Consider the following 101,218-nt stretch of genomic DNA (forward strand, 5'->3'; position numbering starts at 1 on the left):
GAAAGTATTGATGTTTGGCTGGGAATTTCCACCTCATATTAGTGGTGGTCTTGGAACAGCAAGTTATGGATTAACCAAAGGGTTAGCCAATTTTAGCGATGTAGATGTAACTTTTGTTGTGCCAAAAGCCTATGGAGATGAGGATACAACGAAGGTGGATAAGATTATTGGTGCAGGAGATATTGCTATTGCACATAGAAATATAACTTTTGAAGATGTACAAAAGAAGATTGACTTCTATGAAGTTCAGTCAAACTTGATTCCCTATGTGGGTGAAGAGGAGTTTTATAAAATTACTCAGAAAAAGATCAAAGCTCAATCGAAACTAGTAGAGACAAATGAAGAGGGTTGTCTAGAATTTACTGGTAAATATGGAGCTGATCTTATTCAAGAGATATATCGTTACTCGTTGGTTGCAAGAGCAATTGCACAAGATAACGACTTTGATATTATTCATGCGCATGATTGGTTGGCGTATCCTGCTGGTATTGAAGCAAAAAAAGCATCTGGAAAACCATTAGTTATTCATGTTCATGCTACTGACTTTGATCGAAGTGGAGGGAGTGTGAATCCTAAGGTTTATGCGATTGAAAGAGAAGGTATGGAAGCTGCTGACCGTATTATTACGGTCAGTAATTTGACGCGCAATATTGTGATCGAAAAATATGGGATCGATCCGAATAAGGTGGAGACTGTTTATAATGCAGTAGAGCCTATTGAAAAGAAAGATCTTTCCATAAAGAAAGGAGTGGATGAAAAGATTGTGACCTTTCTAGGACGTATCACGATGCAAAAAGGGCCTGAATATTTTATCGAAGCAGCATATAAGGTTTTAGAGCATACCGATAATGTGCGATTTGTGATGGCTGGAAATGGAGATCTTATGAATAAGATGGTTACTCGTGCGGCCCAATTAGGTATTACCGATAAATTTCACTTTACAGGCTTTCTAAAAGGAGCAGAAGTATTTGATATGTTGCGTATCAGCGATGTCTATGTGATGCCTTCTGTATCGGAACCATTTGGTATATCTCCTCTTGAGGCAATGCAAGCAGATGTGCCAGTGATAATCTCTAAACAATCTGGGGTGGCTGAAGTTCTTAAACATGCAATTAAAGTAGATTTTTGGGATGTCAATGCACTTGCTGATGCTATCCATGGTATCATTAGTTATCCTTCGCTTCCAAGTATGTTTAAGAAATATGGTCGTCTTGAAGTGGATGGATTAGAGTGGAAGAAGTCTGCAGAACATGTAAAGAAAGTTTATGAATACACCTTAAAATTAGCCAACGCTTAAGAAGAATTGATATGAAAAAGATCTCACTATATTTTCAAATACACCACCCATTTAATTTACGTAAATATCGCTTTCTTGATATTGGAAACGATCATTACTATTTTGATGACTACCATAATGAAAGTGAAATACAGAACATGGCTTCTTCAATCTACCTTCCTAATAATGATAGGTTGAAGAGACTTATTGAAACACATGATGGTAATTTTAAAGTGGCATTTTCTATATCGGGTACGACAATAGAGATGTTTGAGAAATATTGTCCAGTGGTAATCGATTCTTTTAAAGAATTGGTAGAGACAGGATGTGTTGAATTTTTGGCTGAGACCTATGCGCACTCGTTGTCTTCAGTTAAAGATGAGAATGAGTTTAAACGTCAGGTTGAACAACATCGTTCAAAGATAGAATCTCTTTTTGGACAGACACCGAAGGTGTTTCGAAATAGTGAACTGATCTATTCGGACGAAATTGGTTCAGTTGTTGCTTCTATGGGATTTGATGGAATGATTACAGAGGGAGCGAAACATGTTTTAGGATGGAAGAGTCCAAATTTCGTATACTGTAATTCTTTAAATCCTAGGTTGAAAATATTACTACGCAATTATAAGCTTAGTGATGATATCCGTTTTAAGTTTTCTAATACGGAATGGAGCGAATATCCATTGACACCAGAGAAATATGTGTCGTGGATAAAATCTTCTGGAGATACTGAGGAGATATATAATATTTGTTTCGATTATGAGACGATTGGTAAACAAAATAACAAAGAGAGTGGTATATATGATTTTGTAGACTCTTTCGTTGATTTGGTTGTATCTGATAAGGTATTGGAGTTTGATACTCCATCCAATGTAATTGATCGCTTACAGACAATCTCTTCAGTACATGTTCCTTACCCAATATCATGGAGTGATGAAGAGAGGGATCTCTCATCTTGGATGGGAAATGATCTTCAAAATGAAGCCTTAAATAAACTATATGATATTGCTCCTTTATTGCAAGAATCAGGTAATGCAGAGATGTTAGAGATTTGGAACTATATTCAATCATCTGATCATTTTAGATATATGAGCACCAAATGGTTCTCTGACGGAGAGATACAAATGAAGGAGAATCCTTATGACTCTCCTTATGATGCTTTTATCAATTATATGAATGTGCTGAATGATTTTAAGATCCAGTTAGAGAAAGATACACCTGAGAAAAAACTAGTAGAGGGAATTGCTGGTTTGAAAAAGATTATTGAAGCACAATTATAATCTTATAAATAAAAAGAAACACCTAAATAATGTAAGCGATCTTTCTTTTGGGAGAGATCGCTTTATGGTCAAATTACTAAGTTATGGAAAATTACTCACTACTAGGTGCGAACCAACAGTCAATGCCTATTTGGAAAAAGATTGTAATTGAATCGGAGCTTTTTGAGGAGCTTACTCCTCTGAAGAAAATAGCAAATAATCTTTGGTGGACATGGAATGATGATGCCCAAGATTTGTTTGAATCTATTGACGCAGATCTATGGTATCGTTGCAATAAGAACCCAATAGTATTACTTCAAGAAGTGCCATTAGATCGATTAAAAGAGTTGTCTAATGATCATGAGTTTAATCTTCAGATGAAAAAGGTTGAGGCTCGTTTAGATGAATACATATACAAGAGGGAAAAACCTATTGGCCCTTCAATTGCATATTTTAGTATGGAGTTTGGACTACATGCTAGTTTGAAAATATATTCCGGTGGATTGGGGGTATTGGCTGGAGATTATCTCAAAGAGTGTTCTGATTTGAATGTGAATATGACAGGTATGGGGCTACTATATCGCTATGGGTACTTTACCCAGGTCATCAATGGCAAAGGAGAACAGAATGCTGTTTATGAAGAGGAGACTTTTACTAAAATCCCTGTGAAACCTCTTTATGATGAAAACGGTGAGTGGATTATTGTAAGTGTAGATTTTCCAGATCGTAAGGTGTTTATTCGTGTATGGGAAACCAAGGTCGGATCGATCTCTCTTATGTTATTAGATACAGATTTTGAGGCAAATGAGGAGTATGATCGCCCTATTACTCACCATCTATATGGAGGGGATAATGAGAATCGTATTAAGCAGGAGATCGTTCTTGGTATAGGGGGTATAAAGGCACTTCATAGAGCAAAGGTGAATTCAGATATTTATCATTGTAATGAGGGACATGCTGCTTTTATTTGTTTGGAAAGAATCGTTAATTATCTTAGTGAAGAACATTTGTCTTTTCAAGAAGCTGTAGAGTTGGTAAAGGCAACCAATCTATTTACAACACATACTCCTGTTCCTGCAGGACATGATTCATTTCATGTAGATCTATTCCGTACTTATTTCTATAACTACGCCTCTAAATTGAGAATTAGTTTTGAACAGTTATTATCATTTGGAAAGGCTCATCCTCACGAGGATCATTTTAATATGAGTTACCTTGCATCTAACATGTCAAACAATATTAATGGCGTGAGTAAACTGCATGGAGAAGTAAGTAGAGACCTACTAGCACCTCTTTTTCCTGGATATAGCCCAGAAGAGCTTACGAATATCGGTTTTGTAACTAATGGTGTTCACTATCCAACATGGACTAATCCAATGTGGAAGACAATTCATAAAAAGCTGCGTTCAGAAAAAGAACCTATAGATATTAGTAACTATAGCGAAGAGCAGGAGTCAAATATATGGAGTCAAATTTATCGAGTTCATGATTCGGATATTTGGCAAACTAAATTAAAGCTGAAATCTCTTTTATTTGATGATATCCAACGACGTGTGGCATCGCATACTGTAAATGGTACTATTGATCCGAGTTTGGTTAGTAATATCCTTCACAAATTTAACCCGAATACATTAACGATAGGGTTTGCTCGTCGTTTTGCTACTTATAAGAGAGCACACCTGCTTTTTAGAAATATAGATCGATTAAATGCAATCGTAAACAATCCTTCTCGTCCAGTACAACTACTTTTTGCAGGGAAAGCGCATCCCGCAGATAAAGCAGGACAAGATCTAATTCGTTTTATCCATGAAGTGTCTCAAAGAAAAGAGTTTATAGGAAAGATTATTTTCTTAGAAAACTATGATATGGAGGTGGCTAAGAAGTTAGTTCAGGGTGTTGATGTTTGGATGAACACTCCAACGCGCCCATTAGAAGCTTCTGGAACTAGTGGAGAAAAAGCGGTAATGAATGGAACGTTACATTTTTCTGTTTTAGATGGTTGGTGGTGCGAAGGTTACCGCCCTGAGGCAGGATGGGCTCTTCCTGAAGAGCGTGCTTATGAGAATCAAAACTATCAAGATGAGTTAGATGCTGATACTATCTATAATATTATAGAGAATGAAATTGTTCCTGCATACTATTATCGAGATGAACATGATGTTCCTCATCGTTGGGTTCAGTATATCAAGAATTCCTATGCAGAGGTGGTTCCTCATTTTACGATGAGTAGAATGGTGAGTGATTATAACCATCGATTTTATCTTCCAATGAAAGATCGTAAAGAGATGTTGGAGGCTAACGATCGTCAGGTTGTATCGGATCTTGTTGAGTGGAAAACAAAGGTGATTTCAAATTGGGATATCATTGAGGTGGTAAATGTGGATTTCGAGGATGGAATAAGAAATTCATATATCATGGGACATGAATATGTGTCACGTGTTAGTCTCGATCTTAAAGAGTTGCAACCTGATGATGTAAATGTCGAATTAGTAATTGCTACCATTGAGGAGAATCCAAAGATTGTGTCTAAAGATCTTTTCAAGATTAATGAAACACTTAAAGAATCTCCATTTACTCATTATGAATTGTCTTTGAACCTAGATAAACCAGGGACATATAATTATGGTATACGTATATATCCTTCAAATTCAATGCTAGCCAATAGGTTAGATCTTAAATTGGTTAAGTGGATATAATTAAAAAGAAAAGCGACACTTATGATTGGGTGTCGCTTTCCTTTTATAATAAACAAGTGGTATTATTTTATGATAATCTTTTGCGATCCAGCGATTCCATTATTATTTAATGTAATAGTGTAGATCCCCGAAGGTAGATTGATAGGTATTTTAGTTGTTTGATTTGTAATATTCTGTTTGGTTAAACACTCTCCGTTTGAGTTATAAAGGGAGTAAAAAGCATCTTGATTGATTGTGTCCTCAATTGTCAATGTTAGCTCTGTTTCAACAGGAATAGGATATATTGACGCTCCCATTCTTTCTAACCCATTTGTAGTTGAGGTATGGATTGCTCCCTTTTGAAATGTTATTGGATACTCCTCTACCATTCCGTTCTCGTTCTGATTAATTCCATCCGAAACAATGTGCTCTTGAGTTTCTGCTGTTGCGTATACAATTCTTAGAAAAGACTCTCCTTTATTTACATATTCAGGAACCTTTATTTCTGTTGAATATATCTTACTTTTTTCCTGAGTTAATAGGTAACCTTCGGTCTCTTCGAATTGATTGTTTTGATTCCAGTCGATCCAAGCTTTTGCATAGTATTTCCTATTATTTGGATGGTTAACCATTATCTCTAAATGGTATTTCTCTCCTGATTCAAGGCTTGTCTTATAGTCTTCAAAAAGATGAAAGTTTCCTCCACTCTTCTCTCTAGGGGTTCTGTTTTGAATGGTATTAAACTTTGTACTCTCAATCAATGTCGGATCTCCATTGTAAAATAATAGAAGAGGGAATGAACTTTTACAAGGTGTGTTAATTTCAACCTCTGGGTTATTCTCTGTAAGAAATCGTGTATTCTCCCCTTTATTATTGCAAGGATAGAGTCTAAATGTGTATTTGGTATTTGGGGCTAATTCGGTTAGAACAAGCTCTTTTTTGTTTCCATCGATTATTTCACATACATCATAATCAGACTTTTTAGAGTATGGATTCGGAGTAATGATTGATGATGCCCCTCTTGTAGACCCAATGACCCAAAGCTTCTGAGGAAGAGCGGAAGGGTTCTCCCAATTGAGTTTGACAGAATTATAATCTAAGTTTAAAGCTTCCAATTTTGTTGGGTCCTCTTTCGGAGTTTTGTATGGAGTTGTAACCTCCCTTACATCACTATATGATGTTTTATTGTTACTAACACAGAAAGATTTAAAATAGTATGTAGTTGCCTCTTTTAATTGAGTAAAAGTAAGAACATATTGAATGTTATTAGATTCGCTATTCACTGTAATAGGAGATTCAAAAGATGGGTTTATTGCATACATGACCCCTTTGTTCTTAATATTATATCCATTTTCTATTTCACAATGAACAGATACATCCTCTGGTGTACTAATAATTGAGGTTATTTTTGAGGTCACTTTTCCGCTACTTATTACAATACTATAGTCCTGTGTTTGCCCCATTCGTCTATCTTTACAAGGGTCAATAGAGACCTCATCTCGATATTGAGAAACACGAATACGTAATGGTGTATTGGTGACTATATTTTGGTTTGGTATTGTCACTGTACCTGTACAATCTTTAGTCTCTTTCCCTTTGCTTTCAAACATTTTTTCCTCTGAAGTATAAAGTCCATCGTTGTTGAAATCGATATAGATATTATATTTCATTCTTGAGCTCTTTGAAGAGATGCTAAAAGCTTGTCTACTTCCTTTCTCGACATAAGCAACCCCTTTGGTTACGTTTGATATATATGCAGGTTCACTCCAACTGTCCGGACTATCAAAACTGAAACTTCCTATTGTGAAATTGTTAAAATTGTAGAAGTTACTCTGAATGTGTGGAATTCGACATAGTTTTACACCACAGACTCTAATGGGAATACTAATTGCCTTGGTTGTACTACCATTTTCATTGGTTGCTCTAAGTGTTACATAATAGTCACCACTACCAGGAAAGCGAACAACTGGATCCTCTGAGGCCGCGTTTGTATCCTCTAGATATTCTACATTATCTGGACTGAAGGACCATTCAAAAGAGTTTGGTATATAGGTTGAGCGGTTCTCAAAAAAGAATTTGCTTGGAGCGTTATCATCTTGTATTGATTGTCCAGAAGTCGTATATGAAAAATCTGCAATAGGTTTATGATCATTTCCTGATACAGTAATCTCTTGCACAACAGGAATCTTATTAGTAGCGAAAATTCCAATATAAAGTCTGTATTGAGGATAGATGTTTTCAATAACGAGATTTACACTGTTTTGATTTTTATCTTTCTTCTTATAAGCAATTATTTTTCCATTTTGAACTAATGTTATCGTAGCTTCCCCTTCTTCGAGATCTTTTATCTTTAAATTACGAGATGTTAGTGGTATCGTTTTGTCAAAAGTCGCAGTAATAGCAGTAGGTTTTTGTGTCCACATCTTCATGGTTGGATCTCCAAAGTAGTGGAAAAGTCTATGTGTGTATATGTCACCACTACCACCACTGTAGTAGTTCTCTTGCATTCTAAGAAGCCCTTGGTTCAAAATATCTCCCATTCTTTCGACATGATCTAAGTGTCCCGCTACATTTGCTTTATTGGGACTATGACCGATTCTAGGAGTGAGTCCAGGATTGTTCCATAGTGCATCCACCATTCCACAAGCGAGAGCATCGTTGTATCCACTAAAACTAAAGTTTGAAGCAGCAAAAACACCAACAGCCCCTCCTTTATCATGTTTTAAGAATTTCTCTGCAAAGCACTCTTTTAATTTAAATTCTCCTGTATGGCAGTTCATAGAGAAAACTACAGGAAGAAGATCTCCATTTTCAAGATGAGGAATATTTCTTGTTGTAAATGTTGGATGAGCCCAACCACTTCCACCACTGTATCCATGATCACGATGTAGAACAAAGAAACATCCTTCTTCGATTTCTCTTTTTATATCTTCAGAGTCTCCACTCCAGTTAAAATCTCTACGAAGTTCTTGTGGTATTAAAGAACCATCTCCATAAGAACCATTATTCCATCTCATTGGTTTGTTCCCTGGCTTAGTATAATAGACCCTATGAACAGTATAGCCTTGTTCTTGTGTTAGATAGTTTCTTATTTCTTCACTTGTTTGACAGAATCTTCTACATGCTTCACCATCAGGCTTCTCGGATCCTTCGCTATCTTGAAATTGAGCACAACATAAAGCTGTATTATAGAAATTATCATTATCTACAGGAGTTTTTTCATATTTTATAATTTTATCGACAATTGTGTGTGCTTCTTTTATTGACCTACATGATATTCGTCCATGCGAAATGTCAGAAGTATAATCGTCCTTTCCATCTACACATGAGTAATATAGGTCTGAAGCATAAGTTGTTGTCTTTCCTTTGTAAACTTTATCATAAAGTTCACCTGGTACATCTTCATAATCACCAATAATAAGAAAATAATCTAATTTATTGGGGTCGTTATTATATTTATTATGGATTGCATTTTTGACCTCTTTAGTTCTCCATTTCTCTTTCGATATAACTTTTGTATTAAAACCTTGGAGCGCTTTCCAATTCGCAAGTTTTTTTGCAGCATTTAGATATTTATCGTTTGTGACAATCAGATAATTGGGAGTGATGTCCGCTGCTCCGTCATCACTTTTCTTTTTAGTATTTGTCTTTGTCCCTTTTAAAGAGAACGATAAGTGACTATAAAAACGAACTCTTTTTAAAACTGGATTGTATTGTATAGGATTAATACGTATGGTTACATATGTTTTTCCATGAGACTTCTGTACATTCTGTACTTTGACAACTTCTTTTGGATAGAACTCATTTTTAGAATATATCTCTTTGTTTATATAGGCAGGAATGCTCTCGACCCCTTCTGTATCAACATCATCTTCTTTAATTGGATGAACTAGAAGGTTGTTGTGATCTACATAATCACCTGTATTGTACTGCATCTCAAAGTCTTTATCAACTTCGAATACAAATTGCTTTGTGGGTACAGCTGGAGCTCCCGCAAGATGGATATAATGGAAATCTTTCAGTTGTAGAAAAACCCAATTGGAGTTGTTTTGGAATGGAACTGAATGGTATTTACATTGTGACAGGTCAATATCTACAGTCGTTTTACTCCTAGATTGGTTTGATCTAATAACAGGAGTGTAGTCTTGTTGGATAGATCCTTGTTTTCTTCTATTCGCAGAAATAAATCCATCCTGAGAAAACCCATATAGGTGCGCAATTAAGCTGATCGCCAATAGAGTAAAAATCCTATTCATATATAGTTCTTTACGGTTAGATGTCTAAAAAGTATAATTAATAATTGCAAATCTAGAAAATAAATTAACATAATAGTAATGTTTGGCAGTGTAAAATATAGACAATCCACATAATTATTTGTCTTTTTTAACAAACGATATTTACTAATAAATGATTTTTTGTCGTTCTACTAGGATTGGAAAAGACCTTTACCTTTAATATTGATGACGATATTACGGAAGTATACAAAAGTACCAGCAATTTGTCCTAAGATTAGGTTGATATCTTTTCTATAAACAGCATAAGATATTATGATCAAAGAACCAGAAAGGCTAATAATCCAGAAGCCAAGAGGTAGAACGGACTTCCCTTTTTCTTCTGATACGATCCATTGAAAGAAGAACCTAAAAACAAATACAAACTGACCTAATGATCCCCAGATAAGAAGTTTAAAAGGTATTTCATCATTTGATATAATATTATAGAAAAGCCCTTTTTGACAGATTGAAATATAGGAGATAATCACAAATGGAGCAATGAGGAATGAGATTCTAAAAAACTTAGAGATCTCTCTCCATTTATTTTGAATTTGAATATTTCGGATATAGATGAAATATACCATAAGTTGTCCCATAACAATTGCTAGATCCTTTCTTAATATTCCATATATAAGGAATGTAAAGGAGGCCCAAAGGCTAATATGCCAAAAAACGGTAGGGGATTCGGATTTTCCACTTTTTTCTGAGAGAAACCATTGAATAAGGACACGAGATGAGAATAATATATTTCCAACAAGGCCAATCGCAAAGATATACCATTGATCTTGTTGGATGATATCGTAAATGAATTGAATCATCTCGTTTCTTGTTTGTTATTGATACTTGATGATTTAATTTTATAACGGATATATCTACGTTTAATCCAAGAAAAGGCGATAAGATCAACGAATGGGCCAACTAATCTATTCCAAAGATGATATTTTGCCTCGCCTTCGATTCTTTCGAAATGGGATACATCTATGGCTTTCACTTTTCCTTCTTGTAGAATCACTAGTGCTGCAAGAAAGCGATGCATTCCTTTAAAAAAAGGTATTCTTTTCGCTGTATCATTTTGGAGTATTTTCAAAGGGCATCCCGTATCTGTGATTCCGTCGTTGGTAATCCATCTTCTCAATTTATTGGCAATTTTAGAAGAAAGTACTTTTACCTTTGTATCTTTTCTTTTAATACGAATACCTGTGACCATTTCATTTTCTTCGCAATACTCCAAAAGTTTTAAGAAGTCCGTAGGAGACGTTTGTAGGTCTGCATCTATATATCCAATAAAAGGAGTTTGGATAGTATCTATTCCAGCCTTTAATGCGGTACTAAGCCCTCCATTTTTCTCTAGCTGTATGTAGTTGAAAGGAACAGAGTTTTGACATATCTCTTCGATGAATATTTGGCTTTGATCAGAGGAGCCGTCATTAACAAAAAGAACCTCGATCTTCTTGTCTGTTTTGTTAATGAACTCAAGCATTTGTTGTTCTACACGTTTAAGACTTTTTTCCTCGTTATATACAGGAATAATAATCGTGAGATAGGTTGATTCGGGGGAAATAACCATATTATATTTTTATTTGTTATTTAAGGTATCAGAATTCTGAGTACACTAAAAATACAAAAAAATAGTGTTTCGATCGTTGTTAATATAGATCAATTAGCCTTAAAAGTTTAAAAATAAATTATTCCTTCCCCCTATTATACATAAATTAAGCTTAATGTATCTTAATATATTTTTATGTTAAAAAGGTGTATCGGATTGATTCCAATACACCTCTAAAAACAAAATTTGTATAAAAATTATTTGGCTACTTTTCCAACTGGAAGGTTAGATGTTGCAAAACAACTTCTAATAAGTTCGATGTTTTTACCCTGATTATCCATCTTGTCTGCTGTAGTTAATGCATGAAGTACTGTATACCATTCTATATTTTCTCTAGTTTTTTCTCCTTTACTAGGAGTATAGAAAGTACTATTGACACTACATTCTTTTCCTAATAAAATCCAAGCATGCATTATCAATTTATCTGCTTTTTCTGCTCCGATAGATTCTCTGATACTCCAGAGTGGATGTGAAATATAGCATGCTGCACTATGTGTATCAATATTATTTTTTAGTGCCTTTTCTGATTTAAGAACAATATCAATATACTTTCTCATGGACGAGTTCTCGTCATTATACACATCTGAGTATGCTGTTTTAAGATACATTATTCCAGTGTAGAGGCTACATTTATCTGAATCGATTGGGAATAGATAATTCTTAGAGATATCTCTAACCATAATTTCTGGCATGGTCCCTTCAAAAATCTTTGGACTATTATTTAAAGAGCAGGTAAAATACTCCATCATGCCTATTCCGATATATCGGTTTTGTTTATATACTATATTATTACTTTGTTTTAAGTACTTCTCAAAACGGTGCCCCACTTTGTGATATATTGAAGATGGACTAACAGGAAGTTTTTTAGAAAAAATAAATCTACTGTTATTGTTCGCCATTGGCATATTTTCTGCAATACTTACATGGATATCTTTATCCCACTTATATTTCTTGTGATCAATAGTTTGAAAATCCGAAATTAGCTTTGCATAATATCTTGATGCTTTAATAAAATGATATGCAGTAACCATTGTGTAGTATGTTGGAGTACCTGGTTTGATATCTTTCGCTAATAGATCATATGGAACGACTTTATCAATCATTTCAACCCCATTTAATGTACCTCCTCTGAAATTCAATCCATTAAGCTGGGTACAGGTTATATTGTTAAGGAATTGAGATTCGATACCCCCTTCATAAGTGACAAAATCTATGTCTACCACCTCTTTCACTATCTTCCCATTTCTTATCACCTCTTCTTCGAACTTAATATTTCTCGTGTTCGAACAGCTCGTTATTACTAGAGTAATAACAAACATAAAAACCAATCTTCTCATAATCTCTTTTCTTTTACCTAATGTATGCTTCCATTTGTATATAGAAGCACCTCACCCTATTATTTTTCAAACACAAATGTAGTTTAATTATGTAAATTAATGTTGTAAACAAATGTCGTGATAGAGGAAAGAATAGAAGGATTATGCGTTATTAGCTCTATAAGGGATAGATAATATATCTTTTGTAATTGAAACTTAGATGGTTGAGATGGACATGTCATAGTATGGAGGGTATCGATAATCGTAGTCATACAATCTCTTCGTAAAGCCGAATATAAATATCTGTAAAAGAAGATCTGAATAGGTTAAGCATAGAAAAGCCCTTTATTTACATGGGAGTTGTTAACGGATAGCTTTTATGACATAAAAAAAGAGGTCTATGAATAGATAAAAATTCATAGACCTTCTTTGGATATTGTATTATAATATTTTCTTACATCATACCTGGCATACCACCCATTCCTGGAGCAGCTGCTGGCATTGGATCTTCAGATTTCTCCTCTACCAAAACACACTCTGTTGTTAAGAACATACCTGCGATAGAAGCAGCATTTTCTAGAGCAACACGGCTCACTTTTGCTGGATCGATAACACCTGCAGTAAACAAGTTCTCATAGTTTCCTGTACGTGCATTGTACCCAAAGTCATCAGAACCTTCTTGAATTTTCTGAACGATTACAGCACCTTCAAGACCTGCATTCGAAACCATTGTACGAAGAGGAGACTCAATTGCTTTGCGGATAATCTCAATACCAGTTTGCTCATCCTCATTGTCTCCTTGAATTGAGTCTAAAGAAGAAATTGAGCGGATATAAGCAACTCCACCTCCAGGAACGATACCTTCTTCTACAGCAGCTCTTGTAGCAGAAAGTGCGTCATCCACACGGTCTTTTTTCTCTTTCATCTCTATCTCTGAAGCAGCACCAACATAAAGAACAGCTACACCACCAGCAAGTTTTGCAAGACGTTCTTGTAGTTTTTCTTTATCGTAATCAGAAGTAGACTTTTCCATGTTTGCGCGAATTTGTGCAACACGAGAAGTAATAGCTTGTTTAGCACCTGCACCGTTAACTACAGTTGTATTTTCTTTGTCCACTGTAACTTTCTCTGCTTGACCAAGCATCTCTGGGCTAATCTGATCTAACTTCATGCCCTTCTCTTCACTGATAACAGTACCACCAGTAAGTACGGCTAAGTCTTCAAGCATCTCTTTACGACGATCACCGAAACCAGGAGCTTTCACTGCACATACTTTCAATCCTGCACGAAGGCGGTTTACTACCATTGTAGCAAGAGCTTCTCCTTCGATATCTTCTGCAATGATTAAAAGAGGGCGTCCTGCTTTATGTGTTGCTTCAAGGATAGGCACAAGATCTTTCATATTAGAGATCTTCTTATCATGAATCAAGATAAAAGGATTTTCAAGATCTGCATTCATCTTCTCTGTATCCGTGATGAAGTAAGGAGAGATATATCCACGATCGAACTGCATTCCTTCTACTACGTCCACGTAAGTATCTGTACCTTTCGCCTCTTCAACAGTGATCACTCCCTCTTTTTGAACTTTCTCCATTGCATTTGCAATAAGTTGTCCAATAGTGTTATCATTGTTCGCTGAGATACTCGCTACTTGCTCGATTTTATTGTAGTCATCTCCGACGTTTTGTGCTTGAGATTTAATATTCTCTACCACCGCTTTCACTGCTTTATCGATACCTCTTTTAAGGTCCATTGGGTTTGCACCCGCAGTCACGTTTTTCAATCCTACGTTGATAATTGATTGAGCAAGAACCGTAGCAGTCGTTGTACCATCACCCGCATCATCCGCAGTTTTAGAAGCCACCTCTTTCAAAAGTTGTGCTCCCATATTTGCATAAGGGTCTTCAAGTTCCACTTCTCTTGCAACAGTTACTCCATCTTTGGTTACGTGAGGAGCACCGAATTTACGGTCAATGATTACATTACGACCTTTGGGTCCTAATGTTACTTTTACTGCATTTGCAAGCTGGTCTACCCCTTGTTTAAGTAGATCACGAGCTTCTATATCGAATTTAATTTCTTTAGCCATAATAGATAATTTTGTAATATGTAAAACTTTTAAGAGACTGTGTTCTTAGCTAATGTAAAGAACATCCGTTTGAGATAATAGAAGGTAGTCGAAACCGTCAATATTCAATTCCGTACCTGCGTATTTACCATAAGAAACTACATCACCAACAGTAATCTCCATTGGCTCATCCTTCTTCGCAGCTCCAACCATTCTCACTTTCCCTTGTTGAGGTTTCTCTTTTGCTGAATCAGGAATATACAATCCACCAGCTGTTTGTGTAACTGCTTCTTGTGGCTCTACAAGAATCTTTCCTGCCAAGATTTTACCTTTAAGCTCTGCCATTTTACTTTATATTTTAGTTTGTTTTTTTTGTATCTCTTCTCTCTGCTTTCGGTTTATTGAAACATAAACCGAGGGAGAGAAGTTATTTGTAATATAATATTCAAAACCATAAATAGAATAAACACATATTGTGCCAAACTTATTTTTGAATATTTGTCATGAAAAATATGACAAAGCAGTCTTTTCGGTATGTCATATTGTCCAAAAAAAAGGTTATCCCCAATATGAAGGATAACCTTTTTTAATTTATGATAAGAAGTAAATTATTTTACTTCGTTATTGTCTTCAGTATCTTGAGCTGGAGTAGCTACTGGAGTAGCGATAGGAGCTTCTTGAAGTCCTGCATCAGGAGTGATGTTTTCCAATTGCTCCGTTTTGATATGTGTTGCAGACTGTTGTGTTCTGTTCGGAAGCACAGCAGATGAAACAAGACATAGGAAAAAGATAATACATGCAAAAGTCCATGTAGTTCTTGAAAGTCTATCTTTTTGATTTTTCACACTCATAATCTGAGTGGATCCAGAGAATGAGCTCGAAAGACCTCCTCCTTTAGGGTTTTGTACCAATACGATCAAAATTAGAAGTATTGATACAATTATCATCGTAATAATAAGTGCACTGTACATTTTCTATTGTTTTTTAAGTAACGCTTTAATCTCTTCTATCCGTTCAGCAAAATAAGCAATTTTTTTGGGATATTTCAAAATTAATGTTTGGTAAGCTTCAATTGCCTCTTCATATAACCCCTGTTTGATATAGATCTTTGCTAATGTTTCGCTTATCAATGAGGTCGACACCTCTTCTGTTTTTTCGTTTAGGAGCCCATTTTTTCGCTGTTTTGGTCGCTCCACTTTACTTTGAAAAGAGGATACAAAAGAGGATATCAGCACCTGTTGGTTTTCCCTGTGTGATCTTTTATTGTTTTGTATCTCAAATATCTCTTTTGCTAAACTCTCAAAAGGCACTTTTCCTTTAGACTCCTCTTCCAATTGATAAGGTGGAGGGTCCATTAATGCCTTCAATTCAGCCTCTTCACACTCGATTTTATCGTTCATAGTGAGAAGATCTTTCAACTTCTCTCTAAATTCCATTTGAATGGCGCACCTAGTCTTCTGTTTCTCAAATTGCATATGATGATTTACCTGATATGCCTTGGTCAGTAGCAACTGAGCGGTGGTAAAAGCAGGGTACATCTTTACAATCTCTTTTAAGAGTTGTATGGTGTCAGAAGTAAACTCCCGATCTTGGTAAAGCAATTTTCGAAACAGTAAGAGGTTCATATTATTTTACCAGTTAGCAGCTGATTTATTAAAAATATCTGTGATGATTTTGTCCAGAATTACACCAACGTATTCACTTTCGATCGAAGCAAAAGATTGATTTGCACTATAATCTTCATAGGCCGTAAAAGTCTGGTTAAAATCTTTTTCATGATCTTGGGTGTTCACAAATTTGACTCTTACTCCAATGGTAAAACGACTCTGTCCTGCAATATCTCTTCCATCGCTTGTTGTTTCGATACCAAGAGGACGTGTCTCGTATTGAACAATTTGTCCAGTAAACTCAATATCTCCGCTACTACGTTGAGACGTTAAACCCAATTCGTTTGAAAACTTATCTGTCAGTTTATCCTGAAATTGCTGACTAAGTTGAGGATTCACAATGCGTGCCCTATTCGGGAAATAGTCTACGAAAAAAGTCTTAATGTCTGGAGATAAGGATGCTCCTGTGAACGAATAGCCAATCTTACAGCTCGAGTATATTGCAAAAGCGATGATACATGCAAGTGACACTAAAATATGCTTCTTCATGATATATTATATTCTTTGATTTTACGGTATAATGTTCTTTCTGATATCCCAAGATCCATTGCAGCTTGTTTGCGCTTCCCTTGATGCTTTTTCAGTGCTTTATTTATTAGCTCGATCTCTTTGTCTACAATAGACAGAGACTCTTCCACGATCTCTTCCGTATCCTCAATATCACCATCTAGTGATATCCTCTCTTTCGGTTCTGGATCAATATGGTGTGTTGATATTGTAGATGGAACCGTAGGAGTTAAGTTAATCTCCTTTTCGTTATATATATTTTGGAGAAACTGCTTTGTTTCATCTGTGTTCATATAACTTGGATCTTTATCAATGATATTATGTACTAGCTTCTTAAGCTCGTTCATATCCTTCTTCATATCGAAGAGAATTTGGTAAAGAATCTCTCTTTCTGAATTGAACTTCTTTTCATCCATCCCACTATAGATAGCAGGTAAGTTTGAATTGCTTTTGAAATTGTTCTCTTGAGGAAGATAGTGTATCAAACTTTGTGCATCAATTTCTCTATTTGTTTCAATTATTGAAACCTGCTCTGTGATATTCTTTAACTGTCGGATATTACCTGGCCAGTCATATCTTAATATGATCTCTTTAGCATCGCTCTCAAGACGAATAGAAGGCATCTTATATTTGTCGGCGAAATCAATAGCAAATTTACGAAACAACATCAACACATCATCTCCACGTTCTCTTAAAGGAACAACCTGTATGGGAACCGTGTTTAGACGGTAAAACAGATCTTCTCTAAACTTGCCATCTTCTATTGCTTGAGGGAGGTTTACATTGGTCGCTGCTACCACACGAACATTGGTTTTGTATGTTTTAGACGATCCTACACGCATAAACTCTCCAGCCTCTAAAACACGTAGAAGTCGAACTTGTGTAGAGAGAGGTAGTTCTCCTATCTCATCCAAAAATATAGTCCCTCCATTTGCCTCTTCAAAGTAACCTTTTCTGTCATTTACAGCTCCAGTAAATGAACCCTTTTCATGTCCAAAAAGTTCAGAGTCGATGGTGCCATCAGGGATCGCACCACAGTTTACTGCTATATATTTCCCGTGTTTTCTATGCGAATAGTTATGAATAATCTGTGGAAATGACTCTTTTCCTGTTCCACTCTCTCCGGTTATTAACACAGATAGGTCCGTTGGAGCCACTTGAACCGCTACTTCGATTGCTCGATTTAGTCCAACAGAGTTCCCAATAAGCTTAAAACGTTGTTTTACCTCTTGAATATTTGCCATGCTGCGTTTAACAATTTTAATTACTTTTTTGATACTCTCTTAGAGATGTTTCATTCCCTCTTTTTGAAACTACAAAGTTACGTCTTTATTTGATATATGACAATTTGTCACACAGTTATTTCTACTACAAAATCAAGAACCTTTTACCTCTCTTCTCTTTGCGATAATTGGTTTAACCATAGGAGTGTTTTGTATGTTTCCTTCTGAATCAACAGAGATCAAAAATACATTCGTCTTATTTTATTGTACCTTTGTTGTTCTGCGTGGATTACCACGTCGAACAACAAATCATTAAATGATATTTTAAAAAATAGATGCGGATGAAATCAATTATTATTATTCCTGCTCGTTTTGCATCCACTCGTTTTCCGGGTAAACCCTTGGCTGATATACATGGAAAAAGTATGATTATGCGTGTAGTGGAGAGAGCATCTAAAGTAACTAAGGATGTGTGGGTTGCTACAGATGATGATCGTATTTATCAACATGTTGATAACTTAGGGGCAAATGTAGTGATGACTAGGAAAGATCATCCAAGTGGGACAGATCGTATTGCTGAAGCACTACAGAAAATTGAGACCCAATCTGGTACTACATTTGATGTCGTGATTAACATTCAGGGAGACGAACCATTTATTCTCACGGAGCAAGTGGAGCAGTTGATCGAATCATTTAACGATAAAAATGTGGATATCGCCACTTTGGCAAATCCTCTTTCCTCTATTGACTCTATTGAGGACCCCAACCAAGTGAAGGTTATTTTTACTCCTAAAGGTAGAGCGATCTATTTTAGCCGAAGTCCAATCCCATTTGTTCGTGGTGTCGATAAAGCGGAGTGGACAACAAAGACTTCTTTTTGGGGACATATCGGCATGTATGGATATCGAGCGGATGCATTAAGGACAATCACCCAATTAGCCCCTTCTAGTCTAGAACTATGCGAATCGCTAGAACAACTACGTTGGTTGGAAAACGACTATCATATACATGTCTCTACAACGAACCATAAAGGAATGGGAATTGATACTCCTGAAGATTTAAAACGTGCCCTAGAGTCTGGAGAATTTTAGTTTAAATACAACTTATCTATGAGATGCTGGAGATAAACTGTTTTCAGCATCTTAAAAAATAATGTGTATATTGAACTTTTGCTTTGGAAGAGCAACCTCAAACCTATATTAAAATATCTACGTTTATGAAAAAAATTCACTTTGTAGAATCAGACCCTTGGTTGTCTCCTTTTGCTCAAGAGATTTACAATATGGTATCCTATTGTGAGAAACGAGAGTGTGAGTTTCTTCAAGGTTCTTCGATAACCTCTTTTGCAAGGGGATACGATTATTATGGGATTCATGCGATGGACACCCATTTGGTAATTCGAGAATGGGCTCCTAACGCTACAAAAGTATATCTTCTATGTGACGAAAATGGTTGGCTTCCACGTGAAGACTACCAATTTAATGGAACTTCTGAGGGCAATTGGATCATCCATATTCCTGAGTCTTCTCTACGACCTGGTGCACTCTATGCGCTTTGGATGGAGTGGGATGGGGGTGCTGCCCGACGAATTCCTGCTTGGGCTACCTTTGTAGAACAAGATCCTGAAACACTCGCTTTTAGTGCCAAATATATTCCATACAAACCATATGAATGGAAGAATACTATTCCGCAGAAGGTTGCTTCTCCAATGATTTATGAAGCACATATTGGAATGTCTGGATCAGAGCCTAAAGTTCATAGTTATGACCACTTCACAGATCATATATTGCCTCGTATTCATCAAGCGGGATATAATGTAATACAACTTATGGCGATTCCTGAACATCCATACTATGGAAGTTTTGGATATCATGTGTCTAGTTTTTTTGCCCCTTCATCGAGATTCGGTTCTCCAGATTCATTGCGTAGATTGATTGATACTGCCCACGGGATGGGGATTCATGTAATCATGGATTTAGTTCACTCTCATGCTGTTAAAAACGAGGTAGAGGGTTTAGGACGTTATGATGGAACACAGTATCAGTTCTTTCATGATGGCCCCCGTGGAAAACACCCTGCTTGGGACTCTCTCTGTTTCGACTACCATAAACCAGAGGTGGTACACTTTCTTTTATCAAACATCCAATATTGGATGGAGTCATTTCATTTTGATGGATTTCGTTTCGATGGGGTTACCAGTATGTTATATCTAGATCATGGTTTAGAGAGGTCTTTTACACAATATAGCGACTATTACCAAGGAGGTTTAGATTGGGATGCTATCGCATACCTTCGTTTAGCCAATAAGTTGATCAAAGAGATCAATTCAGATGCACTCTCTATTGCTGAAGAGATGAGTGGTCTACCTGGATTAGCCGAAGAGAACGAAAATGGAGGTCTCGGTTTCGACTATCGTATGGCTATGGGTGTTCCTGATTTTTGGATTCGCATGGTGAAAGATACTCCTGATACAGATTGGTCTATGGGAGATATTTTTCATCAGTTAACCTCTCATCGAAAGGAAGAAAAAGTGGTCTCTTATGTGGAGAGTCATGACCAAGCTTTGGTAGGAGACAAAACCATCATATTTCGTCTTCTAGACAAAGCCATGTATGATTCGATGAGAAAAGACCAACCCTCTCTAGATGTCGATAGAGGGATTGCACTGCATAAGATGATTCGCTTGGCGACCTTAACCATGGCAGGAGGTGCCTATCTGAACTTTATGGGTAATGAATTTGGTCATCCAGAATGGATTGATTTTCCACGAGAAGGAAACAATTGGTCCTATCTTCATGCGCGTCGATTGTGGAATTTGATGGATGATACCTCACTGAAATATCATTGGCTTGGCGATTTCGATCACGATATGATTCATTGGGCTGAGGAGTGCAACCTGTTGAGTGAAGAGAAGGTCGAAATGCTCGTGTGTAATGAAGGAGATAAAGTTTTGGCTTATCGTCGTGGAGCGTATCTTTTCCTATTTAATTTCCACTATGAAAACTCTTATGAGGGATATACGATTCCTACCAAAGGGTCGCGTTATCGTGTCGTTCTACACACCGACGCCATCTCCTACGGAGGCTTTAATCGAGTAGATGCAGATATGACTTATTATGCAATGCCAAGCATACAGAATAACCAAGAACAGAGAATTCGAATTTATCTACCTTCTCGCATGGCCATTGTTTTAAAAGAAGATAAAATATAGAACATTTGGCATAAAAAGGGAACATACGGTGAAAAACCTAGTATGTTCCCTTTTTCTATCCTCGTGTTATGGATGAGAATATGCCGATGATTTAGACTCTGATTTGAATCGATTCCGATCTACTTTTCCTACCTTTATGAAAGCATGCTCTGTACATTGTCCTTCGATTTCATTCCCACTCATCTCTTCTCCATCAAAAAACGAAGCCATATCTAACTGCGCATCTATTGTCGAAGTATACATTTTCTTTTGGATCATCACAGTACTAAAATCAGTCATACGAAGATGAAATAGGTTTTCAATAGAACCTTCCAACCTTGCGACACTATCGTCTTGTGTTTCCAATTGAAGGGTATCTGAATTAATATATCCTTCGATTTTAGCATTCTCCTTAAGAGATATAGCCATCTTCTCTTGTTTTTGTTGCTGATGTAGCTTTAAAGAGGTGAGCCCGAGACATTCTAGCGTTTCTAGATTTTGTGTGTAGATATGAATCTTCATTGGCTGACTCAATTGAATCTTTTGATTCTCATATCGAACTCCTAGGCGCAAAGTATCGCCATCTTGAGTGAAATTCATGATCTTCTCTCCCCCCGAATCTTTATCGCAGATTACATCAATATGGTTGAATGGCTCCCCTGTGGTCAACATTACCTCCATAGGAACATCTACTTGGAGTGAGGATATCGATTCAAATACCGTTGTGGTGGTATCCATCTGATGAATAGAATCGTGCGTTTCATTTTTTATCGACATATGGAGCTCTCCTTCCTCTCCTTGTGCTACTTCTCTAGTAAAGGTGGCCTTTTGCATTTTTGGATATTCATACGACCAAGATTCAAGTATCTGCTTCTCGATGGTAAAACAGGTTCTATATTTACTAGAGTCTGTCACCACCTCTCCATCTTTGTTCTTTAAATCCATATTCTCAATAAAACTATCCTCTTTTATTTGGTTAAAGGAGTAGTTAGGGATTTTGAGTTTTTCGAAGCTTGTGCATGTTAGAAGAGAGAGGTCTTGTAGTGTTCCATAAAGCACTTTAATCTTTAACTGGTCGGCGTTTATCATAGAGTAGTCGTAAAGATTGAAACATACGTCTAAAACTCTCACGTCATCCATCGGATTGTAAAAGTTGTCTTCTTCAGTATTCGTATCCGCGTGTGTACAGTCAATTTGTGCATGGTCAAATAGATAGGTGGAGAGATATCTAAGATTCTTGTCGACACAAAGTAATTTGCTTTTCCCCATCATCGTAATAAAAACATCTTCATTGGTTAACTCTTGAATACTGATATTACTCTGGTCCTTGATGAGAAAATGTATACTTGGGTAAATGGAATTGTTCCAGAAATTGATATGAGAGTGGTGATGACTTGTTACACTCTTTAAATTATCTAACGTTAGCTCTATTAGAGGAACACTTTGAATATTGAGCGGATTGCCATCCTCTTTAAGTGTGATGAAAAGGGTGTTTCCTTTGGGCTGAAATTGAAGTTTGTCCTTTAGATTATTTTCGCAAATTAAGTGGATCAGATTCCCATCATATGAATTTACCCCACCCATTTCTGCACTGAGGTTTATCTCTATTGGCAGATCTATGTCAACATGTTTAAATAGTGACTTTGAATAGAAGGTGGTGTCTACTCCTTCCATATAATCTGAATACTTCTCCTCATAATACTCGTCATTGCATTCAATAAATTCTATAGAAAGACTATCTTCTTTGCTTATTATATTCTCTTTTTCAATTGTGTCTGCAGAACCCATATCCTCCTCCTGGTTTGTTTCAGAAGTCGGTTTCGTTGATATGATGTTGTCTGAAACATTCTGAGGTGTTTTCTTTTCTACTGCAGTGATGTGTGGTAGCGCTTCTTTTTCTGTTTGGGACTTTGTGTTGCTTTTGGGTTTACATCCCCAAAAAGATATAATGATGAAGAGTATGATACTCTTTATCCATAGACATTTTTTCATTAGATAGGGTTTAAGTTCATTTCACAACAAAAATAACTGTTTAACAATAAAATCGAATACTTAACAATAAAAATAGTTTGCTTTAAATGAACACAAGGCTAGGACTGTTGAAAAATAAAAGGGAACATAGGCGTAAAACCTCGCATATTCCCTTTTATATCTTCTCCATTTGGTTGTTATGGATAGGAATATACCGAAGATTCAGAATTTAATTTGAAAAGGTTCCACTCTATTTTCCCTATCTTAATGAAAGATTGATCTGTACATTGTCCTTCGATTTTATTCCCACTCATCTGTTCTCCATCAAAGATCGAAGACTTATCTAATTGGGCATCTATTGTCGAAGTATACAGCTTCTCTTGGATCATCACAGTACTAAAATCAGTCATACGAAGATGGAAAAGACTTTCGATTGAACCTTTCACTCTTGCGACACTATGGTTGTGTGTTTCCAATTGTAGCGTGTCTGAATTAAAGTACCCTTCTATCTTGGCATGCTCATGAAGAGATATAGCCATCTTCTCCTTTTTCTGTTGCTGATGTAGCTTTAAAGAGGTGAAGCCTAGACACTCTAATGTTTCTAGATCTTGTGTATAGATATGAATCTTCATTGGCTGACTCAATTGAATTTTTTGATCCTCATATCGAACTCCTAGGCGCAAAGTATCGCCATCTTGAGTGTAATTCATGATCTTCTCTCCGCCCGAATCTTTATCGCAGATTACATCGATATGATTCAATGATTCACCAGTGGTCAATATTACCTCCAGAGGAACATTTACTTGGAGAGCGGATATCGATTCAAATACTGTCGTGATGGTATCCATCCTATGAATAGAATCTTTTGCGGCATTTTTTATCGACATATGGAGCTCGCCTTCCTCTCCTTGTGCCACTTCTCTAAAAAGGGTTGCCTCTTTTATTGTTGGAAGGTCATCCGCACAGGTGGGTGGGATCTGTTCTTCTAGAGTAAAACAGGTCTTATATTCGATGGAGTCAATCACAACCTCCCCGCCTGCTTCATTGAAATCCATGTCCTCATAATGACTGTCTTCTTTGATGTGGTTGAAGGAAAAATTTGGGAGATTGAGCTTTTTGAATCTTGTGAATATTAGAAGGGAGTGGTCATTTAGAGTTCCTTGAAGATCATGAACCCTAAAACTGTCTCCATCAATTCTAGCGTGGTCGTAAAGATTGAAATTTCCTCTTTTCGTTCCCATATAGGAACAGTCTAGTTGAGTTTGGTCGAAGAGTTTGGTGGAAAGATATTCAAGTTGGTACTCTGCACTGCAATACATTTCGCTTTTTCCCATCATCGTAACAGAGACATTCTGATTGTATATACTTTTATAACGGATTTTACTCTGATCCTTTAGTAGAAAATGTAAATCTGGGGCCTCGAATTTATTAGTATACTTTATGTCGGAGTGGTGATGGGCTGTTACACTTTTAAATTTAAATGGCATTAATATTATTTCAGGGATACTTTTGACAATAAGCCGATGCCCTATGTTTTTCATGGTGATAAAAAGGGTATTCCCTTTGGTCTCACAATGGATCTTGTCTTTTAGATTCTCCTCACATTTTAAGTAGATCTGTCTTACATCATAATCCCCCTCTGGATCAAATGTAACTTTAACATTGATTCTTACTGGAAGGTCTACATCAATATGTTCAAATTCCTGCTCTAGACAGATGGTGGAGTCAATGGTAGAAGTTCCATCGACAATGCTTTTATCGTAATCATGATAGTATTTAATCAACAGGCTGTCTTCTTGGATATGGATATCTTCTCTTTCGATTTCGCCATTATAATACATCTCATCCTCTTTGGATAGTTCAGAGACTGGTTTGTTTGATATGGCGTTCTCAGAAGAGTTCTGAGCTGCTTTTACTTCTACTGTGGTTGTTTCAGATAGACCTTCTTTCTCTATTTGGGCTTTTGTATTGCTTTTGGGTTTACATCCCCCAAAAGATAGAATGATCAAGAGCATGATAGACTTGATCAAGAGATATTTTTTCATCGGACTGGTTTTAAGTTCATTCGGTGACAAAAATAGCTATTTAACAATAAAAACTTTTCTTTGAAACTATTTTATTTATTGAATCTCTCTTTTATCCTCTGCATGGATTTATTCCTATCCGAATTTCTCTTCTTGAATACTATTTGGGGTGTTTACATCTTTAATACGATCTATGCCATCATTGCATAAATAATCATAAAGATAGGGGCAACCCTTTGTTTTTATATACAGCGAGGATGCCCCTATCTCTAATTGATATCTAGCCTATTAGAATTCGATAAGGATTATAGTCTATCTATTTCATGTTTGACCTTAGGCCATCCTTTGGTTTCAATCAATTCCCCTACTCCGGTAAGCGATTTGACATCCTCTGGATGAATAGATCCATCTTTGCAAATACCAATATTCATCAACATATTGGATCCCGTACTTCTTGAATATTTCAACCAACCATACACCTCTTCTGCCGTGTAGTGTTGGGCACTATCATCGTTGATCCATCCACCTCCACAATGAGTGTCTTCTCGTCCTTCACATCTCTGCATCACCGTATTTACTTCCCTTAGTTTAGTGTGATTAAATTGTGCCCATAATTTTGATTGCTTGCCATTCCAACGATCTTTTCTGAGGCGAAACCTTTTGGTAATACCAGGATGATCCCAATGGTATTCAAAAGGAAGCATAAAGTGTTCCGGAGAGATAAAGTCTTCGTCTCCAATAGCTCCTTCTTTGAAAGAGACAAGGGCATGCGGTTGAAGTTTTTTTACCAATTGATGGAGTTCGTGTAGGTGGGTATAGTTGTTTGGATTTCTATAATATCCGCCGATTCCATCAAACCATATCCCTGCGACATCTCCGTATTGAGTAAGAAGCTCTGTTAGATATTTTTTGTTGTGCTCATACATTTTGTCTGTTGTTTCAGAAATAAATGGAGGCACATACATAAAAAGAGCGATATTGTATTTCTTACAAGCTTTGGATAACTCACCTACTAAGTCCTTGTGGCATGGTGCATTCAAACTATTAAAGTTCGACAAAGAGGTGTTGAAGTTATAACATCCTCCTAGATGATGGGTTGTGAAGGTGATATACTTCATCTTTGCTTTTTTCGCTAACTGACATATTTTCTCAGGGCTGAAATGATTCAGTGAATAGTGTTGATACAAGAGGGAATCTTTCCTTACACTTTTTTCGTATGTAGCCCTGTCTATACCCATATAGGCTAGTTGTTGGTCTGAAGCTTTCCCTTTCTTGAATAGAAAATAGTCATCTTTCCCTTTTTCACAAAGACTTGCAAGGTTGAGGTGGATAAACATGCCAAATTTCGCATCTTGAAACCATTGCTTGTTGGCCTCCAATGGCGATTTGTTATATGCTACTTGGTAATCTTTCAACCAATATGGACAGCTCTTTTGTTGATCAGTACAACTGTTTAGTACTATTACAATAACAGCAAATAGGAGTGTTTTAAAATAAATTTTCATGGTTTATTCTTATGTAGTTAAATTAGGAGTAATGTAGTTTCATTTCTTATTATTACTTACCAGTCCTTTTTCAATTTGTAACTTATATATATCATTAAGTAAGTGCTTTATTGGATATTGTCTGATTTTTTTGGGAAACCCTCGTTTCTCCTTTTGATGATAAAAATTAGCTTATGTATAGAAGAGGTTGTTCTCGAACATATTTTCTTAATAAAAAGTCTTTTAAGTGTTGATCTATTGGTAAATAATTTATTGTTTTGCATTTTTAAAAATTGTGGCAGAATGAAGCGTAGCATCAACAAGTTTGTGATCACTGGAGGTCCGGGAACAGGGAAATCAACCCTATTGTATGAATTGGCTAAAAAGGGATTCTTATGCTTTCCTGAAGCGTCTAGATCTATCATCGAAGAGCAGTTGCAAATTGGAGGGGATCTAGTTCCTTGGGTCGATATGGACCGATTCTCTTTGGCTTGTATGAATCGTATGAAAGAGTTCTACAACAAATCTTGTGATCGCCCCACTTTCTTCGATCGTGGACTGCCTGATGTGATGGGCTACCTTTACCTTACTGGATGCGAAGAGACCCATGAGGTAAAAGAGAGTATCAAAGATTATGCATACCACACTATCGTTTTCATTCTTCCTCCCTGGAAAGAGATCTACGAAACAGACCATGTTCGAAAAGAGCCATTCTCCGAGGCTATCTCTCTACACAACCACTTAAGACGTGCTTACGAAGAGCTAGGATATCATGTAATCGAAATACCACATATGCCTGTCGATAGTCGTGTCGACTATATTTTAGACTATTTAGATATCTAAGGGGGCGTTTTATCTCTTTGAACTAAAGGGGACCATACCACCACATTTTTACATAAGGAGCAGAGCCTTTCGACTTTAAGTTACTGAGCCCTTCGACAAGCTCAGGGACCACTTGACGAAGCACAGGGACCACTTATTGAAGCACAGGTATCACATACACCATCTTTCGACTATAGGTTCCAGACCCCTTCGATATTAGGTTGCTGAGCCCTTCGACAAGCTCAGGGACCACTTGTCGAAGCACAGATATCACATACACCATCTTTCGACTATAGGTTCCAGACCCCTTCGATATTAGGTTGCTGAGCCCTTCGACAAGCTCAGGGACCACTTGTCGAAGCACAGGGACCATTTGTAGAAGGACTCAGCAATATATATTCCGATAAATTCACATAATATATTGGATTATCCTTAACTGCCAACAATATTGACTAAACGATTACTTAATAAGGGATTCCTAGTAGGTTTGTTCATGGTTTGTTCATGGTTTGTTCATGGTTTGTTCATGGTTTGTCCATCGATTCTCCATCGATTCGGTGAATGAACCATGGAGTTGCAATGGATAAAATATGAACAAAGTAACTGTTATTCCACTGTTATTTACCCACCAAATGTCTACAGAAAACACTGTGAGGCACTCTCCAGAAAAGTGTGTAAATGATCTGTGACAATGAATAAAGAATGTTGTCAACAGTGTTAAAAACCATATTTGATGGATCTTATCCTATGTATATCGTACCAAACTAGCATTTTATTTGCGAAATGATATGATACTTAAAATAGGGGTGTATTAACATATTATAATTGTATGGAGGTAATTTGTGTAAATATATAAATGGGAGAATGGTTTTAGTTTTGATAGATGTAAATAAATGTGTATATTTATATAATAAACTTAAAAAAATAAGGTTATGAAAAAGTATTTTTCTATTCTATTCTATTCGTCTTAGTTGCGTGTGATAATCAAATGGGTGAGATTCCAAATGTGGAGAAATCTCAAAAGGTGGAAGTTGATTATAAATCAATTCAATCTACTATCAACATTTTTGAGGAAGTATATCAGTACAAACTGGATGCGCAAGATTCTTATGATATCGCACAAGTTGATAAAATTCTTCACTCTCACGTCCACAAGAAGAGTTATAAGCTGAATAACGATAAATCTTTGCTAGAAAATCCAATACTCTCAAAGATTAATTTTAGTGATGAAGCAAAGGTTTTTTTAGGTCAAATTGAATTATTAAAACAGATTGATAGTTATTTAGGAGCTAAGGGTTTTCTTGCGTTATTGAAAGAGGATGTTTTGCATGCTTCACTCTCTGTTGAGGAAAAAACGGAGATTGTAAATCGAATAGAGTTTGCTATTGCTTTTATGGAGTGGAGCAAGTCAAAGACCAATGATATTACCGATGGTTGGTGGAGAAGTTGGGGAAAATGTGTTGCTGGTATTGTAGGTGGCACATTAACTGGAGGAGTTATGGGGGCAGCTGCTGGAGGCGCTTTTGGAACTGTTGCATTGCCACTTTTGGGAACCGTTTCAGGTGCATCTTTGGGTATGGTTGTTGGTGCTATTGGAGGCGGACTGAGCGGAGCTGCTTTAGCTTGTGATTGATTTAACCAAGAGGTGGGAATGTGATGTATTATGAAAACAATGGATTATTCAAGAAGAATTTATGTGCACTCATTCCCACATCGGTAAGTAAACATGTTTAAAACAAAAACCTAAAATGAAGAATTTACAGAAAAGAACCTACCTATCGGTCACAGGCTACGTCGTAATTGTTCTTTATGCCATATTCTGTTTCTATAATGCAAATTCTCTTAAATTGCTTTACCTTTTTTATTTAACATTGCCTAATGCAGGTGGGTTAGGTACTATAGACATAGTGAAGCAGTGGACAGGAACGAAAAGAAAATATGATTTTCTTACACTAAATGGGATTTATACTCTTATGCTGTCTATTTCGATACTCTTTTTCAAGAGTAGAGTTCTTTTTCTGCTGACTGTTGTGTTCCATTCTGTTTGTATGATTGGTTATGTACTCTATTTCTATAGAAAAAGTGGCGGCACTCCGATAATCGAATTTCAAGATAATAAGTAATAATTCATTTTCAGCACGGAGACAGATTGATTTAATGAAGGAGGACAGAGGGTGATTGATATATTATGGGAAAAAGTATTTCTTGAGTATTTGCTCTCATTCCCACATCGGTAAATAGACGTGTTTAAAACAAAAATCTAAAATGATGAATTTAAAGAAAAGAGTCTATCTGTCGTTTACAACGTATGTTGTCATTGCTCTTAATGCCATATTCGCATTCTTCTTTGCAAACTCACTCTCATCTCTACTTTATTGGTATTTGATGATTCTTATCGGAAGTGGATTCGGTACTCTAGATGTCGTAATGAAGTTGACGGGAACAAAAAGGAAATACGATTTACTTCTTTTCAATGGGGTCCCCAGTCTCTTGTTGCCTATTTCGATACTCTTTTTCAAAAGTAGAGGTCTATTTCTGCTGACTGTTGTACTCCATTCTGTTTGTATGGTTGGTTATGTGCTCTATTTCTATCGAAAAAGTGGAGGCACTCCGATGATCGAATCTCAAGATAAATTATAACATACTCTTAGTATAAAAAATCTAGCTTAAGAAGTTCTTATACATTAATTCAAAAAAAATGATCAGTAAATCAAATTACAGCGCCCTCTTTTATTTAAGTAGAAGATTCTTTATCGCAAATATATGGAATATCGGATTGACTATTTTTGCTCTTTTAGCTTTTACTATTTTTGTACAATATGAAGCAAGGCCAATTACACTAGGTATCACCTCTATTTTCTTTTTTTGTGGTTGCTTGGGATTACTAATGACCTCTACATTTTACGCTATTTTAGTCGCTCAAAAACCGGTATGGAATCGGGTGTTTATACGCATTATGTTTTACGCTATTTTTGTACCTATACTGTATTTCCAACAAGATAAAGATCATTTCGTATTGGGGGTAGTTTTATTGACTAGTGGGGAGGTATTACTCTACAGCCTATACCATTTCTTTCGATATGCCTATAAAAATCCGATCTACTATCGTTATACCCATCCAAGATGCTTGTCTTAAGTGACTAGAATATTGAATATGGTACCGTTTTTTCGCTAATATTTATTACGCTACCATGATGGAATGAGTTGTGAATAATCTGTTTATATGACTCTTATTGGAAAATAAAGGGGGGCAAGAGTCATATTTTACATTCATCATTTATATCATAAATGATGAATTGTATTGTTCTTGGCAAAACTTCAAACATTATAAAACAAGGAAATAAAGAAACAAGTGACAATTAGAAAGACATTGTATGCCTTAATGGCTGGAATGGTTGCAGGGATTATAAATGCAATTTTTAGTTACTTCTGCATGGACTCTATTGACCATGCATTCTTCTTTTATCTGTGTATCTTCCATATAAATTTTGGAGTAGCGATACAACTCGTGAAACGATGGACCGGTTTGAGAAGGACGTATAATATACTTCATCTTAATGGAGCTTCTATTTTACTATATATGTCTACGAATCTACTAGAGAGTAGAGTGCTTTTTGTTGGGGTGGTGGTTTTGACATACGCTATCGTGGTGGGCTATCTATACTATTTTTATCAAAAGAGACTCGATAAGTCGGCTTCAGGATTGGATATTGCTATAAGATAAAAAGTAATGAAGGTGTTTCGATTGCTTTATAGAAATGAATTAGAGTAGTTATTTTCTCTTAGTTATATTCTTTAATTCATTACCATCATGTATGAAAATAAAAGAGGCTACCTTATTGGAAGTAGCCTCTTTTGTTTTTGTATGTGGATTGTGCTTAGTCGATCACTTCACATCCCATATATGGTACCAATACAGCAGGAACTTTAATTCCATTCTCTGTTTGGTTGTTCTCTAGAATAGAAGCCATAATACGAGGTAATGCCAAAGCACTACCATTCAGTGTATGAGCAACCTGTGCCTTTTTGTTCTTTTCTTCTTTGAAACGTAACTTTAGACGGTTTGCTTGGAACGATTCGAAGTTAGATACTGAAGATACTTCTAGCCAACGTTCTTGAGCTGCACTCCATACTTCGAAGTCGAAAGTTAATGCTGAGGTGAAGCTTAGATCGCCACCACAAAGGCGAAGTACACGATATGGAAGCTCTAGTTTTTGAACCAATGATTCCACATAAGCTACCATCTCATCTAATATTTCGTATGATTTCTCTGGATGAGCAATCTGAACTACTTCCACCTTGTCGAATTGGTGAAGACGGTTCAGTCCACGTACATCTTTTCCATACGATCCTGCTTCACGACGGAAACAAGCACTATAGGCAGTATTCTTTACAGGAAGTTGTTTTCCATCAAGGATCACATCACGATAGATGTTGGTTACAGGAACCTCTGCTGTAGGAATCAAATAAAGGTTGTCTGCAGTAGCATGATACATCTGCCCTTCTTTGTCAGGAAGCTGTCCTGTTCCGAAACCAGAAGCTTCGTTTACAAGGTATGGAGGTTGAACTTCAAGGTATCCAGCTTCTCTAGCTTGATCTAGGAAGAAGTTGATTAAAGCGCGTTGAAGACGAGCGCCTTTGCCTTTGTATACAGGGAAACCTGCACCTGTAATTTTTACCCCTAGTTCGAAGTCAATCAAATCGTATGTAGAAGCAAGGTCCCAGTGTGGAACTGCTTTGTCATGAAGTTGAGGCATTGCTCCACCTTCACGAACTACTTCGTTGTCTTCATCACTCTTACCCATTGGGACAGAAGGATGAGGAAGGTTTGGAAGTTGTACTTGCAGTGCTTGTAGGTTCTCGTCATTGGTAGCAAAAGCCAGGTCTGCTTGTTTGATATTTTCTTTAAGTTCAGCAGTTTTCTGTTTTGCCTGGTTCGCCTCTTCTATTTTTCCTTGCTTAAAAAGGTTTCCAATCTCTTTCGAAAGTTGATTCATCTCCGACTTATACCCATCAACTTCTTGTTGGGTTTGGTTACGAAGTTTGTAGAGCTCTAGTATCTCCTCTACGATTTTCTCAGCGTCGAAATTCTTTACTTTCAAACGCTCAACCACTAGTTGTGGGTTGTCTTGGATAAACTTAAGATTTAACATAGTAGATTGTTATATATCAGCGTAATAATCTATAAAAATAAAGTGGATGGATTATATCCATCTATTGGGTTGTGTGTTTCAATATATGGTAGAAAAATACTTCCCGTGATTTTGCGATAAACTCGCTCTGCAAAAATAATAAAAAAAATCTCCCGAATTATTACGAAAGTAACAAAACGGGAGATTCATATTCTGTCTACTGAGAATGAATATTACTCAGCAGCAAAAGGCTCTACAGAAACGTAAGATCTGTTATCTCTTTTTTTACGGAAAACAACTGTTCCTTCAACAAGAGAGAAAAGAGTATGATCTTTACCCATACCTACGTTTTCACCTGGGTTGTGAGCAGTACCACGTTGGCGAACGATGATGTTACCAGCTTTACAAGCTTGACCACCGAAGATCTTTACACCAAGACGTTTACTTTCTGACTCGCGACCGTTCTTAGAACTACCTACACCTTTTTTGTGTGCCATGATCTAATGTTTTTAAAAATTAAGCTACAATATCAGAAATTACAATCTGAGTTAAATACTGACGGTGACCGTTTTTCTTCTTGTAACCCTTACGGCGTTTCTTTTTGAATACGATCACTTTGTCTCCTTTAAGATGACTTACTACTTTAGCAGTAATTTTAGCACCTTCTACAGCAGGAGCACCTACTTTCACATCGCCATCGTTGTCGATTAAAAGTACTTTGTCGAAAACAACATCCGCACCTTCTTCAACAGCCAAGCGGTGTACGAACACTTTTTGGTCTTTTTCAACCTTAAATTGCTGTCCAGCAATCTCTACAATAGCGTACATAGCTTTTTGTTAATTGTAATTATTACTCTGGAAGGTGTTTCTTCAAAAAAGAAGAACGCTTATAGAAAACCAACCTAGAGTTATTCGAACGGCAAAAGTATGAATTTTTGGATGATTCCCAAAGTATTAGAATAAAAAATGTGTATTTTTAATGTGAGATACCAACGCATGCTTAGGTTTTGAAGATGAAGTAATTGGTTCATCTTCTACAAGAAAAAAAGGTCGTTTCGAGAAGGGATGGTTTTTTGTATCCTTAACGATTTAATTGTAACTTCAGCTCGTGAAATCTCTTTTTTATCGAATATCAGGATACCATGCATAAAATTAAATTAAGGATTCTAGGTTTGACTACAAGCCAAACTCAGAATGGAGCATATGCTTTATTGATGACAGAGGATCAAGGGAATCGTCGTTTGCCTATCATTATAGGTGCGGTAGAAGCACAGGCAATCGTGATTTTTTTAGAGCAGATGTCTCCTCCTCGCCCATTGACACATGACCTGTTTTATCAAAGCTTAAATGGTTTTGGAATTGAATTGAAAGAGGTAATTATTTATAAGCTAGAGGAAGGGGTCTATTTCTCAAAGTTGATTTATATTCGCGATAATGAAACAAAAGAGGTGGAATCTCGTACATCGGATGCTATTGCTTTAGCACTTCGTTTTTCTGCTCCTATATTTATAGAGAGTGCTATTATGGACAAAGCAGGTATCTCATTGGAATTGAATGATACAGAAGATATGCTTTCTTCCTTAGATGAGGGTGAAAATGAAGAGGATGATCAGAGTCAGCGAAGTGGAGATGAGATATTGAAGGATCAGATTTCTGAAACCTCTACGAAGGATTTAGAGATGTTGCTTTCTAAGGCTATTGAAGAGGAAGATTATGAAGCAGCTTCTATGATTCGCGATGAAGTAAATAAAAGAAAAAATAGTGAAACTGATTTTTAACATTATTTTATATTAAATATTAGCCTTATTTTGGTTGAACTAACTCATTAAATTTTCCTTTGGGATCACAACGTGTGTAACCCAAAGGTTTTTTTATCTAATAAAATGATCTAAAATGCAAGAAGTTCAAGGTTTTTCGATAGAGTCCTTGTCAAGAGGAGGACTTGGGATGCTGACAATTATATTAATTGCTTGGCTGTTTAGCACCAATAGAAAACAGGTTGACTGGAAACTCGTGATTGTTGGAATCTCAATTCAAATAGCTATGGCTATTGGGATTCTTTATGTTCCTGTAATCCAAGGTTTTTTCGAGTTCTTTGGAAAAGTGTTTGTGAAGGTTCTCGATTTTACCCGTGCTGGAAGTGGCTTTCTTCTCGGTGACTTGTTAAATACAGATACTTATGGTTTTATTTTTGCTTTTCAAGTACTGCCAACCATTATATTCTTCTCTGCGTTGACTAGTTTGATGTTTTATCTTGGAGTAATCCAAAAAGTAGTATATGTATTGGCTTGGGGTCTTTCTAAGGCACTTAAGATTAGTGGAATGGAGAGTTTGTCGGTTGCAGGAAATATTTTTCTAGGACAGACCGAATCCCCATTAATGATTAAGGCATACCTTTCTAAAATGAATCGTTCGGAGATATTTCTAGTAATGGTTGGAGGAATGGCAACGCTTGCAGGTGGTGTTTTGGCTGCTTATATCGATTTCTTAGGGGGAGATGACCCTGCACAACGATTGATGTTTGCAAAACATCTACTTTCTGCCTCTGTGATGGCTGCACCTGGAGCTGTGGTGGTCTCTAAGATTATTGTACCACAAACAGAAGAGACCAATACAGACGTAAATGTGCCAAGAGAACAAATTGGTACCAATGCTCTTGATGCGATCTCTAATGGAACTGTAGAAGGGGTAAAACTTGCAGTGAATGTAGCAGCAATGTTACTTGTATTTTTGGCTTTGATTGCATTTATAAACTATATATTTGGTGGCTTTATCGGTCGTTATACCGGACTAAATGATTGGGTAAATAATATTACTAATGGTCAATACCAAACTTTCTCCTTGCAGTTTATTTTAGGTTATCTATTATCTCCTTTGATGTGGCTTCTTGGCGTTTGTAAGGAGGATATTACATTGGTTGGACGTCTGTTAGGAGAGAAGGTGATTATCAATGAATTTATTGGTTATGCAAGTTTGGCTGATCTAAAAGCAGCAGGAGCATTTGCTCAACAAAAATCGATCATTATGGCAACTTATCTTCTATGTGGTTTTGCGAATTTTGGTTCTATAGGAATTCAAATTGGAGGTATTGGAGCTTTGGCTCCTGACAAGCGTGCTTGGTTGTCTGAGTATGGTTTAAGAGCCCTTTTGGCCGGAACTCTTGCTTCATGTTTGTCTGCAACAGTAATTGGAATGATTATGGGATAATGAATCCTATGTAAGTAATATATCGTGTTTATTAAAAAGCCATGATTGCTATTTTTAGCAACCATGGCTTTTTATTTTTTCATGTTATCTAGTAGAAAGGTATCTTTGTTGTCAAAAGAATCACCTTATAAATAGAATGTCTTTATTAATATGAAACAATATCTCGATTTATTGCGCCATGTTTCCAACGATGGAAATCAAAAAGAGGATCGTACAGGAACAGGAACACAGAGTGTTTTTGGTTATCAAATGCGTTTTGATCTACAAAAGGGTTTCCCTTTGTTGACCACGAAAAAACTTCATTTGAAGTCTATTATCCATGAGTTGCTATGGTTTCTTACAGGAGATACCAACATAAAGTACCTCCAAGATAATGGGGTGAGAATATGGAATGAGTGGGCAGATGAATCAGGTAATCTAGGCCCTGTTTATGGAGCACAGTGGCGTTCTTGGAAAGGTTCTGATGGAAAAGTAATAGATCAAATTTCGGAGGTAATTTCTCAAATAAAGACAAATCCTGATTCTCGACGTTTGTTGGTGAATGCATGGAATGTGGCGGAGATCCCCAATATGGCACTTCCTCCTTGTCACATCCTTTTCCAATTCTATGTAAATGATGGAAAATTGTCGTGTCAACTATACCAGAGAAGCGCAGATATCTTTTTAGGTGTACCATTTAATATTGCCTCTTATGCCCTTCTAACGATGATGATGGCGCAAGTGACTGGATTGGAGTGTGGAGATTTTATTCATACATTGGGGGATGCCCATATTTATAATAATCATCAAGAGCAGGTTGCACTACAGTTGCAACGTACTCCTTATGCGTTGCCTCAGATGAAAATCAATCCCGAGGTGACCTCTATATTTGATTTTAAATATGAAGATTTTGAGCTCGTTGATTATCAGGCACACCCTCATATTAAAGGTGTTGTCGCTGTTTAAAAATAAGATGTTATGGCATGTGAAATAGCAATGATTGCAGCGGTGGATCGCGAGATGGGAATAGGGAAATCGAATGATATGCTCTTTTTTATTTCAGAAGACTTGAAGCGCTTTAAATCTCTTACAACAGGATATCCTATTGTAATGGGACGAAAAACATTTGAATCCCTTCCCAAAGGTGCGCTTCCTAATCGTCGTAATGTGGTGATGTCTAGCCAGAAAAATTTGGTGTTGCCTGGAGCAGAAGTGGTTCATTCTATGGAGGAAGCAATCGCATTGCTTTCTGATGAGACTCGTTGTTTTATTATCGGTGGCGGGGTGATATATCGTGAATTTATGCCGATGGCTACCCACCTTTTTATAACCCATATTGAGGATTCGAAAGAGGCCGATACTTTTTTTCCTGTAATTCCGCCTAAAGATTGGAACGCCTGTTCCGAGACTGTTGTGGAAGCCACTGAGAAACATCCTATGTTTCGGTTTGTAGACTATCAAAGAGTATAAAATCTATTCTATATAGTTAAATTGAGAGGGAGTACATGGCGTTGTACTTCCTTTTTTTGTCCCTTTACTTCTTATTATCTTGTTTCTTATCCCTCTTCTCTTTTTTATTACTTATGTAAATAATAAGATTGTCAAAATTATGTTCTTAAATATATGTTATGATACTAAATATCATTACGTATTTTAGCAGTCGAAATCATTGTGTGATAAATATATTAAGACTTTGATCATTTTTGCAGTGGGGAGTGATGTTACCTGTGCGGTATAAGTTTAGTAGGCTTTGTCTTTTTATGACTAATGGTTTGTAATGTCCTTTTAATAGCAAATCTTTATAATTATTATTAATATAATAATCACTATTATTATTAATTTTGAGATTGTTAAGGTGATATATGTATAATTATGAATATCTTAGTGTAGGCACCTTCTCGTGAAATGAAGAGTTTGTTGAGGCTAGGTATTTTCATACGATAAAAAAACACTTTTTAGAAACGTTTAGTGGTGGGTAGGAGTGATGAAGATTCTATAAGGGTTTTTATATGTATTTCTGTCTATGAGGTACCTTCTCTATTTTGAGCATTCGTTTGATGGTATGGATTAAAGGAAAGAACGATTGATGACACAATATATCAAAGAGGGTAAGCTGTTTTTTATGAGACGATTGGCTCATGAAATAAATTGTCGTGGCGATACTTCTCACCCAATCCCTTCTGAATTAAGAGATCTCTCTCTGTATAAATCGATTCGATTTAGGAAATTAAAATCAATAAATAATCAAAATAAACAATTTAAAGCTATGAGTATATTATGGCGTGAGTTTTTTAAATCAAGAGGCATTAGGGGCCGGTGTGGTTTTATTCATACTACTTTCTTGTTTTTGCTTCTATTTGTAATGGGTTTTACAAATAGGTCGTTGGGGCAAGTAATCAATGAAGAAAATGTAGCTACTAATTTTAACTTATTAAAGATTGGGTCTCCTTGTATTACAGGAACTGGTCGAGTTATAAGATTTCAGTTGAGTACAACCGTTGATGGTGCGTCTGAACAAACAAATTCGTATTTTACTGTAGATTTTGGCGACGGAACACCAATCGTACGTTATGATGTAAACTCGACGGTGAATTTAGACCCCAGTGGAGGAAAGACATTTCTTTATTCATATGGCGATAGTTTTACTGGAAATCATACTTATAAAACAAAAGATAAATGCTTTTATGAGGTTGTAACACAGTGGTTTGATGATGTTGGAAATGGTTATAAAGTAACGAAAACAAAGATCGTTATTTGGGATACTGATGATAAAGCACCAGATGGATTGGTTATTGGGGATCAAGAAGGTGATGCCTACAAAGTGGTAAACGATGCTGTATTAGGTGCTCCTGTTTTAAACTTATGTGCTAGTACAACAGGCTATAGTCTTACAAGTAACCCGTTTAAAGATATAAGTGATTGGAATTGTAATTTAAAAGATGATTTTAGTGAATATGAGTTAGGAGATGATGGTAAATACCCTCTAAATAATAATCGACGTCTAGTTATTTGGAGTTATGGAATCAAAGATGATTCAAGTTTGGATTATCTGGATGGTGTCGTTGTATATGATGCTTCTGGACCTCATACTATAACTTCTACTGAATATGTAGAGCCTGAGATCGAATATCCAGATGCTGGAAATAATATTGAAGTAACTCCAGATAAGCTTCCTGGAGTTCAGCGTATAGATATTCCATCTACGACTAATAAGGATGTAGGAAAAGTTTTTAAAATTACTTTAAACGATGAGAATGCATGTGGACTATCGACTTCTCCTGCGATAGCCTATATTAAAATAGTTGGATCTCCAAATCCGGAAGTCGAAGATAAGAAAATTTGTATGCCAGAGAGCAAATCAGTGACAGTTACTTTTACAGATGACTCAGGGTTAACACCAACAGATATAGTGTGGACATTAACCAAACCAGATGGAAGTGCTGAAACTGCCGTGAGTATTGCTTCGGGACAAGGAACAAATACAATCACCATCGATTTATCAAAAGTTGATTTATCCACGACAGGTAAGATTGTGTTTAAGGCGAATGTGCGTGTTGTTGCAGGAGGTGATGTCTGTGATGGTACAGATTATGGTACAATTACCATCTTAAAACAGCCTGACCCTGATTTTAATCTAGGTGGTACTGGAACAACTGTAACAAAAAAAGTTTGTCAAAGTGGAACTTTACAACTTAGTTATGACAAGACGAAACTTTTGCCTGTAGGAGAGAATTTTACATTAACAGCAGATTGGGGTGATGGTGTTTCGGAAGTGATTTATAATGGTACAGGAGGGGCTGGTACTATTACTTTTAATCACACTTATGCGAATACTACGGATGCTGTTCAAACTAGGAATGCTACATTAACAGTCAGTAATGGAACATGCGATAAAACGAGTGATCCTCACACAGTAGTTGTATATCCTAAACCTACTATAAGTGGAGCTGCAGGACCTTTGTGTGCTAAACCAAGTATTACGGAAAGATATACCTGTTCTGCAGACTATGCAGACTTGACTTATCGCTGGGATGTTACCCTTCCTGATGGAACACCTCATTTGGGAGAAGGTCTTAAAAGAACATTAGATTATACTTTTGATCAAAATGGTACTTATAAGCTAAAGGTCACTATCTCCGATGGCGGTTGTTCGCAAGAGTCGGATGAATATGATGTGGTGGTGGATAAATTGGAGGTTTCAAAAAGTTCTTTCACCAAAGATAAGGTGTGTGCAGATAAAGGTACAAAAGAGGCTACTTTTGAATTGGATCTTTCGAAGCCAACGAAAGGTCGTGTGGGTACTACTTATACTGTCGATTGGGGAAGTGGTGGTACTGCTGAGGTTTATGAAGTAGATGCTCCAGGTAATCTAAGGATAAAATATGGCGCTTCGGTTCCTGATTGGAAAATTACCAAAACTTATACTTATACAGGAGATGGTCGTAGCGTAGATGAACGTGATGTTACAGTCACTTTCTCTAATAGTACTGGGTCCTGTAGTAGTACTATTCCATTAAAAGCAAAAATTATTCCTCCGGTAGATGCAGGATTTAACCTTCCTTTGAGTCATTGTAAAGACGAAGAGGTTACTTTTGATAATACTTCAAAAGGAGTTAATTTGTCTTATGAGTGGACTGTGAAAAAAGGAGCAGCTACCATAGGTACAGCTGACAATACCGTAAAGGATCTAGTACATACGTTTGCTACTTCAGGAGATTATCTTGTAGGGTTAGAGGTTACGAGTGATGATGGCTGTCCTGGCGAGACTGTGCCTTTTAAAGATTATGAGGTCGTTGAAATTACTCCAGGATTCCGTTTTGTGAAGAATAGTGGTTACCATATTATCCCGAAAACACAAAAAAGAGTAGATGATATTGAGGTTCAATTAACGAATACTTTGAATTTTAAACCAGGTACCGAATATAAGTTTGATTTTGGAGGCACAAAAGGGATTGTAGCATTACATAATACAGATTTTGATCCTGTTACACATATATATACAGATGTTGATTATACGGGACTAACGACGAATAAGTTTATTTACCCTGTAGAATTAACAGAGTCTAGATTGGGTTGCGTCTATTCTACAACAAGAAATATCTCTATCTATAGTGTCGGGGCTGATTTTATTGTTACTCCCGTTGATGCTTGTTCTGGTGATTATCAGTTACAGGATGATTCAGATATAAGTGACGATTTCAAAGATCCAGGAACTCCTGGAGAACATTTGTTTGTGGTTCGTAATTGGTCGGTGAGTACAGATGGAGGTTTAACTTATACTTCAAAAGGAACGGGAGAGTTATTTTCATTGAACTATGTGAATAATTCAGGAACGGATAAAACTCTTTATGTAAAGTTAGATCTGATTGTAACGATTGATGGAACTACTACGGGTGGTGCAGACTTATCGAAAACTTTTACTGCCATACAGCACTTTGTGGTTCCACCAGCACCTCAGGTGAGTGCAGAAGGAACAGATCATAAAGTTTGTCCAGGAAATAATCTTGAATTGAGACCTTATAATGTTAGTTCATTGGATGCTCCGGATAGTAATGTCGACTGGACGGTTAGTAATTCAGCCTATTCTGTTGATTTGAAATCTTTGGTGAAGCGTAAGTCAATAGATTCATTAAATGCTGATTATCATGTTTTTGTCTTTAATAGTGAACCTGTCGCAGGAACTGTTTATACAGGCAATTTTACTGTCTCTTTTAATATTGAAAATCATCATTCAACATCTGGATGTACGGCAGTAAAAACTTATAATATTGAAGTTTCTGATATAAGTATTGTAGATGAGACGATTTACAGTTGCATTGGGAAGTCAACAACATTTACCCCTACTGTTGGCGGTGGAGGTGATCCTGTTACTCGTTCGCATAAGTGGGAAGTGACTACAGGTAGTTCTTCAGATTTGAATGTAGATGCAAGTATTACTTTAGGAACATCTGATGTCGGTTATGATAATTTTGTATTCGTACCTTCAGTAGCAGGGAACTATGTGATTAAATATACTGCTACGGATGCAGGTGGCTGTGAGAAGTCTCATAATTTTGCACTAGAAGTTTCAGAACAGCCAGATCCAAGTACTAGTGCTATTCAACTAGGTTCTAATAATCTTGTTGAGGTAACAGCAGAGACTCATTATAGAGTATGTGGTAATGGGGTGACATTAGATGGATTACATAAGGGGACTGTTCCTACTGGTGATATGCAAGGAGAGTGGACTTTTTTGAATAAGCCTTCTGGTGCAGGAGATCCTACCATAACAACCTTTTCTGGATTGAATACTTCCAAAGTGAATGTTACGAATTTGGTAGCAGGAGAATATGATTTTACATATACTTTGCGTAATCATGCTTCAGGAGTGGATGCAAGTTCTTTGGCATGTGTGGAGAGTCGGATTGTAAAAGTCAATGTGTATGATCCAATAAGTGTAACAGATGCTACTCTTATTCATAATGTAAAACAAGATCATGCATTGTCTTCAGGTGTTGCTTTAAGCCCAGAGATTAATGTAACAGGAGGGTCCGGAACTTATAACTTTGCATGGACATTAGTGGGCAGCACTGCTGGGCCTATTGTTTGGAATTCAACAGATCAGAATCCAACATACAGTACGAATGATGTAGATACTTATACCTTCACCGTAACTGTCACAGACCAAGAGGATGGAGTTTGTGTGGCGACGAAGGATATTACCATGAGTGTGCTGGAGAATGTCAGTGCTGAGGCTGTTGCTCCAGATGCCTCTACAGCCGAAGGAAGTTCTGTTCAGCCGAATACTGGACACTCACCTTCTACTCCTATCTATATCGTTAGTGGAAAGAAAATAGTATTGAATGGAAGTAATAGGTATCCATTAGGAACACAACCTGATGATTCAGCTTCTGACAATATTACTGGAGAGTGGAGTGTGACGAATAAAGATGGCGTTGTGAAGACTTCTGTTTTTAATTGGCGAAAAACAGATGGATCTCCTTCTAATAATTTCGCTCAAGAAGTGGAAGTAGAAGCGGATGCCTATGGAGAGTATACTTTTGTTTATACGATAAAGAATACGAGTGATCCAAGTGTTCCTATAGAGAGTAGAGTCGAAGTGAAAGTTACATTTGTTCGCCCTATCAGAGTTACTATTGGAGGACCTTTAACTATTTGTCCAGTTGGTACAGAGGATGTTGGTGGTGGAGTAACAGTGAAATACGGAACGGATGGTACTTCTTCTTCTTATGTGTATACAATTACGAAAGATGGAGATCCTTCGGGAGATTATAGTGGACTCTTAATAGAAGATGACGACCCAGTTGCTGGTGTTATTGGAATTACAACACCAAAAATAGAATTTGATGCTGAAAATGCGACAGCGGGTATTTATAATGTAAGATTGACAGTAAAAGATCCTTTTAATGGATTGAGTAGTCATTCAAAAGTTCGAAAAGTGACTGTAACTCCTGCTCTAGATCCCCAGGTAGCTGTAACAAGTTTTGTACCGACAAGTTTTGGAGTCGCTGGAACAGTACAAAAAGCGAATATTTTTGATGTGAGCTCTCCAGAATATTATATTGTAGGAAGAGAACTTACACTGGAAGGTACTGATGGAGGTATTGCATTGACAGGTTCTGTAAGTGGCCGTTGGGAGAAATATAACGGAGCTTCATGGGATCTAATAACAAATAATAGTACTCTTAACTTTGTTTCAACAGGGGAGACTTCTACTAGTCCAAAACCTCCTTATGGTTTAATGACGATACGTTGGAATCTTGGGAATGGCATTTGCTATAATGATATGGGGATGAGGTTACATTTCATTGAGCCTATCCAGATTGAAAGTATCGATCCAAAATATTTCTGTCACGGTGCTGCTAATTACTCTTTGCTAAATAAAGTAAAAGTGTCTGGAGGAAGTGCAGAAGGAGTATCTTATCAGTGGAATGTATCGGATGGTGCTAAAGATGTTACTTTGTTAACATTGAGTAATAGTACTGCTTTATCTCCTGAGATATTGGTTAAAACGATGGCTGTTGGTGATTATACCTTTACTTTATTGGTGACAGACAATCATGGAAATATCCAGAGTAAATCGATGACTTTTGAAGTCCATATTTTGGAGAATCCTGTAGCGGATGTTGCTTTTCCTGGATTAACTGATGGGACGAAAAATGTGATTCTTAATGGATCAGCATATAAAGTGATCACATCAGATGCTTCTATTGACCTTACAGGATTAAATACTGCCACTTCAGGAAAAGATCCTGATGCTAACCCTGATTTAAAAGGAGAGTGGGTCATGTTGGCAGGACCAGATGCGGATACTGGAGATAGCTGGTATTCTAACAGTAAGGTTGAGACATATACTCCAAAAACAGCTGGAGTATATAGCTTTCAATGGAGTTTAACAAACATTACTCCTACAGGAGTTGAGATGTGTGAAAGTAGCAAACTTGTGGAGGTAGAGTTTTTAGCTGGTCTAAGTGTGACCCCACAAGGAGAACAGGCTTTATGTAAAAATGGCGGAGCTTCTATTGATCTAAAAGACCTATTGTTGCCAACTGGCGGCTCTGGATCTTATACAAACTACAGATGGACTGCAGAAAAGCGTGACTTAGATGACGATGCGGGAAGTAAGGTAAATGCAACACCTTCAATTATCGATTCAAATAGTCCTGATGCTGTTTTACCACTAACTCAAGAAGGGATATACTATATCTCTTTAGAAGTAGATGATGCGAAAGGTGTAGGAACCGTTACTGCAACACAGAGGATGGTGATCATTCCAACAGAAGATGCAAATGCTGGTGTGGACCAACAAACATGTGGAGAGAGTGTCGATCTTAATGCGAATGCAGTCACTCCAATTGATGGATTAACAAGAGAAGGAACTTGGACTGTGAGCCCAGCTTCTACTAAAGTGATGTTTATGCCTACAAGTGTAGGTTATACGGATGGTACTCATGACCCAAAAGCTAAGTTTGTAAGTATTTTGGGAACACGAGGTCGTTTTACATTGACTTGGACAATAAACTCTGAAAAGGGAGAATCATGTCCTATTTCAGATCAGATGGTGGTGGACTTTGTTCCTCCAATTACAATTGGACAATTTTTCGATGGAAGAACTAGTGATGCGATTGTATGTGCAGGGGAAGATATCTTTGTACATCCTGTCGTTGCTGGAGGTTCAGAAGATAAGGCTGGTGGGAATATTGATAATTATACCTATAGTTGGACCACGACTGGTTCCTATGATATTACCTCCTTCTTAAGAGATCCTGCTACGTTTGATGCATCAGATCCTACGACGGATGTTGCAGTGAAAAACAAGCGTAATTTAATATTGAAGACAGCAAAAGCTCACCCTGGAGATTACACTTTAACTCTTGAGGTTTCTGACCCAGTGAGTGGATATTGTGTGACGACAAGAGAATTTGATATTAAAATTAAGGAGACTCCTGTAGCTGAAGCTGTGGTTAAGACAGGAGTAAGTTTTGAGTATGTCAAAGATCAAGGACGTGATCGTTATTATACTTGTCGTAAAACAGTTGAACTATTAGGTTCGAATGTTGGAATGACATATGATGAACATGGTGTTCAAGTAGCAGGTACTGCGGTGGGCCATGTTGGTATCAAAGGGGAATGGTCTAAAGTTGGTGGCCCTGGTGTGATAACCTTTGCAAAAGCAGATGGTAAAGAAGGCCATGAAGATCCGAATGCACAGGCGATTTTTAGTGAAGCAGGAGAGTACACAATCCAATGGTTGGTATATAATGAAACCAAAGGATTGTGCGAGAGTACGAAGGTAATTGTCGTGGATGTAAAAGAGCCAATCACTGTTACGTTTAAAGATTCTCCAATTTATGTGTGTCAGGATGATGCTGCTTTTGATATCACACCAACTTTCTCAGGAGGTAGTGGTTCTGGATATACAGATTTTGTATGGACAATTGCAACAGTTGTAGATGGTGCTGCAACGACTGGTACATATCATTTTGATCCTACTGGTAAATCGCCAGGTGTATACACTCTAGGTGTAACTGCGAACGATAAAGAAGGGGATGTTTGTCAAGGAACTGGTGATGTTGATGTGATCATTGTGAAAAAACCTACTCCTAATATAAAAAAGGGTGTAGTGGAATTTTGTGGTACGAGTGGTTCTTTGTCAGCAGATGCCTTAATGAAGGAGACACCAACGGATAAAGAACAAGGAAGATGGCGTCTGAAACCAGATGGAACTTCAGATGGAACAGTTACTTTTACACCTGCATCAAGTAATAATACGGATTTCATCGTTTCGAATAAAGGTCACTATATCTTTGAATGGGTTGTGGATCACATTTATAAGAATGTTGCAGGAGTAGAAGTTCATCGTTGTACAGCTGTGGATGAGATTGAGATTGATGTAAGGATCACTCCAGTGGTCACTATTGAGGCTCCTGACCACCCTGAATGTGATAAAGATATAGATCCTATTCTTAATATTGAAGGAGATTATCAATCAGTTTTTTGGGAATTGGTTAGCGGTCCTAAGATTACTTCTACTGCTAATTTCTCTGACAATACGGTTCTAAAGCCAACGGTGACAGTAAATGATTATGGTAAATATGTGTTTAGAGCAACTGTATCCAATGGAGCTTGTTCTGATCAAGTGGTAGAGATGGAGTATACGTTTGCTTCGCAACCAGTAGCAGGATTTGACATCACTTCTGATTTAGAGGGATGTTCTCCTTTGAGTGTTACTGTGAATAATAGTACAACTGGGGATGCTTTGACAGATTATGCATACCAATGGAAAGAGGTCGATCCTTCTGATCCAACAGATGCAACGGTTCTTTCGTATGATAAAGATCCAGGAAGTGCTTTCACTATCCGCAATATGAGTAACCTTGTAAAAGATCGCAATATTGTTTTGACAGTAACCAATGGTTTCTGTTCTAGTACAGCAGGGCCTAAGCCTGTGAAGGTACACCCAATGCCTCAAGTGGATTTTAACTATACATCGGATAGTGGATGTAGTCCTGTGGTTGCAGAGATGGAAAACAAAACGTTGTTCGCTGATAGCTATGAGTGGGATTTTGATGAAGATGGAACATGGGATGATACAAGCGAGAATCCAACACATACCTTTACCAATTCAGACTTTACGAAGTTTAATTTTAAGATTAAATTGAGAGCGACCAAGACAACCAATGATGCTTTTGGAACTCCTTATGCATGTCCAAGTACAATGGAGAAGATTATCTCTGTGTCGCCTAAACCAGACTTTAAGTTAGAAAGCGATGCTGCAGCTAGTGGGGTTTGCTCTCCAGAAGAGGTGAACTTTACTGCTACGGTTGGTGCGATTGATTATGTTTGGAACTATGGAGATGGATCTTCACCAACAACCACACACTATGTGGCGATGCAAGATCATGAGTTTACTTATCCAGCAAGTTCAGACCCTGTAACCGATCCATTTGTTACATATAAAGTAAAAGTAGATGCAACATTCCCTGGAGGCTGTCCTTCTACTGGTGAAGTAGATGTGAAGGTATATCCTGAGATGATCTCTAATTTTACCCCAAGTAAAACAGAGGTTTGTTCGGGTGAAGAAATGACTTTTACTAATAATGCGGCTCCTGGAGCGAAAAAGTATATTTGGAACTTCAATGGGGATATTGTTGAGCAAACCACTTTTGAACCAACGATAGATCACACTTTTAATATTGTTGGATATGGAATGATTCCAATGAATGTATCGTTAACAGTGGAGAATGATCTATGTACCGAAACATCATCTCAAGTGATTATGGTGAAACCAAAAGCAAAAGCTGACTTTGATTTCTTGGCAGGTAAAGATTCTTTCTGTTCAGGAGAACAGGTCGTTTTTGTGAATAAATCTGTTGGAGGGAAGACCTTTACTTGGGATTATGGTGAAGGTACTCCAGATGATAAAGGCTATTATACTTATACCAATACAGGCCTTACGGATATAACGAAAACAGTTACATTGATAGCAGACAATGGTTTCTGCCCTCATGATACTTCTCGAGTTATTACGATTATTCACGAGGTGAAACCAAAATGGAGCTTTAATGTGAAGAAAGGATGTACTCCATTGACAGTGGAGATTACGAATGAGACAGTAGGTGGTGCAGATGCTACGATCTCTTTTGGTGACGGGACTCCTGATGAGGTCGTAACTGCTAGAGGAACGGTAACCCATGTATTTACCAATGATAAGGAGTCAGAGGCACTCTATAATGTAAGTATGACAGTTGCTGCAAATGCAGCGGGTGATTGTCGTAAAACGTTACGTGATGTGATTCGTGTGAGTCCGCTGATTCATGCAGACTTTAGTTTTGTTGGAGATGGAACAACTTTCTGTTCTGGCGACATGGTTATGTTTGAGAACACAACGATTGGTGTAACAGACTTTGATTGGGATTATGGTGATGGTTCCACAGGAAAAGAGGCTTACCATCAATATTCAAATACAACGTTGACGGATGTACCGCGAAAGGTGAAACTTCAAGTTCAAAACTATTTTGGTTGTACCGATGAAATCGAGAAAGAGATCACTGTGATGCATGAAGCACAACCTCGTATGGATGTTGTGGTGAGTGGAGAGTGTTCTCCTGTAACTGTTACTGTAACGAACAATACAACAGGAGCTAGTCTAATGACATTAGATTGGGGTGATGGAACCACACCTGTGGATGTTTCTACGATGGCAGTTGGAGAGACTAAAACTTATGAGTATAATAATGACGATGTTTATATTAAAACATTTGATATTATCTTAAGTGCTGCTCCTGCTGCAGATGGATCTTGCTTGAAAACAGTTTCTCATCGAGTGACTGTAAAACCGGAGGTTATTGCAAGCTTTGAATTAAGCAAAGGTGGTTGTTCTCCATTGATTGCCTCTGTAACAAACAATTCAACGGGTGCAATAAGGTACAATTGGGATTTCGGTGTGGATAGTGATCCAAAGTCTAAGAATTTTATGCCAGCTCCTAAATATATTTATAGGAATACAACGCTTGATATTCAAAAGTACAAAGTACAATTGATTGCAATATCATCATTTGGTTGTCGTGACACTGTTAATAGTATCCCAATTGAAATTAAACCAGAGCCTTCTGTGTCATTCTCATTGAATCCAGATATTCGTGAAGGTTGTGCTCCATTAAAATCACATTTTGTAGTCAAATCTAAAGGAGCAAATAAGCATACTTGGGAGATTGATAAAGGGGAGACAATCGTCAAGAATATAGTCAATGATGAATTTGGCCTATATGAAGAGGAGTTTGACCATGTGTATAACAATACGGATGTATTCCCAAGAGACTTTACGCTTCGTTTGACAGGTGAAAATAATTTTGGTTGTAAGGTTGTGCAAACTACGGAGATGAATATTAAACCAGAAGTGGTATCTGATTTTGATATGTCGATTGGTGAAGTTTGTTCTCCTGTAACAGTGGTATTTAGTGCAGCATCGAAATCCACTGGAGCAAGTTACTATGAATGGGACTTTGGAAATGATTCAACAAGTGTTATCCCAAATCCAATGCAAGTGTTTTATAATGATACAGATAAACCTAAAGAGTTTACTGTTAAGCTTGTGACTAGTTCCGGGGAATGTTATGGAGAATCATCTAAAACATTGACAATACAACCACATATGGAGGCGAATTTTGACCTTGATAAAATTAATGGTTGTTCGCCAGTAGAGGTTAATATTAAAAATACTTCTATAAGATGTGATGATTATATCTGGTCATTTGATGGTGGTGCAACAGCCGAAAATATCCCAGATAAAATATTTAGTCGTACATTTACCTATAGTCGAACTTCTAGTTCCAAATTCCCTGATATAAGAAGTATATCATTGAATGCAACTAATAAATACTGTAGGAGTACTTTAACGAAACCATTTAAAATATTTGCTCCTGCAAAGGCAGGGTTTGAATTAAGTGGAGATGGACATTGTAGTCCAGCAAAAGTGAACTTCATCAGTACTTCCGATCATAGCTATGATGTTGCATGGGATTTTGATGATGGTTCTATTTCGAATTTGCCGAATCCAGAACATCTGTTCTTGAATGAATCATCAACAGAAAAGGTTTACCATATTAAGCAAACAGTAACTACTAGAGATAAGTGTTCTGCTGAAATGATTAAGACCTATACGATGCATCCAACACCAAAAGTTGACTTTAGTATCCGTCCGATATTTATGATTTGGCCTGAGGCAACAGTCAGTGTAGAGAACCTTACCAATCCAGGTCCATGGAGATTCAATTGGTCCTTTGGTGAGTATGAAGGGGTGGCGGTTCATGATGTCAACCCAGATCCATACACTTATGGTAGAGTTGGTTCTTTTGATGTGAAGTTAGAGGTGATTGGTGAAGAGTGTACTGGTACTCATAAAGAGACTGTGACTATTCGACCAGGGGTGCCTGTAGCAAGCTTTACGCCATCTGTAACGGAAGGATGTGGCCCTCTTAAAGTGAAATTTACAAACACTTCAAAGAATGGTGCTACTTACTATTGGGATTTTGGAGATGGATCGCATTCTACCCAAGAAAACCCTGAGCACACTTTCCATGAAGAGAATTTCTATAATGTGAAGTTGACAGTTAGAAATGAAGAGGGAACAAAGTCCGAAGCGGAGAAAACAATCCATGTATTCCCTGTTCCTGTTGCCTTCTTTACAGTGCAACCAACTCGTGTGGAGATTCCTGGTCAAAAAGCAATCTTCTCGAACTTGTCGGTTAATAACTTTGAGAACTATTGGGAATTTGGTGATGGTACAACAACAACAGAGGTAGATCCTGAACATGAATATTTGGTTCAAGGTGTGCATGATGTGAAATTAAGAGTTGTTTCTGAGGATGGATGTCAACATACATTTACAAGAGAAGCTGCCGTGACGGCAGTATCTAATGGTCGAGTAAAAGTTCCAAATGCTTTCGTTCCTAGTACTAATGGCCCAACAGATGGTCGATATGATAAGGGAGATACCTATAATAGGTTCTTCTATTCTATCGTACCAGAAGGAGAGGCCAAAGTCTCTAAGTATGACCTGAAGATTGTCAACCGATGGGGTAACCTTGTTTTTCATACATCAGATATCAATATTGGTTGGGATGGATACTATAATGGCAAACTGGCCCCAATGGATGTATATATATGGCAAATCGAAGTCTCTTTTGACGATGGTAATACTATTATTCAATCAGGAGATGTAACCCTAATTAGATAACAAACGCGAAATATGAAAAATAGTTTAAAACGCGTGTTCTTGTGTATAACTTTAACGGCAAGTGTTCTTGCCGTTAAAGCACAAGATGCACACTTCTCTCAGTTCTTTGCAGCTCCAACTTATCTGTCCCCTTCATTGGCTGGATCAACAGGAGGATTGCGTTTTGCTGCAAACTATAGAAATCAATGGCCGGGTATTCCGAACGCTTATAACAACTTTTCTGTATCTGGTGATATCTACGTAAATACGCTTAAAAGTGGTTTCGGGGCTTTGATCTGGAGAGATAATGCAGGAACAGCTGATCTCTCTACTACTCATGTTGGCTTTCAATACACTTATCGATTGCAAATATCTGACTCGTGGACTTGGATACCTGGTTTGGAATTCGCATTTGTTCAGAAGAGCATTGATGGAAGTAAGGCGAATCTTGGAAGTGATATCACTAATGGTGGTGGTAATGGAGCTTATCTTGAAACGTCTAAACAGTCTTATGCCGACTTTAAGTTTAGCTCCTTTTTCTATAATAGAAAGTATTGGGCTGGAATAAACGTATTTCACCTTACCCAACCTTCTTATTCATTTACGGATCAAGGGACTAAAGTTCCGATGAATATTATGTTGTTTGGAGGTGTTAATATTTGGAGACAAAAAGCCCAAAGAGCTTCTCAACCTAGAAGTTTCTGTGTCTCTTATCGTTTGATGCATCAAGATAATTTTAACCAACTAGACTTGGGAGGATATTGGTTTAATCGAAACTTCGAAGTCGGTGCTTGGTGGAGAGGTGTACCAGTATTTAATAATAGTGTGCAAGGACATCTTATTGACTCTGATGCTATCGTTCTTTCTGCTGCATTTATGATGGGACATATGAGAATTGGTTACAGCTATGATGTTCCTATTTCAAGTTTTAGTTTAACATCTGCTGGAGCACATGAAATTTCTATCGTTTATGAACTTGGAGATATATTTGGTTGCGGTTCTAGGTATCTAGACTGTTTTACCAAGAGATCCGGTTTACGATTCAATAAGAAAAAACCTCGTGACCTTCGGTTGAGATAACATTTTGTAGAATAATCTTATCTAAAGGGATGTTTCATTTGATGAAACATCCCTTTTTAAATTTCATAAATCTAGTTGTACTAGGTTACAACGTTCTTTCTTGATTATATAAGCTTGTTTAACGCACTTAAAATCTTTTAATGAAACTCTGCATTGTTTTATCTATTGAGGTCTTGTTAGGTGCTTAACGATAGAAAAGCAGTGCTCTATTTATAAAGATATTGTAGAGGGATTGATTTCGCTATTTTGTTTTAGCGAATATGAAAACAAAAAAGGGAATAGAAACGTGTGTCATTATTAACACAATGTCTCTATTCCCTTTTTAATGACTATCGAGTTATAGGATAGTCACTATTTTACTAAAGTCATCTCATCAATAAGATTTGTTGCTCCAGCATATTTGTCAACAACCCAAAGTACAAAACGGATATCAACACAGATACAACGTTGCAGTTTATGCTCAAAAGCAATATCACCACTCATTGCTTCCCAGTTACCATCAAATGCAGCTCCAATTAGCTCTCCATTTCCATTGATAACAGGACTACCTGAATTACCACCAGTAATATCGTTGTCAGAGATAAAACAAGTGTGTAATATTCCATTTTCGTCTGCATATTGACCAAAGTCTTTTGCATTATAAAGGTCGATCAGACGTTTTGGAGTTTGGAACTCAGGATTATTTGGATCATATTTTTCAATATATCCTTTTAGTGTAGTGAAATAATCATAATGAACTCCATCTGCAGGATCATACCCTTTTACTGTTCCATATGTTACACGCATTGTCGAGTTTGCATTTGGATAGTATTTTTTATCAGGATTCATTTCTAGAAGTCCTTTAACAAATAATCTACGTCCTTTGGCTTTCTCTTTAGTACTTGCTGATCTCTCTTTTGAAATTTCACGATACTTAGAGAAAACTTGGTTCATTAGGTCATAAATAGGATCCTTCTGTAGTCTTTTTAATGAAGGATTTGCTAAGAAAGCTTCTACTTTCGCTTGACTTGTAAAGATTGATTTCTTAAAATACTTCTGTACCTTTTTATCCAATTCCTTTTGAGATTTTACGTTATAATCTTCAGGAAGGTATTTACGATCGATATTTTGAGTAACAATGTAGCCTAGAGAAGAGACTAGTTTTGCATCTGTTGCTGCATCATAGTCTTTAAAATATGTAGGAATATCGCTCTTTATGTATTCAATAGTTTTCTTTATTTTTTCAGCATCTCCTTTTTCAAGAGAACTTTCTAATCTTGAAAACTGATATGCAAAACGAATTGCTTCCGGCCCCCCGATGATTCCTTCATAATAGTAGTTCAATGCAACTTGTGCTTCATTGTTCTTGTAACTATCCGCAATAAGCTTTAATGCATCTCCGTACTCTTCCGTTCTTTCAGTAGATGAAGCAACCCAATTGCTAAATGCTTTTTCAATTGCTTGCTTGTCCTCTACTACATGAAGTTTTTTCAATCCTTTGTTTTGACCGATACTATTCTTCCAGTAGTTTGATGATCTTGCATATTTAGAAGCATATTGAATTTTAGCTTTTTGACTCGTATTCATATACTCTTTAAGAATACGTAGTTTCTCAGTTCTAATTTTGATGCGAATAGAGTTTGTAACTTCCATCGTATTTTGAACACCCCATGATGTTTTAAAACGATCTGTACTACCTGGATATCCCATAACCATTGCATAGTCATCTTTTTCAATTCCTTTCAATGAAATTGGTAAGAAATGTCTAGGCTTTAATGGAACATTATCTTTTGAGTATTCCGCAGGGCTTCCATCTGGAGCACAATACACTCGGAACATGGAGAAGTCTCCAGTGTGTCGTGGCCACATCCAATTGTCTGTATCTCCACCAAATTTACCAATAGACTCTGGTGGGGCACCTACCAAACGAATATCACGGAATGTTTCGTAAACAAATAGTAAGTATTTGTTTCCATCAAACATACTCTTTACATTGGCATTGTAGTGAGTGTCTTTAGTTGCAGCAGTGATAAGTTCTCTAGAAATTTTAGAAATCTCTTCTCTGCGCTTATCTTCAGTCATTTCACTTGTCACGTTCTTCTCAACTTTAGACGTAACATCTTCAATGCTTACCAAAAAAGACACTGTTTTACCTGGATTCGGAAGTTCATCCTCTTTTTTTAATGCCCAAAATCCATCTCTTAGGTAATCATGTTCAACACTTGAATGTGCCTGAATCTCACCAAATCCACAGTGATGGTTTGTTAGTAGTAATCCTTCATTAGAAATTAGTTCTCCGGTACAACTACCGTGGTCTAATGCAACTACTGCATCTTTTAAACTTGAATGATTGATTGAGTAGATGTCTTCTGCCGAAAGCTTTAGACCATCTGCTTGCATATCTTTGATGTTTAGTTTGTTTATCAAAGATGGCAACCACATTCCTTCATCTGCGAATAGGTTTGATGAAATAGAAAGGGCTACAAACAATGTTAATAGTGCTCTTTTCATGCTATATTTAATATAAAGAATAATAATGATTTTATGATTTTATCACTAATGCTTGTAAATATACAATTGTTTGGTGGTATAAAATATGATTTTATTATTTTAAAATAGGGTAGGTATTGGTAACCCGAGATTAAAACTTTGTCGATGGTAAGGAGTAATACCATGCTTGATAATTGCTGCTTTATGTGACTTTGTCGGATACCCTTTGTTTTGATCCCATCCATATTCAGGGTATTCTTGAGCAATCTTGTTCATATAGTCATCACGATACGTTTTTGCTAATACGGATGCTGCAGCAATTGAGAGATATTTACCATCCCCTTTAATTATTGTCGTGTGATCCACATCTTGATATGGTTTAAACCTATTCCCGTCAATAATAAGGTGTTCTGGTTTGTGCACCAAATTATCTACAGCTCGATGCATTGCTAATATTGATGCATTCAATATATTGATTTGATCGATCTCTTTCTCATCAACAATTCCGATGCCAAAAGCTATTGCATGCTCCTCTATGTATGGGCGGAGTTGTTCTCTTTTTTTTTCAGATAATTTTTTAGAGTCATTCAGGTCTAGATGTCTAAAATCAATTGGTAGAATTACACTTGCTGCAAAGACTGGTCCTGCTAAGCATCCTCTGCCAGCTTCATCACATCCAGCTTCAATCAAGCCATCATTTAGAAATGGTAGGAGTATTGTTTTCATAATGATCAAAAAAAAGGGTTGCATAATGCAACCCTCATATTATTTTAAGGCCTTAAAAGCCAATAGTACTATTATCGTTGTACCTTCTTTTTAGCAGAGTAGTTAATGTTCAAAGCAGAAACACGGCGAAGTGCTTGCTTGATATCAGAAACAATCTTCATTTTGGTATTCTCATCTACTTTTAAAGATGTTACCATGAAAGGCACCTCTGCTTCTTCACGTTGAGCTCTTTCAGAAGTGATATATTCTGCAATGTCTGAAGTAGACGCAAATACATCATTTAACTGAATACGTGGCTCAGTACCAAACTTCTTTTGAAACTGAGGAAGTGGCTCACCTACATTGATATAACTAACCAACGATTTCTTCTCTAATTTTGCAAGTTCTGTTGCTTGAGGAACACGAACCTTTACTTTAAGGTCTTGCTCTCTCATACTGGTTGTAACCATAAAAAAGAACAGAAGCATAAATACAATATCAGGAAGTGCTGATGTAGAAATAGGTGGGGTTTCTTTCTTCCCGTCTTTTCTAAATTTTCCCATTATTAATTTCCTCCAACTTTTTTAGGTTCAGCCTCAGAGATACGTTGTGGCATAATCTTACGAATCGCTTTCTGTTGATCACTGTTAAGGTCTTCGTATTTCTTATTCCATTTTCTCTTAGCAATATCATCTCTAATATCGTTGATCGCACGAACTAATTCGTTTTGAACAGCAATATAAGTACCGTAAGTTGTACCGATAGCATTTTGTAATGAAATCACACCTTTTGTAACCATTTGCTTCCCGAAGAAAGGAACTTCTATCTCTTTCTTTTCAGGTAATTTTGGCGAATTGTTACTATTAAGCATGAATTCTTTCGTCGCATCATACAAATCTTCTATTCGCATAAGTTCGCCTTCAACTAGTAATTGATCTTTACTATTTACCAGCACCTCGAAGATGTTACGATCCTTAATTTTATTATTAGGGTCGATTTTAGCATCCTTAGGAGGCATCGGTGGCAACTTACGCCTTAGACCACTATCCGTATCCATCGTAGTGGTAACCAAGAAGAAGATAAGCAACATAAAGGCGATATCGGCCAATGATGATGCATTATATTCTGGTAATTTCTTAGGCATAATTAAATATTTTATAACGTAGTAACACGAAGATTACTACGTTAAAGTATGAATCAATTATTACTTTCTAGTTAAGCGAAGAACAGAAGGGACTACAACAATTGCTACAACTGCTATTCCCATAAGGATATAAGTTGTATTCAATAGCATATCTGTAAAATGTGCTACAGAAGTGCTAAGTGTTCCATCTGCTACTAATTTTTCCGAACCGTGGAATGTAGGAATTACATCTGATCCCAAAGCCCATGCAATAGCAAATATTGCAACAAGAGCAATAATTCCAGCAACACTATAAAGTGCTTTTTTTCCACTTAGGAAAAGGTTTCTAACTGAAAAAAGTAGTATTGTACCCGTAACGATAGCCAACAATGCATAAGACCAATTCAAACCTAGGGTAACATATTTTTCCCCTTGTTCTGTAATTGGATCTGATAGATTACTCATTAAAAGAACCATTAAAACGCCCGAAGTAATCATCAAGACCCAAAGCAAAACTGTTAGTAATGTCGTAACTTTTTTACTCATGGGTAATTTTTTTTAGTATTATATAATTACTTCTTCAAGTTGTATTTTACAAGGATATCCATGAATGAGATAGAAGCATCTTCCATATCATTAACAAGACTATCGATCTTAGCTACACAGTAGTTATAAAGAATCTGTAGGATAATTGCAACAACAAGACCAGATACAGTAGTAATAAGGGCCACTTTAATACCACCTGCTACCAAAGTAGGAGAGATATCCCCAGCGACCTCAATCGCATCAAATGCTGCAATCATACCAATAACGGTTCCCATGAAACCAAGCATCGGTGCAAGAGCGATAAAAAGAGCGATCCATGAAAGACCTTTTTCTAGAAGACCAGTTTGAACTCCACCGTAAGAAACAACAGATTTCTCAACAACATCAAGACCTTCGTCATAACGATCAAGACCTTGGTAGAAAATTGAAGCAACAGGACCTTTAGTGTCGCGACAAACGTTTTTAGCTTCTTCAACACCACCGTTAGCCATAGCTTCTTCTACTTTATTAAGAAGTTTTTTAGTGTTTGTTGTTGCAAGATTTAAATAAAGGATACGCTCGATAGCAAGAGCAAGACCTAAGATAAGACAGATCAATACTGTCGACATAAATCCGGCACCTCCTTCAATAAATTTTTGCTTCAATTGGCTGTGTAGAGACATGTTTGCTTCCACTTCTTTGGCTGCTTCTTCCATATTGTCAACACTGTTGTCTGTAGCATTATCAACAGACGTACTCGTTTCTTGAGCCACCTCTGTCTGAGATGCTCCATTTTCGTCTTGAGATACAGCAACATTAGCTGCTCCAAAACTAAGCATTGCGAAAACTGCGAATAATGCAAATAGCTTTTTCATAACTGGTTTTGAATTTTAATTAACAATTTCTGTATTATTTTCTTTTTTGAACGCTATAAATGTTCAATGATATTTCTTTTCTGAAAACTTCATTCCCTAACTATTAGATAGTAAATAATGTCTCCAAGACAATGAACGGCTTAAAACTGCTCATTTTTCAGGGACGCAAATTACAAAAAAAATATGAAAGTCAAACTTTTCAAATGCATATTTCACCTCTCATGTTCTGATCAAGATGCATTTTTATTTCTTTTACTTCAAGGTCTTGCCCTAGCAAAAACATAAGCTTAGTAACTGCTGCTTCAATTGTGATATCATGTCCGCTTACAACTCCAGCTTTTCTTAGTGCACAACTTGTTTCATATTGTCCCATTATTACACGTCCTCCTGAGCACTGTGTAACGTTAAGAAAAATGATGCCTTTGTTGGAAGCTTCTTGTATTGCATTGGTTAGCCATGGGGTTGTAGGAATATTTCCAGAACCAAATGTTTGAAGTACAACTCCTTTAAGATCTGGAGTGGTTAATATCTGTTTGAATGCTTTTTCTTGTATTCCTGGGAAAAGTGTTATTACTGCAATATCATTGCATAAAGATCTATTAATCTTAAATATACCTTTGTTTTTTGAATGATATAGTAGATCGTGATTGAAAACAATATCAGTACCTGCTTTTGCTAAACGTGGAAAGTTATGTGAAGCAAAAGCACTAAATTGTTCTGAATCTTCTTTTGTGGTCCTATTTCCTCTAAAAAGTCTTGAGCTGAAGTAGACACATACTTCTTGAACAATAGGGGTTTCATTATTCTTTTTTGCAGCAATTTCAATTGCAGTAATCAGGTTCTCTTTACCATCTGTTCTTAGAACACCAATTGGAAGTTGAGATCCGGTAAGTATAACAGGTTTGCCTAAGTTTTCAAGCATAAAGCTAAGTGCAGATGCGGTGTACGACATAGTATCGGTGCCATGTAATATTACAAATCCATCGTACTCCATATACTTCTCTTTGATAAGAGATGCTAGTTTACCCCATAAATCTAGGTTTACATTTGAAGAATCTATTGGAGGATTGAATGCAAAACTATCCATGTGGATTCCCATTTTCTTTAGTTCCGGAATTTCCTCTGTTAGCTGTTCAAATTTCATTGGAACTAAAGCGCCTGACTCGCTACTCTCTTTCATTCCAATAGTACCTCCCGTGTAGATGATTAGTACTGTTGCTTTATCTGTTTTATTCATTTATTGGTTATTTTACTGCCGTTAAAGTTAAATAACTATTTCCCTAAGTTAAATAACTTTTTGCAGTTCGAGGTCGTTGTTTCGCTAACTATGTCGTAGGACACTTCTTTTAAGTCACTAATCTTTTCAACAACGTAGGTTACGTAAGATGATTCATTTCTTTTTCCTCTATATGGTACTGGTGCTAAATATGGTGCATCTGTTTCCACAAGAAGTTTGTCTATAGGAAGTTGTGCAATTACCTTATCCACACCGGCATTTTTAAATGTAACCAATCCATTTACCCCTATAAGAAATCCCATTTTGATTGCTTTGTTTGCTTGTTCAACAGTTCCTGTAAATGAGTGGAAAACACCTTTAAGTCCTTTTTCGCAGAATGGTGCAACAATATCGTAAATGTCATCAAACGCATCTCTAACATGCAGAACAGCAGGTAGGTTGTATTGAAGACACCAATTAAGTTGTTGTTCTAAAACAATTATCTGTTCATCACGAAATGTTTTATCCCAATAGTAATCTAATCCAATCTCTCCGATACCTACAAATTCTCTTTTTTTAAGCCAAAATTCAATAATTTCAAGTTCTTGGTCATAATCTTCGGTTACAGATGTTGGATGTATTCCTATCAAGGGGATGCATGTTTCAGGATACTCATCGCTTAAACGAAGCATTGCATTGATGGAAGAACTATCAATGTTAGGAAGGATAATTTTATCTACTCCGTTCTCTTTTGCACGTTCAATTATCTCTTTGTATTCGTTTTTAAATTCACTTGAATATATATGTGAATGAGAGTCAATGATCATAGTCTTTTCTTAATTTCGACAAAAATATCACGAATGATTAATTTTCGTGTTATCCGATAATGAATAGTTTATTAAATTTTAAGTAGTTTTTTTAAGATCATTGTACTGTGCTATTCCAATGACAGTATAGATTAATGCCGTACAGTATACTGCTATATGTATCTTTTGAAGTGAAAATATCGCTGTAGTAATGAGTAGTACCATTACAGATACCCCATATAAAATCAGGCCATAACGCGTTATTTTATGTTTGCTGTTCTTTTTCCAACTTGTTATTAGTGGGATAAATGCCAATGGTGAGAAAACCAATAAATTCATGTTATATCCTGTTAGTGGGTGCACTGAAACGATTCCTAAAAATAGCAGAATCACACTGGCTATTGCATTTACCAACCAAAGTACTCTTGAAACAAAATTAAAAATTGCTTTCTTTCTTTTACGATATATTGTTATGAGTAACACGATGAATAAGAGTACATAAATATTATTTATTGCTTGCCACCCCTTATTATTATCCAACTTATTACTCTTTAGAAGCACTTTCGTTTCTCCTTTGGTAATCTTCTCTTGATTCTTTTTTTGCGAATTTTTGATACCAGCTTGAAGATATTCGGGTAAAAACATTGTCTCATTCCATGTTGCTACTTGATCACATTTTGCACCTAGTGCAATATATATACCTATAGCATCCCATGAATTATAGTCCATATATTGATCTAACAATGCTCGAAATGAAAGACTTGATTGACCTCTTTTTTCCCACGTAATAGCTCCATTGCAAGCCGTTGTTATCTGGTCTTCTAATTTAGTAGAGCAGTTGTTTCTAAGATAATTGTAACGATATAATCTGTTTTGAGGTTTTAAGTTATCTCGTATACTATTGAATAACACAACTTTCTCACTGTTAGTAAGGTTTAGAGTGTCTTGATAGACCTCTCTTCCTTCTCTCTTATAACTATTGATAAAGGTATTGTAGTTTGTGTAACCTAGTAGATAATCCGTCTTTCCTAGTACAAAATTCCATACAAAGTTCGGTGCATTAAAGTCAAAAAGACCGTAATTAAATACCACATCTATTCTATTTGATTCATCCTGATAACGTAAGGCAGAGTGACCAAAAAGAGAGTATATTTCGTCTCCTGGCTCACATGTAATAAGATAGAAATTCCTTGATGTTCCATTGTTTGCTTTTAGGGATGAGCATATCGAAAAAAATAGAGCGATAGTACAAATGAACAGCTGTCTCATAATTTACATATTTAGATAAAAGTCCTTAGTTAGTTTTTTATACTCTTCACTGTATACGTGTCGAGTTTTTTCGATATACATATATGTTTCTATTATCTCTCTAGTATTATCAAATCCAAAGCTTACTAGTATTCGTTTGATATCGCCATCTTTTTTGGGACGGACATAACAGATCTTTTGAATATATAGACCTTGTTTCTTTGCCTCTTCTGTGATCGCTTGTAATTGTTCAAATGGAAGTATCAAACAAAACACTCCTTCATTATTTAGGTTGCTAGAAACAAATGAGAGCAAATCTGTAAATGATAAGGTGTCTGTGTGCCTAGCATTCTTTCTTGAACTACTTGGCGATTTTGGACCATTGTTGAAGAATGGTGGATTCGATACAATCAAGTCAAAATATTTCTCTGATCTATATTGTTGAATAGGATAGTTTAGTATCTCAACACGATCACTCCATGAAGTGCTCAGAAGATTCTTGTTTGCTTCTTTACTTGCAATTTGATCAATTTCAACACCAGTGATTTTTGTATCATATCTTTGTGCCATCATTAGAGTCATAAGTCCTGAACCAGCACCAATGTCTAATATGTTTTTAGGGTTGGGATGTGATGCCCATGCGCCTAATAACACACCATCAGTTCCTACTTTCATCCCCGAGAGTTCATGAACTATCTTAAATTGTTTAAATTGAAAAAAGTTATTTCTTCCCATTCTTATTGATCAAAATTTTTCAAAAATGCCCATTCCAAATAGTGCATAATCATACTTTACTGGATCACTTGGATCTAGTTCTTTTAGTTTATTTGTAAGTTCTTCTACTGCTTTCCAATCATTTGCTTTACGTTCAAGTAGGTTTAGTTTTCTACTTACATTCCCAACATGAACGTCTAGTGGGATAAAGAGTTCTTTAGGATCTATATTCCAAATGCCAAAATCAACGCCAAAACCATCTTGTCTTACCATCCAGCGTAGAAACATATTAATTCGTTTGGCTGCAGAGCCTTTTATTGGATTTGCTATATGTTTTTGGGTTCTGTATCCCTCTTTATCTCGAAGAAATTGCTTTCGGAAGTGAAATATTGCGTCTTTCATTCTACCTCCATTTTTTAATCCCTCTTTAAATAGCAATTCCATCCCTCCACAATTTTGGTATATATGATGAAACGATTTCATAAAAAAACAGATATCCTCATATTGAAAAGTTCGATGTTTTACATCTTTGAATCTGTTTAGATCTTGAGGTCGATACTCTTTAATAAAGTCATATGGAGCATAATCCATACGCTCAATGATCTTGGTGCTATTTAATATAATACTATTACGTTTCCCCCAAGCTAAAGTGGCAGCAATATATCCACTTATTTCAATATCTTCTTTTTTTGTAAACAGATGAGGTATCTGTATCGGATCTGTCTCAATAAATTCTGGAGCATTAAATTGATGGTATTTTAATTCAAGCAACTCCTTTATTTCTTCTTTTTCCATCTGAATACTACTTCTCCATCACTCCATCTTTTATGGTCAGCATACGGTCCGTATATTGAGCAAAAGACTTGTCATGTGTGACGATTACAAAAGTTTGATTATACTTCTCTCTAAGTTTATATATCAGTTCGTAAAGCTCCTCTTTGTTGGTTGTGTCAAGGCTACCTGAAGGTTCGTCGGCTAGGACGATACTTGGATTATTGATAAGAGCTCTAGCCACAGCAACACGTTGCCTTTCACCACCAGATAATTCATTGGGTTTATGGTGAAGTCTATCCTTTAGAGAAAGAAGCTCTAGAAGCTCGATAGCATTCTGTTCTACCTCCTTGGCATCTCTTTTAGCAATCCAACCTGGAATAGAGACATTTTCTAGTGCTGTAAATTCTGGTAGAAGATGATGGAATTGGAATACAAAACCGATATTTTCATTTCTAAATTGAGAAAGTTTTTTAGAACTCAACTTACTGATATCTTTCCCATTCATCCATATCTCTCCTTTATCTGCTTGGGTTAATGTTCCAAGGACCTGTAGAAGTGTCGTCTTGCCAGCTCCACTACTTCCTACAATAGAGATCACTTCTCCCTTGGCTACTTCAAGTGATACTCCTTTTAGGACATGAAGAGTATCGAATGATTTATGAATATTCGAAGCTTTAAGAATCATATGATTTATGGTTTAAAGTATGGAAAATATGTAATAACAGTATGCCAGAACTAATATTGTTCCTTCTGTTCTTGTAAGAACTCCTCCTTTAAGATTTGTAATGCCAACTAAATATTCTTTATTCTTGAAATACTTTCTATTTCTACTAATAGGATATAAGAAAATTATAAGAATCATTGTCAAGACAAACATGTAACTAAAGTCGTAGTGAAACTTGTTTACTGCCACATTTACTGGATGGATTGTTGCCGTAATGCCTAATACTCCAAGAATATTAAAGATATTAGATCCAATAATATTGCCGATACTAATATCTGTTTCCCCTCTTAATGCAGCCATTACTGACGCTGTAAGTTCTGGAAGACTCGTTCCTATAGCGATAATTGTTACAGAAATAATACGTTCTGATATTCCAAGTCCTTTTGCGATCTCACTTGCTCCTCCAATCAGATTGTTAGATCCTAAAGTAAGTCCAATACACGACAATATGATAATAGCAATTGACTTCCAAGTGGGATACTTTGCTTCAATGATTTCAGACGCCTCTTTGCTCTTCATCGACGATTTAATGGATACCACAATATACAGGATAAGTGTTGTAGTAAGCACTATCCCATCTAATCTTGATATCTCGCTATCTCTCCCCAATAAGATAAATAGAATTGTAGCAATGAATAATGTTGGCCATCCAACTTTTAATGTCTCCGATTTTACAGGTATTGCCATGATGATTGCTGTAAAACCTAGGACAAGTGCTATATTGGAAATATTTGATCCTACCACATTTCCTATTGCCATCTGAGTATGTCCCATTATTGCAGACTTTAGACTGACAATAAGTTCTGGTGCAGAGGTTCCCATGGCTACGACAGTAGAGCCTACGATGAGTGTTGAGATCTTAAATTTCCTGGCGAGTTCAACACCTCCTTTAACAAGATAATCCCCACTTATGATTAGGATTATCATGCCAAAAATAAGTTGTATATATGGGTTGCTTCCTATCATTTTAGGTTATCCTTTAAATCCTTTTCAGTTTTCCGAATTTCATCTTCAATTGCTCTCCCACCTTCATTTAAGGTCTTTCGAACATCATTCACTTGATCTTTCACTCCATCAGTATGTTCGTCAAACTCCTTCTTTATATCACTTGTTGCTTTTTTAAACTCTTTCATCGCTTTTCCTGCAGTCTTTGCTATTGATGGTATACTATCTGCTCCAAAAAAAAGTAGTGCAATAAGAAATACGATTGCCAATTCACTTCCACCGATAAATAATAACTCCATATGCTTGTGTTTCTCTTCGTTCTTTATAACAAAGAAACAAAAAATCCCGATTGTTTTCACAATCGGGATTATTTATCTTTTTTTTAATGAGAACCTAGTAGGTCCTTATTTTTTAGAGCTCATCGCTTTTTTTCTTGTATCATATGCAATTGGTGTTGCAATAAAGATTGAAGAGTAAGTACCTACAATCACACCAATAAGAAGTGCAAGTGTAAATCCTTTGATCGATGTTCCACCAAACAAAAAGATTGCAAGAAGAACTACAAAGGTAGATAATGAAGTACTAAAAGTACGACGTAAAGTACTACTCAATGCAGAATCAATTACCTCTTCACGATTACGCTTTGGGTGTAGACCAATATACTCACGTAGACGGTCAAATACTACCACAGTATCGTTAATAGAGTAACCTACCACCGTCAGGATTGCAGCAATGAATGATTGATCAATATCCAGTGAAAATGGAAGTATGCCATCAAACAAAGAGAAGAATCCTAGTACAATCAATGAGTCATGGGCAAGTGCGGCTACTGCACCAACACCATATTGCCATTCACTAAATCTTAGTAAGATATATAGGAAAATAATAACTAAGGAGAAGAAGATAGAGATTAATGCATCTTTCTTAATATCATCAGAAATTGTTGGTCCCACTTTTTGTGAACTTACACGATCCATTTTCAGGAAGTGATCTTTACTAGGTGTATTCTTAAAGAATGATTTACATCCATCATAAAGAACTGATTCAATTTGATCGTCTACATTTATACCATCTTCATTAATTCTGAAGTCAGTTGTAATACGAACTTGATTGTCCTCACCAAAAGTTTTTACCTCTGGTGTTCCTTCAAATCCTTTTGTCAAAGATTTTGCTACATCTTCTACTTTAACTGGTTGGTCGAAACGAACAACATAAGTACGTCCTCCTTGGAAGTCGATACTGTAGTTTAAACCTTTTGTTGCAAGGGACACAATAGAAATAAGCAAAAGAATTGTTGAAATTATATAAGCAACTTTTCTCTTACCAATAAATTTGATCTTAGTTTTTGTTAACCAGTTCTCTGTCATCGATGTTACGAACTTAAGATCTTTACCTTTCTCGAGACGACGTTCGATAACCAAGCGAGTAATATAGATACCACACCATAATGAAGTAACAATACCAATAATCAATGTTGTTGCAAATCCTTTGATTGGACCTGAACCGAAGTAGAATAGTACAATACCTGTTAGTAATGTTGTAACCTGTCCATCGATAATTGCTGATAATGCATTGTTATAACCATCAGTTACAGCAAGTCTAAGGCCTTTCCCACTTCTCAACTCTTCTTGTATGCGCTCATAAATAAGTACATTCGCATCCACAGACATACCAATTGTTAAGACGATACCTGCAATACCAGGAAGTGTTAATACCGCTTTGAAACATGCTAGAATACCAATTACAAAGAATAGGTTGGCAATTAATGCAATATCTGCCACTAAACCAGCTCCTGTACTGTAAAAGAAAAGCATATAAACAAGGATCAATACAAATGCAATTGCAAATGAGTAAAATCCTGCCTGGATAGATTCTTTTCCTAATGTTGGACCTACCATCTCCTCCTGAACAATATGTGCTGGAGCAGGAAGTTTACCAGACTTAAGCATGTTCGCTAAATCTTTTGCCTCTTCAATAGAGAAGTTTCCTGTAATTTGAGAACGACCTCCTGTAATTGCATTTTGTACGTTTGGTGCACTCTGTACATAACCGTCAAGAACAATTGCAATGGATTTGTTGATATTCTCTCTTGTAAGCCTAGCCCAAGCTTTAGATCCTTCTGCATTCATTGTCATTGACACCTCACTGCTTGCTTGATTTTGTCCAAAGTCTTGTCGTGCATCTATGATAACATCTCCAGTAAGTGGTGCTTGTCCATCACGATTTGTAGCTTTCAAGGCATACATTTGGTATACGCTACCACCTTTTTGAGTTGGTTGTGCTCCCCATGAAAGCTTCATTGTAGAAGGAATCATGCTTTTGATCTCAGGCATAGCCAATATCTTATTGATCTTTGCTGTATCTTTAACATGAGCCATTCCAACTACTGGTCCAGGATATGCTTGTCCTGTTTGAGATATCATTGGATTTAAAATACGGAATAATGGAGCACGTTTCATCATGTCCATCTCTGTCTGAGTAGAATCGTTTTGTAGTTCATCTACCAAACCAGCCTCTTTATCGTCTTTTTTCTCCTCTGCTTTTGCTTCTTTGTTTGGAGCCTGAGCTTCGTTATATTCGTAAAGACGTTGGTTCAATTGACCAAGAACTGGTGCTACTTCAGGATTTGAATAAGTTTCCCAAAACTCCAATTTAGCAGTTCCCTGTAACAGTTTACGAACACGCTCAGGATCTTTAATACCTGGAAGTTCTACAAGGATACGACCTTTTGTTTGAAGCTGCTGAATGTTCGGTTGAGCAACACCAAAACGGTCGATACGAGAACGAAGGATATTGAATGAGTTAGAGATAGCTGCATCTGTTTCTTCGTCTATAACCTTAAGTACAGAAGCATTTGTGTCGTTGAACTTAACTTTATCACGTAGCTCCATTGTACTGAAGATCGGTGCAAGTTTTTTTCCTGGTGCTACCTCTTCAAAAGCTCTCCCAAAAAGAGTCACGAAATCGTCTTGACTATCTTTTTGATCTTCGATTGCTTTGTTCATGGCAGCAACAAAATCTTTGTTTTTGCTATTATTTGAAAGCGATTTTACGATTTCAGGAACCGATACTTCAAGAGTTACGTTCATTCCACCTTTCAAGTCAAGACCAAGGTTAATCTCTTGTTCTTTCACTTCTTTGTAGGTAAATTTCTTCACTCCGAGGTTTAGTACTGGCTGTCCTGAGATAGAGTCTAGGTAGAATCTTTCTTTGGTAACATCCCCTTTCGCATACTCTTTCGCGTCATTCTCGACCTGCTTTGCTTTACGCGTAAAGTTAAGCTGGTACAGACAAATAAAGGCCACAAGAATTGTCAAAAGCCTTATTGCTCCTTTGTTCTGCATTGGATCTGGATTTAATTTTGTATTATCTAATTGTTTTCTTCTAAATTCACGTTGAACGCAAATATATCTAAATTTTTTGTATTACCATCTTTTATATATTACGTTTCCTATCGAATCTCAATGTTTTACCTAATGTTTTTTAACCTGATCTTCAGTTTTGCTAGATCTATTACGGCTTTGTTGTCTACCAATAAGTCACAACCAATGATTCCACAAATCTTGATGTCTGCCTGTGTTTGGTATATCTCATTTACATGATTTAATGGAATTACAACGCAATCTATATTTTCAAATAAATGTCCTTCAATATCTATGATCTGGGCATTCCCCTTTTTAGTCTCTACTTGATTTTCTAAAACTCCAACAGCGGCTTGTGTGGTAGATTCAAATACAATCTCAAAATGATCACTACAATTAGTGTCAATCACAGAGGTGCTAGCTCCTGTGTCGATGATCCACCAATAACCAGGAGCAAGGCGATTTTTACACACAATATGAACTCCATCTTCATCAATATTGACTACTTCAATAGGGAACTCTCTTCTTGAATATTTCCAATTCATAAACTAAAGGTATAAAAAAAGAGGATGACTTATGCCATCCTCTCTTTCTTATATGTTAATTAAAATAGAAATGAATTATCCATTGATACGATCTAATACAGACATTACTTCACGTACGTGTCCTTCAGAATCTTTCAAAAGCTTCATCTCATCTTCATTCAGTTGAAGTTCGATCACTTTCTCCACTCCATTTTTACCTAGGATAACAGGAACTCCTAAATAGCAATTATCGATTCCATATTCTCCTTCAAGTTTCATGCAAACTGGGAAAACACGTCTTTGATCTTTAACAATCGCTTCTACCATTTGAGCTGCAGCTGATCCCGGTGCATACCATGCTGATGTTCCCATCAACTTAACAAGTTCTCCACCACCAGTTTTTGTTCTGTTTACAATCGCTTCAAGTTTGTCTTCTTCGATTAACTCAGTAACTGGAATACCACCAACGGTTGTATAGCGTGGAAGTGGTACCATAGAGTCACCATGTCCACCCATCAAAACAGCCTGGATATCTTTTGGCGAAACATTAAGTGCTTCTGCTAAGAATGCACGATAACGAGCAGTGTCAAGAATACCAGCCATTCCAATCACTTTTGTACGTGGAAGTTTAGACGTGATATGTGCTTGATAGGTCATTACATCAAGAGGATTCGACACAATGATGATAATTGCCTCTGGTGATTGAGCAATAATACTCTCTGTTACTTGCTTCACAATACCAGCATTCGTCTGAATTAAATCATCACGACTCATACCTGGTTTACGTGGCAAACCAGAAGTAATAACCACTACATCTGAATCTTTTGTTTTAGTGTAGTCATTTGTTGAACCTACTGTTCTTGTATCATATGAGTTGATTGGTGCTTTTTGCCAAATGTCAAGTGCTTTACCTTCAGCTACACCCTCTTTGATATCTACAATTACTACTTCGTTTACTACTTCGCGATAAGCTAGTACGTCTGCGCATGTTGCTCCAACATTTCCCGCTCCAACAACTGTTACCTTCATCTATTCAGTTTTTTGGTGTTTAATTTATCTTGAAAAACTATACAAAATCTTCCTAAATCTATATCTGTCAAATATAAATTAGTTAATCGATTAAAAAAAGCAATCCTTTGCTTTTTGTATTCTAAAAAACAACTTGTTCTGCCTCCTTGTTAAAATAGCAATGTAGGGTGGATTTAAATACGATTTTTATCACAATTTTCTTTGTTTTTAATCTCCCCGTTTGTTGTAAAGATTCGTACGTTATTCTCTATTTTATCTCAAATGTTATAATAACTTTCCTAAATTGTCAAATTTATTGGAATAGTCTTCTATTGTGGTCTTTATTACCTCAATAGCATCCTCTCGACCATAAATTTCTGCTATTTCTGAATTCCTCTCTTCCCCAGGAATATCTTTATATGTTAAGAAATAGTGCTTTAGTCTAGAGATTATATTAGCTGGGACTTCACTGATGTCAGTCATCTGTCCATAAACAAAATCCTCACTTAATACTGCGATGACTTTGTCGTCCGCTTCATTCCCATCTATCATTCTAAAACCACCAATCGGTCTTGCTGTAACTAGGATATCTCCGTGAGAAATCTCCTTTTCTGTTAGAACAATAATATCCAAAGGGTCCCCATCTCCTTTGATACCTTCACGTCCAGTTTTTTTACAACATAGCTCTCCTAAGGACTCTCCACAATATGTTTGTGGTACAAACCCATAGAGTGCTGGTACATGATTTGAGTACTTTTGTGGTCTATCAATCTTTAGATACCCCGACTCTTTATCCACTTCGTATTTTACAGTATCGGTACTTACCACTTCGATGTAACTTGTTACAACGTTTGGAGCATCTTTCCCGATAAAGACCCCGTGCCAAGGATGCGATTTGTAACGCAAGCCCATTAAGCGACCAATAGGATCCGCAAATCTATCTGCCATATTATCGTATTTTTAATTCATCACTTCTTACAAAGGTAGGAATTAATATTTTTCAGCCCTTTCTTAATTGCTATTAAATACGTGGTATTCCGTTGATTTATAGTAATCTTTTTCGTTTTTATGGTTTATGAATGGTATACAATCGATTGCTTAAAATTAGATATTACTTTGTTGCGATTTAACATCTATGGAATGAACTAAGAAGGGCTATCATTTAAAACAATGATAGCCCTTCTTTATTATTATTATAACTCCTATTAGAAATTACCCATTTTTAGGAATGCGATCTCCTCAGTAGTAAGATTTCTCCATTTTCCTCTAGGAAGGTTTAGCTTTGTCAAACCACAGAAATAAACACGATCTAGTTTCGTTACTTTATAACCCAAAGATGAGAAAATACGGCGAACAATACGGTTTTTTCCTGAGTGGATCTCAATACCGACTTGACGTGTGTCATTTTGATCAACATAGCTTACTGCATCTGCTTTCACAAAGCCATCCTCAAGATTTAAACCTTCTAATATTTGTCTAATATGATTTTTGGTAACCTTTTTATCACAAAAAACATGATAGATCTTTTTACGGTTGTATTTTGGATGGGTAAGTCTTGTTGTTAAATCTCCATCATTAGTAAAAAGAAGCAATCCTGTTGTCTCTTTATCTAAACGCCCCACAGGATATAATCTCTCTTTACAAGCACTAGAAACTAGCTCCATTACAGTCTTCTCCGCATGAGGATCTTCCACTGTCGTAACAAAACCTTTTGGTTTATTCAATAAGACATATTTTTTTTGCTCAGCAGTGATCTTCTCTCCAGAAAAGTTAACTTCATCACCCGGTTTCACTCGTAGGCCCATCTCTGTGACAACTTTCCCATTTACTGTCACTACTCCAGATGCTATATATGTGTCTGCATCTCTACGAGAACATATACCTGCGTTTGCAATAAAACGATTTAGACGTATCGTATCATCGGTACGTGTACTTATATTTGAGTTTTTACGGATACGTTTTTGAGATCCTTTTGAGATTTCAGCATAGTTAGGTTTTTGTTTAAAAACCTTCCCATCGTTAGAAAGATATTTATCTGACTCTTTCTCTTCTTGTTTGAAATGGCGTGGAGTTCTTTGAGACTTTCTTGCATTTCTATCATCCCTTCCTCGACCTGTTGCGTTCGAAGAATCATTTGATTTTGTTTTTCCAACTCTTTTACCAGATCCAGTACCTCTCTTTTCGACGGTCCTTTTTGAATCTCGGTCCTGTCTTCTATCTCTCATAATTTTATATTTTTTCAGAGACGATTTATTGTTAAGTGTCTCTAAACCAGTTTTCTAATAATGCTTCTTGATAAATCGAGCACAAAGATGGATATTTTTTTTGATATGTAGTACCTTTAATGGTTCCATAATGTAAAAAAAGTATCCTTTTTTTTCTTATTATTCAAGATAAGTACTTTATGATACATAATTCTCTTAATTCGTTGTTATTAGGACATAAAATAATCAAATTTGTAGCTTAATTAAAAATTTTAAACCAAGATGACTCTTATTAAATCAATCTCGGGTATCCGTGGAACTATCGGTGGTAGAGCGGGAGAAGGACTAAGTCCATTAGATGTTGTGAAGTTCACTGCTTCTTATAGTACATTTATGCAATCACAAGCTGGCAAAAAAAAAATGCGTATTGTGGTTGGTCGTGATGCACGTATTTCTGGCGAAATGGTTAATTCGTTAGTTGTAGGTACACTAATGGGAATGGGAGTGGACGTTGTGAATATCGGTCTTGCAACTACTCCTACTACTGAACTTGCTGTAACTGCTGAAAATGCAGATGGTGGTATTATTCTTACAGCAAGTCATAATCCCAAGCAATGGAATGCCTTGAAACTTCTTAATGCGGATGGTGAGTTTTTAAATGATAAGGCTGGAAAAGAGATCCTTTCGATTGCAGATAGCGAATCTTTTACTTTTGCTGAGGTCGATGATTTGGGTATCGTGACAGAAAAAGATTATACTGACTATCACGTAGATCATGTATTAAATCTTGATCTTGTTGATGTAGAGGTAATTAAGGCAGCGAACTTTAAGGTGGCTATTGATTCAGTCAATTCTGTCGGAGGTATTGCTATTCCTAAACTATTAAAAGCATTAGGCGTAGAAAAAACTGTAGAGATCAACTGTGAAGCAACAGGACACTTTGCACACGTTCCTGAGCCTCTTCCAGAAAACTTGGTTGAGACTTCAGAAATTATCAATAAAGAGGGTGTAGATGTTGGTTTTGTTGTCGATCCTGATGTGGATAGATTGGCTATCATCAATGAAGATGGATCCATGTTTAATGAAGAGTATACATTGGCTGCTGTCGCCGATTATGTTCTTTCTAAAACCCCTGGAAACACGGTTTCAAATCTATCTTCTTCTCGTGTACTACGTGATGTGACAGAAAAATATGGATGTAGCTATGCTGCTTCTGCTGTTGGTGAGGTAAATGTTGTGGCACAAATGAAAGCGACCAATGCAATTATTGGTGGTGAAGGTAATGGAGGGGTGATATATCCTACTAGCCATTCTGGTCGTGATGCATTGGTTGGTATCGGACTATTCTTAACTCACTTAGCAAATAAGAAGATGAAGTGTTCTGAATTGAGAGCAACTTACCCATCTTACTTTATCTCTAAGAATAAAATTCAGTTAACACCAGAGATCGATGTAGATCAGATTTTAGCTGAAATGGAGAAGAAGTATTCTAATGAGCAAGTAAACAATATTGATGGTGTTAAGATTGATTTTGCTGATCGTTGGGTTCATCTAAGAAAATCAAATACAGAGCCAATTATTCGTATCTATTCGGAAGCACCATCGATGGATCAAGCTGATGCTTTGGCTAATGCTATTATAGAGGATATCAAAGGTCTTATTTAATTGTATTATATAAAGAGGTAATTGGATTTCACAATTTGGGTATCCTTACCTCTTTATTTTTTGAGGCTATTCTACATCGATTCGCCTAAGATTGTTTTCGCTCTATTTAATATTGTTGTGTCATCCAATACAACTACACCACCACCTGGACCTCTTTCAAGATGAATACCAACACTGGCACCCTCTTTCCAATTAGATCCACCAAAATAGTTTCTTACCGTTGCTGCTTCAATGCCTAACTCTGTTGCAATACGTGACATGGTTCCATCAGGAAGACTGTCCTTTAATTTCCTTAGCTCATTAAAAGTCATTTTTTCTGCCATATTCATAGAGTTTTATTCGTTTAACAATGTGATTAGGATATTCACTCTCCTTTAAAGTTAATAAACGTAGGTCACATTTTTTTGTCTGATTGACATGTTTTAGAGCAATAAATAATTATTTATTATGTTTTGCTGTGTAAATGTTACCAAAAGAAAGTTATTGTTTAAGATACGTAATTCTCGTTTCCTAGTCACCTATTTGAGATGTCTCTCAAGTTTTCCATCTTTGTATGATACTGTTAAAAATGATATAGTCATAAAAATTTTACGCTTTGGTTATGATGAAACGAAATTTATTGATACTTCAAAAAATAGGAGGGGCTATATTGATTATAGGTTCCATTTTGGTCGTTATTTATGTTATTAATGTACTTAGCTATGATCGTTATAATTCGACAATAATGGCTTTTCGATATATTGGAACTGCCCTACAGGTTGTGGGTTTGATCCTTGTGTTTGCGAGCAAAAGGGAGAAAAAGAAGCATTGATCCTTGTGAAACAATTTGGAGATAGCATTTAATTCGTATGATATATTAATTGTCTCGCAAGTTGATACTGTTTGATGAGGAAAGGGCATCAAAAAAGCGGTAGCTGAATCTTTCAGTCTACCGCTTTTTTAAAAAATTAAATCAATAAATTAGATTGCTCCGTTGCAAACCATGAATGTAAAAGCACCAGCCAAATAGCCAATTACTGCTATCCATGAAATTTTCTTTAAATACCAACCAAAACTAATTTTTTCCATTCCCATTGCTGCAACACCTGCTGCGGAACCCACAATAAGGATAGATCCTCCTGTTCCAGCACAATATGCTAAGAACGACCAGAATTGGCCATCTTGCACGAAGTTTGTTAGATATCCAACAGAGTCAGGACTTGCTATCTCATACATTCCCATTGCACTTGCTACAAGAGGGACATTATCTACGATGGAAGACAAGAATCCAATAGCGATGTTAATACCATAGATATCTCCGATATGTTTATCCATCGCTTCTGCCATAAGGTCTAATTGACCAGCTGAGGATAGTGCAGAAACGCCCAAAAGAACTCCAAGGAAAAACAGAATGGTTGGAGTGTCAATTTTGTGTAATGTCTTGATAACACTTAGATTACGTTGGTCATCATGTGACTTTTTACGAATCATAAGTTCTGAAACAAACCATAATACACCTAAACCTAGTAGCATTCCTATAAAAGGAGGAAGGTGAGTAATGGTTTTAAAAACTGGAACAAATAGAAGGCATAATACTCCTAGAAGTAAAATGATATTTCGCTCTGTAACAGTTGTATATTTCCTGGTTTCTGAGACCTCAAGTTGTGGTTCTTCTCTTTTTCCTTTAAGAATGAAAGAGGAGATGATCAATGGAACTAACATACTTATCATGCTAGGAATAAATAGTGACGAAATGATATGGGAAGAGGTTACCTGTCCGCCAATCCAGAGCATGATCGTTGTAACATCCCCTATAGGTGAGAATGCCCCACCAGCATTGGCACTTAAAACGATCATGGAAGCAAAAAACCATCGGTTCTCTTTCTTGTCTAATATTTTCTTGGTTAAAGTTACCATTACAATGGTGGTTGTAAGGTTATCTAATACCGCTGACATAAAGAAGGTAAGGATTGAAATGATCCAAAGTAGCTTAACTATATTTCGAGTCTTAATTTTGTCCGTAATAACTCGAAACCCTTGAAATGAGTCGACAATCTCTACTATTCCCATAGCTCCTAAAAGGAAAAATAGAATAGAAGATATTTCATATAGACGTTCTACTAATTCATGATGTACGATGAAATCAACAATACTACTATTGGCTCCATTCGTATGGGTAAAGTGATGCCAACTACTACTATATCCTAGACCGAGAATATCTGTCCCAAAAATGGCATAAATTGCCCACAAAAGTCCACCCATGATAAGGGCAGCTGCCGCTTTGTTCACTTTAGTATTGTGTTCGAGCACAATACCTAAGTATCCAAGAACAAAGATGACAATCATAATTTGAAATGCGATCATATCTTAATTTGTTTTAGATCTTTTCTTGTATCATAACATGTGTAATGAATGATAGGTTGAGTGTTTTGAGTAATTATGTCTCAGTAAATTTTAAAAAAGTACGCTAATTTAACAATAATGCACAGAGAAGCCCTCTGTTATTATAAATAAAAATGTATTAACCCTTTTTTATCGCGTTTCTTTTATTGTAGATGGGATTCGGTATGTATTGTGGTTCTAAGCTACAATGTAATAATTGGGGGATGGGGGAGTATAGCCCTGTTAAATCTAGTATTAACAGGGCTTAGTGTATTATGCAATACCTTTCTCTTCTAGAAGAGACGACATTTCAGTTTGTACCTTTAGTGCTTCCCCACGAGCGAAGAGTGCAAAATCTTCATCCGACCCAGCATAGATAATTCCTCTTGAAGAATTTACTAAAAGACCGCATGTGTCGTTTAATCCATATTTTGCAACTTCTGATAAACTTCCTCCTTGAGCTCCAACCCCCGGAACTAGAAGAAAACTATTAGGGATTATTTTACGAATATCAGTGAGGCTTTCTGCTTTGGTTGCGCCTACTACATACATCATATTTTCTGGAGTTCCCCACTCTTTTGATGTTTCAAGAACTTTCTCAAATAAGCGTGTTCCATTCTCTTCCATAAATTGAAAATCGAATGCCCCTTTATTGGATGTCAGAGCAAGAAGAATGACCCACTTATTTTCATAAGATAGAAATGGTGTTACAGAATCCGCTCCCATATATGGTGCCACCGTAACAGAGTCAAAGTCCATGTTCTCAAAGAATGCTTTGGCATACATCTTTGAAGTATTTCCAATATCTCCTCTTTTTGCATCTGCAATAAGAAAAATTTCAGGATAATTTGATCGAATGTATTTTACTGTTCTCTCTAGACTCTTTAATCCTTCAATTCCTTCACTTTCGTAGAATGCAAGGTTCGGCTTATATGCAACACAAAGATCATGAGTTGCATCAACAATCGCTTTGTTAAACTCATAAATAGGATCTTCTGCATCTAGAAGATGAGCTGGTATTTTGTTCTTGTCAGTATCCAGTCCCACACATAAAAATGATTTCTTAATCTTGATCTGTTCAAAAAGTTCTTGTGAATTCATATTCCTTCCTTGTTTTTTTATTTATAGAACCAATAATTTCTCTTAAAGTTTAGTGCATAAAAAAGTCGGCAATTGATTCAATTGTCGACTTTTTAAAAAATATAATCCCTAGACACTGTTTCGTTATTAAAAACAGTGCTAAGTGATCAAGTATAAATTTCAATGTATTAAATAGATACATTATAATTATAATTCGCTCTCTTTTAATCGTTCTGAGTTCTCTTCTACTCGTAGCTTCTCGATGACCTCCTCAATGTCTCCATTGATGATATTTTGAAGACTATACAGAGTTAAGTTGATACGATGATCTGTCACACGACCTTGTGGCCAATTGTATGTGCGAATTTTTGCAGATCTATCTCCTGAAGATACCATCGTCTTTCTTTTAGATGAGATATCATCAAGATATTTCTGATGCTCCATATTATAGATACGCGTACGTAATTCAGCCATCGCTTTTGCCAAGTTCTTTAATTGTGACTTTTGATCTTGACATGTAACCACAATACCTGTTGGTGTGTGAGTTAGTCGAATTGCTGAGTACGTAGTATTCACACTCTGTCCTCCAGGTCCCGAAGAACAGTAAGTATCTTTACGAATATCACTTTCTCTAAGATCGATATCGAACTCTTCTGCTTCTGGTAGCACTGCTACAGTTGCTGCTGAAGTGTGAACACGCCCTTGAGTTTCTGTCTGAGGAACACGTTGAACACGATGTACTCCAGCTTCAAATTTCATGGTTCCGTAAACATTCTCACCTGAGATCTTCATTACGATCTCTTTAAAGCCACCTAATGTGCCTTCGTTAGAGTTTGTTACTTCAACGCGCCATCCTTTCTTTTCTGCATACTTTGAGTACATTTTGAAAAGGTCTCCAGCAAAAAGGGCTGCTTCGTCACCACCTGTACCTCCACGAATTTCAATGATTGCATTTTTTGCATCCTCAGGATCTGCAGGAACTAAAAGCATCTTGATCTCTTGCTCTTTAGGTGCTACCAATGCTTCGTTTTCCGAGATCTCCTCTTTGGCCATCTCTTTCATCTCTTCATCAGTCTCCTCTGCAATCAGCTCTTTTGCCTCTTGAATATTATTAATAATTCTTTGATAATCTTCAAAAGCCTTTACCAAATCATCAAGTCTTCGGTATTCCTGATTAAGCTTTACATATCTTTTCATGTCAGCAATTATTGAAGGGTCGGTAATCTGTTTTCCTACCTCTTCAAATCGCATCTTTATCGCTTCGAACTTTTCAAGCAAACTATTATTCGCCATTTTTTATATTTTGATCTCTTGTTCCTATATCTTAAGACAGTTTGTCTTCATTTTATGCATTCACATAAAATTAAGAATATGCAAAAGTACCAAATTCAGATTTAATTGTAACTTTTTTTCCTTCAAAAGATGTTACATGACCAACAATCTTTGCATCCACATCGAATGATTTTGAAATATTTATGATCTCTTCTGCTACCTCAGGCGATACATAAAGCTCGAATCGATGGCCCATATTGAATACTTGGTACATCTCTTGCCAAGGAGTTTTGCTCTCTTCTTGTATTATTTTAAAAAGAGGTGGTACATCAAACATTTTATCTTTGATTACATGAACCCCATCGACAAAATGTAGAACTTTTGTTTGTGCTCCTCCAGAACAGTGAATCATTCCATGAACACTATCTCTATATTTTTCTAAAATTTCTTTTACTATTGGTGCGTATGTTCTTGTAGGAGATAAGACTAATTTTCCAACATCCACTCCAACTTCTTCAAGCTTTTCAGTAAGACTTCTTGTCCCAGAGTATACCAAATCCGAAGGCACTTGAGGGTCAAAACTTTCAGGATACTTTTCTGCAAGATATTTAGAGAAAACATCGTGACGTGCAGACGTTAATCCGTTAGATCCCATTCCACCATTATACTCTTTCTCATAAGTTGCTACACCAGACGAAGACAAACCGACAATTACATCTCCTGCCTGAATTTGATCAGCACTGACAACTTCCTCTCTTTTTAAACGAGCTGTAACCGTCGAATCTACAATAATAGTTCTAACCAGATCTCCAACATCTGCTGTCTCTCCCCCCGTTGGATAGATATTAACCCCTTGTTTGCTAAGCTCTTTGCATAACGACTCAGTTCCCTCGATGATCTCTTTAATCACCTCTCCTGGAATCAAGTTTTTGTTTCTACCGATAGTGGATGATAGAAGTATATTATCCACTGCGCCAACACATAAAAGATCGTCGATATTCATGATCAGTGCATCTTGCGCAATCCCTTTCCATACAGAAAGATCCCCTGTCTCCTTCCAATACATATATGCTAAGGATGATTTCGTTCCTGCGCCATCCGCATGCATGATATTGCAATATTCTGGGTCTGACCCTAAAATGTCGGGAATTATTTTACAAAATGCTTTTGGGTATAGACCTTTGTCTACATCTTTAATTGCATTGTGTACATCTTCTTTGGAAGCAGAGACGCCTCGTTGGTTATACCTAGATTGGGTTGTCATGGTAAAGTTTAAATAAAAATGGTGATATCTAATTTTCGGTCTTGTACTACACAAATCTTTTGTAGTGCAGCCCAAAAGTAATATCTTTTTTTATATCCAAATATGAGAATTAGGTCTTTTCAATAAGAGTTTACATTAGGATAAAAAACCGGCAATAATCCCTCCTAAAACGGCATTATATATTTTTCCACGCTACATTTTTAGACTAGTTCACTCTTTTATAACAAAAAAAGGAGACTTTATTGAAGTCTCCTTTTTAAATATATATTAATCTATAATATGTATTAATCTTGAATATCTATTTTAACCCTTCTGTTTAATAGATTACCCATTCTCATTTGGTCATGACTTTCAAGTGACTTGATAAACTCTTCGTTCACCTTCTGACCTAGATATAGGTAGTAGTAAAGTTTATGGAAGTAGTGATCCACAATAAATGGCCTGTATGCCTGTTCATTGTTTACAATGGATATTCTATCTGGTTCAATACCCATTTTAATTAGATACTGCTTAACTACTTTACATCGTTGGATCGATAGTGTTGTCTTCTCAAGTGCAAGCTCTTGTCCATCAATAGTACCTGAAAGTGCTAATTTTACTTTGTTTGTTTTCAGATCTTCTCTTGCAATAAGTTTTCTAATAACTCCTTGAGAATAGTTGGTCAAACGTGCGTGATTTCGTTCGAAGAATATATGCTGAAGTTCTTCTCTCGATAGATTTACAACCTCCGCTTTCTTTGGTGCAGCATCTTTCACTTCGTTCGCATCAATATTACCAAGATCAACAAGAGGAGGAGTCATCTGCTCATACTCTTTGTCCGATACATATATCTCTGTTTCATATAAGGAGTCCTTCGTTGCACTATTACGTATAGATAGTTGGTAATTTTCCCCTTTTTTGGCCACCACTGCAAAGTTCCCCGTCTCGTCATTGACCGAAACCTCTTTTACAGTAGATATATTTTCTAAAGATCCTACAATCGAATCATTTTGTTCTAACTCTGTATCATAATTACCCACTACAGCAAAAAGTCCATTTCTTTCTCTATCAGGATAGAAAACTTTATAAATATCAGTATTACCTAGTCCATTCATTCTTTTGGACACCAAATATCCAGCGGTACCATCTACTGATTCTACATATTCATAATCATCTGCTGTAGAGTTTAGAGGATAACCTAAATTGATAGGATCTGTATATACTCCTTCATATTCATCCGAATAATAGATGTCGAATCCACCTACTCCCATCTGGCCGTTGGTACTAAAGTATAGGGACGTTCCATTTGGGTGAAGTACAGGATAGATCTCATCCCCATGCGTATTAACAAACTTACCAACATTGTTTGGCTTTTCTACAGTCCAATCTCTGTTCAGTCGGGCCTTGTAGATATCAAATCCACCTTTTCCACCAAAACGTTTACTAGAGAAAAATACCCAATGACCATCAGGACTTATCGAGGCAAAGTTATCATCTGAAGAGGAGTTTATTTCGTCAGGCAGTACTTTAGGACGGGTCCATGTTCCATTATCTAATTTGGAGATATAGATGGTCGCATCTCCTCGATAGTTATTCTTTTTGGCTACTGAGATAACCATCACATCTCTTTGTAAGTTCATCGAAAGGCTTGTGATGATATTCCCTTTTGAGAAACTTAATCGTTTCATCGAAGAGTTGTCTTTATGACCGTCATAGTCTTTACGAAGCACCGAATTCCCTTTCCCAGAAGAGTAAAGAATCTGTTTTACGTTCAGTGGTATCGTCGGTGCTAATTCAAAGCCCTCTGTATTTACATCATACGGATCGATATTTACATCTAATGGTGCATCCAAATACATACTAGAGGTTTTTGCCATCGTGATAAGATTCTCAAGTTTACTATCTGAGTTTCTTTTCCATTTCTCTACATCTGTTAGTAGAGATTGACACTCTTTGATACAATCCTGAAATTTCTCTTGTCTATGATATGCTCGTGCCACAAAGTAACGGATCTCTTGCTTTTCATAGGCTTTGTTGGTTAGCTCTAATGCTTTCGCAACCTCCTTATCTGCTTCTGCCATATGTTCTGGCATTGCAATATAGATAACCCCTTTCAACATTTGAAGTTGATACGATTTTCTGTATCTTCTCGAGAGAATATCAATCTTTTTGAGTGCTTTGTGGTATTGTTCACTTCTTATGAGTCGGTCTAACTCACTTTTGTCTTTACGACTAAGCTTGTCAGCATGTGCAAATAAAACGGTGAACAATAAAATTATACTAAGTAGATATTTCATGCCAATCTATATCAAATCCCCTCTTATACAGTGATAATAAGAGATACGGTTTGTTTCTTTTGCAATATATTAATTTATTTGTTTATAAACGAGTTTTTTTGTTGGTCGTCTTTAAAATAGTCAATCAGATTCACACCATGTTTTATACCAAATATTTTCATCCATAGGTTTCTTAGATCAATCGAAATATTAAATTCGTTACTATTTTTCGCGAAATTCTGAAGTTCTCCTGTATTCAATGTATAAATATAGGAGAACTTAAAGAATTTGAGAGCGTGTACTTTTAACATGGCGGAGAAGGAGTTGTTGCTATGATAAATCCCACCTATCCATATTTTATCTCGAACAAATCCAGCGAAAATTCCTGCATCCCAGATGGTCTGTTTGTTTGTGTCGTATTGGACAAACCCCACAGGTTTTAGAGAAAAGCTCGGAAGCATTGCCAAATACTCTGCATGACCGAAATAGGACATATTATTTATTTCAGTATTTTTTGAAATCACTTTTCTACCTGCTCCTCCAGCGATAAAATTACCTGCTTCGAGAGTAACTCCAGCTCCAACAAAATAATCGTTTCTATTTTCTCCTTCTGGGATAACCTCCCCTGAGTTCATCTTTCCCATATCGTACCGGATAAGAGAAGAGCCTCCATCTACCCCTAAATATAAGTATGAATAATCTCCTATTTGAATACCAGATTGCAGTTGAATAGATGCTGTCGAGTTGTTTCGTAATCCCACTTTATCACTTTGTATTGTAAAGCCAAATCCTAAAGCTTTTTTTACATCCTCTCCTCTATCTACTGCTTCAATACTCTGAATATGTCCATGCATATGTGCAGTGGTAGTTGTAGGACTTCCTTCAAAACCAGACCATTGTGTTGTGTTGATAACATCTACCCATACCGTTGTATCTTTCCCTGTATAGGAGGGGTTAAAGAGTCCAAAGTGGTCTACCATCGAATTGAATCGAACTTGTTCTTGCGCACAAAGACGCTTCTCTTTGAAAAATGAGAGGATCAAACATAGAACGATAATGAGTAAATGACACTTTTTGTACTTCATCGAGATTATTTTTCTAAGGACGTATTAATTCTACAAACTTCTTTTCATATACTTTCTCCCCATTATAGTCATAACTTAAAAGGTAGAAGTAGGTTCCTTCATGTAAAGGTTGAAGATCGTAATCATTCTGATACACTCCTGTGCTTTGGTAGATCAAATTTCCTGCACGATCATATAATGTTAAAGTATTGTTGGCAAAGGCTTCTATGTTGTTAATCTTTAGTATGGTATTGTTACTTCCATTATCTATGATGGCATTTACTGCATCTACCTCTTCCTTTTCAGCCCATATAAGCATCTTCGTTTCCCCTTCGCCGATATAGTTGGGATCAATGGATCTAACTCGAACAGTGTATTCTCCTGTGGAGATAGGGAGTTCAAATTGGTCGTTGTAAGTGATTTCACATGTCACACCTTCGGGATCTGTATAGTATTCGATACTCTTCGGCATTCCATCGTACTCAAACTCATTTTCACCAAAAGTAATGGTTAGTGTTTTGTTTGATATCGTTAATTTACCATTGGTTAAATGAAGATTATAGTTCGGGTCACTGCCCCCTAATAGAGATATATTATACTCTCCAGGAGCAGATTCCTTCGTTGCGGTACAAGATATTGTGGGCAAAATGTCCACCCCACTGTCTGAACCGACCAACCCGTTAATGGAGTAGGTTAACTTTGGAATTTCTTCACCAAAATAACACTCTTTGTTATCTGCCGTGATATATATTGTAGCTTTTTGGATAATTAAAACACATTTTTTACTGTATCCTTTGTTTGATCCAGCACGATCATCGGTACATACAGCAACGACTTCATAGGTCCCCACTTCACTGGGAACTTTCGAACTACCATTGTAAGTTAGGGTATAGGTGAAACCGGAAGGGGTTACTGTGACGGCCACACCATGAGCATAACCATTATATTCAACGGTTTTATCCTCCATCACAAAGTTTACATCAGGAGAAGGTCCCCTTACTTCAAATACTCCATTTTGTAAGGTGATATCGTAGTCGTTGTCTTGTGCATTTAGTAGTCGAATATCATAAGTTCCTACTGTAGATTCTGTGGTTACATCACACGTAACTGTTGGAAGTTGATCGATATCCTCTTTGGTGTCTGTTCCTAAAAAACCATTATATGTATAGGTAAATGGAGGGTTTGCTTTTCCTTGCTCTTTAACCAAATCATCGACTCGAATGGATAGGGGTGCTTTTAGTATATCTAAAAAACACTCTTTCGGTTTTACTAGATCACTTACACTCGGGTCTGTGATGTCAATTTTACACATATACGATCCTGCATGTAGCGGATCTACCTCGTTATAATCCTCATCCACGTAAGTTACTTTTAGTTGTATTATTTCGTGGTTTAAAATTATCTCTCTTCCTGTGTCATCCTTTCCGCTAACAAGTTCATAAGGAACCGATTTGGTATTGCCATCATAGGTCAAAGTGGTTTGCATTGGAACTTCAATCATGATCTCTTTACTGATAAGCTCTTGAACATGCAGTACGGAGTTCACAAGTACAATATCGTAAACATCATCAGAACCACCACTTAATGTGATTTCGTAGTTTCCTTTGGGTGAGTATCTGTCTGCTTTACATGAGACAGTTGGGAGTACATCAATCTCTGACTCAGAAACATCTGCGCCACTTATGGTGTATGGAAAATCAGGATTGTCTTGTGTATATAAACGCGTTTGTTCTAATACACTAATATACACTGTAGGTCTAGCCTTAGCGTTACTTTTACTTTCAATGATTTGAGGTCTCTCTTCTTTTTGTTTGTGCTTCTTCAATGTAGAAGCACAAAGATTCATACTGCTAAGTTGTAGCAACATGAACCAACCTGTTAGTAGAGCAAACATAAATTTACTCATATCTAGTTTCTTTTAATTTGATATAATCTTCATAATAAACACATAGATGCAAATTTATGTAAAATAAACAAATAACTTGTTCTATTTTAATATTTTAATCTGCCCTTATATAACAGACAATCTTATGTTCTAGTTTAAAATTAATCAAATATAATTTAAATTCAAATAGTTAGTTTACTTGGTGCACTGTATATACAAAAAATATTTTATATAATTTATATTTCTAGGCTAGTTGTTATTTGTTTTGAGAAATACATCTCTTCTTACTCCTTCTTTGTCGATTGGGATCGTTCCTATCATTTCAAGTTAGATATCTTTGATAAGTGATATTTAACATCGATTTAAATTACAATAATAATTTAAATGACTATTTTTGTGACAAATCGTAAGAGATTTAAGTGGAGATTGTAGAATTTATATAAATAAAAAAATATGTACAACGAATACATTGAAATTATTGAGAAGGCATTTGAGGATCGTTCTTTACTACAAAATAGTGAAACACAGGATTGTGTTAGAGAAGTGATCTCACTATTAGATAAAGGAGCGATACGTGTTGCTGAAAAGAAAGATGGTGTATGGGTTGTGAACCAGTGGGTGAAGAAAGCTGTTTTGCTATACTTCCCAATCCAAGGTATGAAAACCATCGAGGTAGGACCACTTGAGTTTTATGATAAAATAGATTTAAAGCGTAATTATGAAGAACTAGGGGTTCGTGTCGTTCCTCATGCAGTGGCTCGTTATGGTTCATTCCTCTCTAAAGGGGTAATTCTAATGCCCTCGTATGTTAATATCGGAGCTTGGGTTGGCGAAGGTACGATGGTGGACACTTGGGCTACCGTTGGTAGTTGTGCACAAATTGGTAAGAATGTTCACCTTTCTGGTGGAGTAGGTATCGGTGGGGTCCTAGAGCCTGTGGGTGCTTCTCCTGTTATTATCGGAGACAACTGTTTTGTTGGATCTCGTTGTATTGTGGTAGAAGGGATACAAGTTGGTGATGGAGCTGTTCTTGGAGCGAACGTGGTTCTAACGAAGTCTACTAAAATTCTTGATGTAACTGGAGAGACCGAAAAAGAGTATACTGGATATATTCCTGAGAACTCTGTTGTAATACCAGGTACTAGAACTAAAAAATTCCCTGCAGGAGAGTTTCAAGTTCCTTGTGCATTAATTATTGGTAAGCGTAAAGAGTCTACAGATAAGAAGACCTCTTTAAATGATGCACTACGTGATTTTGGTGTATCTGTATAGAGGATACTGAGAATATCAACAAAGAAGGGTTATTTCTGATTTAAATTAGAAATAACCCTTCTTTTTATTTCTACACAATATCCCAATAAGTGGGGATTGTGAACTGTCAAACTTTATATGATATTTGTATTAACAAGTTAAGCAAGAAATATGGTTCAGGAATGATAAATATACCTCTCAATAAAACGTACAAAAAGCGGTATATTTTATAAATGTAGCCATTTCGTATTTAGTCATTATGTCTTTTATTAAAAAGAAACATTTGTAAAGAGAGCACAACGATGATCGTTTGGCTCTCTTTTTTTTATTCAAATATCCCAATAAGTAGGGATTGTGAAGTTCCTTTTTTTAGGTGATATTTGTATTAACAAGTTACCACAAGCTTGCCAGAGAAACAACAGCTAATCTCTCTCAATAAACGTAAAACTTCGGCTGTATTTTCTCTGTTGTAGTATTTTATTTTAGAAAACAGATTGAAATTCCGAAAGAGGTTGTTCTTATTTATTAAGAACAACCTTTTGTTTTTCTAAAAGAACTCTTTTACTTCCACCTTATTTTAGACCACTGTATTTTGACCGCCAATGTACTGAACATCGGAATGGAAGAACCGATAAAATAGTTTAGGTCTTTATGGTAGGAGAAATGCACCTTCAGTTCAGAGTTTTGTATGATATTGAAATTTGTACCTAGATCAATAACAAGAGTTGGACTTGAGTTGATCCCATAATTGTTATTGATGGCACTCCCAGTATTGGATATCTCTGAAGTGTGTTCCATTCCTTCCAATATAATCTTCTGTTTGTAATAGTAGTTTAATTCGGCACCCACTCCAAGAAATAGGTGTCTGTTCATCACCTTAAGCAGGGGGAACTGTCTAAGATACCCAATACTCACACTGCTATATCTTTCAGAAGAGTCTTCTAGTCTATACTTTTGACCTCCATCGTAAATATCGTAGAACTGGGTGTTTACTTGGTGATATTTATGGGAAATGGACCAAATAGATTTCGAGTTTTTATTATCTCCACCATAATTCTTGATTTTAGATTGGATAATAAAGCTCAGAGACATTTGATTAAAATACCCTCCACTGTAATTTACAGTCTGGTTGTTATTTAGATGATTGGAACTTGCTTGTCTATCTACAAATGTCATTCCGTTTGAGATGTCTACACCGTATGAAACCCTTTTGGGATAGATGATTGTTTCATGTATTTTAAGAACCGTTTCTTTGGGTTTCGGTATGTCGTATAGAGTAAGAAGGCTGTCAACATCTTCTTTGACCTGTGCTTTCAGAGTAAATGGTCCGACAAAAATGATAAATAGTAATATATAGTTTTTCATCTATTACAAGTTAATAGTTTGATCTTTGAATTGGATTTTTTCAATATTAATTAGGGTGTCGACACCATCTCTATACGCTACCTTATCTGTGATAATAGTGGATTCAACATTCGTCTCTATGGTATACTCTGATCGATCTCCTCTAAAAATAACGGTATCTACTCCCTGTTTTCCATTGATTGTATCCCCTCCCTCTAATCCACAGAAGGTATTGTTGGCGTCATTCCCCGTCAGCTTATTATCTCTATCATTACCACATAAACCACTTGGATGGCCTCCAGTAAGGGTGGCATCGTTCAAATGTTTTGATTTGTGTGTATAAGATAGATTCGGGGTATAATTTAAATGGAATACCCCTGTAAAATCAGGGTGGATATGGGCATTATAGGTGAGTGATGTGGGTAAAAATGATTCCACCAATTTGTAGCCTTTAGTATCTTTCTCTTTTAACATCTCTCTCGTATTATAGGGATACTCTCCAAACTGTGCTGGAGGAGGGGTATAAGCCCATGCATCTAAATATATGTCCCATACGGTCGCTAGATACTCTTGATCATAGTCTGCCTTGGGTAGTTCAGAAGGAGGAAGATAGATTCCATTGTTGACAGATTCCTGTGCCGCATCATAAATCTCTTTTTGGTAAAGTGGGAGCATTGGGGTGATGCCATAATCTTGGGTGAGGTGTAATATCTCCTCATAACTAGCATCTCTAGGATAGTTCTCCAAATACTCGGGAGATCCCTCCACAAAAGACTCGGTAGCATATAGGTCTTGTGCATTAAATGGAGTCAGAATTAGCGAAAACATATTCTCCTCTTTCGAAGCTTCATCGTTAAAAAAGAACAGAGCAGCATTTCTGTCTGCCATGGAGTTGGCTACAATGAATTTGAATCCACCATATCTTGATCCTTTTACATCGGTAAGGTACATTTCGAGAATCTGCCTGGCTCTTACAATCTTTCTATCAGCGACTTCTGATTGGGCAAAGAAATGTATGGGTCTACCATTGGGAGCGGTGATTTTTGTATACTTTGAGAAGGTCTTCTCTATACTTTTGGGAACGCCATCAGGTGTTGGAATAATCCCATTCTCATGAATGGTAATATCCGCGATAGAAAGGCTGTTGATAACCTCTTTTTCTGGTTTACAACTAACGATGGAAACGAGCATGAATATCGCATAAAATAGGGCTAGTCCTTTCATGAATATATTTTTGCGTTGATGAATCTATATCGTTAAAACGTAAAATCATGAAATACATTATGTAAACATTGAAAAAGACCTCAAACATACGCTAGTATGAAAGAGGCCTTTCAAATTTATTGAATTCCCGTTTAATAGGTCATCTTATTTCTATAAAAATTTTCACTTGCAGTGACATTTTTAATTCGCTCGTACATAGGAGAAATTTCTTAATTAGAATTCATCTTTTGAATTACTTCCTTCGGATTTAATATGGGAAGAGGAAATTTCGCCCATTGCGTTCCTTTTGTACTAGCAGCCAACATACCTCTAATCGTTCCTATAGCCACCCCCGTTAAAGTTATTAAAAAATCATCTTGCATCTTCATCTGATCCTCCTGATTAACTATAATAACTCCTGTTAGATTCTTTATGTTGAAAACAATTTTATTTTCTAACTGCAAGAATGGTTCTTCTATATGCTCTACATTGTATTTTACTAAAGTATCGAATACAAATTTTTCATTTTTCAGATCTATATTAAAGCTGAAACCTAAACCCAAAAAAAGGTTCTCACCTAAATGTATTTGCTCAATCGGCATTGGTAATGGTTTTGCATAAAATGAAATTTCATCAATCTTTTCTATGCCTATGCCTATTTCGTTTTTCTTGTTCATTTACTTGCTATGAATAAAGGGCACCTCTCAGAATTAATTAACTGATACTTAATATTGTAAATTACCTTATTGTTGTCATAATTAAGATCTTTCGGACTATGAGATATAAGACTATAGATAACGATATTTTATTTGATGACATTTTTAGGCTAGAGAGGTTACAGCAAATGGGAGATCCCTTGGAGCGATTAAATGACATTATCGATTGGGAAATTTTTCGACCGACATTGGAACTTATTTATGAGAAAGACCGAAAGAGTAATGCAGGAGCTTCATCATATTGCCCAATACTAATGTTCAAGATTTTAATATTACAACGGTACTATAATCTTAGTGATTTTCAAACAGAATATCAGATTCTAGACCGACATTCATTTAGTCGTTTTTTAGGTCTTGTTCGAAGTAGTGCTGTACCTGATGAAAAGACAATATGGCGATTTCGGGACAATATAACAAAGTTAGGACTTGAACGAGACCTCTTTGAACTTTTTAATGAGAAGTTAAATAATGAAGGACTATTAGTCTCAGAAGGGAAGATTGTTGATGCAAGTTTTGTGGAAGTTCCAAGGCAACGAAATAGTGAAGAAGAGAACAAACATATTAAAGAGAATGACTGTATTCCAGAGTCTTGGGAGTCTAATGTTCATAAAATAAGACAAAAAGATATAGATGCTCGTTGGGCTAAAAAAGGAAGTGAAACCTTTTATGGTTATAAGAATCACATCAAAATAGATGCAAAAAGTAAACTGATAGATGAGTACACCTCTTCTAGTGCAGAGCTTCACGACTCAAAAGTCATAGAACTTCTTATCGGAGACAAATCTGATGAGAATTGTGACTTTTATGCTGATAGTGCTTATACAGGAGAGAGATGTGAGGAAATTATTAAAAAGAGCGACATGAATAATAAAGTCAATGAAAAAGGAACCAGAGGAAATCCATTGACAGACCAGCAAAAAAAACGAAATAAAGAGAAGTCTAAAACAAGATCAAGAGTTGAACATGTCTTTGGTTTTATGGAATACAGTATGAATAAATTATATGTCAGAAGCATCGGTTTTAAAAGAGCAAGTACCATTATAGGGCTAATTAATCTTACTTACAACTTATTTAGATATGAGCAAATTAGACGATTACAACTAATGTAGGGATAGGTATGTCTAATCAATTAGTGAGTATGGTGTATTATCCTGATATTCAACGCTTAAGGTGTAACTAAAAATAGATAATTTTTCTTATCTCTATGAGGATACAGGCATTAGTTTGAAAAAAACGATTTTGAGAGGTTCCCTAAAGATTTTAACTTAAATATTGTTCAACAGGTTGAATGTCCATATTAATTACAGTATTCATTTTTTTTGAATAATTTGAAAATTTATCTTCTGCAATCATTGGGAATTGAGTCTTATTTATAATATAGATCATATCTTTTTCAGTTCCTTTTTCGACTGAAATATTTAAAATGGATACTCCAAGAACAGCTTCTATTTTTGCAGCTGTTTTAAAGGTGAAATTGTGAGTTCCTGTCATCCATTTACTGATCTCACTTTCAGATTTTCCTAAAGCTTTTGCCAGATCTTTTTGCTCCAACCCTTTTTCTTTAAGAACTTGATGAATTTGGTCGACAAAATCAAAGGAGTGCTTTACAAAAAGATCAACCTCCTTGGAAATCTTCTTTCTTCTTTCTTCGAGTCTTTTATTTTTCATCTTGTTTTTCCTTTAGGTAAAAAGTCAAATCTCCTCTTAATTCTTTATGATCTATTTTGATAGTCTTCGTTTTCGGTCTAGATTTTATGAAGCGATCAATTTCTTGTAATAACTTTACACATTCATTCAGAATTGGATCTTCATTATACGTTCTAGTTGTTTTAAGGCCACCATTGCCAAGAATAACAACTTCTTCTGATAATCGAATTACATATAAACGTAGCTTGCTTGTTTCGATAGGTGTTGGCATTGCCATAACATCATCACCCATTTTCCCTTCTCTGCGAAAATATCTCTCGTGCGCTCCTCTTTCACCTATCGTATCAATCCATTTAATAATGATTGATATATCTTCATCGTATTCAGATCCTTCAGGGAATTTGTCCAAAAACTTATCTACTTCAGTATTCTCGTTTACAAACCTGAGAGTGTAGAAATTTACCTTCTCAGAATTCTCGAATAGTTCTATGTTGATTTTATTAGACTTCACTTAAAAGTTAATTGCAAATTAATATGTTTTTTTTAGATATCACTATGAAAATACGTTTTTTAATGCTTACCTGTCATTATTTAAGTTACTTTTAATAGCTTAAACAACCTATCGATTGTTGACTTTTCGGATCAACTTACTTAGTTTTTTTGCTTTGTCTTTTCGCTCCTTTTCTGTTGATCTGTAATGTTCAACTTCTCTGTTTAACTTCATATAATGGTTGTATTCATCTTGGGTTATTACTCCCTCCTCTATTCCTTCTAGAACGGCGCATCCCTTTTCATTTTGATGCATACAGTTTTTATATTGACAAGAGGATGCCAACGCTTCAATATGTTTAAATGTATCCTCGATACCCTCTTTGGAGGAGGTGAGTCCCACCTCTCTGATACCAGGGTTGTCGATGATATAACTTTGATTTAACAACTCCATCAATTCTCTTGCAGTCGTTTGGTGTTTTCCCCTTTGTACTTTACTACTTATTTCACTCGTTTTTAGAAGTTCTTTTTTCAGAAGCGTGTTGATCAGTGTGCTTTTACCAACACCTGAAGATCCAAGCATGATATAGGTCTTGTGTGGTTTTAAAAACGAAATGATATCTGTTGTGTATCCATCCAAGCAGCTGATAAAAAAAGCAGAAGCCATAGGGTCTACTTTCTCTTTTATCTCCTCTAATTGCGTCTCTGAAATCAAATCAATTTTGTTGACTACAATAAAAGGGGTAATTTTCGCTTGTCGACATAAAGAGAGATATCTCTCTAATCTTGGAATATTGAAATCTCTATTGGGCGAAGTGACGACCAAGGCTCCATCAATATTGGAAGCGATCAGTTTGTCTTTTCTCTCCAAAATACTGTTGCGAGGTGCCACCGCGTAAATAATTGCTTTGTGGTCATCAAAATTCATATAAGAGACCCAATCCCCAACAATGGGAAGATCATGCCTTGTAGTTGCAGTATATCGGAGCGATCCGATGATCTCTCCCTCGAATGTTTCATTTTCTGTCGAAATGGTATAGCGATCTCTGTGTTCTGCTGTGATACGACCTATTGATCGTCCTTGTGTCTCTTCTTGTTGTCTAAAGTTATCGAAGAAACTGTTATATCCTAAGTATCCTTGTCTGTATGACCTCTCTTTTGTTATCATGATATTCTTGTATGATTGTAAAATAGATAGAACATCTCACCGTTTTAAGAACTTGAGAGATAATATGTTCTATATAGTAGAAATAGGAGAGTGACAGGTGCCTCAATACACACCACAAGAATAGAAACTACTCTTATTGTGGTCTTATTTTATCAACATTGAGGGCCTGCCCTTTAAACGGACATCCCAACCAGATAACTGATATGGATGGTGCTTTTTGTCATACAGTAACAAAGATACCATAATTTTTATCTTCCCCAAGACTCTCTGTCAAGACTTCTATAGGTCACCGCTTCTGCAATATGGGTTGCTGTAACAAGCTCACTATTATCTAGATCGGCTATTGTTCTGCCTACTCTTAGTATCCTATCGTAAGCCCTTGCTGAGAGAGATAATCTATTCATTGCCTCCTTTAGTATAGCAGCTCCCTGTTTGTCAAGCAAACAGTAGGTTCGTAACATTCTAGAACTCATTTGCGCATTGGCGTGAATCTGTGGATTCTCTTTAAATCTCTCTGTTTGAATCTCTCTTGCTGCAATGACTCTTGCTCTAATAGACTCACTTTTTTCTCCATCTTTTAACTCTGCTAGTTTCTCAAATGGAACGGGAACTACTTCAAGGTGTATATCGATACGATCTAGTAGTGGTCCCGATATCTTATTAAGATATTTTTGAACTGCACCAGGATTGCAATTACAACTTTTTGTAGGGTGGTTGTAGTAGCCACACGGGCAAGGATTCATGGAGGCAGCAAGCATAAAGTTCGAAGGGTAGGTTATCGTAGTCTTTGCCCTAGAGATTGTGATCTTACGCTCTTCCATCGGTTGTCTCATCACCTCTAATACCGATCTTTTGAATTCAGGAAGCTCATCCAAAAAGAGCACCCCATTGTGAGACAGAGAGATCTCTCCTGGTTGAGGATAGGCACCACCTCCAACTAGAGCTACATCTGAGATTGTATGGTGAGGAGATCTAAATGGGCGTTGTGTCATCAAAGAGGTGTCTCGAGCAAGTGTTCCTGCTACCGAATGAATCTTGGTAGCCTCTAAAGCTTCGGTGAGTGTAAAAGGGGGAAGTATGGAACTTAATCGTTTTGCAAGCATCGTTTTCCCTGCTCCGGGAGCTCCAATAAGGATGATATTATGTCCACCTGCAGCAGCAATCTCCATAGCTCTCTTGACACTCTCTTGTCCTTTGACATCAGAGAAGTCGTTATCGAAGAGATACTGCTTTTGTGAAAACTCTTTTCGTGTATCGATAGTCGTTGGCTCTATATCTGTTCTTCCTGAAAGGAAGGAGATCACTTCGTTGATATTTTCTACCCCATAGATCTTTAAACGATCGACCACTGCAGCTTCATGCGCATTCTGCTTGGGAAGAATAAATCCTTCAAATCCCTCTTTTCGAGCTTGAATGGCCATTGGAAGAACTCCTTTGATTGGCTTAATAGAACCATCTAAAGAGAGTTCTCCCATAATGATATATTTGTGAATATTGGGGGCTTTGATCTGTTCCGATGCTGCAGCAATTCCCAAAGCAATAGGGAGATCGTAAGCTGCCCCCTCCTTACGAAGATCTGCAGGAGCCATGTTAATAACAATCTTTTTCCCTGGAATAGTGAGGCCAATTGAACGTAATGCTGCCTCTATTCTCTGTTGACTCTCTTTCACTGCACTATCTGGTAAACCTACTAGGTGGAAACGGATACCTGCACTGGAGACATCTACTTCGATGGTGATGGTAATGGCATCAATTCCTTGTAATGTACTTCCGTATGTTTTGACTAACATATATCGTTGGATATTATAACTATCAAAGTAACAAACCATCTGTTTTCCTGTTCAAAATGGATTGGTACTTTCTTTTCAAAAAAACTATATATGTTCTCCTACCGATAGAGAATAAAGCGCCATCCGAATCGTATTCCCCATTGGGGATTGGTGTTGGTGGAATCCCAAATGCCATACTCGGGTTCGATATAGGCATTAATCTTCTGTTTTTGAATGGTAAATGCTCGTCCAAAACGAAGGTTTATTGGGATATAGTAGGAGTCGTTATAGAAATCGTAGGAGACTACCGGTTCTGTTTCGAGGTAATATCCATTTCGTATATGATAGGTAAGACTTGGTTGCAGTTTAAAAATGGATATTCTATCCTCTCCTGTATTAAATGAGTCAAGGTAACGCATCAGAATGTCTAGCTGCCAATGTTTTGCATCGGGGTTGTTGAAAGAGATGCCGACAGCCAATCCAACAGCAAAGTTGGCTTTTGCAGTATTATCTGGCGCATAGGTTGGGAGTTGAATGATTGGACCCAAACTATATGCTCCCCATTTGTATCTTCGTGGAATGATAAGGTCAAATATTTCAGTGTCTGATAGGTTTTGATGTCCATTGTATTGTATCTGCCATTTGGTGGTGATTCTTAGAAGGTGTTCGAAAGGATAGAATCTTGATTTTTCAAAAGGAATCACTGCACGAATCCTTAGATCATTGGCATTTCTATCTCCTTGATTGCTTCGTATCTTCCAATAATCCTCTAGTTGAAGTTGCCATATAAGGGATGTTGGATCTGTTGCTTTGCGTGCTAGTTCTTCATTGTCCTGTTGGGCTTTGACAGAAAAGGAGAGAAGAAAGCATAGTATAAAAATGGTGTATAATTTCATAATATGATTGACTTTAGATAAAAGAAACTCTCTTTTATGAACAATGTTTATAAGTGAAAAGTTGTAGTGGGTTTGTGAATGCCTAAGCTTTTATTTTTAGTCGTTTATGTTTTATTAAATCGGGTGTTTGGTTTATGAATTGAGGAATATTTATTCACCATGTAATCCATCCATTCGTTTGATATGAAAGAAGATATTTTGTTTGGAAACTGATGTGTCTTATAGACGTTCTTCTGACAAAGCCCTCTCTAAATTTTATTTTAGATTAAAAGCTACTTCGGTTACCCTTTGGATACCCTTCAGTTACCCTTTGGTTACTCTAGGGGTAATCAAACCCTAAAGAAAGGGTGAAGAGTATGTGATTCAAACTAGGGGGATTTTTGAAGGATTTTTCTCTTTGTGCTCGCTATATGAGAAGAAAGGCTTTAGTCCCACAATGCATTTACGTGAAACTAAAGCCTTTTAAGATTATGGATTAAATTGGATAAGGAGGACTTTTTCTCTGAACCAAGTATGGATTATCCCCCTCTCTTCGTAATTGTTTTTTTATCGTGCAGTATTTGCACCATTGTTGTCATCATCCAATTTTTTCTATTTGATGTTTTCAACTATTGAAGCGTTTTTGCTTTTATGTTTCGGATATAGAAACCTTCTCTATCGATTGTTTGTGCTATGGATAGGAAGTGGATATAGGATATTCCCCCCCATACCTTTGCTCTTTGTTTTAAAGACCCTACTTTGTTGCGGTTTACATAAAGGTCTGCTTGTTGATTCTTTTTACTCCAAACGACTTTTACATGGTTCCAATGCTGTTTCTTTAAATGGAATTTCTCTAGTAGTTTGCCTTCAGAGTCTATCGTGATAGGGTATGGTGCTTGTGCTACGACTGTACTGTCTGTTGCATTGTACCAATGGTCGGTTAACGAAATAGCGGCTCCTTTGAAATCTTTGGATAGATAGATATCTAATGATATTTCGCCCTCTTCCATCGCGGGGAAATTCCAAGCAGCTCCTTGATGACTATCTAATAGAAGATTGTCTGGGATATATTGAAAGTGTAGTGTTGGGATATTGCTTTGAAGGGGAGAAGGCGTGATGTGGGCCCCTGCCGTTCTTCTATATGCACAGTGCCCTACAATTCCTTTGAAATATTGATGAACAGTCCATTGTTCTAGGCATGGAGTGATGGAAGCAGTACGCTCTTTTTCGTATAACCAATTGGTATCGAAGAGTAGTATTTTACGGAAATATGGATGTTGTCCCAACGAGACTAGTACCTTGTTGTGTTCAAGTTCTATTGCTTCTGTTTGTTGTACACTACGGTCGTTTGATCCAAGTTTTCCTCCTCTTAGAGGGAAGTCGAAGGCATTGCGGGCAGGGTTTAGGTATAGTTCTCTAAATCCAGTCCATTTTTTCCCATCTTCTGTGATGGCTAAATGAAGTGCATCTCTGTTGGTAAAGACATCTTCCCATCCTGTGGTTGGGTGGTCTGTCTCTGGAAGAGGCGCTGTATTGTTCCAAAATAGTAGAATGCGTCCATCTTTTAACTTCAGAAATGTTGGCATGGTGATCGTACTATGAAAAGGAGAGGCGGTTGCTTCACTCCATGTGGTACCACCATCTTTTGAGAACGATTGATAGAGGTAGTCTTGTGCCGTTCTCATTAGCATCCATAAGGTGCCATCTTTTAGTTCGACCACCGATGGCTCCACCGCGCCATGATTCCATCTTACCCCTTTGTGGATTCCCCCTTTTTTATGAGGAGGGGCTTGTACAGCATTCGAGCTTTTCCATGAGATACCATCGTCGTCGCTATAGTAAACCGCAGCCCCTGTATGGTGATAGGTGTGATATGGTACAATGATACGCTCCCCATTCTTGATGAAGAGTGCTGGTTTTATCATGATGGCTTCTGAGGTGTCTATTGCTGTCTGTGTCCATGCTCCATCGATACCATTGGTTGCCCTTTGAACCACCACTTCTCCATTAGTAGCCGTGCCACGAGCTACTCTGATAAATGTTCCTGTTTTAGGATTTTGACGTCCAAAAAGTTTTGTCCCGGTGTATCGAATCGTGTCCCAAGTAAGTCCTTGGTCTAATGATCTCATATAGAATTTACCCAAGTCATCGTCTCCAACAAGAGCGTAATAACGAATCTCACCACTTTTGAGCTTTATCAATCCTTGGAAAGCATTCGCTGGAGCACTAGCTACTGGTGTAGGAGCATATATTGGCTCGGTGCTAGTTTTGCATGAGTAGAGGAGAGCAAAAGCTAGTAGTCCTATAATTTTAAATGTGTTTCTAGATCTCATATATAGTCTGTTTTCAGTTTTATTTTTGATGTGTAAGATACTGATTCCATCTTGCAGATACAAAAAATGCAGAGGGGTAAAATTTGGGGGTATTGGGGGCATAAATTGCTGCTTTTTTATATGTAATATTACGGAAATAGATTGAATGTGAGATTTATACCTGTATTAATGACTTTTTGATAGGACTGAAATATGTTAAAATAGACAAAAAGGTGAACGATCATTCATTTTCTAAAAAAATATGCATATGTTTGCATCATGATCATGGAGTGTTCAAAACAATTGCGAACTTTGCAGAAGTTTCAAAAAAAATAAATCATGTCAAAACGAGTTGATAAAAAAGAGGCACTGTTAGAAGCAACCCTAACATTAGTGAACAATCATGGATTTCATGCTGCACCGATGTCAAAGATTGCGAAGTTAGCACAGGTGTCGCCTGCAACGATTTATATCTATTTCAAAAATAAGCAGGATATGATGAATGCTATCTATCTGAAGGTTAAAAGAGAGATGGCTGATGCTGCTTTTTGTGGTTACTCCACTGATCTATCTGTAAAGAAGGGTTTTGAACTTGTTTGGAGTAATGTGTTTGAGTACAAAATGAGTCATCCAAGAGAGACTAAGTTGTTAGAACAATGCGAGACTTCTCCTATAGTGGAAGCAGATGTATTAAAAGAAGGAATTGGTTATTTAGATCCTCTATCTAAATTAATGCAAAGAGGAAAAGAGCAACATATTATCAAGGATGTTTGTGATTATGAACTGTATGCATATGTATTTTATCCTTTGACTTTTATTGTATTAAACTCTGAAAGGGAGGAGATTGTGGGGGAGAGGTCAAAAAGTGAGACGCTATTTGCAATGGCTTGGGATTGCATTCGTGCTTAGATTGAAATTGTAATTTAAAGAGGTAATAGAATATATGAGTAGGTGGTCTTTTGGGTGCTACCTATTTTTTTAATCATATTGGTGAATGAATGTTCACTATAAAAAGAGTAGTTGTTATGCAGAATTTTGATTTTATTAATCCGACGATGATCAAATTTGGTAAAGACCAAATTGGAACAATGAATCAAGTGATTCCTCAAGGGGCAAAGGTGATGGTTTTATATGGAGGTGGTAGTATTAAGCGTACTGGTATTTATGATCAGGTGATGGCTGCACTTAAAGGTTTTGAAGTGATTGAGTTTTCTGGTATTCCTTCGAATCCAGAATTTGAGGTGTTGATGGATGCAGTAAAGATCGTGCAGTCAGATAATGTTCAGTTTCTACTTGCAGTAGGAGGTGGATCGGTTATTGATGGGACTAAATTTATCTCTGCAGCCTCGCTTTATGAGGGGGATGATCCTTGGGATTTGATTGTGAAGCAAGAGCCAATTATGCAAGGAGTACCTTTCGGGACAGTATTGACTTTGCCTGCAACGGGATCGGAAATGAACTATGCAGCAGTGATAACAAAAGGAGAGACTTCGGAAAAACTGCTAATGCAAGGGCTTGGGTTGTTTCCTAAATTTTCTGTACTAGATCCTTCTGTTGTGTCTACTGTTCCTAAGAGACAGTTGGTGAATGGATTGATCGACTCTTTCAGTCACGTTCTAGAGCAGTATTTGACATATCCTGTTGGAGCCATGTTGCAAGATCGTTATGCAGAAAGTGTACTAAAGACTTTAATCGAGGTGGCACCTGTAATCGTCAATGATCCTTCTAACTATGAAGCAGCAGCAAATTATATGTGGTGTTGCACCAATGCACTGAATGGTATGTTGCAAAATGGGGTTCCTGTGGATTGGGGTGTACATATGATTGGACATGAATTAACCGCTTTATATCATACGGATCATGCCATAACATTGGCTATTGTTTCTCCTAGTTATTATCGACATATGGTGGATGCGAAAGAGGACAAATTGATTCAGTTTGCTGAACGTGTTGTTGGAATTACTGAAGGAACGAAAAGAGAGAAGGCTTTGGCTGCCATTGATTTTATTGAGGACTATTTTAATCGATTGGGTGTTGAATGTAAACTGTCTAACTATGTAGAAAATTATGACGGATGTGCACAGGCTATTGCCAAAACATTTGAGGACCGTGGTTGGTTCGGATTAGGAGAGAAACAGTCGGTAACTCCCAAATTGGTTACCCAGATTGTTGAGGCTGCTTATTAATAAAATTTAAATTCTAAGATTTCATAAGATGCAAGATATATTGGTTACAAAGTTTCAAGATATTCAGAACTACTCAAGAAGAGGGGTGACACGTAGTTATAAATGGCGTGTAGATCAGTTGAATGCACTGAAAAAGATGCTTGTTGATTGTTCTCCTCAGATTGAGAGTGCACTATATAATGATTTAGGAAAAAGTAGTTTCGAATCTTATCTTACAGAGGTCAATATTTTGATCGCGGAGATTGATCATACGATGCATAACTTAAAGGAGTGGATGAAGGATGAGTTGGTGGATACTCCAATTGCTCTGCAGCCAGCCAAGTCATATATACAATATGAACCTCTTGGGGTGGTACTCATCATGGGGGCATGGAACTATCCATTCCAACTGACTTTGGGTCCATTGATTCCAGCGATTGCAGCAGGAAACTGTGCCGTGGTTAAGCCTCCTCGTACGGCCTCTCATACCACCCAGTGTATCAGGAAATTCTTACCACAATATCTAGATAAACAAGCTTTCTGGGTGACAGAGGAGCAGACATCTAATGATGCCATGTTAGACCTTCATTGGGATAAAATATTTGTTACTGGTAGTGGACGTGTTGGAAAAGTAGTTATGGAAGCTGCGGCAAAGCGTTTGATTCCTGTGACGCTTGAACTTGGCGGTAAGAGTCCCGCATTTATTGATAAGTCATGTAATCTAGAGGTTGCTGTAAGACGCTTGGTTCAGGGTAAATTTATGAACTCTGGACAAACATGCGTGGCTCCTGATTATGTCCTTTTAGATAAGTCTATCGCAGCCCAATTCTACAGTTTGGTAAAGAGAACGATAACCGATTTCTTTGGGGAAAATGCCAAGGATAGCAATGACTATGGTCGTATCATTAACCAGAAAACACTAGATGGTTTGGTGGGATTGATGAAAGATCAAGAGGTTTTGTGTGGAGGAGACTTCGATAGAGAAGCTAGATATATTTCGCCAACGGTGTTGAAAAATGTTTCGTTGGAGGCCCCAATTATGCAAGATGAGATTTTTGGCCCTATCTTGCCAGTCGTGGAGATTGATACAATGGAACAAGGAGTGGATATTGTTCATGGGAAAGATAAGCCTCTAGCTCTTTATGTTTTTGCGGAAGACAGGAATGTGGTAGATAAAATTTTAAACAGTACCTCTTCAGGGGGGTCGTGTGTGAATGATTGTTTGTTCCATTTGGCTGTTCCAGATCTTCCTTTTGGTGGTGTTGGCCCTGCTGGAATGGGAAAATATCATGGCAAGCATGGATTCTTGGATCTCTCTAATGCCAAGTCTGTATATGACCACAAAACAGGATTTGATCCCTCTTTACGTTTCCCCCCTTTCTCGGATACAAAGATTAAAAAAATGAAGAAGATGTTGAACACTTCTCTTCCTTCTTGTTTGGCAAAGAGTAGATGTTTTTCCAATATATTAAATGCAGTTGGGTCTATTTTTATGAAATAAATCATTGATCTAAAATATCTTAGATTTAGTCTACCGATAGTTGTATTGACAACTATCGGTTTCTGTTGATCTATATATTTACGGGGGGTAGACTACAGAATGATTATATCTCTTTGATAAATATATGTTTGTTTTGATCTATCTCTTCGTAAAAGCCTATAGATTTATAATACTTGTTATAATGATGATGAAGTGGTTTAGATATCACCCTCTTAATCCCTTTGTTTTTATAGAAAGACTTGGGATTGTTGAATAGATATTTCCCCGTTTTAAAATCTCGATAAGCTGGAGTTGCATAATCCAGTTTCAATTCAAGCGTGTCATCTTGTATGGCTCCTATACAAAAACCTGCAATATCCATATCTCTTAATATTAGTATGATGGATTCGTTTGGTAACTTCTTGTCAAGATCAGGGTACTCTTCAATGAGTGATTCTCTATAGTAGTCTAAACAGCTTCTGAAATATGCATCCTCTCTATTTACCTCCAAAATGGTAAATAGATCCTTTTTGGTGTATATCTTGATTAGAAATACAATGTTCACTCCAACAATAAAAGCATTAACAAGTGCTATTGGATAGGCTTCTATTAGAAAACCATAGATCGTGAATATAAGGGATCCTACCATGTTGAACCACCTCAATTTGATCATGGAGGTCATTGTTAATGATATTGCAACTATCACTGATGCCATATACCCAGCCCACTCTACATAGTCTATTGAATTCATTAT

Annotated in this window: 76 protein-coding genes (1 of these 76 only partly in view); 22 read left to right on the forward strand and 54 right to left on the reverse strand. The window is 36.7% G+C overall.

Features of this window, described 5'->3' with window-relative positions:
• The 3 genes from K4L44_17350 to glgP all read left to right on the forward strand — a co-directional run.
• Positions 1-1,297: the 3' portion of a glycosyltransferase family 4 protein gene (locus K4L44_17350; protein QZE14253.1), read on the forward strand. It extends 2 nt beyond the left edge of the window; only the last 1,297 of its 1,299 coding nucleotides appear in the window; only part of the start codon is in view: it crosses the left edge, with 1 base visible at position 1; its stop codon occupies positions 1,295-1,297.
• Between the two features lie 11 nt (positions 1,298-1,308).
• Positions 1,309-2,556: a glycoside hydrolase family 57 protein gene (locus K4L44_17355; protein ID QZE14254.1), complete on the forward strand. Its 1,248-nt coding sequence runs from the start codon at positions 1,309-1,311 to the stop codon at positions 2,554-2,556.
• Positions 2,557-2,639: 83 nt separating this feature from the next.
• Entirely contained in the window at positions 2,640-5,231 is a 2,592-nt protein-coding gene (gene glgP / locus K4L44_17360; GenBank protein ID QZE14255.1) for an alpha-glucan family phosphorylase, read from the forward strand.
• Between the two features lie 62 nt (positions 5,232-5,293).
• Here glgP and K4L44_17365 read toward each other — a convergent pair whose 3' ends face one another.
• The 10 genes from K4L44_17365 to K4L44_17410 form a co-directional block, all read right to left on the reverse strand.
• Positions 5,294-9,466 (reverse strand): T9SS type A sorting domain-containing protein, encoded by a 4,173-nt coding sequence (locus K4L44_17365; GenBank protein ID QZE14256.1) that lies wholly within the window; start codon positions 9,464-9,466, stop codon positions 5,294-5,296.
• 170 nt (positions 9,467-9,636) lie between these two features.
• Positions 9,637-10,302, reverse strand: a complete 666-nt coding sequence (locus K4L44_17370; protein ID QZE14257.1) for a lipid-A-disaccharide synthase N-terminal domain-containing protein — start codon at positions 10,300-10,302, stop codon at positions 9,637-9,639.
• Complete coding sequence (locus K4L44_17375) at positions 10,299-11,051, reverse strand: glycosyltransferase family 2 protein (GenBank protein ID QZE14258.1); 753 nt, start codon at positions 11,049-11,051, stop codon at positions 10,299-10,301. Before K4L44_17375 ends, K4L44_17370 begins: the two co-directional genes overlap by 4 nt.
• 236 nt (positions 11,052-11,287) lie before the next feature.
• A complete protein-coding gene (locus K4L44_17380) occupies positions 11,288-12,427 on the reverse strand; it encodes a hypothetical protein (GenBank protein QZE14259.1) in 1,140 nt (379 codons plus the stop codon).
• 433 nt (positions 12,428-12,860) lie between these two features.
• A complete protein-coding gene (groL, locus tag K4L44_17385; GenBank protein ID QZE16030.1) occupies positions 12,861-14,498 on the reverse strand; it encodes a chaperonin GroEL in 1,638 nt (545 codons plus the stop codon).
• Positions 14,499-14,540: 42 nt separating this feature from the next.
• On the reverse strand, positions 14,541-14,819 hold the full coding sequence (locus tag K4L44_17390; GenBank protein ID QZE14260.1) for a co-chaperone GroES: 279 nt from the start codon (positions 14,817-14,819) through the stop codon (positions 14,541-14,543).
• A 263-nt stretch (positions 14,820-15,082) separates the two neighbouring features.
• Positions 15,083-15,445, reverse strand: a complete 363-nt coding sequence (gene secG / locus K4L44_17395) for a preprotein translocase subunit SecG (GenBank protein QZE14261.1) — start codon at positions 15,443-15,445, stop codon at positions 15,083-15,085.
• Between the two features lie 3 nt (positions 15,446-15,448).
• Positions 15,449-16,099, reverse strand: coding sequence for a hypothetical protein (locus tag K4L44_17400; GenBank protein QZE14262.1), 651 nt, complete (start codon positions 16,097-16,099; stop codon positions 15,449-15,451).
• 6 nt (positions 16,100-16,105) lie between these two features.
• A complete protein-coding gene (locus K4L44_17405) occupies positions 16,106-16,630 on the reverse strand; it encodes a hypothetical protein (GenBank protein ID QZE14263.1) in 525 nt (174 codons plus the stop codon).
• A complete protein-coding gene (locus tag K4L44_17410) occupies positions 16,627-17,892 on the reverse strand; it encodes a sigma-54 dependent transcriptional regulator (GenBank protein ID QZE14264.1) in 1,266 nt (421 codons plus the stop codon). Before K4L44_17410 ends, K4L44_17405 begins: the two co-directional genes overlap by 4 nt.
• Positions 17,893-18,206: 314 nt before the next feature.
• Between K4L44_17410 and kdsB the strand changes: the two genes are divergently transcribed.
• Positions 18,207-18,962, forward strand: coding sequence for a 3-deoxy-manno-octulosonate cytidylyltransferase (gene kdsB, locus K4L44_17415; protein QZE14265.1), 756 nt, complete (start codon positions 18,207-18,209; stop codon positions 18,960-18,962).
• Between the two features lie 125 nt (positions 18,963-19,087).
• Positions 19,088-21,082, forward strand: a complete 1,995-nt coding sequence (locus tag K4L44_17420) for an alpha amylase C-terminal domain-containing protein (protein ID QZE14266.1) — start codon at positions 19,088-19,090, stop codon at positions 21,080-21,082.
• A 66-nt stretch (positions 21,083-21,148) separates the two neighbouring features.
• On the opposite strand, the gene K4L44_17425 is transcribed toward K4L44_17420, so the two are convergent.
• The 3 genes from K4L44_17425 to K4L44_17435 all read right to left on the reverse strand — a co-directional run bounded on the left by K4L44_17425 (position 21,149) and on the right by K4L44_17435 (position 26,561).
• Positions 21,149-23,053, reverse strand: coding sequence for a DUF2807 domain-containing protein (locus K4L44_17425; protein ID QZE14267.1), 1,905 nt, complete (start codon positions 23,051-23,053; stop codon positions 21,149-21,151).
• 176 nt (positions 23,054-23,229) lie between these two features.
• Positions 23,230-25,077 carry a DUF2807 domain-containing protein gene (locus tag K4L44_17430; protein QZE14268.1) on the reverse strand — a complete coding sequence of 616 codons (1,848 nt, stop codon included), beginning with the start codon at positions 25,075-25,077 and terminating at the stop codon, positions 23,230-23,232.
• A gap of 284 nt (positions 25,078-25,361) precedes the next feature.
• Positions 25,362-26,561: an alpha-L-fucosidase gene (locus tag K4L44_17435; GenBank protein ID QZE14269.1), complete on the reverse strand. Its 1,200-nt coding sequence runs from the start codon at positions 26,559-26,561 to the stop codon at positions 25,362-25,364.
• Positions 26,562-26,843: 282 nt separating this feature from the next.
• Between K4L44_17435 and K4L44_17440 the strand changes: the two genes are divergently transcribed.
• The gene (locus tag K4L44_17440; GenBank protein ID QZE14270.1) at positions 26,844-27,383 is read left to right on the forward strand and encodes an AAA family ATPase; all 540 of its coding nucleotides are present in this window, start codon (positions 26,844-26,846) and stop codon (positions 27,381-27,383) included.
• A 133-nt stretch (positions 27,384-27,516) separates the two neighbouring features.
• Here K4L44_17440 and K4L44_17445 read toward each other — a convergent pair whose 3' ends face one another.
• The gene (locus K4L44_17445) at positions 27,517-27,726 is read right to left on the reverse strand and encodes a hypothetical protein (GenBank protein ID QZE14271.1); all 210 of its coding nucleotides are present in this window, start codon (positions 27,724-27,726) and stop codon (positions 27,517-27,519) included.
• A 624-nt stretch (positions 27,727-28,350) separates the two neighbouring features.
• Between K4L44_17445 and K4L44_17450 the strand changes: the two genes are divergently transcribed.
• The 4 genes from K4L44_17450 (at position 28,351) to K4L44_17465 (ending at position 31,086) form a co-directional block, all read left to right on the forward strand.
• Positions 28,351-28,995, forward strand: coding sequence for a hypothetical protein (locus tag K4L44_17450; GenBank protein ID QZE14272.1), 645 nt, complete (start codon positions 28,351-28,353; stop codon positions 28,993-28,995).
• Between the two features lie 115 nt (positions 28,996-29,110).
• Positions 29,111-29,485 carry a hypothetical protein gene (locus K4L44_17455; GenBank protein QZE14273.1) on the forward strand — a complete coding sequence of 125 codons (375 nt, stop codon included), beginning with the start codon at positions 29,111-29,113 and terminating at the stop codon, positions 29,483-29,485.
• A gap of 142 nt (positions 29,486-29,627) precedes the next feature.
• Positions 29,628-30,002, forward strand: a complete 375-nt coding sequence (locus tag K4L44_17460) for a hypothetical protein (protein QZE14274.1) — start codon at positions 29,628-29,630, stop codon at positions 30,000-30,002.
• Positions 30,003-30,714: 712 nt separating this feature from the next.
• Complete coding sequence (locus K4L44_17465) at positions 30,715-31,086, forward strand: hypothetical protein (protein ID QZE14275.1); 372 nt, start codon at positions 30,715-30,717, stop codon at positions 31,084-31,086.
• A gap of 154 nt (positions 31,087-31,240) precedes the next feature.
• Here K4L44_17465 and serS read toward each other — a convergent pair whose 3' ends face one another.
• The 3 genes from serS to rplU form a co-directional block, all read right to left on the reverse strand.
• A complete protein-coding gene (serS, locus tag K4L44_17470; GenBank protein QZE14276.1) occupies positions 31,241-32,515 on the reverse strand; it encodes a serine--tRNA ligase in 1,275 nt (424 codons plus the stop codon).
• A 212-nt stretch (positions 32,516-32,727) separates the two neighbouring features.
• Entirely contained in the window at positions 32,728-32,991 is a 264-nt protein-coding gene (gene rpmA / locus K4L44_17475; GenBank protein ID QZE14277.1) for a 50S ribosomal protein L27, read from the reverse strand.
• Positions 32,992-33,010: 19 nt separating this feature from the next.
• Positions 33,011-33,322 (reverse strand): 50S ribosomal protein L21, encoded by a 312-nt coding sequence (gene rplU / locus K4L44_17480; protein ID QZE14278.1) that lies wholly within the window; start codon positions 33,320-33,322, stop codon positions 33,011-33,013.
• Positions 33,323-33,636: 314 nt separating this feature from the next.
• On the opposite strand from rplU, the gene K4L44_17485 reads away from it, so the two are divergent.
• The 6 genes from K4L44_17485 to K4L44_17510 all read left to right on the forward strand — a co-directional run bounded on the left by K4L44_17485 (position 33,637) and on the right by K4L44_17510 (position 51,977).
• A complete protein-coding gene (locus K4L44_17485) occupies positions 33,637-34,272 on the forward strand; it encodes a DUF151 domain-containing protein (GenBank protein ID QZE14279.1) in 636 nt (211 codons plus the stop codon).
• 115 nt (positions 34,273-34,387) lie between these two features.
• The gene (locus tag K4L44_17490; protein ID QZE14280.1) at positions 34,388-35,701 is read left to right on the forward strand and encodes a Na+ dependent nucleoside transporter; all 1,314 of its coding nucleotides are present in this window, start codon (positions 34,388-34,390) and stop codon (positions 35,699-35,701) included.
• A gap of 150 nt (positions 35,702-35,851) precedes the next feature.
• Entirely contained in the window at positions 35,852-36,646 is a 795-nt protein-coding gene (locus K4L44_17495; GenBank protein QZE14281.1) for a thymidylate synthase, read from the forward strand.
• A 12-nt stretch (positions 36,647-36,658) separates the two neighbouring features.
• On the forward strand, positions 36,659-37,150 hold the full coding sequence (locus K4L44_17500) for a dihydrofolate reductase (protein QZE14282.1): 492 nt from the start codon (positions 36,659-36,661) through the stop codon (positions 37,148-37,150).
• Between the two features lie 616 nt (positions 37,151-37,766).
• Complete coding sequence (locus K4L44_17505; GenBank protein ID QZE14283.1) at positions 37,767-50,918, forward strand: PKD domain-containing protein; 13,152 nt, start codon at positions 37,767-37,769, stop codon at positions 50,916-50,918.
• A 12-nt stretch (positions 50,919-50,930) separates the two neighbouring features.
• Positions 50,931-51,977 (forward strand): PorP/SprF family type IX secretion system membrane protein, encoded by a 1,047-nt coding sequence (locus K4L44_17510; protein QZE14284.1) that lies wholly within the window; start codon positions 50,931-50,933, stop codon positions 51,975-51,977.
• Between the two features lie 351 nt (positions 51,978-52,328).
• On the opposite strand, the gene K4L44_17515 is transcribed toward K4L44_17510, so the two are convergent.
• The 19 genes from K4L44_17515 to K4L44_17605 all read right to left on the reverse strand — a co-directional run bounded on the left by K4L44_17515 (position 52,329) and on the right by K4L44_17605 (position 71,220).
• Complete coding sequence (locus K4L44_17515; GenBank protein ID QZE14285.1) at positions 52,329-54,467, reverse strand: S46 family peptidase; 2,139 nt, start codon at positions 54,465-54,467, stop codon at positions 52,329-52,331.
• Between the two features lie 99 nt (positions 54,468-54,566).
• Positions 54,567-55,196: a ribonuclease HII gene (locus K4L44_17520; GenBank protein QZE14286.1), complete on the reverse strand. Its 630-nt coding sequence runs from the start codon at positions 55,194-55,196 to the stop codon at positions 54,567-54,569.
• Positions 55,197-55,243: 47 nt separating this feature from the next.
• Positions 55,244-55,714, reverse strand: a complete 471-nt coding sequence (locus tag K4L44_17525) for a biopolymer transporter ExbD (GenBank protein ID QZE14287.1) — start codon at positions 55,712-55,714, stop codon at positions 55,244-55,246.
• 2 nt (positions 55,715-55,716) lie between these two features.
• Entirely contained in the window at positions 55,717-56,295 is a 579-nt protein-coding gene (locus K4L44_17530) for a biopolymer transporter ExbD (protein ID QZE14288.1), read from the reverse strand.
• Between the two features lie 60 nt (positions 56,296-56,355).
• Positions 56,356-56,820 carry a hypothetical protein gene (locus K4L44_17535; protein QZE14289.1) on the reverse strand — a complete coding sequence of 155 codons (465 nt, stop codon included), beginning with the start codon at positions 56,818-56,820 and terminating at the stop codon, positions 56,356-56,358.
• A 26-nt stretch (positions 56,821-56,846) separates the two neighbouring features.
• A complete protein-coding gene (locus K4L44_17540) occupies positions 56,847-57,674 on the reverse strand; it encodes a MotA/TolQ/ExbB proton channel family protein (protein ID QZE14290.1) in 828 nt (275 codons plus the stop codon).
• 199 nt (positions 57,675-57,873) lie between these two features.
• Entirely contained in the window at positions 57,874-58,911 is a 1,038-nt protein-coding gene (locus K4L44_17545) for a type I asparaginase (protein ID QZE14291.1), read from the reverse strand.
• A 35-nt stretch (positions 58,912-58,946) separates the two neighbouring features.
• Positions 58,947-59,717 carry a TatD family hydrolase gene (locus K4L44_17550; protein QZE14292.1) on the reverse strand — a complete coding sequence of 257 codons (771 nt, stop codon included), beginning with the start codon at positions 59,715-59,717 and terminating at the stop codon, positions 58,947-58,949.
• 78 nt (positions 59,718-59,795) lie between these two features.
• Positions 59,796-60,965, reverse strand: a complete 1,170-nt coding sequence (locus K4L44_17555) for a DUF4105 domain-containing protein (GenBank protein QZE14293.1) — start codon at positions 60,963-60,965, stop codon at positions 59,796-59,798.
• Between the two features lie 3 nt (positions 60,966-60,968).
• On the reverse strand, positions 60,969-61,679 hold the full coding sequence (locus K4L44_17560) for a methyltransferase (protein QZE14294.1): 711 nt from the start codon (positions 61,677-61,679) through the stop codon (positions 60,969-60,971).
• A gap of 9 nt (positions 61,680-61,688) precedes the next feature.
• On the reverse strand, positions 61,689-62,453 hold the full coding sequence (locus K4L44_17565) for a TIGR02757 family protein (GenBank protein QZE14295.1): 765 nt from the start codon (positions 62,451-62,453) through the stop codon (positions 61,689-61,691).
• A 7-nt stretch (positions 62,454-62,460) separates the two neighbouring features.
• Positions 62,461-63,114 carry an ABC transporter ATP-binding protein gene (locus K4L44_17570; protein ID QZE16031.1) on the reverse strand — a complete coding sequence of 218 codons (654 nt, stop codon included), beginning with the start codon at positions 63,112-63,114 and terminating at the stop codon, positions 62,461-62,463.
• A 15-nt stretch (positions 63,115-63,129) separates the two neighbouring features.
• A complete protein-coding gene (locus K4L44_17575) occupies positions 63,130-64,083 on the reverse strand; it encodes a calcium/sodium antiporter (protein QZE14296.1) in 954 nt (317 codons plus the stop codon).
• Positions 64,084-64,118: 35 nt separating this feature from the next.
• Positions 64,119-64,400 (reverse strand): twin-arginine translocase TatA/TatE family subunit, encoded by a 282-nt coding sequence (locus K4L44_17580; protein ID QZE14297.1) that lies wholly within the window; start codon positions 64,398-64,400, stop codon positions 64,119-64,121.
• Between the two features lie 105 nt (positions 64,401-64,505).
• Positions 64,506-67,445, reverse strand: coding sequence for a protein translocase subunit SecDF (gene secDF, locus K4L44_17585; protein ID QZE14298.1), 2,940 nt, complete (start codon positions 67,443-67,445; stop codon positions 64,506-64,508).
• Between the two features lie 125 nt (positions 67,446-67,570).
• Positions 67,571-68,008, reverse strand: a complete 438-nt coding sequence (locus tag K4L44_17590; GenBank protein QZE14299.1) for a retroviral-like aspartic protease family protein — start codon at positions 68,006-68,008, stop codon at positions 67,571-67,573.
• Positions 68,009-68,083: 75 nt separating this feature from the next.
• Positions 68,084-69,016 (reverse strand): malate dehydrogenase, encoded by a 933-nt coding sequence (gene mdh, locus K4L44_17595; protein QZE14300.1) that lies wholly within the window; start codon positions 69,014-69,016, stop codon positions 68,084-68,086.
• Between the two features lie 264 nt (positions 69,017-69,280).
• Positions 69,281-69,943 (reverse strand): inorganic pyrophosphatase, encoded by a 663-nt coding sequence (locus tag K4L44_17600; protein QZE14301.1) that lies wholly within the window; start codon positions 69,941-69,943, stop codon positions 69,281-69,283.
• Positions 69,944-70,200: 257 nt separating this feature from the next.
• Positions 70,201-71,220 (reverse strand): rRNA pseudouridine synthase, encoded by a 1,020-nt coding sequence (locus K4L44_17605; protein ID QZE14302.1) that lies wholly within the window; start codon positions 71,218-71,220, stop codon positions 70,201-70,203.
• A gap of 261 nt (positions 71,221-71,481) precedes the next feature.
• Between K4L44_17605 and glmM the strand changes: the two genes are divergently transcribed.
• The gene (gene glmM / locus K4L44_17610) at positions 71,482-72,864 is read left to right on the forward strand and encodes a phosphoglucosamine mutase (GenBank protein QZE14303.1); all 1,383 of its coding nucleotides are present in this window, start codon (positions 71,482-71,484) and stop codon (positions 72,862-72,864) included.
• A gap of 71 nt (positions 72,865-72,935) precedes the next feature.
• Here glmM and K4L44_17615 read toward each other — a convergent pair whose 3' ends face one another.
• From K4L44_17615 to K4L44_17650, 8 genes are all read right to left on the reverse strand, one after another.
• Positions 72,936-73,193 (reverse strand): DNA-binding protein, encoded by a 258-nt coding sequence (locus tag K4L44_17615; protein ID QZE14304.1) that lies wholly within the window; start codon positions 73,191-73,193, stop codon positions 72,936-72,938.
• Positions 73,194-73,824: 631 nt separating this feature from the next.
• Positions 73,825-75,207 (reverse strand): sodium:proton antiporter NhaD, encoded by a 1,383-nt coding sequence (gene nhaD, locus K4L44_17620; protein QZE14305.1) that lies wholly within the window; start codon positions 75,205-75,207, stop codon positions 73,825-73,827.
• Positions 75,208-75,498: 291 nt separating this feature from the next.
• On the reverse strand, positions 75,499-76,326 hold the full coding sequence (gene pyrF / locus K4L44_17625; protein QZE14306.1) for an orotidine-5'-phosphate decarboxylase: 828 nt from the start codon (positions 76,324-76,326) through the stop codon (positions 75,499-75,501).
• Positions 76,327-76,512: 186 nt separating this feature from the next.
• Entirely contained in the window at positions 76,513-77,583 is a 1,071-nt protein-coding gene (prfA, locus tag K4L44_17630; protein ID QZE16032.1) for a peptide chain release factor 1, read from the reverse strand.
• An 85-nt stretch (positions 77,584-77,668) separates the two neighbouring features.
• Positions 77,669-78,841 (reverse strand): phosphoribosylformylglycinamidine cyclo-ligase, encoded by a 1,173-nt coding sequence (locus tag K4L44_17635; GenBank protein QZE14307.1) that lies wholly within the window; start codon positions 78,839-78,841, stop codon positions 77,669-77,671.
• A gap of 284 nt (positions 78,842-79,125) precedes the next feature.
• Positions 79,126-81,117 (reverse strand): hypothetical protein, encoded by a 1,992-nt coding sequence (locus tag K4L44_17640; GenBank protein ID QZE14308.1) that lies wholly within the window; start codon positions 81,115-81,117, stop codon positions 79,126-79,128.
• A gap of 74 nt (positions 81,118-81,191) precedes the next feature.
• Positions 81,192-82,181 carry a PorP/SprF family type IX secretion system membrane protein gene (locus K4L44_17645; protein ID QZE14309.1) on the reverse strand — a complete coding sequence of 330 codons (990 nt, stop codon included), beginning with the start codon at positions 82,179-82,181 and terminating at the stop codon, positions 81,192-81,194.
• Between the two features lie 13 nt (positions 82,182-82,194).
• Entirely contained in the window at positions 82,195-84,066 is a 1,872-nt protein-coding gene (locus K4L44_17650) for an MBG domain-containing protein (GenBank protein QZE14310.1), read from the reverse strand.
• Between the two features lie 432 nt (positions 84,067-84,498).
• On the opposite strand from K4L44_17650, the gene K4L44_17655 reads away from it, so the two are divergent.
• Entirely contained in the window at positions 84,499-85,317 is an 819-nt protein-coding gene (locus K4L44_17655; protein QZE14311.1) for a 2,3,4,5-tetrahydropyridine-2,6-dicarboxylate N-succinyltransferase, read from the forward strand.
• Between the two features lie 540 nt (positions 85,318-85,857).
• Here the strand turns inward: K4L44_17655 and K4L44_17660 are convergent.
• The 3 genes from K4L44_17660 to K4L44_17670 all read right to left on the reverse strand — a co-directional run bounded on the left by K4L44_17660 (position 85,858) and on the right by K4L44_17670 (position 88,520).
• Positions 85,858-86,661: a hypothetical protein gene (locus K4L44_17660; protein ID QZE14312.1), complete on the reverse strand. Its 804-nt coding sequence runs from the start codon at positions 86,659-86,661 to the stop codon at positions 85,858-85,860.
• Between the two features lie 3 nt (positions 86,662-86,664).
• A complete protein-coding gene (locus K4L44_17665; protein ID QZE14313.1) occupies positions 86,665-87,864 on the reverse strand; it encodes a hypothetical protein in 1,200 nt (399 codons plus the stop codon).
• Between the two features lie 209 nt (positions 87,865-88,073).
• A complete protein-coding gene (locus K4L44_17670; GenBank protein ID QZE14314.1) occupies positions 88,074-88,520 on the reverse strand; it encodes a hypothetical protein in 447 nt (148 codons plus the stop codon).
• Between the two features lie 98 nt (positions 88,521-88,618).
• Between K4L44_17670 and K4L44_17675 the strand changes: the two genes are divergently transcribed.
• Entirely contained in the window at positions 88,619-89,668 is a 1,050-nt protein-coding gene (locus K4L44_17675) for an IS5 family transposase (GenBank protein QZE14315.1), read from the forward strand.
• A gap of 151 nt (positions 89,669-89,819) precedes the next feature.
• Here K4L44_17675 and K4L44_17680 read toward each other — a convergent pair whose 3' ends face one another.
• The 6 genes from K4L44_17680 to K4L44_17705 form a co-directional block, all read right to left on the reverse strand.
• The gene (locus K4L44_17680) at positions 89,820-90,227 is read right to left on the reverse strand and encodes a helix-turn-helix transcriptional regulator (protein ID QZE14316.1); all 408 of its coding nucleotides are present in this window, start codon (positions 90,225-90,227) and stop codon (positions 89,820-89,822) included.
• Positions 90,217-90,717: a hypothetical protein gene (locus K4L44_17685; GenBank protein QZE14317.1), complete on the reverse strand. Its 501-nt coding sequence runs from the start codon at positions 90,715-90,717 to the stop codon at positions 90,217-90,219. The genes K4L44_17680 and K4L44_17685 overlap by 11 nt, the downstream gene beginning before the upstream one ends.
• A 108-nt stretch (positions 90,718-90,825) precedes the next feature.
• Complete coding sequence (gene rsgA / locus K4L44_17690; GenBank protein QZE14318.1) at positions 90,826-91,863, reverse strand: ribosome small subunit-dependent GTPase A; 1,038 nt, start codon at positions 91,861-91,863, stop codon at positions 90,826-90,828.
• A 248-nt stretch (positions 91,864-92,111) separates the two neighbouring features.
• Positions 92,112-93,653 (reverse strand): YifB family Mg chelatase-like AAA ATPase, encoded by a 1,542-nt coding sequence (locus K4L44_17695; GenBank protein QZE16033.1) that lies wholly within the window; start codon positions 93,651-93,653, stop codon positions 92,112-92,114.
• Positions 93,654-93,751: 98 nt separating this feature from the next.
• Positions 93,752-94,528: a hypothetical protein gene (locus K4L44_17700; protein QZE14319.1), complete on the reverse strand. Its 777-nt coding sequence runs from the start codon at positions 94,526-94,528 to the stop codon at positions 93,752-93,754.
• A gap of 608 nt (positions 94,529-95,136) precedes the next feature.
• Positions 95,137-96,840, reverse strand: coding sequence for a glycoside hydrolase (locus tag K4L44_17705; protein QZE14320.1), 1,704 nt, complete (start codon positions 96,838-96,840; stop codon positions 95,137-95,139).
• A gap of 318 nt (positions 96,841-97,158) precedes the next feature.
• Between K4L44_17705 and K4L44_17710 the strand changes: the two genes are divergently transcribed.
• The 3 genes from K4L44_17710 (at position 97,159) to K4L44_17720 (ending at position 100,485) form a co-directional block, all read left to right on the forward strand.
• On the forward strand, positions 97,159-97,728 hold the full coding sequence (locus K4L44_17710; protein QZE14321.1) for a TetR/AcrR family transcriptional regulator: 570 nt from the start codon (positions 97,159-97,161) through the stop codon (positions 97,726-97,728).
• Positions 97,729-97,844: 116 nt separating this feature from the next.
• Positions 97,845-99,005: an iron-containing alcohol dehydrogenase gene (locus K4L44_17715; GenBank protein QZE14322.1), complete on the forward strand. Its 1,161-nt coding sequence runs from the start codon at positions 97,845-97,847 to the stop codon at positions 99,003-99,005.
• A gap of 28 nt (positions 99,006-99,033) precedes the next feature.
• On the forward strand, positions 99,034-100,485 hold the full coding sequence (locus K4L44_17720; GenBank protein QZE14323.1) for an aldehyde dehydrogenase family protein: 1,452 nt from the start codon (positions 99,034-99,036) through the stop codon (positions 100,483-100,485).
• Positions 100,486-100,588: 103 nt separating this feature from the next.
• Here K4L44_17720 and K4L44_17725 read toward each other — a convergent pair whose 3' ends face one another.
• Complete coding sequence (locus K4L44_17725) at positions 100,589-101,215, reverse strand: hypothetical protein (GenBank protein ID QZE14324.1); 627 nt, start codon at positions 101,213-101,215, stop codon at positions 100,589-100,591.
• Positions 101,216-101,218: the final 3 nt, after the last annotated feature.

The organism is Prolixibacteraceae bacterium, assembly GCA_019720755.1.
GTDB classification, from domain to species: Bacteria; Bacteroidota; Bacteroidia; order Bacteroidales; family Prolixibacteraceae; genus Halosquirtibacter; species Halosquirtibacter laminarini.

Excerpts from the sequence above, each read along its gene's own strand:
- K4L44_17495 (QZE14281.1), top strand. The coding sequence starts at position 35,852 with ATGAAACAATATCTCGATTTATTGCGCCATGTTTCCAACGATGGAAAT.
- K4L44_17435 (QZE14269.1), bottom strand. The coding sequence starts at position 26,561 with ATGAAAATTTATTTTAAAACACTCCTATTTGCTGTTATTGTAATAGTA.
- serS (QZE14276.1), bottom strand. The coding sequence starts at position 32,515 with ATGTTAAATCTTAAGTTTATCCAAGACAACCCACAACTAGTGGTTGAG.
- K4L44_17665 (QZE14313.1), bottom strand. The coding sequence starts at position 87,864 with ATGAAAGGACTAGCCCTATTTTATGCGATATTCATGCTCGTTTCCATC.
- K4L44_17725 (QZE14324.1), bottom strand. The coding sequence starts at position 101,215 with ATGAATTCAATAGACTATGTAGAGTGGGCTGGGTATATGGCATCAGTG.
- K4L44_17540 (QZE14290.1), bottom strand. The coding sequence starts at position 57,674 with ATGAAAAAGCTATTTGCATTATTCGCAGTTTTCGCAATGCTTAGTTTT.
- K4L44_17550 (QZE14292.1), bottom strand. The coding sequence starts at position 59,717 with ATGATCATTGACTCTCATTCACATATATATTCAAGTGAATTTAAAAAC.
- K4L44_17705 (QZE14320.1), bottom strand. The coding sequence starts at position 96,840 with ATGAGATCTAGAAACACATTTAAAATTATAGGACTACTAGCTTTTGCT.
- K4L44_17400 (QZE14262.1), bottom strand. The coding sequence starts at position 16,099 with ATGAACCTCTTACTGTTTCGAAAATTGCTTTACCAAGATCGGGAGTTT.
- nhaD (QZE14305.1), bottom strand. The coding sequence starts at position 75,207 with ATGATCGCATTTCAAATTATGATTGTCATCTTTGTTCTTGGATACTTA.
- K4L44_17580 (QZE14297.1), bottom strand. The coding sequence starts at position 64,400 with ATGGAGTTATTATTTATCGGTGGAAGTGAATTGGCAATCGTATTTCTT.
- K4L44_17490 (QZE14280.1), top strand. The coding sequence starts at position 34,388 with ATGCAAGAAGTTCAAGGTTTTTCGATAGAGTCCTTGTCAAGAGGAGGA.
- secG (QZE14261.1), bottom strand. The coding sequence starts at position 15,445 with ATGTACAGTGCACTTATTATTACGATGATAATTGTATCAATACTTCTA.
- K4L44_17535 (QZE14289.1), bottom strand. The coding sequence starts at position 56,820 with ATGAGTAAAAAAGTTACGACATTACTAACAGTTTTGCTTTGGGTCTTG.
- K4L44_17505 (QZE14283.1), top strand. The coding sequence starts at position 37,767 with ATGACACAATATATCAAAGAGGGTAAGCTGTTTTTTATGAGACGATTG.
- rplU (QZE14278.1), bottom strand. The coding sequence starts at position 33,322 with ATGTACGCTATTGTAGAGATTGCTGGACAGCAATTTAAGGTTGAAAAA.
- K4L44_17455 (QZE14273.1), top strand. The coding sequence starts at position 29,111 with ATGAAGAATTTACAGAAAAGAACCTACCTATCGGTCACAGGCTACGTC.
- K4L44_17410 (QZE14264.1), bottom strand. The coding sequence starts at position 17,892 with ATGGCAAATATTCAAGAGGTAAAACAACGTTTTAAGCTTATTGGGAAC.
- secDF (QZE14298.1), bottom strand. The coding sequence starts at position 67,445 with ATGCAGAACAAAGGAGCAATAAGGCTTTTGACAATTCTTGTGGCCTTT.
- K4L44_17645 (QZE14309.1), bottom strand. The coding sequence starts at position 82,181 with ATGAAGTACAAAAAGTGTCATTTACTCATTATCGTTCTATGTTTGATC.
- K4L44_17715 (QZE14322.1), top strand. The coding sequence starts at position 97,845 with ATGCAGAATTTTGATTTTATTAATCCGACGATGATCAAATTTGGTAAA.
- K4L44_17440 (QZE14270.1), top strand. The coding sequence starts at position 26,844 with ATGAAGCGTAGCATCAACAAGTTTGTGATCACTGGAGGTCCGGGAACA.
- K4L44_17615 (QZE14304.1), bottom strand. The coding sequence starts at position 73,193 with ATGAATATGGCAGAAAAAATGACTTTTAATGAGCTAAGGAAATTAAAG.
- K4L44_17380 (QZE14259.1), bottom strand. The coding sequence starts at position 12,427 with ATGAGAAGATTGGTTTTTATGTTTGTTATTACTCTAGTAATAACGAGC.
- mdh (QZE14300.1), bottom strand. The coding sequence starts at position 69,016 with ATGAAGGTAACAGTTGTTGGAGCGGGAAATGTTGGAGCAACATGCGCA.
- K4L44_17640 (QZE14308.1), bottom strand. The coding sequence starts at position 81,117 with ATGAAATATCTACTTAGTATAATTTTATTGTTCACCGTTTTATTTGCA.
- K4L44_17660 (QZE14312.1), bottom strand. The coding sequence starts at position 86,661 with ATGAAAAACTATATATTACTATTTATCATTTTTGTCGGACCATTTACT.
- K4L44_17680 (QZE14316.1), bottom strand. The coding sequence starts at position 90,227 with ATGAAAAATAAAAGACTCGAAGAAAGAAGAAAGAAGATTTCCAAGGAG.
- K4L44_17485 (QZE14279.1), top strand. The coding sequence starts at position 33,637 with ATGCATAAAATTAAATTAAGGATTCTAGGTTTGACTACAAGCCAAACT.
- K4L44_17555 (QZE14293.1), bottom strand. The coding sequence starts at position 60,965 with ATGAGACAGCTGTTCATTTGTACTATCGCTCTATTTTTTTCGATATGC.
- rpmA (QZE14277.1), bottom strand. The coding sequence starts at position 32,991 with ATGGCACACAAAAAAGGTGTAGGTAGTTCTAAGAACGGTCGCGAGTCA.
- K4L44_17425 (QZE14267.1), bottom strand. The coding sequence starts at position 23,053 with ATGAAAAAATGTCTATGGATAAAGAGTATCATACTCTTCATCATTATA.
- K4L44_17515 (QZE14285.1), bottom strand. The coding sequence starts at position 54,467 with ATGAAAAGAGCACTATTAACATTGTTTGTAGCCCTTTCTATTTCATCA.
- K4L44_17500 (QZE14282.1), top strand. The coding sequence starts at position 36,659 with ATGGCATGTGAAATAGCAATGATTGCAGCGGTGGATCGCGAGATGGGA.
- K4L44_17430 (QZE14268.1), bottom strand. The coding sequence starts at position 25,077 with ATGAAAAAATATCTCTTGATCAAGTCTATCATGCTCTTGATCATTCTA.
- K4L44_17530 (QZE14288.1), bottom strand. The coding sequence starts at position 56,295 with ATGCCTAAGAAATTACCAGAATATAATGCATCATCATTGGCCGATATC.
- K4L44_17720 (QZE14323.1), top strand. The coding sequence starts at position 99,034 with ATGCAAGATATATTGGTTACAAAGTTTCAAGATATTCAGAACTACTCA.
- K4L44_17545 (QZE14291.1), bottom strand. The coding sequence starts at position 58,911 with ATGAATAAAACAGATAAAGCAACAGTACTAATCATCTACACGGGAGGT.
- K4L44_17525 (QZE14287.1), bottom strand. The coding sequence starts at position 55,714 with ATGGGAAAATTTAGAAAAGACGGGAAGAAAGAAACCCCACCTATTTCT.
- K4L44_17560 (QZE14294.1), bottom strand. The coding sequence starts at position 61,679 with ATGGGAAGAAATAACTTTTTTCAATTTAAACAATTTAAGATAGTTCAT.
- K4L44_17710 (QZE14321.1), top strand. The coding sequence starts at position 97,159 with ATGTCAAAACGAGTTGATAAAAAAGAGGCACTGTTAGAAGCAACCCTA.
- K4L44_17420 (QZE14266.1), top strand. The coding sequence starts at position 19,088 with ATGAAAAAAATTCACTTTGTAGAATCAGACCCTTGGTTGTCTCCTTTT.
- pyrF (QZE14306.1), bottom strand. The coding sequence starts at position 76,326 with ATGAATTCACAAGAACTTTTTGAACAGATCAAGATTAAGAAATCATTT.
- glmM (QZE14303.1), top strand. The coding sequence starts at position 71,482 with ATGACTCTTATTAAATCAATCTCGGGTATCCGTGGAACTATCGGTGGT.
- K4L44_17460 (QZE14274.1), top strand. The coding sequence starts at position 29,628 with ATGATGAATTTAAAGAAAAGAGTCTATCTGTCGTTTACAACGTATGTT.
- K4L44_17650 (QZE14310.1), bottom strand. The coding sequence starts at position 84,066 with ATGAGTAAATTTATGTTTGCTCTACTAACAGGTTGGTTCATGTTGCTA.
- K4L44_17575 (QZE14296.1), bottom strand. The coding sequence starts at position 64,083 with ATGATAATCCTAATCATAAGTGGGGATTATCTTGTTAAAGGAGGTGTT.
- K4L44_17670 (QZE14314.1), bottom strand. The coding sequence starts at position 88,520 with ATGAACAAGAAAAACGAAATAGGCATAGGCATAGAAAAGATTGATGAA.
- K4L44_17405 (QZE14263.1), bottom strand. The coding sequence starts at position 16,630 with ATGAAGAAGCATATTTTAGTGTCACTTGCATGTATCATCGCTTTTGCA.
- K4L44_17700 (QZE14319.1), bottom strand. The coding sequence starts at position 94,528 with ATGAAATTATACACCATTTTTATACTATGCTTTCTTCTCTCCTTTTCT.
- K4L44_17635 (QZE14307.1), bottom strand. The coding sequence starts at position 78,841 with ATGACAACCCAATCTAGGTATAACCAACGAGGCGTCTCTGCTTCCAAA.
- K4L44_17510 (QZE14284.1), top strand. The coding sequence starts at position 50,931 with ATGAAAAATAGTTTAAAACGCGTGTTCTTGTGTATAACTTTAACGGCA.
- rsgA (QZE14318.1), bottom strand. The coding sequence starts at position 91,863 with ATGATAACAAAAGAGAGGTCATACAGACAAGGATACTTAGGATATAAC.
- K4L44_17450 (QZE14272.1), top strand. The coding sequence starts at position 28,351 with ATGGGTGAGATTCCAAATGTGGAGAAATCTCAAAAGGTGGAAGTTGAT.
- K4L44_17695 (QZE16033.1), bottom strand. The coding sequence starts at position 93,653 with ATGTTAGTCAAAACATACGGAAGTACATTACAAGGAATTGATGCCATT.
- K4L44_17675 (QZE14315.1), top strand. The coding sequence starts at position 88,619 with ATGAGATATAAGACTATAGATAACGATATTTTATTTGATGACATTTTT.
- K4L44_17655 (QZE14311.1), top strand. The coding sequence starts at position 84,499 with ATGTACAACGAATACATTGAAATTATTGAGAAGGCATTTGAGGATCGT.
- K4L44_17590 (QZE14299.1), bottom strand. The coding sequence starts at position 68,008 with ATGAATTGGAAATATTCAAGAAGAGAGTTCCCTATTGAAGTAGTCAAT.
- K4L44_17390 (QZE14260.1), bottom strand. The coding sequence starts at position 14,819 with ATGGCAGAGCTTAAAGGTAAAATCTTGGCAGGAAAGATTCTTGTAGAG.
- K4L44_17565 (QZE14295.1), bottom strand. The coding sequence starts at position 62,453 with ATGGAAAAAGAAGAAATAAAGGAGTTGCTTGAATTAAAATACCATCAA.
- K4L44_17355 (QZE14254.1), top strand. The coding sequence starts at position 1,309 with ATGAAAAAGATCTCACTATATTTTCAAATACACCACCCATTTAATTTA.
- glgP (QZE14255.1), top strand. The coding sequence starts at position 2,640 with ATGGAAAATTACTCACTACTAGGTGCGAACCAACAGTCAATGCCTATT.
- K4L44_17605 (QZE14302.1), bottom strand. The coding sequence starts at position 71,220 with ATGAGAGATAGAAGACAGGACCGAGATTCAAAAAGGACCGTCGAAAAG.
- K4L44_17600 (QZE14301.1), bottom strand. The coding sequence starts at position 69,943 with ATGGCAGATAGATTTGCGGATCCTATTGGTCGCTTAATGGGCTTGCGT.
- K4L44_17365 (QZE14256.1), bottom strand. The coding sequence starts at position 9,466 with ATGAATAGGATTTTTACTCTATTGGCGATCAGCTTAATTGCGCACCTA.
- K4L44_17520 (QZE14286.1), bottom strand. The coding sequence starts at position 55,196 with ATGCAACCCTTTTTTTTGATCATTATGAAAACAATACTCCTACCATTT.
- K4L44_17370 (QZE14257.1), bottom strand. The coding sequence starts at position 10,302 with ATGATTCAATTCATTTACGATATCATCCAACAAGATCAATGGTATATC.
- kdsB (QZE14265.1), top strand. The coding sequence starts at position 18,207 with ATGCGGATGAAATCAATTATTATTATTCCTGCTCGTTTTGCATCCACT.
- K4L44_17375 (QZE14258.1), bottom strand. The coding sequence starts at position 11,051 with ATGGTTATTTCCCCCGAATCAACCTATCTCACGATTATTATTCCTGTA.